This is a genomic window from Rhodococcus sp. WWJCD1 (genome assembly GCF_002258735.1).
GTDB lineage: Bacteria > Actinomycetota > Actinomycetes > Mycobacteriales > Mycobacteriaceae > Rhodococcoides.
The window spans coordinates 1-115,343 of the sequence record NZ_NOXY01000032.1; the positions used below are offsets into that span (position 1 = coordinate 1).

Sequence of the window (115,343 nt, forward strand, 5' to 3'; positions counted from 1 at the left end):
ATGACCGACCACGGCAACATGTACGGAGCCAGCGAGTTCTACAACGAGGCCAAGAAGGCCGGTATCAAACCGATCATCGGCATCGAGGCCTACATCGCCCCCGAGTCCCGGTTCAACAAGAAGCGCGTGCTGTGGGGCGATCGAAGCCAGAAGTCCGACGACGTCTCCGGTAGCGGTGCGTACACGCACATGACGATGGTGGCGGAGAACGCGACCGGCGTTCGCAATCTGTTCAAGCTGTCCTCGCTCGCGTCCATCGAGGGTCAGCTGGGCAAGTGGGCCCGCATGGACGAGGAGATCATCGCTCAGCACGCCGAGGGCATCATCGCCACCACCGGATGCCCGTCCGGTGAGGTTCAGACGCGCCTACGTCTCGGTCAGGACCGTGAAGCCCTCGAGGCCGCGGCCAAGTGGCAGGAGATCTGGGGACCGGACAACTTCTTCCTCGAACTGATGGACCACGGTCTGTCCATCGAGCGACGCGTCCGCGAGGGCCTGCTCGACATCGGCAAGAAGCTCTCCATCCCGCCGCTCGCTACCAACGACTGCCACTACGTCACCAAGGACGCTGCCGAGAACCACGAGGCGCTGCTGTGCATTCAGACCGGTAAGACGCTCAGCGATCCCACGCGCTTCAAGTTCGACGGGGACGGCTACTACCTCAAGTCCGCTGCCGAGATGCGCGAGCTTTGGGACGATCAGGTGCCCGGTGCCTGCGACAGCACGCTGCTCATCGCCGAGCGAGTGCAGCCGTACGACGAGGTGTGGGCACCCCGCGACCGGATGCCGATCTTCCCGGTTCCCGAGGGCGACACCCAAGGCAGCTGGCTGACGAAAGAGGTCGACAGAGGCCTCGAATGGCGTTTCCCCAGCGGTGTGCCGCAGGAGTACCGCGACCGCGCTAAGTACGAGATCAGCGTCATCCTCGAAATGGGGTTCCCGGCGTACTTCCTCGTCGTCGGCGACCTCATCAACTACGCCCGTTCCGTCGGTATCCGGGTCGGCCCGGGCCGAGGCTCCGCGGCCGGATCGTTGGTTGCCTACGCCATGGGCATCACGAACATCGACCCGCTGCCGCACGGACTGCTGTTCGAGCGATTCCTCAACCCCGAGCGCGTGTCGATGCCCGATATCGATATCGACTTCGACGATCGTCGCCGCGGTGAGATGGTGCGCTACGCCACCGAGAAGTGGGGCAGCGACCGCGTCGCCCAGGTGATCACGTTCGGCACCATCAAGACCAAGGCGGCCATCAAGGACTCCGCCCGTGTGCAGTTCGGCCAGCCCGGCTTCGGTATCGCCGATCAGATCACCAAGGCGCTGCCGCCCCCCATCATGGCCAAGGACATCTCGGTGGCAGGTATCACCGATCCGTCGCACGAGCGGTACAAGGAGGCCACCGAGGTTCGAGCGCTCATCGACTCCAACCCCGACGTGGCCACGATCTACAAGACGGCCAAGGGCCTCGAAGGCCTGATCCGTAACGCAGGCGTGCACGCCTGTGCGGTCATCATGTCCTCGGAGCCGCTCACCGACGCCATTCCGGTGTGGAAGCGCGCGCAGGACGGCGCGATCATCACCGGCTGGGATTACCCGTCGTGCGAGGCCATCGGTCTGCTCAAGATGGACTTCCTCGGTCTGCGAAACCTCACGGTCATCGGTGACGCCATCGACAACATCAAGGCCAACCGCGGAATCGACCTCGACCTCGACACCCTTGCACTGGACGACGCGGCTACCTACGAGATGCTCGCCAGAGGAGACAACCTCGGTGTCTTCCAGATGGATTCGGCTGGTATGCGAGAGCTTCTACTTCGCATGGCACCGACCGAGTTCAACGACCTCATTGCATCGAACGCACTGTATCGACCAGGTCCGATGGGGGTCGGAGCGCACTGGGCGTACGCGGACCGCAAGAACGGTCGCGAGGCAGTAACACCTATCCATCCGGAGCTCGAGGAACCACTCCGCAAAATATTGGGAGAAACATATGCCCTGATCGTCTATCAGGAGCAGATCATGCAGCTCGCGCAGAAGGTGGCCGGCTACACCCTCGGACAGGCCGACCTTCTCCGGCGAGCGATGGGTAAGAAAAAGCCCGAAGTGCTCGCCGCCGAGTTCGAGAACTTCCGAAACGGCATGCGCAGCAACAGATATAGCGACGATGCTGTCACCGCACTGTGGGAGGCCGTCCTGCCGTTCGCAGGCTACGCTTACAACAAATCACATGCCGCCGGATACAGCCTGGTCATGTACTGGACCGCCTACCTCAAAGCCAACTACCCGGCCGAGTACATGGCGGGCCTACTCACCTCGGTCGGCGATGACAAGGACAAAATCGCCGTCTACCTAGCGGACTGCCGCACCAGAGGCATCGTCGTGCTGCCTCCCGACGTCAACGCCTCTCGCGTCGACTTCGCCTCGGTGGGCAAAGACATCCGTTTCGGCCTCGGTGCGGTCCGCAACGTAGGAACCAACGTGGTGGCGTCGATCATCAGGGCACGCGAGCAGAAGAGCAAGTATGCCGACTTCTCGGACTACCTCGGCAAGATCGACGCCACTGCCTGCAGTAAGAAGGTCACCGAATCCCTCATCAAAGCCGGCGCGTTCGACTCACTCGACCATCCACGCAAGGGGCTGATGCTCATTCACGCCGACGCAATCGACGCGGTGATGGGCACCAAGAAGGCCGAGGCGATCGGTCAATTCGATCTGTTCGGCGGCGAGGACGCCGATGAGTCCATCTCCGCGGTGTTCAACGTGCGGGTGCCGGACGAGGAGTGGGACACCAAGCACAAGCTCGCACTCGAACGAGAGATGTTGGGACTCTACGTGTCCGGCCACCCGCTCGACGGCATCGCCACTTCGCTCAGATCGATGACGGACACCTCCATCGCGGCTGTGCATGCCGGAAAGGTTCGTCACGGCCAGAAGATCAAGATCGGTGGCATCATTGCCGCTGTCGACCGTCGCGTGAACAAGAAAGGTGAGTCGTGGGCCATCGTCGAGATCGCTGATCTCGACGCTGCCACCGAGATACTGGTGTTCTCGACGACCTACGCCGGCTTCCAGCATGCGCTCACCGAGGATTCCGTCTTACTTGTTACCGCAAACGTCAGTATTCGCGAAGGTAGAACGTCAGTCGTTGCAGTCGACATCTGCGTACCTGAGCTGGGGAATGCCGACCCATCACTCTCCCCGATGACCCTCACCCTCGCGGTGCACTCCTGTACACGACCGAACATCGAAGCCCTCCGTGAAACTCTGCAACGCCATCCCGGGAACACCGACGTCCACATCGCCCTGACCGGCACTACGACGACACGGTGGGCAACCGATCCGAAGTTTCGAGTACACAAGACACCAGCCCTATACGGCGATCTCAAAGCCCTGTTCGGAGCCAACTGTCTGACAACCTCCCCGGCCAGCGCAGCGAATGCGTAGATCCACGAGACGGCGATTTCATTCCTGAACGGACACGCTCCAGCAACAGTGACGGACAGGCGAGAGATCAGAGGGTCTCGCGATGGACACAAAGTCGCCCGGACTGCTCCATGCGTGGGCGAAAACTCGCGGACAGTGGATTTGCTGTCTGAGCTTCGACATACCGATCGGAAACGGCAAGGGTTTCCTTCGCCTCCATCAGCAGTGGTGCCCCGCCGAGGCCGCTACTCCCGTCGACTGAAACACGCTCAATCGTCAAGATGTGTTGACGAATAGAGAACGTCAAGATATGTTGACGATATGGAATCGGAGAACGTCTTCACCCCGACCGAGTTGACCGAACTATACGTCGAATACAAGGCGGCACTGCTCGATGTCGAACTCGCGGAGATGGTGCGCGAGCAGGGAAGTAAGGACGCTGCGACCTGGGAGGCGAACTCCGAGCGACGCATGGCCGGCGCGGTCTCCGACGTCGACGCGCTCGAGATCAACGCCTTCCTGGCCTCGACGATGATCGCCGACCGCTACGCCATCATCGGACGCCTCCGCAGTCAGGAGCGCCCTGTTCCGTGGTCGAAGATCGGCGAGATCCTCGGCATGAGCAAGCAAGCCGCCCAGCAGTGGTACGACACCTACAACCTCCGGCCCCCGGTGCAGAACCCCACCCGTCGCACCGATCCGGCGTGAGTCGCAGGCTCGATCATCCTGCGCTGTAGGTGATTCGAGTGAGCGGGGTGGTGCCGCCGTTCGATGCCCGCAACGTGGCGGCTCGGATTTGCATGGAACCGAAAACCGTTGCAGGACTTGACAATACAGCGTGACGCTGTAAGGTTAGGGGCATGGGAGAAGCAAAGCGGAACCTCACGGCAGTCACCTCCGAATACGGCGACGAACGCCCCGAACGCGGAGTGGGAGTGTCCATCCGACGGGGCGGCATCGAGGTCGAGTACCTGGACGCGACCGGCATCGAGGAGCACGCGCCGATGGACTGGACCCCGGACATGGCGGAGGTGCTGCTCGGCCGTAGCGGATACGCGGTCACCGGGCGCTGGGTCGACATCAGCGACCCCTGTGCAGAAGATCCGATCTGGGAACTACCCGTCGCGAAGACCGCCGACCGCTGACCCTCGCCTTACGCCCACCTGCGAACGGGCACCGGGCAGCTGGAATCTGCCCGGTGCCTCACCGCCGCACTCTAATCAGGGAGACCGCCATCATGACCACCACCATGTCTGCACAATCGGCACCGACCTCGACCGGCTACACCCTCGTCCACGTCGACCCCCACGAACTCGACATCACCGACAACGTCCGCGACGGAGTCGACATCACCGCCGACCCTGAGTTCGTCGCCTCCATCGCCGCCCACGGTGTCCTCCAGGCGGTCTCGGCGGTCCGCCGCGCCGACGGAACCCTGGTCGTCCACGACGGACAGCGCAGAACTCTCGGGGCCCGCGAAGCCGGTCTCACCTCGATCCCGGTACTGGTGCGTGAGCAGTCCGACGACGAGAAGGCCGCAGGCATCGAACGCATCACCGAGCAGGTCGTGTCCAACGATCAGCGCGAAGACCTCACCACCGGCCAACGCGCCGCCGCCGTCACGGGCCTGCTCGAGCTGGGCCTGAGCGTCCACAAGGTCAGCGCGCAACTGCACGTCCCGAAGGCGTACGTCGAAAAGGCCGGTCGCGCAGGACGATCCGAGCGCGCCCGCCAGCAGCTCGACGACCGCCAGCTCACCCTCGAAGGGGCTGCGTTGCTTGCTGATCTCGAAACCGCCGCCGAGACGGAGCCGTGGATCACCGAAGCGATCGAGCAGATCTTCGACAACAGATTCGGCTTCGAGTACCGCCTTGCCACCCTCGCGCGCCGCATCGACGAACGCGCCGAGACCACTGCCGCCGCAGCCGACTACATCGCACGCGGCTTCATCCTGCTCCACGACGAACCGTCCACCACCGACGGGCAGTGGTACTCCCTCGCGGACCTGCGCACTTCCGACGGCAGTGCAGTCCCGGCCGACGTCCCGGAGCAGGCGCCGCACCTGTGGCACGTCCACGTCCACGAGACCGGCACCGTCTGGGTCGACAAGACCACCCGTGAGGAGGTCGCCGAGGACGAAGTCGACTTCGACACCGAGGGCGACGACGAAGCCGAAGCGTACGAGCAGCTGCGGCACGCCAACACGGTCGAGAAAGTGACCGCCTGGGGGTACGAGTTCTTCCTGCGCCACGACAACCGGGCTGCGGCCGGCCTCGAACTCGCCCCCGAGAAGATCGCCGCCGCCGATGCAGAGGGCGGCGACACCGAGGACGGATTGACCCCGGCGCAGCGTAAAGCCGCGCGCGCCGAAGCCGAACGCATCGAGAAAGAACGCGCAGAGCGCCGAAAAGCGAAGGCCCTCAACCGTGCCGGAGCCACCGCCACCGAAGCCAGGCGCACGTTCCTTGCCGGTCTACTCGCGGGCAAGAGCGCCCCGAAGAACGCCACCAAGTGGATGGTGACCACCCTGGCGACCCATGGTGATGTGTTCACCGAATCCAAGTGCTCGGAGCGGTACGGCGAGATCATGGGCTCGCCGCTGCACGAGGTGGACCGTAAGGCCACCGCTGCCACGCCCGCTCGCGCCGAGGTGTTGCTGCTCGCCCGAGTGCTTACTGCGTTCGAGGCCCGCCTCACGGGGCCGCAGGATGCCAAGGATTACTGGCGGTTCTCCTCCAAGCACTACCGGGGCATGGTCGGCATCGACAGCTACCTGACCTTCCTCGCCGACAGCGGGCACACCCTGACCCCGGTGGAGCAGGCCGCGATCGGCAACATCACCGTCGACGCCGCGTACGCAGCCGTCGACGACGACGCCTGACAATCCGCTGGAGCATCGCAACCAGCACGACAACAAGGCCCCGACCATCACACCGATGGCCCGGGCCTTCCTGGTTCGTCAAGATATGTTGACGCTCAGTGGTGAACCGGGAACGCCGAACGGCGATCAGCGTGGGCGCAGGTCGGTTCGTGCACCACTGCCGGGTCGGCCTGCGAGCCACGCCTCGATGTCCTCCCGCGAATACAGCGGTGTGCGCGAGAGGTGGCGGGCAGGTTTCGGGGCCTGACCACGAGCGACGTACGACCGCCACGTCGAGGACGCGATCGCCTTCCCGGTCGAGGCCTCGATCAGTTCCAGAACCTCCGAGAGTGTCAATTCGGCATCGGCCACGGTTCCTCCGATCCCCGCACGAGCCTGATTGTCGACATACCCGCACCTTACAGCCCCACGCTGTAAATACTTCGCCGTACCCCTCGCAACCCTACAGCGTGACGCTGTAGGGTTGGGGTATGACCTCGACGCGCACCGAATCGACCCAATGTGACTGGCAGTCAACACTGTTCGATGACTGCGCGTTGCCCGGGTGCGCTCTCCCGGTCGCCGTACCGGGGGAGGTGTGCCAGTCCTGCCGCACCGCTTTCGGGGACATGCTCAACGTGCGCACCGATGGACCGGACCGCGAGCCCGGACAGGTCCGCGCCGACCTCGCCGCCCGCGACGCGAGCGCCCGCGAGCAGTACCGGGTGCAGGCCGCCACCGTGGCTGCGGTGCAGCAGGTTTCGCCCCGCAAGCGCAACCAGATCTGCTGGCTCTGCGAGGAGCGCCGGACCTGCACCTCGACCGGCGGGCGCTGGGAATGCGCCGACTGCCAGAACCTGCCGTCCTGAACACCCACGCACTTTTCCTCGTCGAGAACTCGGGAGTACCCATGACCGCCACCCTCGCGCCCGCTACGGCCGCGCCTCGCCGCCTCACAGGAGTTGGAATGAAACTGATTTCGCTCGACACCCAGTTCGACGGAACGGTCGTCGACATTCTCGGCTACCGCACCGCGCCCGCAGGCCGCGTCGAGGTCACCGCCCTCCTCGACGCACCCGGTGCCTGGTACAGCCGCACCCATCCGGTCGTTCTCGACGCCAGCGACGTCCGACTCTCGCTGGCCTTGCAGTCCCTCACCCGTCCCGAGCTGGGCGTGCGGTGATGGCCGAGACCGCAGGCCAGATCGACATCTTCGACGTGTTGGCCGACGTCGCAGCAGACGAGCAGAACCTGCACATCGACCGCCATGGCATCCCGACCTTGTTCGCCAGCCCCACCCGAGGGGTCGCAGCTCGCATCGCGGAGTTTCGAGACCTGGGCGACCACCTGGGGGCGGCACGGCTCGACCGCCGCCTCCCACGCGTTCCGGCCTGGAATCTGCGACCCCACCGCAGCCACCGACACCTGCCAACCCACCTGCGTTGCAGCGGACCTCGACTGCCAGTGCCCGGACACGAGCAGGGACGCTCCATGTGAGTGCGTCGGCGGCGACGTCTACCGCGGCGCGTGCACCGGCTGCCCGTGGGAAGGCGAGAACCGCGCCGACGAACACGAAGCAGTCAGCGACGCCCTCGATCACGCCCACCCCTGCTGGCTCGACGACCTCCCGATCGTGATCCCCGAACGCAGACCGTCGCAGAAGGACCAGGTGTGGGCAGCGAAGGTCATCGAGCTCATCGGGGAGCGACCCACCGGATGGCCCGTCATTACCCGACGCGGCGACACCATCGGCCTGCGCTCGGTCCCGAACCGCTCACCGTGGGGTGGCTACGACGTTGCCGCCGCCTCTGCCAACGCACACCTCGCCCGCCAACTCTGACCCTGCATTCTCCTGCCGATGCTGGAAAGGCCACTGTCGATGAACACCCCACTCGTACTCGCCCAAGCACTCACCTCACCCGATGCGCCCCCGATGGCATCCGGTGTACTGGAACTGATGTCCTACCTGATGTGGATGAGCACCGCGCTCGGTGTCCTTGCCATGATGGGCGGGGGAGCCAAGTTCTTCTGGTCTCGCATGTACGGTGCCGACGACAGGACCGCGCTACAGATGTGCGGGGGAGGGCTCGTCATCGCGGTCGCCGCCATGTTGATCGATACCGTGCTTCTCTCTCAGATCTCTTCAGAGGAGGCGTCTGACGTTCGCCTTTCCGATCCACCAGCGGTACCGGACGCACCGGTCTCAGATGCCCCGGCGCTACCAGCGTCCGACGTCGCACCTGAGGCCCCGATGGACTGGACTCCGCTGGTCTGGATGGTCGTGGTTGTGCTCGCCCTCGCATTGGCCGCGTACCTGATCGTTCGGACCCGCAGCCATGTCGTCGACCGCCGCAACGCCAAGAAGGCACTCGAAGCCGACTACGCCGCCGCCCACGCTGTCTACAGCGAGGTCGCGGACGCCTACGCCGCCTACCTGGCCGACCCGTACTCCATCTTCATCAGGCCCCTGCTCGACGACCTCACCGAGCCCCGCACCGCAGCCTTCATCGACGCCTTCGCCGCCATGAACGATTCTCGGCCCGAACAGTGCCCCGACACCGCAGAGCGCGTGCAGGCCTTCGCCGTCGTCGCGCAGAAAGCACGCACCGCCTGGCGCAGCGCCGACGGCTACGCCCGCACCATGGGCCTACGCGTGACCAGCGTCGAGGGCCAACGAACCGTTCGCCGGATCCGCAGCGCCCTCGGTATCGCCCTCGACGACTCGGCCACCGGGCAGGAACGCGAGACCGCGCTCCGCACCGTTCAGGAGCTCGCGGCCGGCATCGTCACCATCCCCGACCGCATCTACGACAGCGCCAAGATCGCCATAGAGACCACCACACGCAAACAGCTCACCAGCTGACCCCAACCCGGCCCCGGTGGTGTCGACACCCAGCAGTGTGTCGGCACCACCTGGCAACATGACCCACCAACGACACAACGACAGACACAGCTGTCGATCACGACTGGACACCACAGATCGGAACGAAAGAAGCCATGGATCTCGTCAACCGCACAGCACTGATCGTGTTCGTCGTCCTGGTCACCGGGGCCTACGCCGTCGGCACCGCCTACATACGCAAGCCGTCCCGAGTGACACTGCACAGCAACGCACTCGCCCTCATCGGTTTCGCCGTAGTCGCTGCCACTGTCTTCGCCGTCACCTACCCAGACCTCGCCTGGGGATGGAAAGCCGCCTTCATCGCAGGATCCATCCTGTTCGGCTACCTGATCGCACGGCAGTTCAACAGCACCCGTGACGAGTACGAGGCCGACCAGAAGCGCAGCTTCGTCCAAACCACCGCCGACGACGACAGGAACAACCGATGAACCCATTCACCACCTTCCGTGACCACGCCAAGATCCGCCACGAATTCCTGTTCGACGACAGCATAGAAAACGCCGAACGCTACTTCGAGTCAGCGGAGGCAGTGGACCGGCTTCGATACGGCCTCAACCGATTTGCCGCTGTCTTGGTAGGCATCCTCGGGGTGTCCGCAGCCGCATACAACGTCACGAGGGGATCCGCTGTCAGCATCATCGAACTCGCATTTCCCGCTCTTGCAGTGGCATTGGTGTTCGCTCTTGTCCGTCTCGGCAACGAGCTGGGCTCGAAAGGCACGAAAGAGATCGTCGCCACCGCGAACATGGCCAAGTCCATCGGCGACCAACGCCGCAACGACGCGTCCAACCACTGACCGCCCGACGACGACACGATGAATGGGGACACCATGGATATCGCCTCTGCCTTGGCCGATCACGACAAGGCTCTCGATCTCGTGACGTCCGAACCCACACTCGACCATCTCACGCGATACGAAGCCGCAGCGGACACCTACACGGGCTTTCTCAACCACCGGATCAGTCTCTATTTCCGGGTCTGCACCGCTGGGGCCGTGGTTCTCGTAGCGTTGTACTTCCTTCTCGACCTCCCGTCATTTCCGGGCATCTTCGTGATATGGGTGTGGGTGCTCGGGATCATGACGCCGACCGCCTGGAATATGCACCAGCTGCACATGGTCCGCAAGCTCGTCGTCTCGGCCCACGTCTTCGTGGACACATATGATTCTCTTCGAGCCGAAGACTGACCAGGCGGGAACATCATGATCCTGTACGCAGTGGGACTGATCGTCGTCCTAGTCGCCGCAATAGCGCTGTACGCCTTGCAGACCGAACATCGGACCCGACCGGCGCAGTGGTCCCTGCTGGTGCTGATCGCGGGAATCGTCATCACCACGATCGCGTTCTGGACCCAACACAGCGACCCAGGCAATACCTTGGTCATGACCTGGACTCTCCTGATCACCGCAGCCGTATTGGCACTCGCCGCGAGCGCTGCAGAAGTAGTCTCCCGCATCGTCAGGTGGGTCGAGGCCGAACCCCGAGATACAGACATCATCGACAACCCGGCCCATGCCCCGAGCGGTGATCGAGCATGAACCGCAAAGCTGCATCGACGGCGATCGACTGGTACCGACTGGACTGCCTCATCAGCGGAGACCTTCGCAAACTCGGAACCCACCTGGAGCGTGGTCTCGATAGCAGATTCCCCATCTCGCCCGATGCACAACACCGCGTAGTCGAAGGAAAAATACAAATCCAGAATTGGTTGGCCGCTCTACAACACCTCCGCAACGAAGCCGCACGAAACACCACACCCGAACTCGTACAAGAATGGATGCAGTTGCGGCGGCAGATGGTCTTGAAAGGCCCGTTCGGAATCCGCAGGTCTCTGGTCTCACACCGCACCCGACAGTACGAACTCGAATACTGATAGCCCCCGACTGACGCCGCCGTAGAGCAACAGCTCCGGCGGCGTTTTCGCATGTCTCGATCACGGCGTCGCAGCAGTAGTCGGGCGACGGCATCATGACCCGAATGTGGAATGAACTGTTCCCCGTCGCTTTTTCGTATTTCTCTCCGTGTGCTGCCACTATCAGGAACAACGCAACCGACGTAATTGCGAACTGCTAGGCAGTCCGGAATCTATTGCGCGCCAGTATATTCGAGTCAAATTGTCTAGCTTTATCTATGGCTTATAGGAACGATTTGGCGTAGAATTGAACCCACCGGAACGATTCCCTCGAGGAGTGAGCTATGTCGATCACCGTGTACACGAAACCCGAATGCAACAGCTGCGATCAAACGAAACGACGTCTGAACAAGCATGGGATCGAATACACGACCGTCGATGTCACCGAAGATGCAGCGGCGCGCGAGTTCGTCACCGACGGGCTCGGCTACCGGCAGATGCCCGTGGTGGTCGTCGACGAGAACACCCACTGGTCCGGCTTTCGGATCGACGCCCTCGACAAGCTCGCCGCCGCCTGACCGACCAACTCCGTTGACCCTTTTCGAGATTCACCTGCGAGAACGAGCCCGACGATGACGCCACTGAGTGCAGTCCCACCGCCCGATGAGCCCGAGCGTGTCGTTCGCAGCCTCGCCGCTGTTGACGACGACCACGGCGTCGACGACGAGACTGCTCACGAGCCGTCCACCGACCCCGAGGCGCTGCTGCTGTGCGCCCTGATGTGGAGTGCCCACACCGGGGGAGTGTCCGCCGAGGATCTGCGCATCACCGCGATCGTGACCGCCGAGGACTTCGACGACGTCGCGTACCGGCGAATGTTCGTCGTGATCGCAGGTCTCGTCGCGGCCGGCGAACCCTACGACCCGGCGAGCGTCACCGCAGCCTTCATGCGATCCGGATCCGGCGGAGCCAAGGACGCGCCCCTGCGTCGCCGCTTGAACGAAGTCATCACCGCCGGGGCAGACGGCTTCACCGCCGTCCACTACGCCGACATCGTGCTCTCCCAGTCCTACCGGCGCAGTTACCGGACCGTGGCAGCGGCCATCGTCCACGCCGCCGAGGAGTTGCCGGAGGAGTACCTGTTCGAACATCTCGTGGAGTACGGGCGCGCTCAGCGCGCACTGTGGCAGCGGCTCAACACGTTTCGGGGAGGGCAGTGACCCATGGTCGACACTCCCGCCGCGTCCACGACGCAGGAACACGCCCCCGCATCCGCGCAATCGTCAAGATGTGTTGACGAAGCCGTAGCGTCAACACATCTTGACGATACGGCGGTTCGTGCCCCACGAAGACGGATGCGCGTGAGCGATGCAGGCGGTGTCAGCGCCGAGGTGGAATCGCCGATCGGGGCGTACCTGTGGTGGTGCGGACACGTCGGAGCCGACGCACACGACCTCGACGCGCTGCAGGAGTGGGACTACCTCCACGCCGACGAGACGACCGACGCCGAACGCCGCACCCTGACCGCGTGGGCACTGGCGGCCGGCATCTTCGGCGCACCCGGCACCGCGCCGCACCCGCAGCACTGACCGCCCGTCCGAACCCTGCCCGAACGACAAAGGCACCCACACCGGCTGTGTGGGTGCCTTTCTCGCGTGTACGGACGAGCCGAGTCGGACGAGCGGTGTCAGTGGCGATCGACGATCCGGACCGCGTCGCCGAAGTCGATGTCGTAGTCGACCAGGTACGGCGCATCGGGGTCACCGCTGGATGTGTATCGCGGGTAGAGGCCCTTCTGCTGTTCGGTCTGAAGAACGACCACGCGTACGCGTCCGGGCGTGATGTGGATTTCGCGGAGGACTCCGGTCATCGGTTCGTTCCACAGCACCGCCTCGAACTCGAGGACCGCGCCGAGGTCGCCGCCGTCGAGCTGGAACGCAGGCTTGACGGCGCTGTCGCCCTCGGTGGCGGCGGATCGCTGCGGGGGCCGAGGTAGTCGGTGCCGCCCTTCCCGGGTCTGCGGTGGGAACTGGTGGTCGGTGGTCATCCGAGACCGTGGTCGGCTGACCGCGATGTCGCAGCTGTGTGTGTCGGGGCGGGGGAGGTGTGCAGCGTGGACGAGGTGGCCCGTGCAGCTCCGGAGGAGCGTCCGGTCGGGGGAGTGACCAACCCGCGCGGACGTGTCGAGGAGCGTTCGGCGTCCGCTGCGTGCGCCATCGGCGGCGTCGATACCGACGCGGACACAGCTGCGGTGTTGTCCGGGCGTGCGGCCGGCCTCGATCGAGCTCGCAGATCGTCGAGGTCGGCGGCGAGTGCGGTGATGTGTTCGGCGTCGGCGACCGGGTCTAGGACGGAGAGGTTCGCGCGCAGGTTCCGCACCTGCACGGACCGTTCTGCGGCGATGCGGTCGGTGTCGGAGACGTCCGCTGCGTGGGTCACGCGCAGCACGGTGTCGTTGCGCATCGGTTCGATGGTGCCGCCGAGGTCTGCCGCGAGCTGCTCGGCGATGCGGTGTGCGTCTTCGGGGGTGTACGCGCCGACGTCGGTGCGCGAGTTCGGGATCGGGCCCGGGCGGGTGGAGTACACCTCCACGTCGAGAACTGCGACGGCGTCGGGACCCTCGACCGCCGAGTCGGGTAACGGGGGTGACGTTTCGACGACAGCGGCCACGGCGGCGGTCACTGCGCGGGGTGCGGGGATGACGGTGCGCCGCGCGCCGGAGGCGTAGGCGGGGAGCGCGGTCAGTTCGGCGGCGAGTTCGCCGGGGGTGCCGATGAACTCGACATCACGGCGTGAGGTTCCCTCTCCGGCTGCGTCGATGACGACGGAGACGGTGTCGACTTCGCGGGTGTCCGACAGTGCTGCTGCTTGGGTGAGGGCGAACTGTCCGGCGGAGCGGGAGGTGTAGAACGCGCCGCGGTAGTGCACGAAACCGGGGTCGCCGTTGCGGTCGAGGGAGGCTACTTCGACGTTGAATTCGGGCTGGCTCATGGTCAATGATCCTTCGGGTGATGTGGGTGCGCCCGCACGAGGAGAAGATGCGTCGAGCGTGCGAAGGGCGCACGGGGGATCCGCGACCGGTGCCGGTGCGCGGGTGGTGCGAGGGCAGCAGTGTTCAGCGCGCGGACACAGTCGAGGACTGCGGTTCGGACGACACGGCGGGTGCAGGCGACGAGGCGTCGTCATCGCGTTGTCCGTCGGGGCCGGCGGTGTTCTCGGCACCGACTCGGCGGCGCGGCGTACCGCGACCGGTCGTGCGCTTGGAGGTCTTGGATGATTTCTTGCCCACCGGTGTCGGAGCGGTCAGACCACTCCCGGTCAGTTCGGCGACCGTCCATCCGGCGTCGATCGCTTCCTTGTACGCGGCGGCGTGTTCGGCGTTCGCGCGTTCGGCCGCGCGGGTCGCTTCGGCGACCTTCTCGCGCGCATCAGCGGAAGCCTGGGCGGCGTCGAAGAGGGACTCGATGTATTTGGTGCGGTTCTCGATCGCGGCGCGGGCGCGCGCCAGAGCGGTGTCTTTGTCGACAGCGGGAGAGACAGACATGGTGAGGGCCTTCCAGATTCGGTGCGCGGATATCCCCCACCGGACAGGCACCGATCGCTCACAGAGCAACACAACCCACAATGCGGTGAACGCAGTGCGGGGTGAATCGGTACGGGTGGGGCGCGCTCGAACGTGACCCTCATCGACGCTCGAACTTGCAGCCGAGTCTAGAGCATCACCGTAGGCAATGTCAGTCCTGCAGCAGGGCGCGACGATCCCGTCTGTAGCTCACGTATGTCGCCGCAACTATCGCCATCGCAGCAACCACCAGTCCAACGAAGACCCAGACATAGCTGCTGTCGTTCGCATCAGTCGTACCGCCGCCACCCATGGAACCGCCGAAGCGATTGAGTGCCACGACGAACAACGCGGAGTAGAGGACTAGGCCGCAGCCAACTATTACAGCTGCTGGGTTGTTGAGGAACCGAGCCCAGACAATCTGAGGCCACGTCGAGTCGAGAGACACCGTCGACCGTTCGAGCCGCTTCAGCTCGAGCTCGATCGACTTCTCTATGGTCCCGCTGGGGTCGGCGCTAGGGCCCAAGGCTGCTTGAATCTCGATCAAAGCCTTCAGCTTCTCGTGTGGTGTTTTGCGTGCGGCACGCGATGCAACCCAGCCGGAGAACAACCCGACGACCAACGGTATCGACGACTCGAAAATCTGCTCCCACCCCATGAAACAGATCCTGCCACAAACAGATGTCGGCCTCCGGATAGTTCGAACTACCAGACGAGATCCGCGCAGCGCATCTTGCAAATTCTTAGTTGGGTGAGCGGCGCAGCGGCGTCGACAACTCTGTACCGGTGTCGCGGTGCGGTCGTACAACCGCAGTCCGGCGCGGCGCACGCAATCTGTGCACGAGTGCTGTTGCAGGTGGTGCACAGTCGCCATTGCACCGACGTCACCTCGCGCGAGTGCGGTGTATGCAGAGTGCCGGTTGTAGGCGTGCCGGGCGGTCAGTAGTAGTCGTTGCCGTAGGGGTCGCGGTGGTACCCGCGTCGGGGTCTGCGGTCGGCGACTCCGCTGGCACCGCCGAGTGCGAACAGGGGAAGCATGAACAGCATCACGGCGATGAACGCGACGATCACTGCGATGAACGCGCCGAACACGACCGCGAGGACGACGAGGTACGCGCCGACGCCGATGACGGTGAGAATGTTCGCCACGAAACCCTTCCATCCGGGGTCGTTCTCGCCGAGGTACCGCACGTACCAGATCAGGAATCCGGCACCGGCGACCGCGAGCAAGGGCAGCGGTCCGACGTCGTCGGTAAAGAGCGAGGAGAGCGTCATGTCGTACGTCCTTTTCGTCGAGGACTGCTCTCACCGGTGCGGCGGTGCGGCCCAGGCCTGATGGATCTATCTCTACCGAACGCCACCGACATGTCTCGGTGGCGTTCGGTTCAGAACAAGGTCGGTGGTGCTTGTGCGTCGACGCTGTATCCGGCGAGGGCGGCGCGGAGTCGGTCGGCGTCGTAGCCGTCTTTGAGTGCATCGCGGATCGCCACGGCCCGCCCGTAGCGCCCGCGCGGATCGCCGCCTGCCGGGGTCGGTCCGATGTGGCGTCCGGTTGCAACAGCGTGTGCAAGGTTCGTCGATTGGGTGCCGCGCTTGAGGTGCCCGTCATCGACTCGCACACACAGGGTTTCGTCGCAGTCGTGCTCGCCGACGATCCCGTCACCGAGGTCGCCGTGCGCGAGCAACAGCGCGAACCGGTGCGCAGACAATGTTCGTGGTGTGTCGCCGTCGGTGAAGGTGAAGCGTCCGTACCCGTCTGGGAAACTGACGGCCGATCGCCACAGCCAGCACGTCGGCGTGATGACCACTTTCGTCCAGAACCGTGCCACGGTCTTGGCGGTCAACGGTCCCTGCAACGGACGCCACGATCGACGAACCGACATCTCCGGTTCGGCGACGGTGTCCCCGCCGAACAGTGCCAGTTGCATCGTCGCGGTCACGGTCAGCGTCCCGATAGGTGGTGACCATCGGCGACGTGTCGACGCCGCGCGTTCCGCAGCACAACGAACGCAACAGAGGACGCGTCGGCAAAGGTCGATGTCGTCTTCGATCCTCCGGCCGCGAGTTCGATGGTCGGGGCGTGGAAGTCACGAAAACGCGCGTCGGGAACGGACGGTTGCGCGGGTTTCTCGCGTCCACCGAATCGGATGTTAGCTCGCTCCATGAACCCTCGGGTGTCGCGGAAGGAGATCGCGGGCAGCCACATTCTGTACCCCTGGACCGCCGACGCGTAGGCGAGGTCGGCGTTGATCATCACCGTTCCCAGGAGTGCCGATTGCAGCAGAGACAGCACCGACGGTGTGACGCCGAGTTGGTGTCCGCGGGCGGTGCCGAACAAGTCGGTTGCGGTCTCGACGCCGATCTTGTCCGACACGCGGATGCGTGCGTTGTCGGTGTAGACCGCGTACGTCCCGTGACTGTCGAAATCAGGCTCGAGCCACACCAGCGCTGCGCGGCGCTGCACGACCGACACGGGTTCGGCGATCGCAATGCCGGTCGCGGCGGCGACACGTGATGCAAGGTGCGGGTGCAGCAGTGCGACCCAATCGGCGGCGGACTGACGCTGCGGGCCGAGGGTGAACTCCGCGTCGAGGCGTGCCGCGGTGTGCACGCGCACCCGGCCGGTGTCGTCGACATGGATGTGCGGAACGGTGCCGTCGCTGCTCCAGGCGAGCACGTTCGGATCCGTGTCCGGTGTGTGGGGAGCGGGGTAGCCCGCGTCGGTCAATGCCGCCACCAGTTCGCCGGTGTAGACGCTCATCTGTGTTCTCCGTTCGTGTCGTCGGCCGGTGCCGCGACGGTGTCCGGCGTCGAGCCGGTGCCGGTGTCGGCGGTGTCGGTGAGCAGTGCCAGAAGTTTGCGGGCTTCGCCGGTCGTGATCTGGGTGAGTGTCGCGGCGGCGGCGAGTGTTCCTTCGCGGGTGCGGATGTCGTCGAGCGCGCGAGCCATCGCGAGTTTCGCGGCGTCGATCTGCTCGGCGGCGGTGAAGAACGCCGTCAACGACGCCATGTTCGCCGCGTCCCGGCGCTGACGGTCCGCGAGCACTTTCTGCTGCGCCGCCCGCGCCCGAGCACGCGCAGTCATCCGAGCCTGTGTCGACGCCATGCCGCCAACCATAGCCCCAGACACCGTCAAACACACAGATCCTGACACAACCTCCCACCACATCACCGACCCACCACCACCAAACCTGCATTTCACCAACCCAATCCCACCTGTCACCATTTACCGATCCAAAGCCCAAACGAACCCACACACCTCATGCACTATGGAGCTGCGCGTGCTTTCGCTGGTACAGTCCGCGTTTGTGATGGGTCTGCACAAGCTGACCGCTGGGGATGGGTACGAGTACCTGACCCGGCAGGTTGCGGCTGCCGATTCCACCGAGCGCGGGGCTTCCTCGTTGGCCGATTACTACTCCGAAAAAGGGGAGTCACCGGGCCGTTGGGCCGGGGCGGGTCTCGCTGGTCTGGGATCGGTCGCGGCAGGCCAGCAGGTGTCCGAGGCGCAGATGAAGGCCCTGTTCGGTGAAGGTCTGCACCCGAACGCGGACCTGATGTTCGAGCTGGCGCTCGCGCAAGGTGCGTCTCAGGCCGACGCCGCCCGGTCGGCGAAATTGGGCCGGGCGTTCAAGATCGACTCCGGAGCGACCGCGTATCGGGTGGCGTGCGCGGAGGCGTTCGTGGCGCACAATCTCGCACGCGGGCAGAAGTGGAACGCCCCGATCGACGACGCCGACCGCGCGCGGATCCGCACCGATGTCGGATCGAGAATGTTCGCAAAGGAGTACGGACGCGCGCCGGCGAACGAGCGAGAACTGTCGGGCTGGGTGGCCAAGGTCGGTCGGCAAAAGACCACCGCTGTAGCTGGTTTCGACTTGACGTTCACACCGGTGAAATCGGTGTCGGCATTGTGGGCGGTCGCCCCGCGCGAGGTCTCGGAACAGATCGAAGCGGCGCACGAGTCCGCGATCGCCGCCGCGGTGACGTACCTCGAGAAGCACGCGTGCTTCACCCGCGTCGGTACCGGGGGAGTGGCGCAAGTCGACGGCAACGGTTTGATCGCCGCACAGTTCACCCACCGCGATTCACGCGCCGGGGATCCGAACCTGCACACCCACGTCGCGATCAGCAACAAGGTCGCCGCCACGATGCCCGACGGCACCATCAAGTGGCTCGCACTCGACGGGGCCGCGTTGTACCGCAACAACGTTCCCGCCTCCGAGGTCTACAACACCGTTCTCGAAGCGCAGTTGCGTGAACGCATCGGCGTCCGGTTCGCCGAGCGAGCGTCGACCGATAGAAGCAAACGTCCAGTCCGCGAGATCGACAGCATGGACGAACGTCTCGCCGAGCGGTGGTCCTCGCGCAGCGCCGCGATCAAACTCCGCACCGCCGAACTTGCGCGCACCTTCCAGGCCGATCACGGGCGCGAACCGACCGCCATCGAAGCGATCTCCCTCGCCCAGCAAGCGACGTTGGAAACCCGTGCCGCCAAGCACGAACCGGTCTCGCACGCCGACCAACGCAGCGGCTGGCGAGCAGAAGCGATCGAGATCCTCGGATCACAGAAGGCGTTGTCGGAACTGGTCTCCTCGATCACCGCGCACACCGCCGCCGAAGCGACGACGGACTTCGATCACGCATGGGTGCGTGAGACCGCGGAACGCTCACTCGACATCGTCTCGCGGAAACGATCACGGTTCCTGCGGCACAACATTCGCGCCGAAGTCGTGCGGCAAGTACGCACCTTCGACCCACCGGCCGAGCGCATCGACGCACTCGTCGAGAAGGTCACCGACCTCGCGTGCGGGGACGAGTTGTCGATCGACCTCTCCGGTGCCGCCGACACCGACCCCGCTGCCGATATCGCCCCGGATGTGATGCGCCGACGCGATGGTGCCGATGTACACACCCGTCACGAATCGCAGTTGCTCACCACCGCAGCAGTACTCGACGCCGAAGCGCGCATCGTCGCCCACGCCGCGCGCACCGACGGTATTGCGATCGACGACAAGCACGTCGAGATTGCGTTGCTCGAATCCGCAGCGAACGGTCTCGACCTCAACGCCGGCCAGCGGTCGCTGGTGCGCGCGATGGCGACCTCGGGAGCGAAAGTGCAGCTCGCACTCGCACCCGCAGGCACCGGCAAGACCGCGTCGATGAAAGCACTGACGACCGCGTGGCAGAACGCCGCCGGGCGGGTCGTCGGGTTCGCGCCGACCGCTGCCGCTGCCGCAGTTCTGCGTCAAGATATCTTGACGACTACCGATACGTTGGCGAAGTTCGTCGACATCACCCAACGCTTGCGCGAGGGCCGGTCGGTGAAAGTTCCGCAGTGGTACACCGACATCGGCGAGGACACACTCGTCATCGTCGACGAGGCGGGCATGACCGGCACCCTCGATCTCGACGAAGCAATCACTGCACTCGTCGAGCGCGGTGCAACGGTGCGGTTGATCGGTGACGATCAACAGCTCGCCTCCGTCGCCTCCGGTGGTGTGCTCCGCGATATTCACGACCGCATCGGCGCGTTGTCGCTCTCTCAGGTCGTCCGGTTCCGCGACCCTGCCGAAGGTGCCGCCTCGCTTGCGTTGCGCGATGGCGACGAGGCCGCGATCGGGTTCTACATCGACCACGGACGGGTCCATGTCGGGTCGATCGCGACGGTCACCGACGACGCCTACACCGCGTGGGCGGCCGATCATGCGGCCGGCAAGGACGCGCTCATGCTCGCCCCGACCCGCGAGCTCGTCGCCGAACTCAACACCCGCGCCCGCACCGACCGCCTCGCCGCCACCGGCAAGCGAGTCGGACGGGAAGCCGTCCTCGCCGACGGGCTCATGGCCAGCGCCGGGGACACCGTCCGCACCCGCTCGAACGACCGCCGCAACCCGCTCTCGCAGACCGACTGGGTCCGCAACGGTGACCGCTGGATCGTCGAGAAAGTCGGCCGGGACGGCTCGCTGCGGGTCCGGCATATCGAACTCGGGCGCACCGTCACCCTGTCACCCGACTACGTGCAGTCCGCCACCGAACTCGGCTACGCCGGAACCGTGCACTCCGCGCAGGGCTCGACCGCCGACACCTGCCACGTCGTGGCCACCGGCGACGAAACCCGCCAGCTCGCCTACGTCGGACTCACCCGCGGCAAGCAAGCCAACCACCTGTATCTGGCGACCGCGTCGGACGGCGACCTGCACACCGCGATGACCGAACGCGGAATGCTTCCCCCGACCGCGGTCGACGACCTCCGCGAGATTCTGCGGCGCGACGGCGCACAGGTCTCGGCGCACTCGACTCTCGCCGAAGCCGACGATCCGCACCTGAATCTCTCGCCGGCGGCGCGGGCCTATGACTACTCGGTGGCCACCGGCTCCGAAGTGCACCTCGGGCCGGAGGTGATGGCCGCGATCGACGTGGCCGCCGAAGAAGAGGCACCGGGTCTGACCGATGAGCCCGCGTGGCCGACCCTGCGCGGACATTTGGCGATCCTCGGTGCACACGGACGCGATCCCGTCGAGGCCCTGCGCAGTGCTGTCCGCTCGCGTGAACTCGATACCGCTCTCGACAGGGCCGCGGTGCTCGACTGGCGTCTGGACCCCAGCGGCAAGCATTCCTCCGCCACTGGGCCGCTGCCGTGGCTACCTGCCATCCCGACAGCGGTACACGATCTTCCCGAGTGGGGTGCCTACCTCGACGCCCGCGAGGAACTGGTGGTGGCGCACTGCGCACGCATCGCCGCCGACGTCGCCACGTGGACACCGACGACTGCACCGGTGTGGGCGCGGCCGCTGTTCACCGACGAACCCGACCTCGAACTGCTCACTGATCTCGCGGTGTTCCGCGCCGCACACGACGTCGACCCGGCCGATCGCCGTCCGACTGGACCCGAGCAGCTCGCCGCCGCTTCGGTGAAAGCGCAACGCAGCCTCGACCGCCGCGCCGCCGAGGTGATCGACACCGGAAACGATGCCGTCGCCCGGTGGCGTCCGTTCGTCGACGAACTCGACACCCACATCGCCCGCGACCCGTACTTCCCGATCCTCGCCGACCGACTCTCCGCCGCCGCACGCGCCGGAATCGAAGTCCACACCCTCGTCCGCGACTCCCTCGCCACGTCGCCGCTGCCCGACGAGCTGCCCGCTGCCGCACTGTGGTGGCGACTGTCCGGTGAACTCTCCGTCGCCGCGCTCGACGCCGACACCGACGGCGCGGTCCTCGAACCATCGTGGACGCCGGTACTGATCGAACTGCTCGGCTACACCGCCGCCGTCCGCGTCATGTCCGATGCGGCGTGGCCCTCGCTCGTGGCGACCGTCGACGCCGCCGACCCGACCCTGTGGACCCCGGGACAGTTGCTCGGCACCGCGTACGAGTTCCTGCACGGCGGCATCGACCCGGTCGATCACGGTGTCACCCTGCCCGCCCACGAACTCGCCACCGCGCTGACGTGGCGGGCCGAGATGCTGGTGCGCGAGAACCACCTCGCCCGCACCTACACCCCACCCACCGCCGAACCACTCTCGATCGAGGACGAAGAAGCCGTCCCCGTCGTCGACGAGGCGGTCTCCGACACCATCGGCGGTGAGCTGCCCGACGAGTTCGTCATCCCGGCAGCACTACCGACCCAGGCTGCTGCGACCGACACCGTCGTCGACGGCTCAACCGCATCGGTTCCGGTCGACGCCGATGCCGACTATCTCGCTTCCCTCGACGCGCTCGACGCCCCCGTCGAATACGACCAAGCGCCACCACCGGAGTACGACGGCGGCTACGACCAGGCACCACCGCCGGAGTACGACGGCGAGTACACCGGGGTCGACCACGAGGCCGGCGCACCGCCACTCGACATCGAGGCCGCTACGGTCGAGGCCGGCACCGACGACGTCGACGCCGGAGCCGATGTGTGGGATGCGTTGCGCTTGCAGATCGAGACGATCGAGCTGCCGTACCCGACGGTCACCACCGACGAACGAGTGCGCCTGCTCACCGCAGATCTCGACGACGCGAAAACCAGGTACCGGGAGCTGCGGAACCGGATTTCCGACGGCACCAGCCCCGCACAGTTCCATGCCCGCACGATGCTCGCCGAGCTGCAGGAGCGAGCCGACCGGCAACGCCCTGCCCGCATCGCGATGCTCGACACCCGCCAGGAGTGGACCGACCGCGAGTTCGAGGCCGAAGCACTCTGGCATCACATCGACACCGTCATCCGACCCGCTGTCGCCGCCGACGTCGCTGCCGCCGGGGACGACGATGCCCGCGCCCTCGCGCAGCGCGGTCTCGACTGGGAGATCTGGCGCGCCGGATTCGTCGACGACACTGCGACTGCTTCCCGCACCCGCGCACACGAGGCCGCGGCGGAGTACGAGCGCGTCACCGCCGCCGACGGGGGAGAAGTCACCGCCGTCGACGTCACCACCGCACGCCTGGCGGCCGAGAGCATCGACCTCGCCGCGCTTGCCGAGCTCAAGGCCGACGTCGACAGCACCGAAGCGATGCTGTGGCGGGCCGAACAGGCAGCCCTGCGTGCAGCGATGACCGACGCTCCAACCTTGACGCCGCACGTGCAGCCCTCCGTTGAGGCTGTCGACGCACCAGCAGCCGACGCAGTCGAGCAGCTCGAGCAGACGGCCCCGACCGAGCTGGCAGTAGAGGACGCCGCCGCGGCTGCACCCGAGCCGCAGCCTGTGCTCTCGCCGGCCGATGCCGCTCTGCTCGCGAAGATGGAACGAGACCCGATCCGGCTCGTCCCGGACGCCGAGCTGGCCGCGTTCGTCGACCGAGCCGGACGCGACCGCACCGAGCCGACTGTCGTTGCGGATACCGAGAAGCTGTACGCGCGCCTCGACGAGCAAGCCGCTGCGATCGCAGCAGCGCGCGAGATCGAGACCGAACTACGCCGCGTCACCGCACAGTACGAGGCCGCACGCACTGAACACGCGACGCTCTCCGAGCAGCTGTCGACTGCGAAGAGACGTGAGCGCAAGAGCATCGAACCGGCCGTCGACGACGCACGACTGCGGGAAGAACGCCTCGCCCGCCAGGTCCGCGACACCCAACGTGCCGCCCGCGACGCCGCCGGACGCGTTCAGGCCGAGACCAGCGAGTGGCCCGCGATCGTGCAACGAGCCGCCGAGCCCGAACGCCGCGCTGCAGACCTCGCCGCAGCCGCGGTGTTCGACACCGCCATCACCGAACAAGGCCGGCGTCTGCATTCGGTGACATTGGCTAGTAGACGGCACACAGCCGAACAACGTATCCGCGCTACTAACAAGTCACCGCACGCTGTCGTGGCATCCCCGATCGAAGGACTGACCGACACCAAGGTCCGCGCCACCAACGTGGATATCGACGATGCTGCTGCTCAGAAGCGCGTCGCGGGGATACTTGCAGACGCCCGCGGCTCCAGGAACGGTCAAGGTGGGACCGGACATGGGTTGCCGGTGGAGCGATACAGTGCGCCCGAGTCGGAGCGTCTGTATGACGATGAGCTCGGGCTGTAACGCCAAACTGCGTCGCTCGCATCGGATGAAGATGGATTCATTGTGAGAAGGTTGATGCGGAGTATCATCCGCGCATGCAGCCAGCAGTGATCGGCTCCCTCATATCAGGGTTCGTTGCGTTGTTGACGACGGCAGCGATAATTTACTCCAACTACATCATCAGTGTCCGAAATCGAGAGAACATCCGCGAGACGCTGTCGAAAGAAGTCACCGTATGGGAGAAACTTCCAGACGGAAAGGAGAAGGAAGATCTTCTAAAGGTAATAAACGAGCAGGCACGGAAACTGATTGATACCGACCGTAGTGAGCCGGCGAGTGTCGCGCAACGCGCGGCAGTTATTGGAATGGTGGTGGCTGTTTTGGCAGGGGCTATTGCCTACGGCGTACTTCGGGTCGCTGCTCCCCTTCAATCGAACTACACTATTCTAGGTTCGGTGCATCCAGACATGCCAACTACAAGTAAATTAAAGCAGTCTTTTGCCTTAGCCCTTGAGAATACATATCTCTCTCAGCGTGGGGCGATGACCTTTCCCAACTGCGGCGCAGCAGTCCATGTACTGGACGGAAGCGGTCTCCCGGCAGAGATGACTGTGTGCTTGCGTTACGCCGACGAGGCTTGCCAAAAAGAAAACGCAAACGAAGTAGGTTCGGATTCAAAAGTTGTTAATTTCGATATTGTGATAACGCCCTCGGCTGACAGGGTGGACTCGTCCCCTCTGGTGGCCAGTCGGGCAATAGAGGTCGATCAGTTCTACACAGCTGAACAATACACAGCGGTGCGCAACCCGTTGAGAGTAGTGATCCCATGCGATGAGCCTGAAGAGGATACGGATGTCCGAATAAATCGGACGTTCACCATAGCCGTTCTCAAATCTCAGGTGTATCTGGGAATGCAAGATCCGTGGTTTCCGATCGAATGGAAACTGCCCTACTGATCGTCCCTAATTTGGTGACGGCCGGACATCAGTCGCGAGAAGCGTCATTCAGGTGAATTAACTGGATGGGCTCGTCCGCCCTAGGTGAACCGGAGCTATTGGACCCACAATCAGGCTGGGCGTGCCGCCACATCGCGCGAGACACCGGCGCGACGGCGAAATCCGTCACTGCATCGCCTTACCTCGGGGCCTCTAAGGGCCGCCCGGTTTGAGCGGGGTGCCAAAGGTTCAGCGGAGCAATCATGTATCGAACCCAATACACGGGTAGTGTGAAGTTCTCATCTCCAAGGACGACTGTCACGGCGCTACGTCGGGCTCCGATCTGGAGAAACTCCTATCGAAGGAACGAACCATGGCCCTAGCGAAATTCGCGCCCCCCACACGTATGGACGAGCCCGTACCGGACATCCTCACGCGCGGTCAGACGTCATCTCGCCTCAACATTGCCATGGGGGCGGTAGACAAGCTTCTTGCCGCCCGCGTCCTGGAGAACCCCATTCGTTTGGAAGTGGTCGAGCGTCTCGAACGGCGTAGCTACCTTGTTGTCGAAGAGGGTGAGTTGACCGTCTTGCGAACGGATGCACGTAAGCGGGCGTACCCCGGCGAGGATCGCCCGTGGATTGGTTTCAGCACCGAACATTCCAATGAGGAGCTCGATGCCACCAGCCTTCGATGGTGGCGTTCGTACCCGAGAAGAGTGATCGATAACGAGCTGTTCGTCGTCACCGTCGCGACCGTCCCGGTTGCCGTGTACAAGATCGAAGACGTCGAAAGCGAACAAGTACGTTCCGGTGAAGACAAGCCTCGGTTTCACTACAGCGGCACCCTGTTGCACCGCGTCTACCCAGGCTTGGTGGACCGGGCGCTTAGTCCGGCAGTGCCCGTCCAGTACAAAGATCGGGTGCGGCAGATCATGAGCAGCAGAATCAAGGTCGTTAGCGGCGGACCCATCGGCTACTTGAATGCCGGATCATGACCAGCGGTACTCCGGGCTCGACCGGAGGCGTGGATCGGGACACCTCGGTTGACATCCTGGCGGACGATGCGGTCCGTCGTATGAGGGTGGGCGAGGCGATCGTCGTAGTGATCGGTCTTGTGCTGCTTGCGATTGCGTTCTGTTTGGGTCGCCTCTACGAGGTTCCTGGTCCATTGGAGTTCTGGAAAGTCACCGCGCAACCTTTGGGTGTTGTCACGGCGGGTCTTTTCGCGATCAGCGCAGCCGTGGTGACTTTCATTGCGTACCGCCGCACCAGCGAGTCTGCGGCCGAGTCCGCGAGGCTTCAACGTGAGAAGGAAGTCCGGGCAGAGGCGCTGGACAGATGTTGGGAGCGGTTCCGGTTCATTTTCGAGAATTCCGAGACCGATGGTGGCAACGATCCGAAGTTGCCCCCGGAGGTCATCTTCGAGGTGGTCGATTTGCTGGGGGATGAGGCTGAGAAGCTCAAGGATCAGGTGCTCGTTCAGTTCATTGCTCAATGGGGGGAGTACTACGCCGACGCCCACCTCCTCGCATCCACAGCTCCCGTAGAACCGAGCTGACGTGCATTTCTGGTGCACCAAGCGCACACTGAACTGTGTAACGCGGGAAACCGTAGGGAGCCGACGACGATGACGAACTTAGAACAGCGCATTCACGACCTGCCGCCTGACCGCTTCGCGCGCAGCGCACACGCCGCAGCGAAGCTGGCCGTACGGTCCGCGAAGCGTGCGGGCAAAGAACCCCCAGCAAGCGCACTCTGGCTCCTGAAACAGTCGCCTGAACAATTGCAAGCCCAGCAACAGAAGCGTTTACAGGAAGAGTCTGCTGCGCGTGAGCACACGGAACCGGTCGACGATGTCGCGGCATTCGTCGGCGCATTGACTCGGCGTTGCAGTGCTGTTGGTGAGCGCGAGGGTCTCCTTCCAGATGGTGAAACACTTCGCGCAGCCGAGAACCTGGTCGCAGCCCACACCGCATTGGCTCATCTAGGCGGTGACGCTCTGGTCTCCTACCCGGGTGGCAAGACAATTCTCATCAGCGCCGAAGACGGTGAGATGCGTCCAAACACAAAGAAGACTTGGAAGGTGTCCGGCTTCGCGGGCCTGGTCGGTGACGGAGATGCGCACAAGCCAGAAGGAACGTTGCAGAAAAGTCCTGGATCAGAGGGGCAGCGCCGGTAGCTGACCGAAAGCAGTAGGTACAGACGGTCCGTCAAGATATCTTGACGGACCGTCTGTTTATAGTTGCCCTGCTAGTCCCCGGCACCGTAGTCGTGGCCTCTTTCTGTCCCATGATCGGGCCCGGATTCAGGAGCTCGGTTGTCGGTACCGTTCCAGGGTTTGGTCGTTCCAGGGTTGTCGTCTACAGCGCGGAGGAAGTTTCCGGGGCGGGTCGAGGTATCGCCCGATCCCAGCTGTCCGTCCGCGACCGCACTCTGCGCAGCGGCAAGCTGAGCAGCAATAGCTTTGTCGTGCATCATCGCTCGTACAGCGTCGGCGCTGCCCATTCCGAGGTCTTCGACGAGGGCGGGGGTGGGGTTGAGCATGAGGGACCACTTCGGCTCGCGGCCTTTCGCTGCGGCGCGTTCGGCGCGTGCAGCATCTCGGGCGAGGGCTTCGGGGCTGGTTTCGGCTTCCTTGATCTCCCTGCGTAGTCGGGCGACTTCGTTCGAGAGGTCTTTGAGCTGCACTGCTTTCGGAAACTCCGAGAGCTCGATCAGGTCGAGGTCGTCGAGGCGTTGTTCGTCTCGATCAAGTGAGCGTTCGGCCTTGGCCAGGTCGGTGTCGACGGTGTACGCCATGTTCTCCACCCGCGTCAGCAGCCCGAAAGCGTGCTGGCTGCGGTCAGTGTCCCCGATCTTCGGGTGCAGGTCGCGGGCTTCGATCACTTTCGTCGACGACCCGAGTCCGGAGAACGACAGATACAGCGCACTGTCCTGGGCGGGACGGGACGCCTCGATCGGGAATCCGCTCATTTCCGCGATCACCACCGTCTTGGTCAATCCTTCGCCTTTGAGCGAGTGATATGTGCCCTGCAGTGCCGAGGCCATCGCATTCGCGGCGTCGCTGCGCTTGTCGTAGAACACCCCGCGAATGGTCATGCCGGGCCACTGCTCGACCTCGCGCCGGCCTTTGAGCACCGGTGCCGCCTCGGCCAATTGAGCAACCCGCTGACGCGCGCGGGGTACTTCGCGGCGCAACCGGTCGCGGTCACGCTCGATCGAACGTTGCTCGGCAAAATGCGAATCCGCCTCGGACTGGAGCTCCTGGAGCTGGGAGTCGAGCTCGATCTGCTGGATGTACCGATCGTCACCGGTGGCAAGGGCCTTGGTCATCGCCGAGTTCTCGGCAAGCGAATCGCTGTCGAGGTCCACCACCCGCCGCATCGAGCGGTCCGCTCTCTTGAGCTGCTCGATGAAATGCGCCTTGCGGTGCACGGTCTGCCACATCACGGTGTCGAAGGTCTTCTCGGCAACGTAGTTGAACACCTTCACATGCCCGTTCTGGTTGCCCTGCCTGATGATTCGGCCCTCACGCTGTTCGAGGTCGGCCGGTCGCCACGGCACGTCGACGTGGTGCAGCGCGATCGCGCGATCCTGAATGTTGGTGCCGGTGCCCATCTTCTCGGTGGACCCGAACACCACCGATACCCGTCCGGTGCGGCACATCTCGAACAGGCGGGCCTTCTCCGACGGCTTCGGGTAGTCGTGGACGTAGGCGATCTGCGCGGGCTCCATTCCGCCGGCGACCAACTCCTCGCGGATCCCGTCGTAGATCGACCACGACCCGTCGGCTTTCGGGGTGGAGCGGTCGCAGAAGACGATCTGCAACGCACCCGGCGTCGGGTGGGGTTCACCGGAGGCATCGAGGTAGGTGTTCTCGCTGGAGTCGTTGTGCACGTCCAGGATTCGCTCGGCGACGATGTGCGCACGGGAATGCTCCGGCGGTGCCGGATCGAGGTGCGCGACCCTGGGGTCGAGGGTGGCGTTGCGGCCGTCGTTGGCGACCTTGAGCGCATTGTCGATATCCGGGCGTTTGGCGTCGGCATGGTCGGCGCGATACCCGAGGTCGGCGATGAAGTCCTGCACTTCCAGCGCCGGGGTGAACGTGACGTCGGTGTTGCGGCCACCGTCCTTGACGGGCAGGTTCGCGGGCACCTGATCACGGGTGACCGCGTCGGTGTAGACGCTGGTCATCCCGATGAGATCACCGACGTTGGTGAATTCACCGACCCGGGTGATCGCCCGCAGTCTCGATCCGGACGAATTCAGCTCGACCCGTTCGACGGTGTCGGTGAACGTCGCTCCCCAGTCGTTGATCTGGGCGACCCCGGCGTCCTCGAGCAGATCCGGACGCAGGTAGTGCTGCATCACCCACAGCTCGGCGAGGGAGTTCGCGACCGGGGTTCCGGTGGCGAACGTGGCGACCCGTTCGACGTACTCCTCTGGCGGGATGCCTTTGGTAATCGCTTCCTCGCGGCGCATCGACCGCAGATAGTTCAGTTTCAGATCGAGATCGGTGGCCCGGTGCGAACCTTCGTTGGCGAGCTCGGTGACCCCGGACGCGCGAGCGAGGTTCTTGAACTCGTGGGCTTCGTCGACGAAGAGGTAGTCCGCCCCCGATGCCTCGAACGTGAGCCCCAGATCCTTCCCGGCCTGTTCGAGCGCGGTTTCGAGCTTCTCCTCGAGCTTGGCTTTCATCGCCTCGAGCCGTTTGCCGGTCTGGATGCTCTCGACGTTGTCGAGCTCGGCGGCGATGGCCTCGACCTGGGTACGGATGTATTCGGCTTTCGTGCCGGGATCGACCCCGATCGAGGAGAACGCCGACCGCGGCACGATCACCATGTCCCAGTCCTGCGAGGCGGACTGCGCGACCAGCAACCGGCGCCCCTCGGCGTCGGTGGCCGCCGATCCGGACAGAATCCGTGCGCCGGGATACCACTGACCCGCTTCGCGCACGACCTGGTCGATGATGTGGTTGGGCACCACCACCCACGGCTTGTTCGCCAATCCGAGGCGCTTGAGCTCCATCGCACCCATCAAGATGGTGCCGGTCTTGCCGGCCCCGACGACGTGATCGAGCAGCACCGTCGGCTCGGAGACGATCCGAGCGGCGGCGTCGCGTTGATACGGGTACGGCGAGTACTTCTCCCCGAGACCGGGAAAGGACATGTGAGCGCCCGAATGCACCGGCGCGACAAGCGAATTGAACTTGTCGTTGTAGATGTCCAGGAGCTGTTCGCGGCGCACTTCGTCGGCGTGCAACGCCCACTGCCCGAACTCTTGCGCCAGTCGTCGCGCCTTGGACTGAGCGGCGCGGGTCGCGGCATCGTGCACCGTCGGTGCGCCGGCACTCTCGCGGAACTCCTTGGAGCTGGTGATCTCGATCGGGTCGCTGTTGAGCAGGTCGGTGAGCATCGCGGGCCATTCGTAGTCCCCGGCGCGCATACCGGCGTTGCCGATACCGCGGTCTTCGGCGGGCCGGTGCTCGAAGTTGTACTTCGTCGACCACGCGCCCCGTTTGGGTACCAGACCCCATTTGAGATTCTGCGCTCCCGAGTCCGCGTAGTGCCCGACCGTGACCGACCATCGTCCCGATGCCCGCTCGATGGTCACCGGAACATCGGCGGGCACCTCGAAGGTCTCGCGGACGAACTGGGTGTAGGTCTCGATCGGCACCCACGGCGCACCGAGAGCGACATCGACATCGGTCTTGCGCGGAGGGATCACCGCAGTCAATGCATCGACGTTCGCCTGGTAGCGGGGATCGAGGGCGGCGATCTCTTCGGCGTCGGCGAGCTTGGTGCGGACATTGCCCGACAGGTACGTCGACGACGACACCCACCGAGTCGGATCGGTCAACGTACGGAAAGCGCGTCCCTCCATCTGCGTCTCGGCCTGCTCGGCGGTGGTTCCGAGCAGCTCGGCGATACGCCCGACGTCCAGACGCGCGTGCTCGTCGAGACTGATGGCCATCGCCTCGTCGACCGTCTCGGCGTAGCGGCGCAGCTCACGCGAGTGCAGGACGTCGGTGTGGAAGATCGCCGCCTTGCGGGCCGTCATGGTCTCCTCGTCGAAATGCTCGAGGGAGAGCACTGCGGCGAACGTCGGGTCGGTGCGGATAGCTCGGCCGAGGTGGCTCTGCAGCTTGGTGGGCTGGCGCGGGTTGATCCAGGCATCGTCGGACAGCCGGGCGTAGACGTCCTCGGGAACCTCTCCGGCGTAGGGGTCGCCGGCAACCCCTTCGTCCTTACGCCACGTCTCGATCAGCTTCGCCAGAGCGGCGTCGTGCTGCGATTCGGTGAGGTCCTTGGGTATCGACATCTTGAACCGGTTGATCGGGCCGTAGCGGGCAACGTAGGCGTCGTACTGCTCACCCAGGATCTCCCGCAGCGCTTGCCGTTGACTGGGGTCGGTGGGGCCGCGTTGCGCGTCGATCAGGGCGTGGGTGGTGTCGCGCAGCGCGAGCAGCTCGCCCCATTCGGCGACCTGCTTGGCTCCGCGAGTGTTCACCGGCTCCCAATCGCGGGAGTTCCAGCGTTCGATGGTCTCCATCTGCGCGTCGTGCCGCAGCGTTCCCACCGCGAGCTCGTCCTGGGCCGGGCCGTTCCCGATCGCGAGGAGCCCGCGCTCGAAGTCTTCCCGGGTCGGCCCGAGGGTGTCGCGCCACGATGCGGTGAGCCCGAGGCCGTCGGTCTTCGCGACATCGACGATCGCGGTGAGCCGATCCTCGACCAGGGAAGCGAGGTCGACGTCGCTGTCGGTCGCGTCGACGGACAGAGTCTCGTTGCCGTACATGCCGTGCCCGACCCGCAGCTCACCGAGCACCCACTCGGGGTGATCGGTGTAGACGGCGTTGATCGATACGCCCTTGTCCTCGCCGGCATCGTCGAGAGCAGTGGCGTTCTCGAGCTGCAGGAACCGCTCGGTCAACGGTGCGGGCTTCGCTCCGTCGGCGCGGCGACGCAACACGAGAATGTCGGTGACGACCTCTGTCCCGGCGACCCGCCGAAACGCGTTGGACGGCAACCTCACTGCGCCGACGAGGTCGCCGAGGGCGGCGATGTCGCGGCGGGCTCGCTGGTTCTGGGCGTCGAGGGTGTAGCGGGAGGTCAGGACGGTGACGTACCCGCCGGGTGCAGTCATCGCCAACGATTTGACGATGAAATGGTTGTGGATCGAGTGCTTGGCCTGGTTGTGAACCGGGTCGTAGAGCCGATAGTCCCCGAACGGGACGTTGCCGATCGCCGCGGTGAACGAGGACGCCGGCGCGGTGGTCTTCTCGAACCCTTCGCCGCGGATCTGCGCCAAGGGATTCAACGCCGCGGCGATCACGGCAGTGGTGGCGTCGAGCTCGACCCCGACCATCTGCGCCGACGCCGGGGCGTGGGCGATGAATGTTCCCGACCCGCAGCCCGGTTCGAGAACACGGCCGCCGGTGAACCCGGCCCGGATCGTCGCCTTCCACATCGCCGCCGCGATGGCCGGGTCGGTGTAGTGGGCGTTGAGGATGGTGCGCTGCGCCTGACCCCAGGCGGTGTCGTCGAGCAGCGTGCGTAGTTGCTCGCGTTCGGCGGTCCAATCGTCGCGTCGCGGGTCGAAGACCTGTGGAGTCGCGCCCCAACTCGACCAGCGAGCCAGGACTGCTTGCTCGTCGGCGGTGGCGTAGCGATCCTGCGCGGTGATGACGGCGAGGGTGCGCAGGGCGTCGATGTTCGCCGATACACGGGCTTTCGCTCCGGAGGGCACCAGAATCTCGGTGCCGGGCCGGAAGTCGACGGGCTCGACATTCCACAATCGCTCGGCGACCGTCTGAGTGTCGACCATCATCCCTTCGGTGGTGTCAGGGACTGCGGTAATCGCCGGGGGATCGGGTGTCGGTTCGACTGTGGGGGAGTCGGTCTCGACGCTGGGTGGGGGAGTGCTCTGCGCGGCGAGGAGTTGGTCGACGCGGCGGCCGTCGACGGCGATCAGGTGCCGACTCTGGTTGCCGTAGCTGATCGCGGCGGCGCGATCGTCGGGCCCGAGAGTCTTCTGGTTCTCCTCGGGAATCAACGACACATCGCCCGCACGCCGCAGCTCCATCAGAGCGTCTGTGACCTGCTCGGCGGTCAGTGTCCCGTCGAGGTCGGCGCGGATCCGCGCCAGCCGCACATAGGCTTCGTCCTCGCGCGCCAGCCGCCCGTACGCGTCGCGCACCAGCTCGACCGGGGACGGCGGTAGCACCGTGGCGTCGACGGCGTTGTCCGCGAAAACCTTTGGGGTGGGCTGCAACTTCGGCACCGGTTGGGAAGCGTCGGCCTCAGCGACCAGAACGTCGGGATCGACTGGTGTGGGCAGCGGTGTGCCGCCGACATCGACGGCAGTCGGGTCGATCGGCGCTGCACCGTCGGCGTCGAACGCGAACAGGTCCAGCTGGGCGTCGGATTCGCTGCGGCGGGTTACCTTCCGCTTGCCGCGTGCTCGGCCACCCGCTCGTCGAGCTGGCTCGTGAACGTGAGAAACAGCGGGTGCTCGGTCGACGTCGGGTAGGGCTCGTTGTCCTCGATCCGCGCCGCGATCAAATGCGCTGCGTAGTACCGGAACCTCATCGGTTGCTCCGCCCACAACAGGTCCGTCAGCTGGTTCGCTTCCTTGTCCGGGTCCGCGCAGTTCAGTGGGTTGCGCCACCGCTCCGGATCGCTCCGGTGCACCTGGATCCGTGCCCGATCCCGCTCGGCTTCGGCTTCCGGGCTCTCCTGATCCGGCGGGTAGGCCTCCATCTCCGGCGGGAGATGGCCGTAGATCTCCTCGTTGATCACGAAGTCCGTCGCCTGCGCCCACGCCTGATTGATCAACCCGACCTTCTCCATGTACGGGGGAGGCTGGCCGTTGTCGCGCATGTAGTTCCGCAGCACTTGCTGTTCCATATAGATCTTCATATTGTCGATCCGCTCCGCGATCCGCTCGCTCTCGCTCTCGAGGAACGCCTGCTGATCCTCCGGGCTCAACTCCGGCGGCAGCCCCTGGTGCTCCAGGTAGAGCTTCATTATCTCCTGCGTTATCGGGTCGATCATGGGTGTCACTGTCCTCTGTCTCGGCGAACAAATCGAGTTGGAAATCGTCGGAATCTTTGGCCACAGCGTGCGCTCCTGAAGTCGGGCGAGAGGTGTAAGCGACCCGCGCAACCCGAGGCCGGGTGGGGGTCGTTAACGTCGTCGTCGGCTGGAGGCGCAATCTCCGGCCACAAAGGGCCCTGGTGGGTCATGCAGGACCCACCAGGGCTTCTGGCTGTTTCGGGTCAGGGGTTGTGTCAGGTTTTTCAGCCGGTGAGCTCGTCGAACCAGCCGGCCGGAGCCTGCACCAAGTTCAGCCGAATCGGCGGCGTCTTCTGATGAGAGTCACGGCTGCACAGGTACATCGGGCCATGCTCGCCGTCGAGCATCGTGCGCAGTTGCGGGTCCGCGTGATGAACCCACCACCCCGACATCGCGGCCCCGTCCTCGGCCGCGGACGCTGCCTCCCACGCCGTCCACAGTGCGTGCAGACGCACCACGACCTCGGGATGCTCGAACCAGCGTGGACAGAACACCCGGTTCTTCCCGGCAGACGACGAGAGCCTGCGGGCCACGATCGCCGACAGCCACGTCTCGAACCAGACATCGAAGCCCGGAAACTTCGTCGACGCAGCCTTCTCGGAATCCGAATCCGAATCCGAATCGGAGTTGTCGGGCTGGTCGTCGGGGAAGTTTTCGTCGGGGAAGTCGTCGTCGGGGTGGAAGTCGTCGTCAGCAGTCACAGGAACGGCTCCTCGTCGACGTCGTCGATGGTGGCGGTGGCGTGTACTCGATCAGGGACGGAGATCTGCTCCTTGTCGGGGATGCCGTACATCGCGAACGAGGCATCGATCGCGTCGGCATTGGGGCCGTCGGACCAATACATCTTCTTCACCAACACCGGTCGATTGCCCGAGATCTGGACCAGTGCCCGGGTTTTCGGGATCGCGGCGAGATCATCGACGGTCAGGATCGCTTCCTTGGACCAGGACTGCGACTTCGACGACGACCCACTGTCGAACATTCCGCCACTACTCGATCGTGACCAGCGTTCGACGTCGTGATCACCGACGAGCGCCGACAGCTCGGAGAGAGTGTTCTTGTCCTTCACACCGCCGCCGTACCAGAGGAAGTTCGCGGCATCGAGGAGCTGCTTGACCCCGTCCTGGCCCCACACCTTCTGGGCCTGAGAGAGGTTCTGCACGATCGTCATCACACAGATCCCCTGCGATCCAAGGTGGGAGTACCAGGCGGGGAGCTCGGGGAGTCGGCAGACGTTCGCGGCTTCGTCGAGGACGCCGAGCATCGGCACCGGCAGTCGCCCGCGCGGGCTGCGGCGCGCGACGCGCTGAGCGGCGTCGATGATCGACCCGATCAACGCCGTGGTCAGCGCCGACGACGAGTCGGGGCCTTCCTTCGACAACGCGTAGAGCGTGTCGTTACTGGTGACGAAGTCCTCGACAACGAATTCGCGCATCGAGTGCGGGTACCGCACCGAACCGCCGATCTTGGTGTCCGGTGCGCCCTCGACGGAGATGTCGTGGCGATTCGGTGGAAGAACCGACATCGCGTAGGCCTGCTCCTCGAGCAGGCCGATGAACCGACGAGCCATGTCGTACAGGCCATCTCGCTGGCGCGGGTTGAGTTCGCTGGTCGACTTGAGCCGGTTGGCGATGATGTGGTGGCCGTGAACCTCGAGCAGCCGCTGGGGAAGTTCGTTCCCCTCGTCGGAGAGCCAGCCGTAGACGTGCAACAGATCCCCGTCCGCACACGCCGCCGCGAGCATCATCTGCGCCAACAACTCCTGAGCTCCGCCGTCGAAGTAGGCATCGACGCGGGCCGAATCGTCCTTCGATGCGGCAGCGAAGTATGAGGCCAGCTTGCGGGCGTCCATGATCGTCTCGATCACGCGCAGCGGGTTCCACCAGAACCCGTCATCGCCGGTGCGGGGGCCTTCGGCGATCCCCTGTAGGTCGTAGCGCCACACCGCGCCGAGCAACTCACGGACACCACGGGTGAAGTCATGACCGTCACGCTTGTTCGAGGTGAACAATGCCGCGCCCGGAGCGGTGCACAGGGCATCGATCGCCAGCGCCGCGGTCTTACCCATCCGAGGCCCGGCGAGAGCGAACAGCATGTCCTCCCACGACATGAACACCTTCTGATTGCCTTGGACGGTGCGGCCGACGATGACCCCGATGTCGGCATCGTCCAGCGCGTCCCGGTCGACGAGGTCTGGTCTCAGCTTCTTCGCCCGTTCGAGTGCCTGCTTGCCGGTTACCCCGCTGAGCTTCGACGAGGGCCCCATCAGTCGGGCCTTGGCGTCGACATCGTCTTTCTTGCCGCTTCCGGCCGCGTGTGCCGCTGCGGCGACCCCGGCGAGACCGGAGGCGATGATCACCGTGATCACGAAGATCCATGTCGAGACGGTCGGCCAGGTGAGCTGCCCGCCGGCCACGGAGAACAGGGCGACGAACGGATTGCCGGGGATCTGCTGGCCGGTGTCGGTGAACGCGTGCCCGAGCCACAGCGACCCGTATCCGAGGGCGATAGCCGCGATCGCGAGCATGACTGCGATGAGCGGCAGCATCGACGAGGACGCGCCGGCACCCTTCGAGGTCGCCTTCTTGGTCACCATGCGTCCACACCAGCCTCGACCGCTGTGTCGACGCCGCGGTCGAGCTCGATAACCTGCGCGACCCGGTCGGTGATGTCGACGACCGAACCCGAGGACTGTTCCTGGCGCGGTGTGTCGAGCATGAGATCGGCCAGACGGAGCGGTTCGACGTCGGCAGAGGTGGAGGACACGTCGAGGGTGTGCTCGGCGATGTCGTCGAAATCGAGGCCATCGAGCTCGGCAGGCAACTCCAGGACGTCCAGCGACAGACCCGGACGGAGCACCGCATCGTCGATACCGTTGTCGACCAACCGCTCCCGCCACGCATCCTCGTGCACAGCCGTCCGATTACCTGTGGCGTCCGCCCACTCCTGCTGGGTGGGATCGGTGAACGTCTGCGCGGTGATCAGCTCGTGCGCGACACCGGACGCGGCGAGATACGCCGCCGCCCGCACCAACGACACGTCGGAGTCGAGCAGCCCGAATGCGCGACTGTCACTACGCGGCTCGTACGAGTGGGAGCGAGTGCGGATCTCCTCGCGGCGCACGTTCGCCCGGTCGGGCAGGCTACGGCGGCGTGCGGCCGCCAGGGTGGCGCGGCGGCCGCGTTCGTAGGCGGCGGCAGCGATCTGTGAGCGGCGCTGCAGCTCGGCTGTCGAGACGGTGCGGGTGGTCATCGACGGTCACCACCGTCGACAAGGGACGGGACCGGAAAATGGCTCGGCGGGAGCGGGTGAGGAATCGACATGGAGGGCCTTCACTGGGAGCGTCGGCCAGCCCACAGCTCGAAGACACCGACACCCGAGAAATGGTGTGGTGCAGTGCTGTTGCTGGATGGACGCTCGACCGTGACCCTCATCGACGGTCGAACGTCATCAGACTAGCTCATAACCGCGGTCTCTCGCATCCTTCCGGGGAAGCGAGCCCGACGCTCGCAGGTGTCCCGAGCTGGCACGACCAGAGGGTAGTCCTCTGGCTCACACTTCCGCTCTAGCGGAAGTCAAGGACGAGGAGGCGTGCCAGTGACTGACCAGACCGGTGATGCAGATGATCCTCAAAATTGCGACGGATCCCGACCTTCAGCGCAGTTCGGCAGCACGGCCGAGCTCTCGTCGCAAGAACGGGACCAGGTTCGGATTCTGCTTGGGTTGGAGGCCTTACGAGCAACGCTGGAACGCGGGTACCTGGATCCCAACGATCGTCTCGAGCTCGAAATGACCGACATCGTTACTGCCGCGATCCTCCAGGGCCGCCGGGAGTTCGTGGACGAAACGAGCGAGATGACGCCGTATCCATCCACCGACTTCACAGTCGAGTTGATCGTCGACGATCTCGATACGGCTTCGGACCTCCCGCCGAGCAATCCGGACTAGCGCACGCTATCCACCCCCGAGATAGCGACTGGTAGGCCGTATCGGGTGTTCAATTGCGGCCGGCGTGTCGCTTGCGGCACTTCACTCTATGGTCGGCAATGCGTAGGTTGGGCGTGCGCGCGTTCAGAAGTGCTCCTAGTAGCGTTGCCCAGCATGGCGACTGCGGCAGGATCCACCCCCCGTGGTGCATTGATGGACCGGCTCGTGAACAAGGCGGAGTCCGTGCGCAGCGAAGCCACCATTCAATCCGACGTACGAATGTTGCTACTCGACGCGTCACTGGGCCTGGCCGAGCAGGACTTGGACGTAAACCTTGAGACGCCCGCGGGAAATGGTCGTCGCATCGACGTCGAAGTGGGTTGCACGGTCATCGAAGTCAAACGCTCACTCGCGACGCCGGGTGCGGTCGAGGCAGCTCGCACGCAGCTTGCGGGCTATGTGGCGACAAGGTCGTCTGAGATGGGCCAGCGGTACGTCGGCATCCTCACCGACGGTCGACAGTGGATCGCTTATCACGAGGTCGACGGGGGTCTTCGGGAAGCTACTCGTGTGACAAGTATGGGTGGATCGGCCGGTGCTGACGAGCTCTTGCGCTGGCTCGAAGGCGTACTTGCCACCCGGCGGGCCATCAAACCCACCCCCACGGAGATCGCCGAGCGACTAGGGGCTCAAAGCTCTTCGCACGCTCTCGACTTTTCCACGCTCTCAGCGATCTACGCCGCCGGTAAGGACACCCCTACAGTCCAGCTCAAGCGCGAGCTGTGGGTAAAGCTTCTCCGGGGTGCCCTCGGCACACAGTTCACGGACACCGACGAGCTGTTCCTCGAACACACATTGCTGGTCAACAGCGCTGAGATCATTGCCCATCTGGTTCTCGGCCTACAGGCCGAAGAGCTGGCACCGGCCACTCTGCTCTCCGGTGACCAGTTCGCGATCGCAGGTCTGCACGGAGTGGTCGACCGCGACTTCTTCGATTGGGTTCTCGAAGTTCCCGGCGGCGACGGTTACATCGCATCCCTGGCCCGCAGACTGTCTCGATTCGACTGGTCGGCAGTCGAACACGATGTTCTCAAAGTGCTTTACGAGTCCGTGATTTCGCCGCAAACCCGTAAGGCGTTGGGTGAGTACTACACCCCGGACTGGCTCGCCAGCAAAATCGTCTCGCAAGTGGTGAACGAGCCTCTGCACCAGCGCATTCTCGATCCGAGCTGCGGCTCGGGGACATTCCTTTTTTATGCTGTCAGGCGGTTCCTCGCAGCCGCCGACGCGGCAGGTATGTCCTTGGCGGATGCCATGTCGAAAGTGTCGTCGCAGGTGATGGGTATCGACCTACACCCAGTAGCGGTTGCGCTCGCGCGCGTGACGTACCTTCTCGCGCTGGGACGGGATCGACTCAATGCGGCCGACCGGGGCAGCTTGTCCGTACCTGTTTACCTGGGAGATTCTCTCGGCTGGGATCAACGCAATGACTTGCTGACTGTCGACTACCTGGTCATTCCTACCGACACCGGCGATCAACTCATCACTGGTGAGCTGCGTTTTGCGGACCATCTTTTGGCCGACAGTGCGAGCTTCGACGACCTGGTTCAGGCGCTGGTCGATGAGTCCGGCCGTGCAGCAGGGAAGAAGACCCAACGTTTGAGCGATGGCACCGTCCGTCGCCTCGCATTGGATTCCGCTGACTTGCCAGATCTCAACGCCAACTTCGTGCGATTGAAAGAATTGCACGAAGCCGGCCGGAACCACATCTGGAGCTATTACATCCGGAATGCGGCTCGTCCCGCCTGGTTGGGACGTGATGAGAACCGCGTCGACGTCCTGATCGGAAACCCGCCCTGGCTGTCCTACCGGTACATGACCGAACCCATGCAACGGCGGTTCAAATCGCTGGCCAGTGATCGAGGGTTCTGGCACAACGAAACAACAGCGACGCACCAAGACCTTGCGGGCCTGTTCATCGCGCGCGCGGCCGAACGTTACTTGAAGACCGGTGGCAGTCTTGCGTTCGTCGTACCGAACCCGGTTGTGGACCGTGAGTACTGGTCGGGGTTTCGGCGCGGCAAGTTCGACGGTGCGAACATATCGTTCACTCCCAGTTGGGACCTCAGGCGCATCCGACCCCACCTGTTCCCACGTAGCTCAGCCGTGGTTTTCGGGACCCGCACCGAAGAGGCCCGAACCATGCCGTCAACCGCGCTCATCTGGACCGGACGTGCGCCGCACCGCCATGCCAGCGTCGACACAGCCGTGCTTCTTCGCCAGCATCTCGGTGAGCTCAGTGTCGGCACCGAAGACGATGAACGGTCGCCTTACGCTTCACGTTTCGCGCAAGGAGCCAACCTGGTCCCACGATTGATGTTCCGCGTGGAAGATGCGCCAACGTCGAGTTTGGGCGTGCCCGGTGGACGACGGGCCGTGCAATCCAAGCGGTCGGCCAGCGAGAAGCTGCCGTGGAAAAATCTTCCTGCCCTTCACGGCACGGTGGAAACGGAGTTCTTGTACCCCACCATTCTCGGCGAACAAATCGTGCCGTTCCATCTGCGCGAACCCGAGAAATTCGTGGTTCCTCTCACGCGTGATGGAACGGTGATGGGTGGTGACCATTCCAAGATCGATGCCTACCCCGGACTCGCCGCATGGGTAAGAGCGGGAGAAGCGGTCTGGGACGAACATGGTCAATCGAAGATGACTCTCGCCGAACAGATCGACCACATGAAGAAGCTCACCCAGCAGGTGCCGCTGCCCGCCGTACGGGTGGCCTACGCCGCATCGGGAATGCATGTCTCGGCAGCACTGGTAACAGACACGTCTGCCGTGATCGAGCACGCGGTCTACTGGGCCGCTGTCGCGACCTTGAGCGAGGGCCATTATCTAGTCGGAATTCTGAACGCGCCCAGCTTGACCGAGCTGGTCCGGCCCCTCATGTCCTATGGGAAAGACGAACGGCACGTCGACAAAGCGGTATGGCGGCTGCCTATACCAACTTACGATCCTGACGATCCGCTGCACGCTGAGATCGCCCACTTGTCGAGAACTCTGTCGGCCGAGGTGGAGGAGATGACTTTCCGGTCGGCGAATTTCGTCACGATTCGAAAGGACCTGCGCAAGCACTTCGCGGCGAGCCCGACTGGGGAACGTCTGGACTACTTGGTCGCATCTTTGCTGGGAGTGGTCAACGATGATGTGCCGGAGGAGACTATCGACCTCGCGGCACCCACGAGCGTGCGTCTGATCCGAACCAGCACCACGGCGTCCCCGGTCCCGAGCAGTGACACCAGCATCGACGTCGATTGCGAGTTCGATAGGCAGGGCCGTGTCTATCTATGGGGTGCATTGGTGACCAGGCCCGATATCGGCTCTGTGTACTACTCCTTCGGGGCGTCCAATGACGAAGATGAAGAAGCTCTGACGAACAGGTTCGTCGACTGGCTCAGCGAACAACTCGTCGGTGGCGACAGCCACGGCACTCGCTGGTTTCACTACGGCAGAACCGAGCAGCAGCATCTTCGTCGTATCCTCGGCCCGACAGTGCACTCGCTCACCGAACGCGGTGTCGACGTGCTCACAGACCTTGTCAGACCAGACTTCTACGCACCCCACGGCTACGGTCTCAAAAAACTCGCGCCTGCTGCAGGTGCGCGATGGCGTACGTCCGGCGCTACCGGTGCCGACACCCTGGACTGGATCGAATCTGCTCGATCCGGAGACGCTGCTGCATGGGACAGGATCGTCACCTACAACGAGGATGATGTTCGCGCACTCCACGCTCTTCGATCAGCCATCGCGCAGCTGGAGGAAGCGGATATTTTGGAAACTACCGATACCGAAACTGCTGACGGTTGATTCAAATGCACTTCCAGACAGCGGGCATCAGATACAAAGCGACCCCTATGCCCCACATCTAGCGTTGGGACTGCTGGACGTCAGGGCCCGGAGCCTGGCGGCGAGCCCGTACTCGATGACGTTCGATACGCGTCGCCGCCGAAAAGTGTACGAACTCACGCCAGCAGCGCGTGTAGCTGGCAAAGACAAGGTCGCGGAGGCGTAGGTTGTGGCGACACCGGGCAAGCGACTGCGCCGCAAACCTTCGCCGTCTATGTCGACAGCCCAGCGGTAATCAACGTCGGTCGACTTGTAGTTCGGGGCCGTCGTTTGCCTGCGAGGTTTGTTGTTTGTTCAAGGATTTGAGTGTGAGCACGGCGGTGTCGTCGGCCAGGTATTGGAAGCTCTGTGGGGGGCGAGCGATGCCGAAACTCTCAAGCAGGTACATCGGCGTGTGTGCCCTCCAGGTGTCGCCCACCTCGATTCCTACTCCGGTCTCTCGGCCCGAAAAGTAGTTCGCGTAGTCCTTGATGCCAATGCCTGCGACTTCCTCGAAGCGTAGCCACAGTTTGTGCGGGCTCAGAGAGTGCTGGTCTCGTACCTCGAACGCTCCGACTACCGCACTGACCGGAGCAGTTGCGTACACAACGACGTGTGTGACGTCATCGGCGATGCGGCGTTTCCGAAACTCAACTCGTTTGGTGCCGTCCAAGATGCGCTGAGCGTATTCCGGATGGAAGGACATGAGAATCACGCGTCCAACTGGGTGCGAATCCACGCGACACCTCCCTTCGAAACCCTGGCAATGCTCTGGGGCGATGTCGACATGACACCGGCGGCACGCAATGTAGCGGCCGGCCAGGGGGGCGAAGTCCGGGTATCGAGTCGAAACAGGACTGCAAGGACGCTGCCCCTGGAACACATTCGCTCGATCTCCTGATAGTCGTAGACGGTTCGCCCCCGCACGAAGGCCGCAATCTGGCTCGGCCGGGCGCTCACCAAAGTTTGCTCTACGACACCGACAGCAGTTACCCGAGCTTCCTCGTCAGGCTTTGTTCGAAGAAAAGCCAGAAGATGGCCGGGCTCTAGCAACCTCGTGTTCGAGCGGCATAGGTATGCCTTCCGGATTGCGTTTCCGCACGGCTCATTCTCGAACAACGAACCCTGGTCGTCGCTGTCTGGTAGCAGTCGATCGTGGTAGTGGTGCCTGATCGGCACGACGTGCGCCTCTTCGATTCTTAAGGAACGAGGGCCGTACCGGATGGCGTGATCGAGCGGTGCCAGTGGTACCTGCCCCGGCGGTGGAACGCGGTGTTTGGCCATCACCAGTTCGCCGTCCGCGGTAACCGTGTGTTGGAAGAAGCCGAATTGCTTCAGCCAGCCAACCAGTTTCTCGTGTTTCGGCCAGGCCGTGAGATACATAGCGGGGTAATTGCGGGCCGCTGCGTAGTCGATGACGGCTCTCAGTAGGAGCTCGCCACGTCGCGCTTGACCTGACCCGCTGCCGTCCTGCACCTTGAAAGTGCAGATTTTCAAAAGGCGTTCGCCGAGCTCGAACGTACCGGTTTCTTCTTTGAGTACCGCCAAACCATCCGGGGCCAAGGGTGAGCCCAGGATGATGGCTGGCCGTTCCTGATGGACGACTTTGTCGGACCACCACCGGTCGAAAGGCTCGTAGTCGCTTCTGAGGCTGGCGAAGAGATCGGCGTTGCGGTTGATCTGATAGGCCGGCACGATCGCGGCTGATGCTGCGTTGTTCAGGGCCGGATCTTGGAGCTCTCGAAGCCAGTCGATTGCCGCGTCGATGTCGAACACATTGGTGAGTCCGGCTCGGGCGGCCCGTCCCCGCATGGCGTTGTCCTCGGTGACCAGAACAGTTGGGAATCCTGTTCCGTAGGTCGACAGTACTTCGAGGTCGGCCGCGTTGTTTGTCGAAAGATGACGGGGAAATTGCTGCCTGACGAGTGGGTTTTCTGGGACTCGGTCCAGCACCCGGTAATACTTTTGAAGGGTCCGTAGCCTCGCATGGCGTACTTGGTCGGGAGCGTTGACGAAGTCGCTGCGAGTGCCGCTGCTGAGAAGTAGCTCGAATCCAAGATGTCGTGCGAGCTGGACGAGGGTGTCCGCCGCGGCCGCGTTGAGGTGCGGCTCTGAGCCGTCGTTCTCATGGGCGATGACGACATTCGTATCTAGCAGCAGGCGGGGGGAGTCTGTAACGCTTCCGTCGTACACGACGAGATCTCCTATCCGTCCAACCTCGGGTCGCCATCCGGGTGTCGACGGTAGACACCAAAGATACGGGTTCAGTGATCCAGTATCTGCGCACAGCACGTCGTCGTGGGGATGAGGGTGTGAGTGTCGCCCTCCAGTTGCTTGTCGCCAACACCCCACTTGCGCTACCATCGTTGCAATCGTTCGGCCCGCCTCAGCTCAGCTGGGTGCGGGCCGGATTTCTATACTCTGGTGATGGCTGACCTCAAACCTTTCTTGACGATCGCCCAGCAGGTCGAGCGGTTAGAGTCGCGGGGGATGGCAATCCCGGACTCCAGCATTGCAGATCGCTGGTTGAGAGCGATCGGGTATTACCGGCTCAGCGGCTACTGGTACCCGTTCGTGGACCCAAATGTTGATTCGGGGTCGGGAAGCCAATTTGTGTCAGGTACGACATTCGACGAGATCGTCCGCATGTACGAATTCGACCGGCACTTAAAGACATACATGCTGAGCGCAATCGAACGCGTGGAAGTCGCCATCCGCAGCCAGGTAGGTCATACCCTCGGTTCCCGCGGACCTATGTCGCACCTCGACGGTGACAACTTCGACCCACTATTCGTTGGTAACGGTGACCATATGGATTGGCTCGCAACAGCGTTCGGTCGGGTGAAACGCCAAAGGAACAAGGATCAGTCGCTCAAACATCACTTCGACAACTACGCCGGACGGGTTCCGATTTGGGTCCTCACTGACGTGTTGGACTTCAGCGATCTATCAAAGCTCTTCGCCGGAATGCAGGAAGAAGACCGTGACGCGATTGCGTGTTGGTTCGGCATCCCGCCGACGCCAGCTCCGGAAACCACCGGCCCACGACGCGGACGTGGATCGTCAGCCGCCAGGCGCAACCGTCGACGCCGGGCCGCAGGTCCAGGCAGTACTCTGGCGAACCTTCTCGAGCAGCTCACAATCGTCCGAAATATCTCCGCTCATCATTCTCGGCTATGGAATCGGACGCTCGTTCCAATCGGAACAAGTTCGTTACGGTCGGTCCCACTGTTCGACGGACTTCCCGCTCAATCCGACAAAATTTACGGCACAATTTCCACGGCTGCGTTCCTGTTGCAGACGACATCGCCTGGTAGCACATGGATCAAGCAACTGGAGAGCCTGATCGACCGCTCCTTTCTGCCTTCCTCCATTCGCACTCCACTCGAGATGGGGTTCCCACCCGACTGGAAACAGTTACCCCTATGGCAACACGTTGCTTCGGGCGCAATTCCCGATAGCTTTCGTCACCCGTGATGAAAGCGGGTTTCATTGCCGATAACGGATCTTATGTCAGGTAAACCTCTGCATATACTGTGCCGCAGCGTCTTTCGCTTGCGCTCGCAGTTCAGCTGTCACCGCGCAACTACGCACCGGTTTATGCAGGTATTCGAAAGCCAAGCCGTGGAACGAATCAGGGCGCAGCGTTAGTTGGAGTCAAGGTTTGGGCTGGTTAGACGATCCCGGCGAGGTCTCCGATGCGCGTCGCGCGACCGTTCCTGTCCTTCCATATTGCGACACCGTCGACGAGTCGGGCGCTCATGAATCCACCGCCGTCACCCCACGGCCATGCGGTACCGAGGTCGGCCACAACGTCCTGGACCGAATCGGCCATCGCCCACAGCGCGAATTCTTCGTCCGAATCGACGCGGGTCCCGATCCAGCTACCACCGAACTCGCCCGGATCGACGCCGGCAACCGTCACCGCGCTCAGCAGGACCACACCGTCGATCTCCGGGTCGTAGTCGATCTCCCAATCGACGTGTTCGATATCGTTGCCGTACTGGCGCACACGCAGGTCGCGTCCCAATCGGGACAGAGCCGACGTCCACGGCTCCGGCAAGTCCGAGTGCACCACCCGAACCCCCAGCAAGGGAGACCACGTGGCACTCAACAATCGCTTCGACAAATCGTGGTGGCGCACCGAGTCAGTCTGTCAGCCCAGTGGTCGCGGGGCTTGTGGTCAGCGGGGCACCGCCGCTTGAGCGTGCTCTGTACTGGTGTGGGCGGGGTTAGTCTGAAAGCGTGAGTAGTTATCTAGCCGAGGCGGGTTTGAGTGAGTGCGCGGCCCAATCGGATCCGAGCTCGGACCCGTCTCAAAGTAAACCGAGGTCGGCCGCGAGCAATAACATTACTTATCTCCGCGCACGACCACTGATATGGCAGCAATAGCTAAAAACCAGTAAATTATCCAAAAGATCGCGGGAAGATCAAACAATAAAATGAGAGCGATATTGACGGCGAGCGCAATGGCGAACACAACGAGACCCTCGGTGTCTGGCGAGTTGTCCACCAAGGTCTTGCTCGTTGGTGCGGGAACCCGCTCGATCGAGGGCGGTGCTCCGGTCCGGAGTTCGAACGGACCGATCTGATCCTCGGCCGGCTCATCCCTGTTGGCTGTCTGCCTACGAAGTAGCTCGGTAGCGGCACGGTTGACAGGAGCGCACGTCCAGTCAACGTCATCAAAAGTGAACAGCGCCATCCCTACTTCATTTGCGTACTCAAGGGCGGTTCTCGCGTATCCCTCATACGAGAAGAAGATGAGCTGTTTCGAGTGGTCGACCCCACGTGCACCAACCAGGTTTTGTAGGGCAGGGCGACCTACGGCTTTGAAGTGCATCTTTACCTGCGCAATCGCGGACATCGACATGATGTCGATGCCGCTGTCGTGACGTCCCGACATCTCCCGTGCGTCATGAAATCCCATGTTCCTCATCACGCGGGCCATCTCACGCTCGGCACGCTGATGCCTGGGCTCCATCGATCCTCCGTCTGTCAGATCAGAGGATCATAAGCGGGAACACCGACAATCAGGGTCAGTCGATGGAAGCGACAACAACTGACCTGTCTGAGCCCGCCCTTAGGATGTCGTGATGCCTTCGCGCCGCCCCGATCCCACTGCACAGATCGTGTTCGACGCCTACAAACGCACCACTGGTCCCGTGGCCTTCCTGGATGAGTCGTATCAGGCCCCAGACGGTGTCGTTGCACACCGGGACACCTTTTATGTGTTCACCGCCGTCATCGTCGAACTTGACGCGATGGATGAGCTACGGGTGGGCATCGAGGACATCGCCGACGGAACCTACTGGCACACCACGAAAGCGTTGCAAACCTCATCTGGAATCGACCAGACCCGCGACATGCTCGACTTCCTCGCCGATGGGCACGAAGCATGTGTGATCGCGCACCAAATCCCTGTCGGTGCCGACGATACCGACGCTCAGACCGCGCGGACCGCCTGCTATCGCCAGCTCGCGATCCAGCTCGGAGCCGGCCGCGACGATGTGTGGCCAGCCATCGATCTGTTCGTGCTCGAGGAACGCAATCAGAGCAACTTCCGCAACAAAGACACGGCTGACCACAAAGCCTTGGTGTCCGAGAAACTGATCCCCCGCAACACCCGCCTCCTGTCGACGTCACCGCGCCACGAGCACCTGCTGTGGCTGCCTGACCTGGTCTCAATGGCCTATCGGCGGACCCTCACACACACCAACAGCACCAGCAAATTGTTCGACGTGATCGCCGACAATGTGCACTTCGTCAAGGTCAGCGAGCCGGAGAAGGCCCAGAAATGAAGCAACCCCTGGCTGCCGTAGCTACACCAGGGGCCAGACCGGCTGTCGAGGCTTGCGCCCGGAGGACCAGTTCCTTGCTACTCATACGATAACACCGCGCGCCCAGAATTCAATCCCGGCGCATTCCACACCCACCGTTCACCCGTCATCAGGATGACCCTCGCACTCCGGCGAGCTGTTCGACATCCGCGTCTATCGCTGCCCTGATCATGTTCGGCTCCATCGGCAGTAGAGCGTGCCGGTACATGTCCGACCTTGCGTGCGCCTGGGCGAAACATTGCACAATCTACCGAACCCGGCGTCACTGACGTCCCGGCTGCGATCAGGGCGAGAAAGCCATGAGGGCTGTTGTCGCCGGAGAGCGACTCTGGGTATCGGTCGGAGTCGGCGGCGAGGTCTTCATCCCGCCCCGGAGCAGAAGACGGCTGACGCTCGCCCCGGCGCGGCTCACGTACGGGTTCTCAACCGGTTTCCACGTGCCGATCGCGTTATGACCAGTAAATTCCGGGAAGTGCAGTACGTCAAACAAATTGACTCGCATTGAGGAAGGCACACGGCCGTCTAGAACGGCCGGAGTACCTGCGTCCTGGACGAGGATTGTCCAGATCGGGTATTCGGTTCGCCGTCGGTCAGACCTGAGCTTCGCCAACGTCAGGTTGTGGGGCTTGGTGCTTCGGGGCCGGGGCACCCGACTTGCCGGTACTCGTGAACAATGATCAGAAACCGAACTACTGGTTCTATTGTTCAGGCCCATTATCAACCAAGGACTCCGCATGCATCGCATCAAAAAGTTGTCTCTCACCTGCGCGACTGTCACTATCGTGGCCATCGCTCTCAGCGGATGCGGCGCGGAAGGACCAACTGCTGAACCGACGCCTGGCTCGACGGTCGCTGTCGACGCGCCGACTGCTGCACCCGCCCAGGCGTCGTTCGAAGACAACGTCCTCGTGACGGAGGACGTCACCATCACGATCACCGACGTGAAGACAATTCAGGTCGGTGAGGACGGAAATGAGTACGGCGACAAGCCGGTCATCGCATTCTGGTACGACACGACAAATGTTTCCGGCAAGCAGACTGATCCGGGGACGGCGTGGATATCCCGCTTCGAGGCGTACCAGGACAACGATCCCAACGCGGAAAACAAGCTTGCTGTTGGCTCACTGCCAGACGCTGCGTTCCTCGACTCCCAGATGAACAAGATCAAGGTGGGCGGCACTGTCCCCAACGCGATCGCGTACGAACTGTCCGACACGACAACTCCAGTGAAGCTTGTGGCCACCGCGAACCTTGGCCAGGACGAAATCGGTTCGATGACCTTCGAGCTGCAGAAAGTAGAGACCACAGCTGAGCCGGTTTTCGAGTCCGATCCTGTTGCGCAAAAGTTCACCACGGCGCTCGATAGTCTCGGCATCGAGTACACCCCTCCCGTGCGTGCAGAGGTTGGCCTGTCAGGTGCTCGGATGCGGTTCGACATGGCAGTCAACGGCTACGACGCCGGAATCAATGTCTTCGGGGACGGGGAGGCGCTCGCGGTATGGCAGGAAGCCAGCGATTCCTTCGGCGGGGTTCATGTTGCGTTGCCCGACGCGTATGCCGTGCTGACGTTGAACAGTTCCGAGGGCATCGCGGACTCGGCAAGGATTGCTCCGATGATCGCCGAAGCTGTCGGCGGCACCGCCCACGGCGCTTAGCTACATGACCGGTGACTCACCGACGCTATTCGGTGAGTCACCGATGCATAGCGGAATGATTGTTGCGTGGTGGTGTATTTTCGGCAGTCCACCTTTCACTGTCCGGGATTGGCCGAGAACGGATCGTATGTCAGGTGACGGCTTGAAAGCGCTGTCGGACAATGTATTTCAATACTACCCGCTTGGGCGAAATTTCTGGTGCGATGTGGTCCTGGCTCCCGACATGTAGCGGGTCTCGGACATGTTATGAATCGAGCGAGCTGTACATCACGCGAGAGGTCATGGTGTCGGCCGCGCCGCTGAACGCGCCGAAAGCCGACTGGAGCAGCTCGTAGGCAGGGGCCAACTGGGTCTGCTCGATCTTTGCTACCGATGAGACGGTCCATCCAATGATCCCGTCGTGTCCTGGAACCGGCTTTCCGAAAAGATCGACCAAGGCTTCGCGGCGGTATCCACTCTCCACCAGGTCGTCTTCGGTGTACCAGTCGTCTCTAGGGTTATGAACGTATTCGGCTTGGACCCTCTGTAGCTCCTTCATGAGCCAGTCGTTGTCGGCCGATGGAGTTGCAGGTTCGGACATTTCAGATCCCCTTCGGCGAGTCGCACATCATATGAGCTGCTTCGGACTGGGCGATTCTATCGCCGCTCATATCGACCGCTCAATGTGTGTTTCTGAAAAACGAACTGACGGTGCGGCGCGCCCCTCCGCCGGTGAAAGGGGGTTTGCAGCTCGGCAACTCGTTTGTTCGCTACGCTGGCGATCATCGAGTTCGTGACATGTGTGATCGAAAGGTTCTCCGGCTTTGGCTAAACGAGTGACAACCCAATTGGTGGACGATATCGACGGGTCCGTCATCGACGACGAATCCGGCGAGACGATCGAATTCGCAGTCAACGGTGTCGAATACGTGATCGATCTGAAAGCGAAGAACGCCAACGAGTTCCACAAGAAGATCCACTACTACATCGAGCACGCGGTACGGGTCGGTGGCCGTAAGCGTAAGCCCTCCCCCGCCGGTGCGACGACGCCCTCGAAGACCGGGACACCGGCCACGCGTGACCCGGCGCAGACACGCGCAATCCGGCAGTGGGCAGCCGACGAGGGGTACGAGATCAATGACCGCGGGCGCATCCCGGCCGCCATCGAAGAGGCGTACAACGCGGCTCACTGACCTGCATTCGACCGTCGTCGACGAGGAACTGCAGACGACGCGCCTCCGCGAAAACCCATGTGTGTTTTCGGGCGTTCGTCCAACCTGGTTCGTTGGACGTTATTCTGTCTTCTGGTGGCACAGCACCGGTTGTCTCGGCCCCTAGTGCGCTATCGGCGCTGGGGTCGTGCGCGGGTCAACTACGGTGATCGTCGTGACTTCGAGTGCGGTCACAGGTTGAGACTGAACAGGCCGTAGCCGACGACGGCCAGGAGTATGCAGGCCAAGTAGATATATCCGAGTGCTAGTCCTGCGATCGCCATGCCTCGACCGGCCTCTCCGGTACGACGAATTTGATTCAATGCGATGTGGCCGAAGACTATGCCCAGCAGGCCACCGATGATGCCGAAGACCAATGCCAGAACGGCGAAAACGTTGGTTTGTTGTGCCAAACCGGACGTATTGCTTACCGGTTGGCCGTAGACCGGCCGGCCATCTGCGGTGTGCCCGACGATCGGAGCTACCAGCCTCTCGACCGAAGGTCCCGCCGTTGGCTTGGCGGAAACCTGTATCACTGCGACGATTCCGCCGATGAGCAGCAAAGCCAATGAGGCGGCGTTGACTACACCGACCAGAATGGAGATCGGTTCGGTACGCGCTGCTCGATTGATGGAGTTCAGCAGAAAGCCAACGCCGAATGCTGCGCCGAGGATCTGCCACCACCGCACCGGTTCCGAGCGGCGGTAAGAAGCGGCAGCGACGCCAGCGAACGCCGTACCGATGATCAGCCCCGTCAAGCCGAATGCGTACCAACCGCCGGCGGATCTGATGCGAAGGCCCACGTACATCAGTGCCGCGACAAATATCGCAAGCACGATGCCCAGCCCCACCGCAACGCAGATCAACCCGAGCTTAGGTCCCCGGGAACGGTGAGCACTCGTGGACTCTTCTGGTTTCGAGGGGAGTTGACCAGGCGACGGATAGAAACTCTCGGACATTCCGGTGATTCTGCTACAGGCGGCACGCAACCCGTTCGGTCGCTCTCCCCGATGTCAGTTGTTTGAATGATCTCCCGAGCGCTGCATGGTTCCTGCTGTGTGGACACTCCCGGCCCGGGACTCCCGTTCCTGCGCGGCCTCGACGCGCGCCATGTTGTCCGCGCTCGCGGGTGGTGGGGAGGGACACCCCGGCAATCCCCATCGAGGATCTCGGCGCTGAGTTATCGAGTCGGTGCTCGGCCCGTCGACGTGGGCGTCGGGTGCGGGCTGTTCGTCGGTGCCCGCCTCTACAGTGGCGGGTGTGAGCGACAACCAGTCCGTGGTCACGGTGCCTGAGCGTGTGCTCGACGAGCTAGCGCAGGTGTTGATCGACAGAATCGATCAACTACTCGATCGAGTGACCGACCGGGCTGTGGGCGCGCCGCCTCCAGGATCGGCGGCGTGGGAGTTGGAGTGGAGTGCCCGAGACACTGCGGTCGGACGTGCGCGCGTGGCCGAACGATCGCGTGTACGAGAGGAATTGGCGTGCCGCGCGTGCGCCGGACTCGATTCGGCCGGGTTCACCGCATCGGCGGTGCCGGCCCGGCACGCTCCCCCGGTCCGACCCCGCCGGACGAAGCCCGGACGTGTCCGCGTCGACGAGGCACAGCTGACCTTCTTCTAAAGCCTGCCGCGCGGACTCGTTTCCCGATGGGTACAGGCGTACGACCCCGCCGCTGCCCTGCGGCACCCGTTTACCGACGCGCGGTGCGTTTCTTGGTGCCTGCGGTGGATTTGCGGTCCTCGAATTTCAGCTTGAATCCGAATGTCTTGCTGCCCTGGTAGGTACCAGCGGCCAGCGCGCCTTTGGCCCGGTACGTCTTACCTGTCTTGCTTGTGGCGTCGAATTCGATGGTCTCCCCGGCCAGCAGCGACGCGAGTTCCTGCTCGGTGAAGTCCTTACCCGGCCAGTGTTCGTTGGCACCCCATCCGCGGCCTTTGAACGTGACGGATTTGCCTTTCCACACTCCGCTGACCAGGTCGGTCCGAGGTGCACGCTCGGCGAACTGCGGGTTGAAGCTCACGTGTGGGTACTGCTTGCCGTCTTTCTCCCTCACTCCTGGTTCGAGTTTTCCCGTGCAGGTGAACGTCTTTCCCGACTTCGCGCTCGTCGCGACGATCTCGATGACCTGACCGGCGAGCAGTGCCGCTACTTCGGTGTCGGTGAATCGGTGGCCACCGAAGACCCGCTTCGCGCGGGTCACGACCGTGCCTGCGTGGGTGAAATGCAGCTCCGGTGGCAGCTCGATCATCTCCACCGCTTCCCGGGTCACCCCGGCCTTGCCCATCCGTGCGGTGAGCTCGCCGGACAACGCCTTTGCATTCGCGGTCATCGTCTCGAGGTCGCGGCGCACCAGGTCCGCCACGAGGGACAGATAGTCGGCTGCCTCGCCGGTTCCGGCCTCGATCTGCGCCATCTGCTCGAAGACCTGCTCGGTGATCGTCAGATCCCCGATGTGCGTGCCTGGCAGGATCCGATGGTTGAGTTCACCGATCGCGCTGAGGGTGATCTTGCCGCGCTGCTCGACCATCAAGGCCTTGCCGCCCGAGTTGTTCGTGACCTCGGCATAGGTGCTCGTCCGGGTCGCACCGGTACCCACGTTCCGCTTCTCGAGCTGTTTCATCAGCCAGCCCATTGTCGGGTGCGGGGGCCGGGCGGGGAAGCCTTCGTGGACGAATGGGTCGGCGACGGTACCGAGCGCGGTGACTCCTTCTGGCTGGTCGTCCGTCTGCTGGTCCTCCTCGTCGACGACGAACACACCTTTCCATCCGAGCACTGCGGGCACATTCAGCGAGCCGACGAAGCTCGGATACATCGCGACGTGCCCGCGATGCTGGTCGTACTCGTAATCGGGGGCGAGCATCGTCAGGTAGTTCTTCGCGAGAAGCTCGTAGATCTCCCGACCCAGCTCGCCGTAGGCCTTCTCCACTGCCGCGAGGCTCGGCGGCACGTTGGGCCCCGGACGGTTGGCACCGTGCGCGCCACCGGACTTGACGTGGCTCGTGCGCGGGCCGCGGTGGCTCAGCGCCGCCGGATCCACTCCGACGACGCCGGCGATCGCGTCGACCGAGGGAAGCAGCTCGTTGAACTGCTCGATCGAGATGAACTTGTCCTCGGTGCGCGGGTAGGACACCACCTGCGCCTCGTACATCTTCTGATAGGTGTCGAGAACGTTCTTCGCCCCGAAACCTTTCTTCGACAACAGAGACGACAGTGCGGCCAGGTCCATCAGTTTCGGCGGTCCCGTTTTCTTGCGCGTGGTCCCGTCGTGGACGACCGGTGACGACTGCAGGCCGCCGGGAACATCGCTCTCGTTCTCGAATCGATCGACCTCGGGGTCGGTGTATGTCACGCCGTTCTCGTCCCGAAACCGGTTCTCGTAGAACGCCTTCTTGACGTATCCGTGGTGCGCGTCGAGTCCGTTGCCGACGATGACGACCATCGCGGACTTGAGCCGCCCGTTGCGTAGCACGGTGGTTGCCCCGGTCGTCTTGGTCGCGAGTCTGGTGAACTGCATCGAGAGCATGTCCCACTTCGACCGGAAGTCGGCCTTGCGGTAGTCGCCCTCGGCGGCGATCGCGGTGACCGGGCGACGGGCTGTGAAGGCCTTACGCAGCGATGCTGGTGTTTCGTCGAGGAACTCCATGCGTTCGAGCTTCTTGTTCTCAAGGCCCAGGTACTCCACGATCTCCCAGCCCAGGAGTGAGCCTTCACCGGTCGGGTCGAGATCGGCTGCATTGCAGATGCTCTCGCAGCCCGAGAGGGTCGTCTTCAGTTCGTGGAGCAGGCTTTTCGCGTCCGGATCGGTGACCAGCTTGCCGCCGGACACCCGGCGCCGGATTTCTCGCTCCCAGCGGAAGTCGTCGGCGTTCCACGGGAGATGTTCGAGCTCCCAGCTCTTGTACTTGTCGGTGAGAGGCGCGGGCACCATCGCGGAAGGATCCTTCAACTCCAGCAGGTGGCCGCGAGCGTGGACGATGACGTACTCCGTGCCCCCGAACGTGCCACTCATACCGCCCAAAGCGGTCGCGAAGTTACGTGCTGCGGAGGGCTTTTCGGTGAGGATTCCGACTTTTCCCATGACAATGGATCCTTCTCTGCGGTGTGTGCGGCGTGTGGACAGCGAGGGTGTTGTCGGTGGCCAGTCGGCTAGAGGCCCGCGCTGACGAGGCGATAGTTCGCGACTTTCCAGCCGTCGTCGGTGCGTTCGAGGTCGACGGCTCCGGTGTAGCCGGTGAACGGGGTGATCTCACCGCTGCGGTGTTGGACGACGCGGTCGATGACGAGAGCCACGGTGGCCTGGGTGTCACCGTCCATCTCGGCGGCTGTGCCGTCGGTGTAGACGCTGGTGTCCGGTTGGGCGACGGCGGTGACGATGTCGCCGCTGCGTGCCCACGCCGACCATTCCGGGATCGGTTGCGGCGCTGGATCGGGTGGTGTGGCGGCGGCGGTGGCCATCGGGCCGGTGAGGTTGCCGCGCTGGGCGTGCAGGGCATCCCACGGTGAATCCTGCACTGCGGGTTGCCAGGTGTACACAGCGGACATCACCGACGTCGCGACGCCGACCGGGTCGGTGGCGGACGGGTCGATGGCGATTCCGGCGTCCGTGCCCGGTGGTGGCGGTGTGTCCGGGCCGCGGAACACGAACACGATCACAGCGGCAATGGCGATGACACCGACGATGCCGAGACACGCGAACACGATGCCTGCTCGTCGGCTCATCTCGCGCTCTCCTGCGAGTCGACTTCGGTCGCTGATTCAGCGTCAGTGTCGGAGATCTGGCCCAGTGCAGCGGCTTTGGCGATCACTTCGAGCCAGTCGACGATCGGTGCGTCCACCTGGCGGCTGTGGAGGATCTGTGTCATGTCTGTGCTCCTTGATCTGTGATGGTGTCAGTGTCCTGGTGGCCACCGACAACAATGTGCGAGTGGGTGCAGCATCAACCGACGGTGGGGACTCCTGCTGCGGCGACAACGCTGACCGTCCATATCGCCCACATGACGAGCGCGGTCGCCGCCAAGTGGATGGCTTTGCGGAGCGCCGTGACAGTCCAGTTCTGCGCTCGCGCAGAGGCGTCGGCGACAGCGACGACGCTGCCTATGGTCATCGCCGCGGTGACGACGATGACGGCCCACCAACCATGCGCGAGAACGTCGCGGGTCGCCGCGGCCCGGCCGGTGTCCTCGATCGTGGTGATCATCGATTCCAGGATCAATCGGGCGACGGGAACAGCCCACACCGTCCATACGATGACCGAGGTCAGAGCAAGGGCTGTCAGTGCTCGATGCCGGTCGTGGGACGTCAGGTGGTAGCCGGTGCGTGTCGGTGTGGTGCTCATGAGCGGGCCTTTCCGTCGAGCATTGGTCGGTGGTGGCTATCGGGCCAGGTCGTAGTCGGATGCGGTGGCGGTGATCGTGGTGACGTAGTTCTGGGTCTCCGAGTACGGCGGGACGCCGCCGAACTGCTGTACCGCTCCGGGGCCGGCGTTGTATCCGGCGAGCATCAGCTCCACGGGATCGCCGGTGATGGCACCGGATTCGATCCCCGGCCGCAAGGTGTCTGCGACCGAGCAGTTGTAGCGGCCCTGCGCCATGACAGCGTCACCGATGTCGTTGGGGTCGCCCTCCCCTGCTGCCCCGGTGACCACTCCCTGGTCGTCGACGGGGAAACCGAACGACGCCCACGTTCCGGGGAGGAACTGTGCATACCCCTCGGCACCGGCGGGGCTGGTCAGGCCGGGTGTGAAGCCGGATTCCTGTTCGAGCTGAGCGGCGAGGACCGTGGGTGAGAGTTCGCGGCATTGCTCGGCCGAGAGGGTGAGCCACGGCTCGAACTCGGGCGGTATCTGGCCGGCGGCGAGTTGTCCGTGATCGCCGAGTCCGGCACCGGGTGCGGTGGTGCAGGTGCCGGTTGCTTTCGGTGCGGATCCACTGCCGCCGGGGACGGGCCCGTAGGTCTGACCGGGTGCGGGCGGTCCGTGGCCGACGGTGGTGACGTGGACGTGGTCGAAGTGGTTCTGGGTCGGAGATCCCCTGTCCTCCATGGTGTTCGGTTCACCGTGAGAGGGGATGTATTCCTGTCGCCAGATCATGTACTCGATCTGGAAGTAGTCGCGGTTGCTCCACAGGTAGTCCTTGACCTGGTCACCGAGCGCTTTGCCTTCCTCGGAGGACCAATTGTCGATCATGATGTCCGCGGCGCGGCCGGAGGGGTGATCGTCGAACCCCCCACCGTCTGCGCGCCACCCGCCGATCGTGGTGATCTGCGGGAACTTCGCGTGCACGGCGCGGGCGACGCGGACGGTGTCGACCTGGAAATGCTCCTCGGATCCGACGGTGGCGGGCAGCGCCGCCATCTCCGCGGTACCGCCTCCTGTCGAGGGCGCGGGTGCGGTCGTCGATGGAGATTGTGGAGTCTGGCCTGTCTGTCCGGTGCCGGGGTCGGCGGCGGCGTCGTAGAAGGGTTGCGGGTCGATCGCGTTGCCCGGTGCCCAGCCGCCGGGGTGGTACTCGAAGTGCAGGTGCGCACCGGTCGACTGTCCATTGTTGCCGATGTCGGCGATGTGCTGACCCGCGGTGACGCGGTCCCCGACCTTCACCAGCACACCGTCGGGGAACATGTGGCCGTACACCGTGGAGACGACCGCGCCGTCGATGTTGTGATCGAGGACGATCCACATCCCGAACCCGTCGGCGGGTCCGGCTTTCGAGACGACGCCGTCGGCGTAAGCATAGATCGGTGTCCCGACCGGACCTGCGAGGTCGATGCCGTTATGGTTGGTGCCCCACCGCGTCCCGAACGGGCTCGACACTGTCGATTCGGTGGTCTTGACCGGCTTGGCGAACGACCCCGCCGGAACCCCACCCGCAGCAGAGGAAATGCCCTTCCCGGGAAGACAATCGGTCGGCACTTCCTCGCGCACACCGGTGGTGACGAACAGGACCACGAACAGTGACAGTGCGAGCACCACAGCGAGGGCGATCGCGCCGCCCTTCTTCACAACGCGGCCGCCGAAATCGACTCCGCACCGATCGATCGCGGGGCGTGGGCGGCCAAACGCTCGGTGAGGGAACGGTTCTCCGACCGCAGTCGGGTGATCTCCTCCTCGGCGGCCCGCAGTCGTGCGGTCACCTCGTCCGCTGCGGGGCGACGCGGCGAGCCGTACTTGTCTTTGATCCACCGGGCCACGGTGTTCTCGTGTGCCCCGATCGAGACAGCCAAGGCGGCAACGCATTCGGCTCGGGAGGCGTAGTTGTGGCGAGACTTCTCGTATTGATCAAGCGCCCACGAGCGGGTCTGCGCCGAGTATTCGGCGCGGGGGTACTCGGCGGTCATCACTGCGCTCCGACCAGTACAGAGTCCTGGGCGTAGTGGGCGTCACCGGAATCGGCGGCGTGGTGCTGGCCGCCGGCGAAGTACTCAGCGAAGCGGGCGTTGGTGTCGTGGACTCCGGTGTCGTATTCGACGTCGGTGAGCACCGTCTGGATGGGAATGCCGGGGGTGTTGTCCTTGGCGACTTTGATCAGGAACTTCCCGCGCCCGATCGGGTTACGGACGGTGCGGCGTTCGGATCCGCGCAGCGCCGCGCCGCGCGACCAGGACGTGACCATGCCAGCTTCGGCGGCGGTGAACTTCAGCTCCCCGGAGAGGCGTTCGACCTCACCGATCGGCAGGCCACCGCACACGACCATGCCGGCGCGGTCGATGAACCCCTTCGCGGTCTTGATATCGGCTTCGGTGGGCAGGGTTTCGAGGTCGCGGCCGGTGTGGGTGATCATCAGCAAACCGGTTGCGTCGGTGCGGTTGAGGCGGGTGATCTCGTTGACGCGGGCGACCATGCCCGGTCCTGCGCCGATGACCTGCCACAGCTCGTCGAGCGCCATCAGGAACAGGCGTTGGCGGTCCAGTCCTGCGTCGGCGAGCAGGTGCGCAGCTTCCACGGTGCCGTACGCGTCGGCCCAGCAGGAGAGCATCACGGCGGCTTTGAGGGTGGTGTCGCCGCGGTCGAGGGAAGAGACGTCGATGCAGATCATCGGTGCATCGAGGTCGATCGGTTCGGTGGTGTGGTCGGCGAAGATGTCCCCGAGTGGGCCGGAGGTCAGTGCGCCGAGGGCCTGCATCAGTTCGGTGATGGCCTCGCGGTAGCCCTCGCGGTCGGTCTTGTAGGCCGCTTGGAGCATGTCCGCCGATCCGGCGTCGATGCGGGCGTAGAGGTCTTTGAGCAGCGGCGGGCGGGTGTAGGAGAATCCGTCGTCGGCGTACAGCTCACGCAGGGCGATACCGATCAGGGAGTTCTCGAAGGCCTTCACCGAGTGGGTGTCGTAGCGAATCAGCTCGACCAAGGCACAGACGGCATTGATCTGGCGGGTGGAGATGGTGATGGTCGCGACGTCGATCAGCTCGTCGAGCTCGGCGATACGTTCGGGGTCGGTGGCGGCATCGCGGGCGGCGATCGCGCGGACCACGGCTTGCCCGAGGGCACCGGCGGCGAGGGGGTTGAGATGTCCCCCGCCGTGCCCGAGGGTGATCACCTGCCCGCCGACCAAGTGGGTGAGCTTGACGTATTCACCCTTGATATCCCCGGCGACGATCGGGGTCTGTCCCCAGCCGCACGCCCCGAGGAGAATCTTGCGGATCAGCGTCGACTTCCCCAGGCCGGGCAGGGACAGGACGAACATCGAGGGGTTGCCGATGAGCTTGTCGCGGAAGTACGCGAACGGATCGCACGAGACGGCGTTGCCGGTGATGGCGTGCTGGCCGACGATGGTGCCGGCCGAGGGTGCGGCCGCGCCGATCGCCCACGGGTTGAGCCCGCACATCTGCACCGAGGTTGCTTCGTACTCGATCGGGGCCGGGACGGTCGACATCCGCCCACCACCGGGCCCTTTGAGGCCGCGTGTGCTCGACGACAGCGCTGCCCGCCACCACGGGTCCCCAGCGGCGTCGTGGACGGCCCGCTCGACGTGAGGGTGGTCGTTGCGCCACCGTGCGAGGCCTATGCCGCGTCGGGAGTACGGGTTGGGCTCTTCGGCGTCGCCGGTGGCGACGGCTGCGGCGATTTCGGCGTAGTCGGTGTCGCCGATGATCCACCGAACGAACGCCGACGGCTGCGGCGCTGACGTCTCGTACAGGCCATGCTCGTCTGACCTCGTCTCGTCGTATCGCGGGTCGTAGTTCCTGCGCGGGCGGTGGTCGGTCGTCGTCATCGTGGGTGTCTCTTTTCTCGGGCAGGGTGGGCCGGATGCGGTCGGCGGCGCTCTAGCTGCGACGCACGAGGATCGAAGTGGAGATTTGATCGGGCAGCAGCACACCGACACCGAGACCGGCGGCGAACGCGGCGTCCTGGAACGCGAACGCGCGGCGCAACCGCAGCCGGGAGCGGGCGGCGAGCGACTCGGTGACCGCCGCCGCATTCGCGATCTCCTCGACCGATCCGACGGTGATCGTCAGCAGTGCGGAATAGCGTTCGTATCCGGCTCCGGAGACCATCTCGTGGCGGGCCTGCTCGGCGATCTCGTGGCGCTTCTCCGACCCAGCGGAGGTGATCTTGTTGCCGCGAGAGTTGATCGCGTGCAGAGCGTCTCGGTGTTGCTTGTCGACCTTCTTGGCGGCGTCCCCGGCGGTGTAGGGGCGGTAGACGAGAGTGAGGCGTTTGCGCGGGAGGTCGTCGTGCGGCTGCAGGAGCGGTTTGAGGACGGTGTCGGTGAACACCGACTCGGGCGGTGCGGCCATCTCCCAGACGACCGAGACGCCGCCGTCGTGGCGGTAGTGACCCCATTCGGTTTTCGCTCGTCCCGGTCCGGCGTCGTCCCAGTCGACTCCGTGCTCTTCGCCGGAGATCTCCATTTCCTCGAAGTCGTTTTCGGTCGAGGGGTTGTAGGAGCGGTGCACGGCCGCGGTGATCTCGGCGGCGGTCATCGGCTGCGCGTCGATCCCGGCACCGGCCAGCGACTCGTACAGATCCGGCAGGCGGCGGGCCAGTTCGGTGGCCATCTCCTCCGGATCCTTCTGCCGCTCGCGGGTGGTGGCGCGGAAGGTGATCGACAGCCGTGCCAGGGTGCGGTGGCGACCCGAGGGCATCCGGACGGCGGACTGCTCGACGAACGCTTTCGCCAACGGCGGCGGGTTCTCCACGAGTTCGTGTTCCGCTCGCCGCGCCAATCGCAGCCCGGTAGCCGGGATGTTTTCCACCACCACCACGGCACCGACGATGTCGCCGGGCAGGCCGAGGTCGGCGAGGTAGACACCCCAATCGGCGGTGTAGAGGTCCTTGTCGCGCTGGACGATCGCTTCGTCGCCGCCGGGCAGGGCATCGAAGACGACGGTGTAGCGGTGATCGTCGGGGTTGTGGATCATCCCGAATTCGTTGCCGTGTCGGTCGATTCCCATGTAGACCTTGGTGCGGGCGAGCAGTCCGGGGAGTTTGTAGCGGCCACCGGGGATCCTCGAGTGTGGTCCGGCGTGGTACTCGGTGGACTTGTCGATGTGCTTGCGCCGCAGCCATTGCATTCTCAGTTGTCCTGTCTCGTAGAGGGTTCGGCCGTTCGGGGCGATGACCAGAGGGGCTAGGATGAGCGCGCCGATGCCCATCAACGCGAGTCCGGCCACGACGTTGCCGAAGATCAGCACCGCGAACGAGACCGCGAAAAACCCTGCACCGTAGGCGATGACCTTCGTCGGGAGGCCGAACGCGAACGTGCTCTGCGGCCGGTTGCCTGCCGAGTAGATCGGCGGCTCGTACGGGGCTTCGAGCTGGGCGCTCATCGTTGAATCCGTCCGTGGTAGTTGCCGACTGCGCCTTCTGCGGCCGAGCCGAGGGTGGTCGAGACCGATCCGGCGGTGCGTCCGGCGTTTCCGGCGGCTTTGAGTGCCCCTGCCGCTCCGCGCAGAGCTGCCGAGGTTCCGGCGCTCCCGACCGATGCAGCGGCCGTTCCGGCTCTGCGGGCGGCGCCCAACGGCCCGGACGATGCACCCGCGTGCGAGGGGCTCGATCCACCGTTGTAGCGGCCCTGAAATCCGGGGGTGGAACGTGCGCCGGTGCCGTTCCCGCCCGAGGAGCCGCCTTTGCCGCCGCCGCCCGAGGATCCGCCGACGGAGTTTGCGACCGAGCCGAGGGCACGCGACGCGGCCATACCGCCGGCCCCCATCACCGCCCCGCCTGCTGCACCGAGCATTCCCACTTCCCGGCCGCCGGCGGAGATGGTGTCTGCGGCGGGAGCGACGATCTTGATCAGGGTGGGCAGGGCGAACCCGATGATGGCCAGGAGGACGGAGCCGATGATGACTGTTGCGATCTGGTCCGAGCTCGACGCCGAGGACGCCCAGAACGCGAACAGGTACAGCAGCGTCGCGACCGGCTTGAACAGGAGAGCGCCGAGAGTGAAGGCGATCATCGACTTGTAGGAGCTGCGACCGGTGCCGGTGGCCGAGGATGCGGCGGCGATAGGAATGACAGCGACGACGACGCACAGCACTGCCTCACGGATGAGCAGGGCGATGAGCTGGGCGACGGAGCCGAGGAAGGCGAATCCAGCGCAGGCGAGCGCGAGGATCGGGCCGAGACCGGTCTTGTCATCGAACGCGGTGATGGCGGTGATCTTCTCGTCGAGGTTGCCGCCGACGAACTTCTCCAGCGCATACGACGAGGCGATGTCGCCGCCTTGGTGGAACATCAACACCAGGATCGGAAGGAGCGAGACGGTGACGACTGTGCGCACCAGCATGGTCGCGGTCTCGGTGGCCCCTTCCATCACCGCTTGTTTTCGGGCGATCGCAAGTTTGGTCATCGCAATCACGATCGAGGCGAACAAGGCGACCACGGTGAATCCGGAGATGATGTTGCGCAGGCCCGACATGGCGTTCTCGGCGGCGAGGCCCGGGATGCCCGAGGACATCCAGAACGTCATCACCGACCGGAATGCTTGGGTGTTGCCTTCCATCACTGATTTGGCGAAGTCTCCGACCGGGTCACCCCAGAATGTCGAGAGTGTGGAGTCGACGGCGGTGGAGAACGCGTCGCCGGGGTGATCGGTGAACGCGTTGTCCAGGCACAGTGCCTCGTCCATGAAGCCGCCCACGGCGGTTCCCTCGAGTGCGTCGTTGAGCCAACCGTCACCGAGGACCGGCGAGCCTTCGGCAACGCACTCGCGGCGTTGTTGCTGGAAGTCGTTGCCGTCGGCGTCGGGGTTGATCTGCTCGGTCAGATTCGGTGTGGGTGCCGGTGTCGGATCTTGGGCGTGGGCGAGTCCGCTGGCCCCGACTACCGCGATCAGTGAGAGCAGTGCGATGACGACAGCGCGGGCGGCGAAGGCCGCTGTGCGGGTCACAGTGCCCACCGGGTGAAACCATCGAGCGAGCTGTACGGGCCGCCAGTAGTGGCACCGTCGAGTTTGCTGACCTTCCAGGTGCCACCATCCCACGCCATATTCAGGCGCAGTCCTGTGTAGGTCGGGTTCTGCATCCGTCTACCGGCGTCATCGACATCGCGGATCTGAGCGAGCTCGACGACGGCGAAACTGTCCGTGCAGGAGAGGATCTTGAACGCCATGGGTGCCCGCAATGCCACAGTCTCGGTGTTGACCGGTTTCGCGAGTTCTGCTTCTTTCTTCTCCTGGGTACCGATCTTCTCGTCGGGTATCAGGGTGAGCTTCTCCGTGGATTCGACAGCCACGGGTCCGCCCGCGAGGCCGCGGGGTAGGAAGTTCGCGGCGGCCAGTGCCGCGCCTTGCGGGGTGCGGGTGTAGCCGGCGAGGACCAGGCCGTCGATATACGAGGGGCCGTCCGTCTCGGAGTACAGGGTCGAGACACCGAAGTTGCGTTGGATCATCATCGACTCCGGGGAGGTGACCGGTCGGCCGTCGTTGGTGCATTCGACTCGCGGCCCGGTCGGTTCTCGCTGCGGCAGGGGTTGGCCGGCAGGGTTGTTCGGGACCATCACCGTGCGACCGGACAGGTCCGCGTCGGGAACACCGAAGCCCTCAGCACCGGTGTCGAGCTCGGAGTCACCAGGTGCAGGTGCCGCTGTCGTCGGCGACGGAGCAGCGGTGCTCGGCGGGGTGGCGTCGTCGTTCATGTTCGGGATGACGAACACGATCGCGCCGATGACCGCGACGACGACGAACACAGCGAGGCCGATAAGGAGTTTGCGTGTCAAGGCGCTCATGAGTTCTGCTCCAACGTGGTGTAGCCGTCGAGGGAGTCCAGCTCGACCGCGTCGATGTTCTCCTCCGCGGTCGGAAGAACGATGCGCCAGTCGTCCGCGATCCATTGCAGGGCAACGGGGTAGGCGTAGAGCTGGTCGTCACCGCCGATGGTTTGAGCCACCGACACCGCCGCCGAGAGCGGGTCGTTGCTGTAGTCGGTCACCTCGAACCCGACGAACCTCGGTGCGGAATCGGCCGGAACGGATCCGGAGACGGTGACGGCGGCACGTGCGGCCGCGAACTCGTCACGTCCGGGTCCGGGTGCGGTGACGGTGTTGACGACCTCCGGCCATGCGCGATCGTCGGCGACGGCGAGTGCGGTCTGGCCGACGATGGCGGCCAGGACCGCGCCCTGCGGGGTCTGGGAGTACCCGCTGCGGTTCACCGACGTTCCGGTGGCGGGCCCGTCGACCCGTGAGGTCGGCACCGATACCCCTGCGATCTCGCGCCAGGTCAGCTCGGCCGGGGCAGAGCGGAGGTCCGGTGCCGGATTGCCTTCCCCGGTGGCCGGGTCGCCGTCGTTGTCGGATCCGCACGCAGCGAGAACAAGGACGGTCGCCGCGGCTGCGGCGATCCGGAGTGTGCGCGAGACGGTCATCAGGAGATGCCTTTCGGTTGAATGCAGTTCGGGTGCAGCGGGATTGAACTCAGGCGAGGACGGCTTGGGTAATGCCGGATGCGGAGCCGATGATGGCCGCGCAGATCAGGATCCGGGTCAGGGTGGCGTCCTCTACGATCTGTGTTCCGGTGGATTTGCGTTGGTTGACGAATACCGCCCCGCACACGAACAGCGCTGCGATGCAGGTGATGATCGCGAACCAGAGCAGCCAGGACAGGCCGGTCATGATCGGTTGCCAGACTTCGTCCGGCCACTCGACGGGGGTGGTCGGTGGTTGCGCGATGACGACGGCAGTGTCGATGCCGGCGGCGAGGATGCTCACGTCAGCGTCTCCTGTAGCGGCGGTATGACTGTCGTCGCGGCGATCGCGGCGACGATTGTTCCAACGACCCCGCCGACGATGACCCCGGGTGCCCGTCTGCTCCCGAACGCGAGCATCACGAGCCCGTAGAGCGCCCCGAGCACCGACATCGACGCTGATACCCACGCGGCCATGGTCAGCCAGTGAAGGAGTTGCTCGAGGTTCACCGAGGCGTCTGTCAGCGAGCCCATGTCGAGTCCGGGGCCGCCGATCGGTGTCAGCTCGACCGGTTGGAGCCTGACGCCGGTCATAGGACGAGCATGTTGACCAGGCCGGCGGCTCCACCGATGACGATGGACCCGAACAGGCCGCCGACGAGTTTTCCGGTGGCGTTGCCCTGCCCGCCGGTGATCTTCTCGAAGGCGAGCATCGCTCCGCAGAGCATGATCCCGGCGACGGCGGCGATGATGCAGCCCCACATCAGCCAGGACAGCAGCATGTTGATCTTGTCGCCTGTTTCACCGTCGGGTGCGGTGGGGCTGACGTCGCCGATGTTCTGCGCAAGGAATGTGGTCGTCGATGCGGTGAGTGTGGTGATCATCGTTGTTCTCTTTCTGTTCCGGTGAAAGGTGTTGTGGTTCAGTGGCCTGCGGCGATGCGGGCGGCGGCGAAGATCTCCCGCCCGATCACGGCGAGCTGGTGGTGCGGGGTGGTGGTCGAGGGGTCTGGTGCCCGCATCCGTCCCGGTGGGGGTGGGTCGGGTTCGGTGGGTGTCCAGATCGCGAGCTCGCTCTGGCTGTGGGTACGCAGATCCTCGACGTACGGAATCCGCCAGACCGCCGGAGCTGCTGAGGCGACGACGTCGGCGCGCCTGCGCAGAGTCTTCGGGAGCGGGCCGGGTGCATCGGGAACCAGCGCCAATCCGAGGAGGGTGCAGCCGCCGGTCAGACCTGCGGCCGCTTGCAAGAGCAGATCGTGGGCGGCGTCGAGGCCGTCCCGGTCGGTGCGGCACACGACCACGACGTGCGGGTGGCGGTCGCGGGCGGGCCAGCCCCGGCGGGCATCGCCCGCCGGGGCCCAGATCTGGGCAAGTGTGCCTGCGCCGGAGCGTCCGTGAGCGGCGAGGAGCCACATCGCGGGCAGGCGACCGTGGACCGCGACCGGCTTTTCGTGAATCGGTGCCTGCCGGGATTGCGGTGGTATCCGCAGTCCGGCCGGGGTGACCGACGGTTCGTCGTCTCGGTAGTAGTCACGGTGCTCTGCTGGTTGTGCGGCCATGTCGGGGGCACCTCCTTCTCCGGCGTTCTCGGTCACCGAGTGGTGGTCGGCGAGACGGTCGTGGGTGCTGCGGCGGGAACGTCCGAGGTGGTGGTGCCCGCTGAGGTCGTCGTGGCGGTCCCGCTGGCCCCGACGGTGGCGTGGGCGGCGAGGATGCTTCCGGCGCTACGGACGGTGTCGGTGGTGGCGAACAGCGACGCACCCTGCTTGATCACTGCCCCGACCTTGTCGGCGAGAGACTGATCGCCGGTCAGGTCAGCGGCGAGTGCGACGATCCACCGCACGGTCAGCTCGACCGGGGTCTCACCTTTGGATCCGACCGGAACACTGTCGTAGGAGCCATGTTTGGTCGCGGTGTTCCAGTACGAGGTGTCGGTGACGAGCTGAGCGAGACCGGCGTTCTCGTCGATGGTGTTCGACACTTCCTTGAACGCGACGTCGACGGCCGAGTCGATCGTCGCCGGGGGCACGAGCTTGACCGCGGACGAGAGGACCTTGGTCGCGAGAATGCCGAGGGCTGCGGGTGGGTTGGTCAGGCCGACGGTGGCGAGCTGGCCGATCGTCTCGGGGGTGATGACGTCCTTGGCGACGGTGATCGCCGCCCCGATAGCCATGCCCGCGATCTTGGTGACCGCACCGACGGCCTCGTCGATCATCTCGTCGGTCGAGGTGGCGGAGGGGTCGGAGTACTTCGCCATCTTCGACAGCACGGTCTCCGACGACGAGTTGACCTCGAATCGTCCTGCCTTGGAGTCGAAGTCGATGTTGTCGTTGATCACCGACGCACCGGTCATCAGGGCGGTCCGTCCGACGGCGGTGGAGACGTCGGTGAGGATCTTCACGGGGTCGCGGGTGTCCATCGAGGACTGCCCGGCGATGGAGGCCACGAGTTTCGCGGCGGGGGCGTCGATGGGTGTGTCGCACGCGAGATCGCCTGCGGTGCAGTAGGAAGCGACGCGGTCCGAGACTGCTCCGAATCCGGCGATCTTCGGTGTCGGTGCGATACCGCCACCTGCTGGTGCCGCTGCGGCGACGGCCGGGGCGAGTTGGACGGTGTCCACTGCTGCGCCGCTGGTGCCCGGTGCCGGGGCGGGGACCGATCCCCCGCTGGCGATGACGTCTTCGCCTTCAGCTCGGGTGGGGTCGGAGAACAGTGCTGCGCCGGCGAAGTGGTCGGCGTCGACGGGGCCGGTTCCTGCTCCGATTTCGCGGGTGACCTGGGAGGCGACCTCGCCGCCCTGGGAGTAGCCGGAGAGGAAGACCTTGGTGCCGGGGCAGCGTGCGGCGATGTCGGAAATCATCCTGGTGGTGTTCTCGACGCCGATGTCGACGGACTGGGCGTAGGGAACGGCGGAGCGATCGCCGGGCTTGCCACCGAAACTCGCCGGGTAGGGGACGTAGCTGCGTTCGAGCGCTGGGCCGTCGCCGGAGTTCGCATCGCGCATCGCAGGGACGGTCAGCCGGGAGAAGAATCCGGAATCGGCGTCGGGTGAGGAGTTCTCGTCGATCTCGGTGGTACCGGGGACGACGACGAGATGCAGCACCGGGCAGTCGCCGTCGGTGCTGGATTGGCTGGTGGTCGCCGATCCGGACGGGGTGGGTGCGGCGGAGGGCTGCGCGGCCGCGACGCCGCTGGCGGAGACCGCGACCGTCATCGCGGCGGTGGCGGCGAGCAGGCGCGGAGTGAGGCGACGAACCTGGTCGATGGTTGTGTGCACGGCTTCTCTCTTCTTCGGTGGGGTCCAGCGGATGTGCCTGGTCATAGGGGTCAGCGCGGGACGATGGCGGAGATGAGCGTCGTGCCGTCCTGCGTCTTGGTGGTGGTGATCCGTTGGCGGCTCATCCGGCCGTCGATGCCAGGGCCGCGTTCGACGACGGTGACGTCGTAGATCCCGGCGTCGACCGGATCAGCGAGCACGCAGAACTCGATGTCGGGTTCGAGCTGGTCGATGCCCGTCTGGAGCCGCTGTGCGGACGCCATCACCGCATCCGGTGCCCCTGCGGCGCGGGCAGCGGCACCGTCGCGGTCGAAGTAGAAGGCCTTCTCGAACCGCCAGATCGCCACCGCGCCGGGATCGTCGCTGTCTTCGGTGACCGGGTCACCGTCGGCTTGCCTTCGGCACCAGGTGACATCTGCTGCGGCGGCACCGGCTGCGGCGGGAGCAGTCGAGGTCGGAGCCGTTGTGGTGGTGAAAATCTCGTCGGGCAGCAGTACAGGCGGTGGTTGCGGTTCGTCATCGACGCCGGTGAGGACCAGAGCTGCTCCCAACCCTCCCCCGACCAGGACCGTGACGGCAGTCGTCACGGCGACAGTGGAGCGGTGGCGACGCCACCAGGACTGCGGAGGCGTGGGCGCGGTGTAGGGGCCTCCAGTGCGAAGTAGAGAGGTCCGTTCGTCGAAGGAGCTGTATCCGTCCGTTGGCCGGGCGGGGTCCATGTCGTTCGCAGAGTCGCTTGCGAACCAGTCGTCGTCGGGATCGGCGTCGGTTTGGTGCTGGTCGGTCAGGACGGTCAGTCTGCGCTCGGACGCTGCAGCGGCAGTCTCTGTGTCGGCGACGATAGGGTCGGCGAACCAATCATCGGAGCTGTCGTCGGGGGTCTCTCGAGGTGCCACAACAGGGCCTTTCCGAGTGTCGAAGTGCAGGAACGGGATCGAACCTTCGGATACAGCCCGCCCACCGGTACGGTCGGGCTGCACCCGGAGATCAGATCGCGGAGTTCAGGCCTGCCAGGGCAGCGTTCGCCTGGTCGAGAACCGGTGCGACGGCGGTGTTCACCGCAGCGACGGTGTCAGCCACAGCGGGCTGCTCGAGCACTGTCGAGGTGAACTGCGCGGCCTGCTCGAAGGCCGGTTCGGTCCACACCGGGGCGTCGATGGCGCTCTGAACGCTGGGGGCATCCAGTGCCAGCGGAGCGGCGGTGACCGGCGGGGCCGGGGGTGCCGGGGGTGCCGGGACGGCCTCGGGTGCCGGGAGTGGCGCGGGCTCTTCGATGATCTGCTGCTCACCGCCGAGGACGGTGGCACCGAGAACGCCGCCGATCGCAGCGCCTGCACCGGTCAGACCGAGAACGATCGGTGCCGACAAGGCGGCACCCACGCCTGCCCCGGCCAGTGCGGCTGCACCGGGGATGAAGACCCAGCCGACCGGTCCGCCCCAGACGATGGCTCCGGTGCCTGTGGTGGCGGCGACGCCGAGTCCGCCGCCGATGGCGGCTGCGGTACCGGTGATGACTGCGGCCGGGACGGCGGATGCGGCGAGGCCGGCCGCGCCGCCTGCGACGACGCCGGTGATGGTGCCTGCGGCGATGCGGTCCGCGCGGGAGGCGTCGGCGAATCCGTTGTCCACGAGCCAGTTTCCGCCGTCGGCCTGGATTGCGGCTCCGGTGTTGTTGAACTGCTCGACCAGGTTCGGGTCGAGCAGGTTCGGGTCGTATGGGACGAGTTCGCCGCCGACGAGGACATAGCCTTCGGGCGCGTCGATCGGGGCGATGACCTTGCGCTGCACCGTCGGAACCGGCGGCGGGGGCGGCGGGGCCGCTTGCAGGGCAGGCGGTGCATCGGTCGGAGCGGCCTGCGGCGCGGGAGCGGGCTCGTAGTAGGTGGTCTGGTACGAGGACTGCTGGTTGCCGGACCTGTAGTCGTTGTAGCTACGCCACTGGGACTGCTGCACCTGGGGTGAGGCCTGGTAGCCGGGCAGGAACTGGCGTTCCTGGGTCGGGGCGGGCGGCGGTGCGACGGGGGTGGTGTCGGTGGTTACGGACTGTGCGGTGTCGGGTGCGGTCACGAAGTCCTGCGGTGCCGCGTGTGCGGTCGCGGTGCCCCACGCGAGGGCGACGGCCACAGGAACGGCAGTCAGAACGAGAGCCCGGTCCCTGCGGCGGCGGTGACGCCCACCGATTCCTTGCTGAGGAGACATTGTGCGGATGTGCCTTTCGTAAGCCGCTGCGATGCAGCGGTATTGGGTGGTGTGACAGGAGTGGTTGATGGTGGAACCACCACCGTCCGCGCTGAGAAAGCGACCGAAAACGAGGGTCAGCCTTCGGGTGATCCCTCAGCGCAGACGACGGGTGATGCCTTGGGAGTGGATGCCAGCGCGCGTCCGTTGCACGCTGGCATCCACGAGAGCTCAGCCCAGCAGGCCGAGCCAGAACCAAAGCTGCGAGAAGATCCAAGGCATCGGTCGTGTTCCTTTCTGTAAGTGGAGGGGTGGGAGTGTGTTCGACGTCCCGGCGGGGTCGCGCAGTTCGGCACACGATGAGGTCGAAGCGTCACCGTGCGACCCTCGCGCCGGTCCACCAACTGAGGGGTTACACGGGAGCCTCAGTGCAGTGAGTTCGCCGCGTAGACCCTCGCGACTGATCGCCTCTTCAGGCATCAGTCGAGATTGGGGGGTACTAGGCCACGTGGCTGAAGAGCGGAGACCGTGGAAGTGGTTCCAGGAACGTCGCATTGGCGTCAGTCCATTCACCAATCACCGCGCCCGTCTCTTCGCAGATCAGCCTGTGGTGGCTGTGGTGGGGCACGGCTGGGAGCGAACACACGGCCAGGCCCGCAACACGGTCGTTGACCGAGGGGCAGAGGGCGGTGCCGGGATTGCAGGTGGAGCCCGGATGTAACGTTCGCGGTTGCGCGACAGATGTCATAGGTGTCTCCGATCCGATTGCGGTTCTGCTAGATCCGCATAGGCTGGGAGAGCCCCTGCGGATACAAGTTGGGCCCGATATCGGGCTTTGTTCTGTAGGTGGAGGGGACTCCGGATGCGTTTCGGGACGACCAATCACGGCGCATCTGGAGTCTGCTAATTCGAGTTACTCTGTGCCAGTTGGCTTCTCACTTTCTGTGGAGTATCAGTGATGCGTAGACGCTGCGGTTGATGCGGTGTGCGCCCGTAAGCCGAATCTTGCTCTGTCGACGCCCAGGGGCGAACTTCGATTGCATCGTCTAAACAACTGTCTCTATACAATAGCATCGAAACATGCTTTATGTGCTACCGAATTGGGACAAGTGGCATCGTGTCCTCTCGTGAGGTTCCATCGGTGAGGCGTCGGTTGCGTGGTTTCGCACCTGACAAGCTGCGGGCACGACGAATTGAACTCAAGCTGAGTGGTGCCGAGGTTGCGCGCGTTCTCGGAGTGGCCTTGACGACGTACTCACAGTGGGAGCGAGGCCAGTCCCATCCCCGTATTGACACTCTTGCTCGATGCGCTAAGGAATTTGGGAGTGAGATCAGCGATTTCGTCTCAGTGCCGGAGGACGAGGAGTACCTCGGTGATCTGCGAATATCCAGGGGGCTGACCCAGGGGATGCTCGCGAGCGAAATCGGCGTTAGTAGCCAGTACATCGGGGCGCTCGAGCGCGGGCAGAGCAAGCTGAGCGCGCCGGTCGCCCGCCAGATAGCGGAAGCGTTGGGGTACCCGGCGCAACGGGTCAGTGAGGCATACGAGCGTGTGCGGAAGCGGCCACGGGGCGAACCGGCCTGACTGCTAATTTGACTCTGGGTTGACATTCTGGCTCCAAGACGCGTGCTTGTTAGCCACGTGAAATGTGTTCCACGTGGTGCTCAAAGGCTGCGTCTGAGGGCCATGCGGCCGACAGGAAGTCTTCAACTCTTGGGGAGAGTGGAAGGTGCCGGGGGCGAAGCTATCACGATCTGTCAGGGAGTGGGAACCTCGAGCGGCTGCTCGGAAGGTTGTAGCGCGGGGAGCACCGCAAGGACCAGCCGGTCACCAAGTTGTCCGGGGTAGGGCCGTAGCTCGAGTCGGGTTTGCTGCCACTTCCAGCCGGTCACCTCGTCGCCGTCGATTGCACGGATGCGTACATCAGCTGACACGGGAGACGTATCGTGTGTCCACTTTTCTAGAGCATCTGACAGTGTCGCCCGGTCGTCGTCGTGCAACACGCCGCAGCCGCTTGTGAGATCGCGCCATTTCACCCAGGTTGGAGCTTCCGGTAGCCACATCGTCAAAATCCCGGTTCGGCCGTCGAATACAGCGATGCGTGTTCCACCGCTCTCGAGGCCGCTCGGCATTCCCAGCTCAGCCAATGTCGGTTTGTCGGGTTCCGTTGTGTCTGTCACGTCGTGCCACAGCAGCCTGAGGCCGACGTTGGGAGGGTCAGTTCTCCCCCTGCCCCAGCAATGCCAACGCATGATTCGGCCATCTGCGTGGAGAACGGACATTGGGCCGTCCCACTTTTGACCGTGTGTAGGGACCAGCGCCTGGGCGAATAATTCCTCGGACCCATCGAATTTGACGGCCTTGGCGTTGTACTCAGCCGGGGTTCGTTCCGGTACGTGATCAGCAGCAGAGACGCCGGACATTGCGGAAGCCTCGACTGTCTGCTCGATGACGGTGCGTTCGAGTAGCCAGGCTATTCCGGAAACGGTGCGCACGGGGTCGGGTTCGACCTCCGGGTCCCCCACCCAGACCTGTATGCCGTGGGTTTCCCCTGACGGCCCTAGAACTGGTACTGCGCGAATGCGAGCTTCACGCCGACGGCCTTTGAAGAGCACATCTTGCTCGGCGCAAGAACTGCGTGTGAGTTCCAGAAAACCATGCAGATCGAACTCAGGCCCAGGTGACAAGCGATCGATTTTGGTCCAATCTCGGACCTTCCCCCCAGTACTGATGACTGTCATCTGTCCTGGAACCAGGGTTTCCACCAGGTGCCAGCTGTTCACGATGTCCACAGGTTCCCCTTCCTGATCGACCTAGACAGACGACGGTACAGTCACGATCGCCGCGAAACAGAAAGTCTGACGCCATGTGGCCTCATTGTCACTGCTTCGCGTACGTCGAGCTGGTAATCGGGGTCTGCCCGAATCTCGTACCGACGAGCTATGGACGCCAACGCAAGCACCGCCTCGTGTAGGGCGAATTGGCGGCCGATACACGCTCGCAGACCAGTACCCCAAGGCTTGTAGATGCGGCGGTTGGTGTCGCTTGCCTGGCTTGTGGCGAACCTGTCGGGGTCGAAGTTGTGTGCCTCTGGCCCCCACTCCGGTGAGCGGTGCAGCTGTGGAAGGAGAACAAAGACCCATCCCTCGGGCACCTCGTATCCGCCCAGTGAGGTTGCGCCGCGCTCACGTGCCTTGCGGAAGTAGCCGGGTGCAGCGGGCCACAGGCGGAGAGTTTCGTCGACGACGTGTCGTGTCCGTCGCAGCTTGGGCACGTTCTCGAACTCGATGTCGGTGCCATCCGGAGTGACGGCGTCGACTTCGGCGCGTATCCGCTGCATCTCATCCGGTCGGGTGCTCAGGAAATGCAACGCAAAGGCGATGGTTGATGCTGTTGTCTCGTTTCCCGCGATCAAGAAAGTAATGATCTGATTGCGGATGTTCTCCAGTGTCAGTCTGTCGCCCGTATGGGGGTCTGGCGTGTTGAGCATGTGTGCGAGCAGATCCGGAGTCGTTTTGTTGGAGTTGGGCTGGGCCATTCGCTGTTCGATCAGGGTGTCGACGGTGTGGCGTATGAACCGGAGGTCCTCATCGTGCTGCCTCGTCGCTCGTCGACCTAGGACAGAGCGGATGATCGGCACATCGTTCGATGACTTGTTGACATATTGAAGGACGCGGGCGATGGCGTCCGCAAAGGGTACGGGCTGGCGAAATGAGCCGAAATCATGCGACAGGGCGCAACGCCCGATGACGTCGAAGGTCAGTTTCGAGCACTCGTCGTAGGCGTCTACCGGACCCGATCTGCCGTCCCACGAGGTCCGAAGTTCGTTGACTGATTGCTGCATGGCTTCGTGGTAACCGCGCATGGCCGCTTTGCTGAACGCCGGCCCGAGCACGACATGCGCGCGATGCCAGTTCGGCTCTGAGTTGAACGCGGTGAACAGACCGTCTTCGCCGATGGCACGTAGCTTCCGATGTGGCAGGGCAAGAAATTTGGCCCAGTACTTCTCGTCGTTTACTTCCGCAACAAGCTCGGGTTCCGAGACCACCACGAGTCGGTGGCCAAAAATCTTGCGTTCGTAGATCCCCCCGAGTTCGGTGGCCATTGCCATCTCTTTTTGAACAGGCTTGGCGGTATCGAGACCAATGACGTCTCCGGCAAACGGCAGCCGGTAGCGCGGGTGAGGCAGAGTTTTCGAGATGGTTTGGGCAATCTCCATGCCAGACAGTGTCCCCCACGTTTACGGACACTGGTCGCCGACCATGTCTGACGCATCAGTTGAGTGCGGTCCGGGTAACGCATGGAGACCGTCTGAATGACAGGGGTGTAATTCTCGGTGTCTTCCTCGGCGTGTCACAGCGCTTCGAAAATGATTCTGGTTCAGGATGGACTCCGGTTGGGACCGAAGACGAAGGAGGCCGTGCCATGCCGATGCCCAGTAAGGGTGACCGGACGTCGCTGACTGTCCGACTGCCGTCAGAGCTGATTGACACGCTCAAGGCACAGCGGAGCTCGGCTGGCGCTACGTCTCTGAGTCAGTACGTTGCCGATCTTATTGCGATTGCTAGTGACCGGGAAGATCTTGCGCGCGAGCTGAATCGCGCGCAAGAGCAGGGGGTGCTGCCGTTGACTGCGTAGCTGTCTTGACCCCAAACCGACGTTTGGGTCATACGACCAACTAAATCTGCGCAGCACCTTGAGATGACAAAAACCCCCGGCGTGCGGGCCGAGGGTTTCTGAAGTCAGAGAGGCGAGTGACTAGCTCGCAACTCGTTCTGTGTTGCTTTTCCCCGAAGGGACTGTCTTGGCGGACATGTCTCAGGGTACATCGTGCCCTGAAGTAGGTACAAGATTGAATGCTCGTGTCGTCCATCCGGATGCGACTGCGGACCGGCTGTGGCATCGATTCGCACCGGCCATTGCTGCGCGCCGGTCGATGAGGCTGTACGACCCGACGACGCGTAAATACGTGTCGGCGGGTCCGTTGACGGTCAAAAGGCCGGCATTGCCATCGGCTGTGCCGTTGTTCTCACGCGGTCGCGCCGGCGTCGTTGCCTTAGACTTCGACACCAAACACCACGGCCACGCCGCCGTTGTCGCCGACGTGACGCGTCTGCTGGCTTGGTTGACCGAATGCGGCGGCCGCGCAGTAGTCGACGAATCGACCAGCGGCGGCCGACACGTGCTGATACCGCTGGCACCGGGAAGAACAGTCACTGCTGACGAGGTACGGCCGTTGTTGCGCCTTCTCTCAGCGCGACTTCCCACGTTGGACATCACACCGATGACAAACGACGCCACCGGCTGCATCACCGTGCCGGGCTCGCAGTGCAAAGAAGGTGGCTACAGAACCCTCGTCGATCTTGACCCGGCGGCAGCGTCCGACATCCTGATAGTCGGGTCCGATGCCGGCACACTTCAGCGGCTCGAAGCTCTGCTCGGAGGAACGGGCGGAGCGGCTACAAGCCCGATCGTCGCCCACATCCGCGCCGAGACGTCCGCCGAACGGGTCCTCGGCAGCAGCGATGACGCCCGGTTACATCCGCGTTTCTGCCGCTCCACCCCGCCGCCGCGCTGCGTCCTCGACTTCGCCAGCACCGGCCGCATCGACACCCGCCGCTGGCTCTCCCGCTCGGAAGCACGCCAGTCCGTCATCACCCACGCCGTCCTCGCCGGCGCCAGCACCGCCGACATCCTCACCCGTGTCACCGAACCCGCGTGGGTGGGTGTGCGTGCCGCGTACGCCCGCTACGCCCAACCCGAACGCGCCATCCGCCGCGACGCTGCCCGCGCCCTCGACTGGGCCACATCAACACTCCCAGAACCAGTCCGGGATACCGGGCACAAGCAAAAGCACACAGGGGGTACCTACGATCCAGTACTTTGCTCATGGCTTACCCACGCTCAAACCTGGGTTGCTAAGGAGTTTCTTCACCGACGAGACCGATGGACTACCCATGCCGTCGTTCAAGCATTGGCGTGGGCTGCTGCAGTGTCAGGCCAGATAGTGGAAGGCGTTCCCACCGTCGGTGTAGGCGGGCGATCACTGTCCATCGCCGCCGGCATGCTTCCCGAATCGACGGTGTGGTCAGTTCTGGAGCGGCTGCGCGACATGGAAGGCTCACCGCTGTTGCTGATCGAGCGCGGAGTGGGTCAGAACCCCGACCGGTACGCGCTGGTGCCCACACACGCGGGACGAGCGACAGGCATCGACACTTCGACAGGGTTAGCAGAGGTCGAATCGGTACACCCGGCATGGAGTGTCATTGGATGGCGTCACCGCGTCCTTTACGACGCAGTGGCCAGCTCAGCAGAACCTCTGACCCCGGACGAGTTGTTCACAGCCGTCGGGGTCGGACGTACCAGCGGGTACGAGGCCTTGCTCGATCTGCGCGTTGCCGGTCTGCTCACGGTCGAGAACGCCCACGTCGGTGTGGGGCCGGTCGAACTCGACGATATCGGCCATCGTCACGGCCTCACGTCGGCCATCCGCGCCCGCATCGTGCGCCACCGCGCCGAACGCATCGTCTGGCGAGAATGGCTCGCAGCCCGAGACGAGGCACGCACCCCGCCCGAACCTGACCGGTCGTTGTTCGCGATCGCCGACAAACACCCTGCCGATCCACCCGACCGCGACTACATCATGGCGGTGATGAACACCGGTCCACCTGACCCGTTCTAAGACACCGTGCCGGTCACGTACCTCGGCCAGACGTGAATATCGTCTTCGTCGTTTGTCGGGATCAGGTGGTCGTCAACTTTTCTTGACGATAGGTAGTGTTGTTGCTCGCCTTCATCCCTACGCGGACATCCAGGGTTTTCAGAGTGTTTCGTTACCGAGTAGGTCGAGTGTGCGCTGTAGGAGCATTTCGATACGGTCTTCGACGTCGTCGACCATGTCGGGAACGCCGGCCAAAGCGGTATGTGCGCGGCGTCGTGCATCGACGCCTGAGCGGTAGTACCCGGGATCGAGTTCCACTGAGCGCTCCAACTCGACTGAGCGCTCCAACTCGGTAGGGTCGACGACCTGGGGTTGTTCGGTGTCCCAGCGATTCTGCGAGGTGACGACGCGATGGAGGCGCGAGTTGTGTAGCGGTGCGTTCCCGGCGCGGTGCATGGCAAGTACCGATCCGATTTCGGCGGCAGTCATCGCGGCGACGGGTAGGGGCATGTGCCCCCATCGATCGATCGGGACCGCGATCGGGCCCGATCGGATCGGCCACGCAGACATTTCGGGAAACCTGTTGTCCTGCAAATGCTCTGCGAGCAGAGTTGTCGAGGGGTATCGGTCGGAAAACTGCAAGACCGTGCGCCACCGCTCCCACACTTCGACCGGCTTGAAGTCGGTGACGCCGTGGGCGTTGATACGAATGCGGTGGTGGCCGCTGATCCAGACACTCTCCCCGTCGATGGTGATCTCGCCGCGGTCTAGAGATGCAATCGCCCTGTGCGACAGACCAGCTCCGGCCAAGAGAAGTAGTACGGCGTCACGGCGTCCGAACAATGCCGCCGTCGATCCATCGGTCGGTAGTCCGGCCGCGATCACCTGATACTGCACGGCGCATCTGGTGGTTCTTGCGCTGCGGGCAGAATCCAATGCCAACCGGAGCGAAGTCGCGCGACCCGGCGCGGGGTGGCCGGCATCGAGGTGGACGTGGTTGATGGCGGAGACCCGTCGCAACTGCACCGTCTCGCCAGCAGGGTTCCCGTCGAGAAACTCCGCCAATGTGGTTGGCGTCGCGGGTAGGGGCTCGACGTCGGCGGCAGCGCACCAGTCGGCGAACAGCGCCCACTGGTAGCGGTACCCGCTCACGCGGTGCTCTGGCTCGGTGCCACCTGCGCGACGGTACCGGCCTGGGCCGACACAGGCGGATCGGGACACCCGGAGCGGACGACTACAACGATCCTGACCAGAACCCATCGGGATGCGAAGTCTGCCAATCGCCTCGGCAGCAGTTACCGCACCGTCAGTAGAAATTGACGGTGCGGCGGGGGACGCCTTACGCCGGGATGTGGTAGGCCGCCGAGTGCAGTTATCGCACCGTCAAGAAGGGTTGACGCCCAGCATTTCAGCCGTGGATGCATGCCGACCGCGACGTTGAGATCTTCAGTAAACCCCCAGGCTCGCAGAGGATACGTGGCGCGCGCCGTCCGTTGGCGCGCGGACCAGTAGCGCGTTCCCCTGCCCCCCGCCGCCGCACAAGGCGGCAGCGCCGGTGCCTCCACCGCGACGATTCAGTGAGTGGGCCAGCGACAAAGCGAGTCGTGCACCGGACATCCCGACAGGGTGTCCGAGTGCGATCGCCCCGCCATTGATGTTTACTCGATTCATGTCGAGTCCTAGCTGTCGCACCGAAGCGAGGACGACGCCTGCGAACGCTTCATTGATTTCCACCTGATCCAAGTCACCGATCTTCAGGCCGTCTTTTTGGAGGGCCTTGGTGATCGCCTGTGCGGGCTGATAAAGCAGCGAGGTGTCGGGGCCTGCGACGAATGCAGACGCACCGAGCTCAGCGAGCGAATCGATCCCGAGCTTCTGAGCCTTGGTTTTGCTCATCAACACGACCGCGGCCGCGCCGTCGGACAGCTGCGACGAAGAACCAGCGGTGATGACTCCGTCCTTCAGGAATGCGGGTCGAAGCGTGCTCAGCGCTTCAACTGTGGTTCCGCCGCGGATGCCCTCGTCGTCAGTGACGGTTGTCGGACCGCGTCGGGACTTGATCTCGACTGGCACGATCTCGTCGCCGAAAGATCCGTTCTTCGTGGCTGTGGCAGCGAGCGTGTGTGACCGAACGGCGAAGGAGTCCTGATTCGCACGATCGAGATCGGTGCCTTGCATGTAGCGGTCGGTAGCTTCACCCATGGAGACCTCGTCGAACCCGCAGGTAAGGGCGTCGCGATCGAGCGCGTCATCGAGACATGCACTACCGTAACGGAATCCGGTGCGTGCACCGCGCGCGAGATACGGTGCATTGGTCATGGACTCCATGCCGCCCGCGACGACGATGTCTGCATCGCCCGACTCGATGAGTCGGTTCGCGTCGATGATCGCCTGCAGCCCGGACAAGCACAGGTTGTTGATCGTGACGGCCGGACTGGACAACGGGATACCCGCAACAGCTGCGGCCAGTCGGGCGGGATTCGGACCGACGCCCGCCTGCACGACGTTGCCCATGATGACTGCATCGACCATGGACGCATCGATTTTGGCTTTACCCAGGGCGCTTCGGATTGCGTGCGCACCGAGGTCGACGGCGCTCAGCGAAGACAACGCACCCGCGAGCTTGCCTATCGGAGTACGAGCCCCGGCCACCAGGACGGTGTTGGTCATAGTTCGGTTCCTTCGTAGGTGGACTGCTGTTGCGTGTGGGTGGGTCAGTGGCTGATCTGGTCGGGGAGCGTCTGGACGATGATGTTGTGCGCCTCATCGAGAATTGTTTGCACTACCTCTGCGCAGCTTGCGACCTCACGAATCAATCCTTGAGCTTGGCTGGCCCACCACAGCCCGTCGTCGATGTTCCCGTTGCCATATACCTGTTCGCGGCCGCGTGCACCGCTAGCCAGAGCTGCGACGTCCGCGAAAGTTGCTCCGGTACGTTTGGATATATCGGCAATTTTTTCGGACACAGCGTTTCGTGCCACGCGTGCTGTGTTGTCGAATTCGCGAAACACGAGCACCGTGTCACGTTCGGTGTTTCGAACGATCTGGTTTTTCACGTTGTCGTGGATCGGGGCTTCGGTGGTGGCCATGAACCGCGTTCCCATATTGACTGCCGAAGCGCCCAGAGCGAGCGCGGCCACGAGGCCCGAGCCGGTCGCGATTCCGCCGCTTGCGATGATGGGAATTGTCAAGGCATGGGCGGCAGCTGGGATGAGGACGAGGCCGGGTATGTCGTCTGCGCCTGGATGGCCAGCGCATTCGAAGCCGTCGATGCTGACGGCGTCGACGCCGACTTGTTCGGCTTTGATTGCGTGTCGAACCGAGACTGCTTTGTGGATGACCTTTATGCCGGCTGCTCTGAATGCTGGTAGGTGAGGTTGCGGGTTTCCGCCCGCGGTTTCGACGATGGTGATCCCGGCGGCGATGATGGCGTCCCGGTACTCGTCGTACGGAACGGGGGTGATGGTGGGCAAAATCGTCAGGTTGACGCCGAAGGGCCGGTCGGTCATGTCCCGGCACCGCATAATTTCCTTGACCAAGGCCTCCGGCGAAGGCTGAGTCAGGGCGGTGATGAATCCAAGGGCACCGGTATTTGCCACAGCGCCGATCAGATCGGCGTTGCCGACTGCCGTCATACCACCGCAGACAATGGGGTGCTCGATGCCGAAGGTTCGGGTGAATGCGTTGTCGAACAAGTACTTTCCTTTGGCTCGTCACAGGCCTCTGTGCAGTAAGGGTGTGGTCTAAACCTGTGCAGATCGTGAAGGCGCTGCTTCGTTTCCGCTCTGTTCCATTGGGCGGTGGCGTGTTTCGGGGAGAAACGACGCGCAGATCAGGCTCAAGACGCCGAAGCCGGTCAGCATCCATCCCACAGCGTGACTGCCGTATCGACTGGCCAGCTCTGCAGCAAGTGTCGGGGCGGTTCCGCCGCCGACGACGCCAGCGATGGCGTACGCCATGCCCGCACCCGTGTAGCGATACTCGGTCTTGAACATCTCCGGCAGCAGAGCACCGGCGGGGCCGTAGGAGATTCCCATGATGATCAAGGCCAGAGTGAGACCGGCGAAGAACGCCAAGGGTGAGCCGATGTCGATGAGCGGGAACAACAACAGGCCCCCAGGGATCGACAGCAGGCACGATCCCAACACCATCCTGCGACGCCCGACCCGATCCGAGTACGTGGCCGCAAGCGCTGTGGCAGCTGCGAATACGAGAGCGGCGAGCAGCCCCAGAGACAGGACGGCGGTGCGGCTCAGGCCAAGGGTGGCGGTGCCGTATGACGTGAGGTAGGCGGTACCGATGTAGAAGAAGGCAAACATCATCGACAGCGCACCCGCGGCGAGCAACAGTTCGCGCGGTTGATTCTTGAACACCCCGATCAGTGGCCCGGTCGCCGATCCCTGGCGCGGAGCCTGGCGAGCAAACATGGGGGTTTCTTCGACCTTCAAGCGGACGTAGAGCCCGATGAGGACGAGAAGTGCGCTGGCCAGGAAGGGGATTCGCCAGCCGTAATCGAGGAAAGCACTCGAGGTCTCTCCGACGAACAGGTTCACGATCAGAAAGGTTCCGCTGGAGAGGACGAAAGCAAGCGATGGACCGAGTTGCGGGAACAACGCGTAGAGCCCCCGTTTCCCTTTCGGGGCGTACTCGGTGGCCAACAGGGTTGCGCCGGCCCACTCACCACCGACCGCAAGACCTTGCGCGACGCGGAGTACAACCAGAATGATCGGTGCTGCGATCCCGATCGAGGACGCGCTGGGGATACAACCGATGAGAACGGTGGCGATACCCATCAGCAACAGGGTGCTGATCAGAGTCTTCTTTCGGCCGATTCGGTCACCGAAATGTCCGAATATAGCCGCGCCGAGTGGGCGTGCAATGAACGCGACCGCGAAGGTCGCAAAAGAGGCGACCGTGCCGGCCGCAGTGCCGAGTGCAGGAAAGAAGACTTTCGGGAACACCAGGGCCGCGGCCGTGCCGTAGATGAAGAAGTCGTAGAACTCGATCGTGGTTCCGGTGCAGCTCGCTATCGCGACGCGGCGCATGGGGGTGGCAGGGGGCACGCCTACCGGGTCGATCATTCTGGACATGAAAATCTCCTGCTCGACGGGCCCTGGCAGTCCGATGACCGGCGGGCTGTGTACGAGGAGAAGTGTGAGCGTCATTACATCCGTCGAGAACCCCCCAAAGTGGGTCGCGCTCTCTCGTAACCCCTTTCGGGGGTAGTTTGTGTCAGCGGATGAGACCACGCTCGCGGGCTATCAGCACGGCCTGCATGCGGTTGCCGGCGTGAAGCTTGCGCATCGCACTCTTGAGGTAGGACTTGACGGTGTTGGGAAGCAGACCCAGAGTCTCCCCGACGTCCTTGTTGCTGGAGCCGCGGGCGATCTCGGTGAGGACGTCGACTTCGCGAGGCCGCAACGACACCGCGGGCGTCGAGGACGGGGCGGGTACCAAGATCGGTGCGAAGCGGCTACCGATGGCCTCTAATCGCATACGCAAGGTGGCGTCATCGACGGCGACCGCAAGATTGGTGAGCTCTTGCGCTATGTCGAACATATCGGCGCGACTGAGGGTCGCCTGGTCCGGCTGAGCACGGGTCCTGAGAAGAGCCATCCGGCGATTGACTTCGTCTTCGACGGCGATGTCGCGCTCGATGCGTCTGATCAACGGTGTGAAGCTGTCGAACCATCGATCCCCCAGCGGCACGTGAGTACGAGCGGCGAGGTATACCAGGATGCGCGGAGTGCGATCGACGACGATCGGTAGCGCAGCGAGAGTTTCGATTGCCTCCGGCCGCACCGCGTGGTCGTAGACGTGGGTGATTCCCTGCGCGGAGAAGTAGTTTGCGACCGAGACCGGACGCGCAAGCCGTAGCGCTTTGCCGCCGAGACCCTCGCCGTTTCGCACAACGAGATTGACGGCAGACCGGGTACGCACTCCGGCAAGATCGGTGATCTCCATCGCCGTTGCACCCCGGTGCACCGGACCCCCGAAGACCATATCCATTCCTGCCTGACGGCGGAGTTGTTCGAGCGACCGGGCAAGAATCCGCCGCTCGATCGGCAGTGCAGGCTCGAACGGGCTGTCCATTCGTTCACCTCCTCGGGGGTTCTGTTTCCGACAGTAGTGAGTACGGTCACAGTGGGGCAATCCTGTACCTCCGAAAGGGGGTGCGGGCGGCAGACCTCCCTTCGGGGGTGCCGCATGGCAGTTCTCTGGGTCACATTTGATCGTGTGAACGGAGGAGCACACATGACCACGCAACCGAGCTATGCCGCTGGACCGACCGACACGCCCCTGCTCGACGACACCATCGGAGACGCGTTCGACCGCACCGTGACGTCCTTCCCTGATCGAGAAGCTGTGGTGGATGTGCAGTCCGGTCGCCGCTGGACGTACGCAACATTGGGTTCCGATGTCGATGCACTGGCGTCGGCGATGATCGATCTCGGTGTTCAGGCAGGCGATCGGGTCGGCATCTGGGCACCGAACTGCCCTGAATGGACGATCGTGCAGATTGCCGCAGCCAAAGCGGGTGCGATATTGGTGGCGATCAACCCCGCCTACCGGACCCATGAACTCGAATACGTACTGTCCCAATCCGGCATCAGCACGATGTTCGCGTTGCCGTCGTTCAAGTCGTCCGACTACGCCGCGATGCTCGCCTCGGCCGCACCGAAGTCCCCGGCCCTCGAACAGGTGGTGTACTTCGGAACGGATCAGTGGGCGGACCTCCTGACACACGGAAGCCACCTCCCGGCGCAGCTGTTGGCGATCAGACAAGGCGCTCTCGACGCGAGCGACCCCATCAACATTCAATACACTTCGGGGACAACCGGATTCCCGAAAGGCGTCACGCTCTCTCACCGCAATATCCTCAACAACGGATACTTCGTCGGCAACATGGTCGGCTATACCGAGCAGGACCGGATCTGCGTGCCGGTGCCCTTCTACCATTGCTTCGGAATGGTGATGGGCAATCTCGGCGCGATAGCGCACGGTGCGTGCGTCGTCATCCCCGCTCCCGCGTTCGATCCGACCGCAACCTTGAAGGCATGTCAGCAGGAGCGGTGCACCTCCCTGTACGGCGTGCCGACCATGTTCATAGCCCTGCTGGAGGTACCCGGGTTCGATACCTTCGATCTCTCTGCGATCCGAACCGGCATCATGGCCGGCTCACCGTGCCCGGTCGAGGTCATGAAGCAGATCTGCCGATGGATGCCCGAAGTCGCGATCGCCTACGGCATGACCGAAACCTCACCCGCGTCGACACAGACGGCGGCCGACGATCCCCTCGAGCGCAGGGTGTCCACGGTCGGACGCGCGCACCCTCACGTGAAGCTTAGGATCATCGATCCGGTCAGCGGCGACACGGTGCCGTGCGGCGAGCCCGGCGAGCTCTGTGTACGGGGCTACTCCGTGATGCTGGGCTATTGGAACCAACCCGACAAGACAGCCGAAACCATCGACGCCGACGGGTGGATTCATACCGGGGACCTTGCTGTGATGGACGACGACCACTTCGTCTCTATCACGGGGCGTATCAAGGACTTGGTCATTCGCGGCGGGGAGAACGTCTATCCCCGAGAGATCGAGGAGTTTCTCTACACCCACCCCGACATTCTCGACGCCCAGGTCATCGGAGTTCCGGACGACAAGTTTGGCGAGGAACTGATGGTGTGGCTTCGTCTGAGGGCCGGTGCGGCACCGATCGATGCCGAGGACCTGCGCGCGTTCTGCACGGGCAAACTCGCAAGGTACAAGATCCCTCGGTTCGTGCACTGCGTCGAGGAATTCCCCATGACCGTCAGCGGCAAAGTTCGCAAGGCCGAGATGCGCGAGCGTGCTCGCGACATTCTCGGCATCGCCACCACTACCGATCCCCACACTGCAGCAATCGGATAGGAAACGACATGAGCTGGACCATCGAACGACGTGGACGCGTTGCCGTAGTCACCATGAACACCAACCCCGTCAACGCACAGAACAGAGCATTCTTCGCCGACCTGCACGACGCGTTCGACGAGCTCGAACGCGAGCACACCGACTCTCCCGTCGTATTGACCGGCACCGGCACCCGGTTCTCGGCAGGACTCGACCTCGGTGAGCACTTCCCTCTGTTCGCGGGCGACACCGACACCGTCGCCTCTTGGTTCCAGGACTACCGCGCCACGAACATGCGGCTCTTCACCTATCCGCGCCCCACCGTGGCAGCGGTCAACGGCCATGCGTTCGCAGGCGGTTTGATCACCGCTGCTGTGTGTGACCGGCGAGTGGCAGTCAACGAGGGTGCCAAATTCGGAATCAACGAGGTCCCAATCGGAATCCCGATGCCCGCGGTGTACCTCCGAATGCTCGCCTACGCGTGGGGTGAGCCCGTCGCGTCACGGGCGTGTCTGCAGGGAGAGATATACGGAACCGACGACGCGCTTCGTTTGGGTTTCGTCCACGAACTGGCCGCGGCAGACGAGCTTGTCGACCGGGCGGTGACCATTGCCGAATCGACTCCCGAGGACTGCATCGGCAACTACGCGTACACCAAGCGCGCCCTGCAAGCACCCGCTCTGCGCGATATCGCCGCACTGTCGGATCCACTCGACGTAGCCGAACTTGCGGCCGGCATGACCAGCGAGGGGTCCCGCCGCGCGCATCGTCGCTACTGGGAACAGCTCAAGGGCAGGCCCGCCGAGTGGTGAGTCGTGGCGAATGATCAAGGCCTGCTGCCGGACTGGCTGATCTGGCACCAGCGTCCGTTCCCCGACTCGAACCTACTGCTGATCGACGGGGCGACGCCCGCACTCGTCGACAGTGGGTTCGTCGCGCATGCAGAAGACACCGCCGCATTGGTACAGGAGCACACCCGGCACCTGCACCGCGTGGTGAACACACATTGGCATTCCGACCATGTGGGGGCCAACGGGCTCTTGCAGGCGAGGGGCGCAGGTATTGCGGCCAGCGTCCCGGATGCCGACGCGCTCGCGCGCAGGGACCCGGGATGCTGCTCCGCCGAATACCTCGATCAGCCCGTTGCGCCGTACACCGTGGACGAGCCGCTGACGGGCGAGACCGTCCTACGCCTCGGCGATACCGATTGGCAGGTGGTGCTCACCCCCGGTCACACCGCCGGACATATCGCCCTGTGGCAACCGGACGAGCGAGTGCTGATCGTGGGAGATGCACTGTCGGACTACGACGTCGGATGGGTCGATCGGGCCCAGGACGGACCGGACGTCGCTGCAGTGGCAGCATCCTCGCTCCGGAGACTCGCGCAGCTGATGCCGCGGACCGTGATTCCTGCGCACGGCTGCATTCCGGTTGATCCCGTCGCCGCGTTCGACAACGCACTACGCCGGGCCGATCGCCTCGTCGACGATCCGGACGGTGCGGTCTGGTACGGAATACGCCGAATATTCGCTTTTGCGTTGATGATTCGCGGCGGGATCACCGTCGCCGACGTCGACGAGTACCTGAATCGACGGATGTGGTTGACAGACGCTGCGCGCCTGCTGCGTACCTCCCCTGAATCGCTGTCAAGCGAGTTGGTCGAATCTATGGTTCGAAGCAAAGCCGTCGTCGTACGGTCCGGGATCCTGCACGCGGCAGCAGCGCACACAGCGGTGTCGCAACGAGCACTCGACGTGGTGCCATTTCCGCGTGAGTGGCCAGCGGTCGCCGCGCGGGCATGAACCCGTCCTGGACCTCACGGCGAGGGCACGTCTGCGAGCGCGACGATTGCTCGCCTACCGAGGCTGCGACGGATGTGCTCGGTCATCGATTTCGCTGCAACATCAGCATTTCCGGCGGCGACGGCTTCGTAGATCGCACGGTGCTCGGCTTCGACCCGTGCGCGATCACGGGTGGAATCTCCGCCGTGCCGAAGGCCGACGAGCCGGTAGCGGTCGGCCTTGTCCCACAGCCGCTCGAGAATGTCGATCAGAACCGGGTTTGCGGACGCTCGGTAGACGGCGCGATGGAACTCACGGTGACGCAGGAGTGCGTCGAGATCCCCCGCATCGGTAATGGGCTCGAGCCTGCCGAGCGCGAGCTCGATGTTCGAGATGTCGGAGTTCGTTCGATTTTGCGCCGCCAACGATGTCGCGAGCGGGTCGAGGCTCTCGCGGACCTGGTAGAGATGGCGAGCCTCCTCGGCGGAGACCGGGGTTACCCGCGCGTCGCGGTGCGCTTCGAGTGAAATCATTCCCTCCGCTGCGAGCCGTCGGATCGCTTCTCGCAGCGGTGTCGTGCTCACCCCCAGTTCTGCGGCCAATTTCGCCTGGCCGATGACCGATCCCGCCTCGAGATCTCCGGTGAGGATTTGAGTCCGCAGCTGCGCGTACGCGTAATCGGTCTTGGTGAACGCGGTATCGGGATAAACCATTCTGCGGGCCTTCCCTCGGCACAGGTGAACAACCGTCGACTCGGACTCTAACACTGAGGCTATAGGTTATAACCTATAGTGAGATGATGACCTCTTATTCGACGGCGACGATCACCGATGACGACGGCCGAGTTTTGACCATCGTCGACGTCGAAGCCACGGTCGGGACGGAGGTCTACCGCAGGTGGCCGGTAGTTCTACGCCTGCTCGCCGAAAACGTCCTTCGGACCGGATCACCCGAGGTCGGCGCACGTGCGCTTCGCGACCTACAGTCCTGGCTCGAAAACCGCTCCAGCACCGCCGAAATCCCGTTCCTGCCGGGCCGTCTGATGATGCACGACACCACGAGCACGCCGGCGCTGGTGGACATCGCCGCGATGCGTGACGTCGTGGCCGCCCGCGGCGGTGACCCGACGTCGCTGACTCCGGTCCTCCCCGTCGAGGTGTCGGTCGATCATTCCCTCGCCGTGGAAGCCTTCGCGCAGGGCGACGCCGCCGGCATCAATCTCGCCCACGACATGCGTCGCAACGGCGAGCGCTATCGCTTTCTCGCCTGGGCATCGAAGGCAATGAAGACGGTGCACATCAGCCGGCCAGGCACCGGCATCATGCACACGATCAATCTCGAACAACTCGCCACAGTGGTCACCGTCGAACATCGACACGGTGTCGACTGGGCAGTGCCGGACATGATGCTCGGAACCGACTCTCACACCCCGATGATCAACGGACTCGGCGTCTTGGCCTGGGGAATCGGAGGGCTCGAAGCCCAATCTGTCATGTTCGGCATGCCCACCACGCTGCAGATTCCCGACGTCGTCGGCGTCCGGTTGACCGGCACCATGCCGCCCGGGGTCATGGCGACCGACCTCGCCCTGACGGTGACCCACCGACTGCGCGAGATCGGAGTCACGGGTGAATTCGTCGAGTTCTACGGGCCCGGGGTGTCGTCGTTGACCGTCGGAGACCGCTCGGTCGTTGCGAACATGGCACCCGAGTACGGTGCCACCACCGGCTACTTCCCGGTGGACGAGCATGCTCTCGAATACCTGTCCGACACAGGACGAACCGAGCGTCATTGCCTTCTTGTCGATACCGTCGTCCGGCGGTCCGGGCTGTGGTTCGACCCCGATGCAATTCCGGACTACACCCGATCCATCACCATCGATCTCTCGCTCATCGAGACCTCCGTCGCCGGACCGCGCCGCCCACAAGACCTGATGCCGCTTTCGGCCGCACGAGATGCCATAACGCGGGATGGAGCGCCCCCGACGAACGACGGCGGCCCTCTGCCGGACTTCCCGGTCGCCATTGCATCGATCACCAGCTGCACCAACACCTCCGATCCGCGACTTCTGATAGCCGCCGGCCTGTTGGCCAGAAGAGCACGCCAGCGCGGACTCACCACACCGTCGTGGGTCAAGACCTCCCTGGCACCCGGATCACCCTCCGCCGCAAGCATTCTCGACCGCGCAGAGCTGATCGACGATCTCGCCGCAGTCGGTTTCGACATCGTCGGCTACGGCTGCGCAACGTGTATCGGTAATTCCGGCGGCCTGCTAGACGCCGTTGCTCGCGCCGTGGACACCGGCGTCCGTACCCCGGTCGCTGTGCTCTCGGGCAACCGCAACTTCCCCGGTCGGGTGCACCCCGATCTCGAGTTGGGGTTGCTGATGTCGCCGCCACTGGTGATCGCCTACGCCTTGGCCGGCGACGCCTCGATCGATCTGACCACCGAGCCTCTGGGCGTCGACACCGAGGGCAATCCGGTTCACCTGTCGGATATCTGGCCTGACGCCACCGAGATCGACCGCATCCTCGCTGCGGCACGACGACCCCAGGACGTCCTCGACGATTTCGCGTCGGCGTCGGCGAACACTGCCTGGGACGCAATCGAGGCTCCGACCGGTCCAATGTTTCCTTGGGATCCCGACTCGACGGCCCTGCGTCCATCGCCCTTCGCCGACCGGGAGTTCGCGGACAATGTTCTGGGGGACTTCACCGCTTATCCGTTGCTGGTGCTCGGCGACGACATCACCACCGACCACATCTCCCCTGCCAGCGCCATACCCAAACACAGTTCCGCCGCGGATTACCTGGTCGAGCGGGGAGTCTCCCGCGATGACCTCAACGTCTTCGCATCGCGTCGCGGAAATTGGGAGCTCATGGTACGCGGCGCATTTCACAACCGCAGCGTCCGCAACGCACTGGCCCCCGACGCGCCGATCGCGCACACCGTGCACAGCCCCAGTGGCGACGTCATGCCGCTGCTGACCGCAGCCCGACGATACAGCGCTGACGGGAACTCCCTGGTCATCGTCGCCGGCGAGCGTTACGGGATGGGTTCCTCACGCGACTGGGCCGCGAAGGCCGTCCGGTTGCTCGGGGTGCGCGCCGTCCTCGCGCGCAGTTTCGAGCGCATCCATCGCTCCAACCTCATCGGAGTCGGTGTCCTGCCACTCATCGTTCCATCCGACGCCGCCGATGCGCTCGCACTGTGCGTTCCCGGGGACCGTATTAGGGTCGCCGCGCTACCGCACGACCTCCATACCCGTGAGGTGACGGTGACTCTGTTACGCAGAGACGGCACCGAACTGGTGTTCATCACGGTCGTTGCGGCCGAGACCGAACAGGACGAGCAACTCCTGCGGCGCGGGGGCGTCATTCCCGCGATTCTGGACCGTACTGCTGCTGGTTAGTCGCGAACTCCGCGCTATTCTTCGACTGCCGCGCCGATGGAGCGGAGGTGGGTCCTGAACGTGACGCGGGGGTCGGCCTGCCTCGCGGCGCGGTAGGCCTCGAACTGTGACTGTTCGCGAAAGGTCGATCCAGCCGTCATCCTCGCGGCCTGAGTGCGTTCGGTATCGCGGATCGATGCCGCCTGTACTGCTACTTCGGCGGCTCGGTCGATCGGTACGAACAAGACCCCGTCGTCATCGGCCAGGACGAAATCTGCAGCAGTCACGACGTGAGAGCCACACGACGCTTCCGATACCGCCATATCCGGACCGCCTTCGTCGGCGCGATCCGGTCCGACCGCAAGCGCACCGGCACTGAAAATCGGCATACGAATTGTTGTGAGCTGCCGGGTATCTCGATGCAATCCCCAGACAACGATGCCCGACAACCCTGCCTGTGCCGTCTCGAGCGCGACAAGGTCACCGATACAGGCTTCGTCGTCGCGGCCGCCGTTGTCGACGACGAGTACCTCACCTCGCTCCGAACGATCGAGCGCGTCCAAGAACACATCGACGCTACCGCGGTGAATCACGGGGTGAACGCGACCGACGAGATGGATGCCGTCCCACAGTGGCCTCAAGTGCTTCGGTGCACATCGAACCGGAACGCCCAGGCGCATACATGCGTCCGCGACGTGAGCGGTGGCGAGGTCGAGGTACCCCCACTGCAGTGCACTGTTGTTCACGTTAAATCTCTTTCTGCTCGAACCGATTTGGGTAGTCAACGAATTTGCTCGATGAGCAGGACTGCTCCGATGCCGATCATCGCGATGCCGGATAGTCGGGTCACGACACGAGCCGCTTGCGGCCGTGCACTGAGCACCCGTCGCGCTCCGAGTGCGACACCTACATAGACAACGGCGCAACTGGCAATGTGGACCAGCCCGAGAACGACGATCTGAGCCGAAACAGGAAGTCCTGCAGCGCGGGAGGTGAACTGCGGTAACAGAGCCAAGAACAGGAGGAAGACTTTCGGATTGAGAACACTGACGCCCACTCCCGTGAACGCCTGTCGCACCCCGGATGTCGATGCCGCATCCATATCCGCCCGTGGGGCAGGGGGATTGCGCACTGCACCGATGCCGAGCCACGCCAGATAGAGCGCACCGACGACCGTCAGCCCGGTCATGACGTTCGGTGATTCGGCGACCAGAGCCGCCACGCCCGCTGCGACAACCAGGGTCGCGATGAGATGCCCCGTCAGCATTCCACCGACGGCAGGTAGGACCGACCGCTGGCGCAGGCCCGCAGAGATCGCGTAGGCCCAGTCCGCGCCCGGTGTCAGGACGAACAACGCGGACACCGCCCAGAAGGCGGCGATACTTCCCAGTGTCATCTACTCGAACTCCGATCCTCGCGGCATTGACTCCCCTCGGGCAATGATAGATAGGATCAGCAGGTATTTTTACCTATAGATTGCTGCTTTCAGTCTCGCGGTTGGTAGATTCGACCCTGTGGATCGAATCGATAAGAAGATTCTTGCGGAGCTGCAGCAGGATGGCCGCCTGTCGGTGACCGAACTCGCCGAGCGAGTGAGCCTGAGCGTCTCACCGTGCCATCGCCGAGTGAAGGCATTGGAGGCTTCCGGGGCCATCAGTAGCTATCGAGCGTTGCTCGATGCCGAGGTGCTGGGCCTGACGTTCGAGGCCCTCATTTTCGTCAGCATGCACACCGCCGACCGATCGACCATCGCAGCATTCGAAGACGCCGTGGCAAAGGTCCCGAACATTCTTCAAGTGCAGCGATTGTTCGGCGACCCCGACTACCTGATGCGAGTCATCGCCCGCGACAGGTCCGCATTCCAGCAACTCTACGATCACAGTCTCGCGACACTGCCTGGCGTTCAACGACTTGTGTCGACCCTGGTCATGAAGAACGTCGTACTCGACCGCTCCCTGCCGTTGTGAACCGATCGCGGCCTGTTACTGCTGCGCGACAACCACAATGCCGTCCACGTCGGAATACAGGTAGTCCCCCGGCTCGAAGTCGACCCGACCGAAAGAGACGGTGACTGCGACTTCACCGACGCCGGTCTTGGAACTCTTTCTCGGGTTCGTTCCCAACGCTTTGATCCCGATCGGTAGGCGGTCGAGCTCTGCGGAGTCACGCACTGCGGCGTTGACGACGAGTCCAGCCCATCCGTTCTCGACGGCCAGCTCGGCCATGTGGTCGCCCATCAGTGCAACGTGCACCGAACCCCCACCGTCGACGACGAGGACGTCTCCGTTGCCCGGCGATTCCAGCAAGCCCCTCATCAGGAAGTTGTCCTCAAGGCAGCGGACCGTGCGGATCTTTCCGCTGAACCGGTCCACGGACCCGAAAGATCGGAACTGGGTGTCGCACGAACGGACAGTCGGGCCGATGTCGTCGGCCAAGTCGTTCGTCGATACCTCACCGGCGCTGAACTGCTCGGCTACGGACATGCGTGTACTCCATTTCGGTCGATGTTCGGTGGGCCAGCGATGGAGGACTACGCCGGCTCTGCCTTTTGTTCGATTCGACTCTCGGCGAGCGCCTCGTTGAGGCGCTTGGTTGCTCGTTCCATATGCACCGTCATGGCCGCAGACGAGGCGTCGCCGTTCTGCGCGGCGATGCCCTCGAAAACGGGAACGTGCTCGAGGTACGACGGCTCGTGGGAGTCCGCGGCGTCCATGACGCGTCGGATCCACACGTCGAGAAGTGTGCCGATACTGCCGAGCATGCTCGACAGCACTGTGTTTCCGGTCGATCTGGCGATACTCAGATGGAAAGCGACGTCCGCGTCGACGAATTCTGCGGTGGTCTTGGCACGGCGCATGTCCTCGAGGTGGCCTTTGATCTCGGCCAGATCCTCTTCGGACCTGCGCTCGGCGGCCAGTCGCGAGGTGAGGATCTCGAGGTGTTGCCGCGTTTCCACGAGATCGGACGTTCTCTGCTCTCCGACCAGTAAGCCCCACTCCACCACGCGCGGAAGAAGGCTCGAGTCCGGTGATCGCACGTAGGTGCCGTCACCTTGCCTGACCTCGAGGAGCCCGAGCAGGCCCAGTGACTTCAACGCCTCACGGACGACGAACCGTCCGACTCCGAACGATTCTGCCAACTGACGCTCGGACGGCATCCTCGAACCGGGTGTCATCTGGCCGGAGAACACCGCTTCCAGCAACGCTTTGGCGACCTCTGCAGACAGAGGTTCGCGCGGAGTCTGCGTGATACGTGCAAATTGGTCGCCCACTCAACCACTGTAGCGTATGTCATCATCGCTACGCTGGCTCGACGCACGGTGGGTCAGTCGGGCACGTTCGGTTGCGGTCAATCCACCCCACACTCCATAGGGCTCGCCGGCTTGCAATGCGTACTCGCGACATCGGCTCACGACCGGGCACTGCGCACAGATCTCTTTCGCTTCCTGCTCCCGTTCGGTTCTACTGCGACCACGCAGGCCGTTCGGTGCAAAGAACGTCGCCGACGAGGTTCCTCGGCAGCGTCCGAGCAGTTGCCACTCCCATTCCTCTGTCCGGGCCGGGGGTAGTACGGGCGGCGTAGCTGCGTATTTCGCGATGCGGGCACGATCGGTCATCTGTGCCATAGGGGCTCTCCTTTCAGTGCGTCTCGATGGTGCCGAGCAACATCGGAACCGCGAATGTATTTCGATGTCCGCCGGCCACAACGTATTTCGCCGCTGCTTCTTGCCATCGCGCGTAGTGCGGTGCGCTGCGATGCGTGACTCGGAATGCGTGTTCGTCGGCATATATTTCGTAGAGGTGGAATCTGGTGTCGATCGCTGCGTCGCGGTGGACGTCGAAAGTGAGACAACCAGACTCGTCCTGCAACGATGCTCGGGCGTTGACCGTGACTGCCTCCACGAACTTCTCGAGGTGTTCGGGTCGGACGTCGAGGGTGACGAACACTGTGAACGGCATCTGGTCCCCTACTTCAATCCGTCGACGCCGAGCGAGGCCGCGAGCGTCGCCAATTCCGCGACAGTCTGCGCAGGTAGTGTGATCGATCCGCCGGATTTCTCGACAGCCTCGTTCTCGATTTCTCCCGGCACGAAGATGCGGCCACCCGGTATCGGGTTCGATCTGTGCACCGCCTCGATGAGGTCGTCCATCCTGGCGTCGAATTCTTCCCGAGGAGCGATTGCTTCTATGTCGATCGCGAGAACAAGATGACCGCAGCCACTGCGTCTGTCGGGTACGAACGGCCCGACGATCCCGGTTGCGTAGCTACTGCCGGTCAGCACCCCCGACAGGACGTCCATCATGAACGAGATTGCGTAGCCCTTGTGGCCGGCCATCGGCAAGATGATTCCATCGATGGCAGCCTGTGGATCGTTGGTGGGCAAGCCGTCCGCGTCGATGGCCCAGCCGTCGGGAAGCCTCTGGCCTCGTTCGCGCGCAGCATAAACCTTGCCACGTGCGACCCCGGTATTTGCGATGTCGAGCACCACAGAGCCATAGGAACCGCTCGGAACAGCGATCGACCATGGATTGGCGCCGATCATCTTGTCCTTGCTTCCCCACGGTGCCATCGCGGGGCTCCCGTTCGTGGTGAGGATTCCGACGCATCCGCGCTCGGCCAGCCGCCTGGTCCAGTACGCCGCGGTACCGAAATGGTTGCTGTTGCGCACCGCGACGACACCGACGCCATGAATTTTGGCGGCATCGCCTGCCAACTGGATCGCTGTGTCCGTCACTACTTGGCCGATACCTTCTCGGCCGTCGAGCACTGTGACCGCACCGAAGGTACTGACGATCTCGGTGTCGGTCACCGGCTCCATCACACCACTCTGCAGCCGGGCGGTGTACCACGGCAAGCGCAGCATGCCGTGGGACGGATGTCCCCACATATCCGATGTGACAAGTGATTCCGCTACCAACGATGCATGCGCGGTGGGAACCCCGAGTGCTTCGAGGATCCGAGCTCCGTGATCGGCTACCTCCGCTGCGTCGAACGTATGCACTTCGCCTGTGGATACCTCGGTTCTGGCCTCGGACATCACGCGTAGATTCCGCGTAGTCGCGCTACTTCGTCCTGCGTCACCGGCGAGGTTTCTCGTCCGTGGAGAAGCAGATGCAATTTCGCCGTCTCTTCGAGTTCCTCGAGTGCGTCCGCGGCGGAAGCCAGGTCGGAACCGGCGACGACGGGTCCGTGGTTCGCCAGCAGCAATGCGTGATGATCCACAGCTGCCTTCTCCGCGAGTGGCCCGAGGGCCGCATCGCCCGGCGCGTGGTATGGCAGCAGTGGCAATTCCCCTACGCGCATTGCGTAGTAGGCAGTCAGTGGTGCAATTGCGTTGTGCGGGCTGGTATCTGCGAGACACGACACCGCCACGGAATACGTACTGTGGGTGTGGACGACGGCGCGCGCCGCTGGCCGTGCGCGGTACATCACCAGATGAAGGAACGCTTCCTTCGTCGGTTTACCACCCGCCAGGTGGTTGCCCTCCATGTCGACTCGCGCGAGGCCCTCCACCGTGAGCTCACCGAGCGAGACGCCTGTCGGTGTCATCAAGATGGTGCCGTCGTCATCGATGGCACTGAGGTTTCCGGTCCTGCCGAAGGTCAGGCTTCTGGTGAAGAACGACGCTCCCAGTGCAACCATCTGGCCACTAACGCTCATCCGAGTACTCCTATGGTTGCTGCACGGACCAACAGGTCCGGCTGTCCGAAATTGCCCGACTTCAACAGAAGCGTCACGTGTTCGGAGTTGTCATCGGTTGTGCTGCACCAGGGAACGCCCCGATCCATTTCTGCATCGACCACGACTGCCTTGACGCCCAGGGCGTCGACGACTGCACCCGAGGTCTCACCGCCGGCAACCACGATCCGCTCGGCCCCAGAGTCGACAGCCGCCTTGGCCAGTGCGCCGATCATGCGTTCCAACTCGTTCGCCACGGCCGGATCGAACGGCCCCCGATCGTCCGCCGAGGCCGACGAATACATCAGAATCGGGTCGCCACCGATGTGCGACTGCATCCATTCCAATGCATCGGGTAACAGTTCTTCCGGTGACGCCACCGTGCGCGGGTCCAGACGATAGTGCGCGAACGACGACTTCGCCTGTGCCACTTGACCGAGCGTCGCCTGCGAGCAACTCCCCGCGAAGATCACGGTGGGCCCGGTCGGTGCGGATCGAGGTGCCGGTTCGACCGAGGCGGTGTCCCGGTCGTGCAGGACCTTACCCAAGGCCCCTGCCAGTCCCGCGGATCCCGCAACGAGCGCGAACTCACCCACAGCTTCGGCTACGGACATCAGATCCGCATCCTCGACCGCGTCGATCACGACATGTCTGACACCGCTGTTCCCCGCTGACGCCAGCGCCTGGCCGATCGAGTCCGGACCGCGGTGAACAGCGGCCAAGTCCACCAGTGATACCGGGTAGGTGGTCTGTCGGCCGAGGACGGCGACGATGTCCGAGTCGGTCATCGGTGTCAGCGGGTGGTACCGCATCGAGGATTCCGACAGCAGACGATCGCCCACGAACAGGTGCCCCTGATAGACCGTGCGTCCGTGCTCGGGTGCGGCAGGACAACTGACCGTGAGTGAATCGCCGGTCGCCTCCAGCAGTGCGTCGGCCACCGGTCCGATGTTGCCGTCGTCGGTCGAGTCGAAGGTCGAGCAGTACTTGAAGTACGTGCGCGGTATTCCGACCTCGCCGGCCAACCAATGATGCGCTGCCAGAGACATTTTCACTGCCGCCTCGGCATCGAGCGACCGCGTCTTGAGCGCCACGACCACGGCATCACACGACCCGACATCGACGGATTCCTCGGGGAGACCGAACAGCAATACCGTTCGTAACCCGTGGCGACGCAGTGCCGCTGCGACATCGGTGCCGCCGGTGTAGTCGTCGGCTATGCACCCGATCTTCGGGGTACTCATCTTCGGCCTTCGTTCGATGCTGCGATCTTCGACGCAACCGAACGCGCCGCGAACCGCGGCGGGCTGACGACGGCGACACCGGTCGCCGCCGCCAACTCGTCGTGCACCGGGCTGAGCGAGTACTGCGCGATGCAGAGCAGATCGAACTCCCCGCCTGCGCCTGCGACGCCCGCCGCCAATGCAGCGACCAGACCCGGGCGGTCCTGTGCCGCCGCGGCAGCCGCCGCGCCATCACAGAAGACCGGAACCACCTCGATCCCAGCACCGTTGGCGGCCAGGTGCTCGTGCAATCTGTTCGTCGAATCTGCCGCCGAAGCGTGCAACGAAGCCAGCACTGCAACACGTCGCGGAGCCAGGCGGACGATTTCGTCCATCATGTCGGCGTCCGAACTCGTCACCGGCGCGAGAAACAGCTTGTCCGCCACCTCGACCGTATCTCCGTACATCGAGCACACCATCAGCACCGCGTCCGCTCCCCCGTCGATCCCGTGGCGGACGAGGCCGAGCATCCGATCACGCAGCGGTGGTGTCACACCGCCTAGTGTTTCGGCGTCGGACCCGAGTCGGTCGTCGAGCAGGTTCCACAACCGGGCACCCGGGAATTCTGCGGCGAACGCTGCCGCAGTGGGTGAAATGGATGCTGTCGTCGAATGCACGACAGCGATCAGGGGTTCATCGCTCACGTCTGATGTCCTCGAATAGTGGGAGAAGGTCGCCGGGCTCAGCCCTGTTCGATGGCGTCCGCGACTGCTACACCGAACTCGCTCGTACCGGTCGTGCCGCCCATGTCGGGCGTGACGGTGCCCGCCTTGACGGTGGCGTCCACACCCTGGCCGATGAGTTCGGCGGCCTTGACGAGCGACGCGTCGTTGTTGCGGGCCCCGAGCCAGTGCAGCAGCATCGCCGAGGAGTTGATCATCGCGATCGGGTTGGCGATGTTGCGTCCGGCGATGTCGGGGGCAGAACCGTGCGAGGCCTGCGCCATCGCGCGATCGAGTGAAGCGTTGATCGACGGGGCAATGCCGAGCGACCCGGCGATCTCGCCGGCGAGGTCGGACAGGATGTCGCCGAACATGTTCTCGGTGACGATGACGTCGAACAGGTTGGCGCGGCGCACCAGGTGCACTGTCATGGCGTCGATGTGGAAGTCGTTGATCTCCACATCGGGGTAGTCCTTGCCGATCTCGAGGCAGACGTCCTTGAACAGGCCGGTCGTAAGGCGAAGGACGTTCGCCTTGTGCACGATGGTGAGTTTACGAGAGCGGGTCTGGGCGAGCTCGAAGGCGACCTTGGCGATCTTCTCCACGGCCGAGCGGGTGATGATGCCCATGGCGATCGCAGTGTTCTCGTCGGGCATGAATTCGCCGGTACCTGCGTAGGTGTTGCGGTCGGCGTAGAAGCCCTGGGTGTTCTCTCGCACGATCACCAGGTCGGTTCCCGGCACGATCGCGTTGGCTCCGTCGAATGCCTTGGCGGGACGGATGTTTGCGAAGAGACCGAAGTGCTTACGGATCGTGCCGCTCGGGTTGAGCTGAGACTTGAACGGTTCGGGGTAGGCCGCACTGTCGTGGGGTCCGAGCAGCCATGCGTCGGTTCCTGCGAGACCGTCGAGGGTTTCCTGCGGGATGGGGCTTCCGTGAGTGTCGATTGCCTTACGACCGAGGGGGAAGGTGACCCACTCTGCGGCGGGAGCGCCGGCAGCGCGAAGGGCGGCGTCGACGGCGGACACCGAAGCGGGGACGATCTCCGGCCCGATTCCGTCTCCTTCGAGAAGACCGAGACGCAAGGAGTTGGTAGCCATGATGTTCACACTTTCTGTATTCGGGGATTGTGAAGTGAAATATGCTCCGGCACTGCAGATCAGCGCGCGTAGAGCTAGGCGGACACGGCCTGCTTCTGGGGGTACAGGAACATGTTCTCCGGGTTGATCACGAGGTCGACCTCACCGGTGTGGTTCGGCTTCAGGCAGTCGGCACTGATCTCCGACGTGCCCACCGACAGCAGGTACTCGTAGCGTGACCCGACGTAGGACACGCTGTCGACGTGCGCCCGAACGACATTGAGACCGGATTCGACAGTGTTGCCCGCGTCGGCGATCGTGACGCGTTCGGGACGAACGGCGACGGACACCAGATCGCCCGACTGGACGTTCATTCGTCCCGTTGCGTGCACGACCTGCCCGGTGGAATCGAGCTGCACATGAGCATCGTTGGCCGACGCCTCGACAACCTTGCCGTCGAGGAAGTTGCAACTTCCGACGAACGCCGCAACCTCACGGGCCGCAGGCTGCTCGTAGATCTCGGTAGGTGAAGCGATCTGCACCATACGACCTTTCGACATCACCGCGATTCGGTCGCTCATGGCCAGAGCTTCTTCTTGATCGTGCGTGACGTAGATGGTGGTGATGCCGACGCTGGCCTGCAGCGCCTTGAGCCATGCACGTGCCTGCTCGCGCAGTTTCGCGTCGAGATTCGACAGCGGCTCGTCGAGGAGCAGAACACGTGGGGAGTACACCAGTGCTCGCGCCAATGCCACACGCTGCTGCTGTCCACCGGACATTTCGTGCGGGTAGCGACTGCGCAGATGGAGCAGGTCGACCTTCTCCAGTGCGTCGTCGATCAACTCGTTTCGGCGAGCCTTGGGAACCTTGCGCAGAGACAACGGCAGAGCGAGGTTGTCGGCGATGGTCATGTGAGGCCACAACGCGTACGACTGGAACACCATGCCGAGGTTTCGTCCCTCGGGCGGCACGAACAGGTTGTTCTTACCGCTGAAGAAGACCACGTCGTCGAGCTCGATGGTGCCGTCGTCGGGCTTGTCCAGTCCGGCGATGCACGACAGGGTCGTCGACTTTCCACAACCACTGGGACCCAGGAGTGTGAAGAACTCACCGTCGTGGACCTCGAAGTTGATGTCGTGCAGTACTTTGTTTCCGTTGAACGTCTTGTTGACGTTGCTGACGCGTAATTCAGGCATCGGTCTTCGGGCCTCTCAACAGTCGGGTGGCGATGGTTACGAATACAACGGTGATGATGATCTGGATGGTCGCCAACGCGGCAACCGATCCGGCGTTCCCTTCGGCCCAGAGTTGAAGTGCGGTGGTACCGATGACGTTCGTCTGCGAGTTGGCCAGGAACACAGCCGGTGAGTACTCCTTGATCATCGTGACGAATACGAGGATCAGTGCTCCGGCGAAGGCCGGCAGTACGAGCTTTCCGAGCACCCGAGTGAACGTTTTGAACCAGTCGGCACCACTGACGCGGGCCGCGTTGTCGAGCTCTTCACCGATCTGCATCAGCAGGGGCGAGATGTTGCCGTATGCAGTGGGAAGTGCGCGCATTCCGAAGGCAATCACCAGAATCCAGATGGTGCCGCTCAGGAGTCCCGAGATCCACCCGGGAGCAAAGGCGAGCGCCCAGAAGAATCCGATACCGACGATCAGACCGGGCATGGCCTGCGGTGCGAGGGCGAAGTACTCGACCAGCCGGTTGGCCTTCATATTCGATCGGCGAGAGACGAGCACAGCCATCGTTCCGAGCACGCTGACCACGATCGCGCCGACGACCGCGATGACAATGCTGTTGACAATCGACATGTAGTACGACTCGTAGCTGAAGATCGGGACGTAGTTCTCGAACGTCAGAGTCGAGAACGGGGACTTCAGCGGTGTCAGTACAAGGGTGAACGATCGGAAGATCAGCGCACCGATGGGTAGGAGGGCACCGAAGATGAGGTAGATGGCGATGAACGCGGCCGAGACCCACTTGATCCAACCGAGATCGAATGTGCGGGGGCGAGTCGCCTTGCCACGAACCGAGACGAATCGCTGCGAATTCTTGAGCAGCTTCGCTTGAACTCCGACCAGTCCGATGGTCACGACGAGGATCAGCACCGACGCAGCGCCGAGAACACCGTAGTCGGGATCGATGGCCTGAAGTCCGTTGGTGTAGAGGAATGTCGAGAACACCGTGATGTCGACGGGCTGTCCGTACAGCAGTGGGACCGAGAGGGTTTCGAGCGACATGCTCACGATCAACACGGAGCTGTAGACGATCGGCGGTCGGAGCATCGGGATGACGACGGAGCGCAGGATTCGCAGTGGCCCGGCGCCGCAGACCTGGGCCGCCGATTCGAGCGAGGCATCCGCCTGGCGCAGTGCGCCGACACAGAACGTGAACGCGATCGGTGCAAGCGCGACCGCCTCGGTCAGCGCCATCCCGGGAATGGAGTAGAGGTTCCACGGAACGAAGCCGAGTGCTTCACGCATTTGCACGCTGGCGAATCCGGCCGGTCCGTAGAGGATGATCCAGCCGAAGCCGAGCAGCAGCGAGGAGATGTAGAACGGCCAGCGCATCGATCCGGCGATGAATTTTCCGAACGGCAGCTTGGTGCGGGTTACCACCACGGCCATCGGGACCGCAAAGACCTGGGCGAGGATCGTGGTCAGTCCGGCGAACAGAACGGTGTCGAGGATGACCTGGCCGAAGCCTGCATCGGTGAACAACTTCAGGTAGTTCTCGAATCCGAGGATTCCGCCGGCCTCGTAGAGAGGCCTGTCGACGAACGACTGATAGAGAGTCGGAATGACCGGTGCGAGAACGAGAGCCGCGAGAAACAGCAGCACTGCGTATTGAATGACCTGGTCGCGTCCGATGCCCCTGAACTTGCGGTACTTCGGGCTTCCCAGCTCACCTGGCTTGAGGGGCACGAACTCGGTGCCCTGCGCTTCGGGGGGTGTAGTCAGTGTCATGGCGTATCGCTTCTTTCGGCTCAGCCGGTCTGCAACGAGGTCCAGCGGTCCGAAAACTGCTCGATCTCCTCGTCGGTAGCTTTGATGTAAGGAACAAGGACTGTGTTTTCTTCGCCCACGGAATCCACCACGTCGGAATAGGTCGCCACACCGTCTTCTGGCTTCTCGACGCCGTCGCGGTAGGCGGTAAGGCCTCCTTCGGCCACAGCCGTCTGTCCGTCCTCGGACATCACGAAGTCGGTGAACAGCTTGGCGGTTGCTTCGTGCGGCGCACCGTCGGCGATCGAGATGCCGCGTCGCAGAAGTGGGGTGCCGTCAGAGGGGAACACGGCCTTGATGAGACCGCCCGTGCGCTGTTCGGCGGTCAGGGCCGGAGCACCCATGAAGAATCCGACGGAATACTCGCCGGCAGTGACCTTCTCGACCATCGATCCCGTCGACGTCTCGTTCTTGGAATACGGGAGGATGTCCGCGAGCTCGTCCCACGCCGCGTCGTCGTTCTCGACGAAAGCCCGCGTCACGGTGAACCCGAACGCGCCCTTGGGATTACGTACGGCAATCATGCCGTCGAACGAATCCGGGTCGGCCTGCACTTTGGTCGCCAGATCCTCGATGCTCGTCGGGAACTGACTCTCATCGAGCAACTCGGTGTTGTAGATCAACGAGATCGGGTCGACCGACATCGAGTACACCGACGGTAGCGCTTCGGCGAACTCCGGCAGCTGGGACAGTTCGGGTGAGGTGTACTGCGCCACGGTGCCCTCGCGTTCGGCGAAATCCGCCCATGCGTCTGCCGCGTTGCTGACCACGACATCGGCCGAGGCTTGGCCGGTGGCCTGCTCGCTGAGTACCCGCTGGAAGACCTCGTCGCTGTCGAGGTTGGTCGCGTTGATACTGCCCACCCACGGGAACTTCGCTTGGAACGCTTTGAAGATCGGTGCCCAGCTCTGTTGGTCGGTGTTCGAGTAGATCGTCAACGACCCGCCCTCGGCCTTGGAGGCGGTCACGATGTCCGAGTAGTCGGCCGGGTAGTAATCGGGGAGCTCGACCGCGTAATCGGTGTAGTCCTCACTGGCTCCGCAACCGCTCGCAAGCCCGACCGCTAGCGCGGTCGCCCCCACTGCGCCCACGAACCGTAGGCCTCGACGGCGCACAGGGGCCGTGGCGTTGCGGGACGTCCCGCCTGATTGGTTCGACACGATTGAAAAATCGCCTCCTCGGTAAGTTTGCCGGCCCGTGTGAAGTAGCTCACGTATGACCTGGGAAGTGAAGCTAGTTGAAAATTGGTCGCCCTGTCAACCTGTCTCCCAAATGGGCGGCCATCTTGGAGGTGGGCCCGGTGACAGCTGCTAGATCTGTCCGTGGGCACGATCGCTACGAGGCGCTTGAAGGTCGCGGTGGACTATGCCGCGGGGCTGAGGGGAATCCTTAACACCGGGACACATTTTTATGCGCCATTTTCGGTTGCTACGAGCTGCTCTTGAGTCCAGCGCCACCGCCAGTGTGGCTGTAGAAGCCGACGACCCAAATATGCGCTTGCATTGTCTTATCGGCGTTCATATCGATGACACAAACAAAAAGGCCGTCCAGTTCATGCTGTCTGAGGAGTGTCGACATGCTTTCGATCACGAGCCAGGAATCAAGAAAATAATCGCCGATTCAGGCTCGTCGCGAGGTAGATGCAAGTTCCCTGACTACACACCGATACTCAGAAGCATCGACGATCTTTCTGACGACGGTGGATCGATGCTGCTCGCCTAACCCGTGTGTTCTGGCTTCTCACACGGGCTCAGCTGGGCTACTGCTGGATTGATGCCCCAGTCGAACAAAGTGCAAATTGGCCCGTCACTGCACCGTTTTGAATCATCGCCAAACTATCAATCGGTTTCGAGCTTTACGGCGACGATAGCTCGAACTATCGAGCGTGCCGATTGCCTCTTTTGAGGTCCGTCGCACAAGGAGGCCGCACAATTCAAGGTCCAGCTGACCAGGAATTAAACCACAGTCGCACAGAACAATCGGCAAAGTTTAAGAACATCTCGACTTTATCGTACTCGTGGCGGCACCGGGTACCCGGTGATTTTGAAAGCGCGCAAATATGCGTGACGTGAATGACTTCGGGAAGCGTCCGCACCTCGCGAACGGATACGGTCGCGGCAGGGCCCGCCGCGACCGAGTGCATGATCCAGGGCGCATCCCGGGGGTCGATCGGAGTTCCATGTCTGGTGAATGTTGTACACCAGTGTAGAGAAGGCGATTCGGGGGTCCAGCCGACTGCGGCAGCGCAGAGCGACAACCGCAGCAAGGACAGTTGAGAATCTCCGCTCGGCCCACCGACAGCACACTTCGCGAAAGCTCAAACAAGAGGTCCAACTGACGCTGCGAAGTTCACTACGGTCCCGAGCGTCAGCAGAACGACACCTGTCCAGCCAGCGCGAAAACCGGCTGTGCGTTGGAGTTGAAAGTCTGGGTCATAGACAGGAGCCCACGCCTCTATGGCTGCGCCCAGAAGTTTCATGTCTTCGTCAAATGGCAGGTCTGGGCTCGAACGCTGCAGCTCCGTTCCTTGTTCGGCTTCGTGTGCTAATTGAATCCTACGTTCAAAGTCTCTACTGAGGCGACGGTCGCGACGTATATCGGCGACAACGAGAGCGATGCCCAGCAGCTGGGTCACGAGCCCCGTACAGAGGAGGGCGACAGTAACCAGAACGGGCATGCATCATTATTTACGGACAGGGAACCGCAGGGACGCCCGACCCCTGCTGAGACGTGCGAGCGGCTACCCTGACGATCGCAGATACGTTCGACGAAGGAAGGGGTGATGTCGATGGCCACGAACAGTGCAATCGAATGGACCGAGGTCACCTGGAACCCCGTGACCGGGTGCGATCGTGTTGCCGCAGGCTGTGACAACTGCTACGCGCTGGCCCTGGCCAAGCGGCTAAAGGCCATGGGCGCTGAGAAGTACCAGAAGGACGGCGATCCCCGTACATCCGGACCAGGCTTCGGCGTGACGCTCCATCCAGGGTCCTTGGCGCAGCCGTACCGCTGGCGTGCTCCCAAGGTGGTCTTCGTGAACTCGATGAGCGACCTCTTTCACGCAAAGGTCCCGATTGACTTCATCCGTGACGTCTTCGACGTGATTCGCGAGACGCCGCAGCACACCTATCAGGTGCTCACGAAGCGGGCCCATCGGACAGCGAGGATTGCCGACAAACTCGACTGGCCCGACAACCTATGGATGGGTGTCTCGGTCGAATCGGACGACGTAGTCGACCGGATCGACTATCTACGCGCTGTCCCAGCCGAGACACGATTCCTATCATGCGAACCGCTCCTCACGGCTCTGCCTCACTTGGAGCTCGACGGAATCGACTGGGTCATCGCCGGCGGCGAATCAGGTCCACGAGCACGACCGATGGACCCGGCGTGGGTCGAAGACATCCGCGACCAGTGCGTCCAGGCTGACGTAGCGTTCTTCTTCAAACAGTGGGGCGGGCGGACGCCGAAAGCGAACGGCCGGGAACTCGATGGTCGCACCTGGGACGACATGCCGGAGCTGGCAGCAGCTTCGGCTTAGCAAGCCCGGCGGAAGACGAAATCACGCGGCTTTTTGCCCTTCGCCACATATTCGAGTTCGCCCGACTTCACGAGCGTTCGCAGCGCCGCGGTGAACGCAGTCTCCTTCGCTTCGCCATAGAGATCACCGAAGATGGGCCTGACGTGGTCCACCGCCTTCTTGGGCTGGCCGTCAGCGGTCAGCGCGCGCAAATTCCCGGTGATGTGGTCAATAGCTTTGGCGTGCTCACGCGCGAGTTGGTCGGCGACGGTGTCCCACAGCATGTTCTCGCGTTCGTCGGGGTCAGGACCTAGGAAGTCGATCCATTTTTCGCGCGCCTTGGCAGCGGAGACACCGAACACCCAGATTCCATGAGGCTGGGAGGTGAGGAAGATCAGGTAGTAGACGGGTTGGTGATGGACTTGTCGTCGTACTGGCGCGACGACGGATCCGTAGGGCGTGCCGTCCGTGAGGCGCTTGGCATACTCGATAGATACCGCGTCGGCGGCCGCCTCCCAGGTCTGTCCACCGGACGCGTAGTGCGCCTGCAGGGCCACGTCCCGCCACCAAACGCCGCCGCACACCTCATCCGCCTGTGCGACGCCGCCTAGTTCGAGCTGGCCCTTTTTCAGCTGCCCACCAGCGCGGCGAATCAGATCGGCGTTGAAGTTGAGCAGCACCTCGGTACGAGGCCACGTCCCCCTCTGCTGGAGGATCTTCCTGATGGAGGCCATTGGGAGCACCGCTCCGCACGGATCAAGAAAGACGAATAGGCTAGCCCCGGCGGCCAGCGTGAGCGCCTCCCCGAAGTATGTCTCGCACTCCCCGTGGTAACTGTCAATGCGGATGCCGCGGTTGCGGTACTCGTCGGCGACCGCGTCGAGCGAGGCGTAGTCGGCGGGGGCCTTCTCCACCAGGAAAAGGTCGATCGTGGTTGTTGCCTTGGCCTTCTGTGCAGCGAGCATCATGTACTCGGCGGACCCTGGTTGCTTCGTGTCGAAGCGGCCTCGCCCCGCGAAACCATCGACGAGTAAGCAGCGCTTCGGAGACAGCGGACTGGCAGTCATCGTCGCGAATTGGATGACGTATTGGTCGAGAATTCCGTGTTTGTACACGGACTGTGGCTTCGGGTTGTCCAATAACCCACCGTCGGTCCCAGTCGCCATCACTACTCCGTTAGTCGCGTTTGCCGCCGGGCCAACTGTTGCCGTTGCGCGGTCGTGTCTGCTACCCGATCGCACCGCTGGAAAGGCGTGCATCCTCCGCTGGAATCTTATCGGCGGGGGCGGCAGAGTCTGGGATCTGAGGCCGATCGAGCCAATGCCCTGGGTTGCTGACTGTGCTTTCTGGAATCGAGTGCCGTCGGTGCTCCTGCCAAAGAAAGTAAAGAAGATGCGGGCGTCAGCCACCAGTGCTACATGAACTTTCCGAAGCCACAGCGGATCCGCACACGTCTGCTTCACCAGAGGGCGTCAACACAAACGGCTGCGGCATTCTGAAACTTGAGTGACTTAGAGCCCGATGTCAGCCACTGCGTTTCCGGCCAGGGGGGCATGTTCGCGACGGTAGACCTCGACGGAGTCCAAGCTGGCGTGTCCGGTCTGGCGGGCGATGGCGGAGCCGTCGGCTCCGTTCCGTGTGCCTTGGGTGACGAAGCCGGCGCGGAGCGAGTGCCCACCGAGCTTGGCAACCACGGTGGGGTCGTAGCCGGCATGCTGCGCGCGGCGACGGACGGTCTGATGGATCGCAGCACCGGACAACGCTGCGGTGCCAAGGTTGCCGTTCTTGGCAACGGCTCGGAGCAGCGGTGAGCGGGACGAGGTGCGGGGTACTCCCCCACGGCACACATGCTCGATGAACGGTTCTCGCTTGCGGAGTAGGCGGATCACGGACGGACGTCCGCCGATGTCGAATGCGGCGACCACCTGCACCCAGCGCACATAGGCGCAGGGTGGGCAGGTCTCGGGAGAGTCGGTGTACGGCAGGGCTTTCACCGCTCCCCTGCCCTCTTGGTCGGTCTTCGATCTACGTAGACGTACGTGGAGGCCGTCATTCCGGTGCACGGTGACATCACCGCACAATAGCTCCGACAATTCGCTACGTCGGTAGGCACCGGCGAACCCGAGGAGCAGTATCGCCGAGTCGCGGCGCTCCAAGACCTCGTCGGCCCATCCTTGGCACCGTTCCCGTGCAGTCTGTACGAGGAGTTTGATGTCGTCGACCAACAATGGGTCTCGCGGGGTGCGGGGTCGGTCCCCCGCTGCGGCGTACTCGCGCCGGATTCCCGACAAGGTCGCGGTGACGAGTTCGTGCGCTGACGGGGAAAGATGTCCTGTGGTGCGGTGTTGGTGGTTGATCGCCGCGATCCAGGTGCCGAAGGTGGCAACAGCGTAGGCCCGCTCTCCTGTTTCGGTGCGGGTGTCGGCGGCGTCGACTAGGTAGGCGGCGACGGTGATCGGGTGCGCCGGAAGCGTCACGTGATCATTCGACTCGCACCACTGGGTGAACCGTCTCCATGCGGCCGCGTAGGTCTTGCGGGTTCCCTCGGAGCGTGAGGACTGCACGGCGGCCGCGATTCGTTTCGCGACGGCTGGCGGAATCTCAGGCTCAACAGCCACTGCCCCGACGTTTACAAGAGTGCCCTCCGCAGGTGTTCGGGCAGGCCAGAGGTCCATACGTGCAGCCTAGCGCAGGTCACCGAGACGTCTGCAGAGCAAAACTGTGCTGAACTGGCGTTTTGGCAGTGACGATGCGGAAAATGCAATTTACGTTGGTCTAATCTGAATAAGTAAGGGTGAGTAGGAAGCTCTATCTGCAAGAGTGCCATTGGCGACCGATCAGAGCTGGCGAAGTGGTGGGTCGCGCTTCTGACACAGACCGGCTACCTGGGCTTAAGCCTCCGCTCCACTTCCCCACTGGTCCGAATCGGAGGCTCAGCAGCAAGGCCTCGGCGGATGTGCTTTCCGCCGAGGCCTTCTTGGTTGGATGAGCTGTGTCAGATGCCTCGAAGCGTCTTCACCAGCTCACGTATGTCCTCCTCGTTGAGCGCTTCCCTGATCGCGACTGCCACAGAGTGGGGATCGCTTTTCAGCTTCATCAGCGCCCGGATTGCGGCGCTGCGTGATGCGATCTGCTTGTCAGCATCGGAGGGTCGGCGTGGTTTCTTCTCGTTTGCTTTCGGCGATGGTGGGTTCTGCTGGCGTGAAGACCACTCAGCGACCTGCTCCGCAGACGGAATCTGCGCCAGCGCCCGAGCGTCTCGGATCGCGAGATCGCCTGAACGTAGTTTCTCCCGCAACTCAGGCTCTAGCTTGAGCAATGCGCGCCGCTGCGAGATCCAGCCTTCTGATCGCCCCAATTTTTGAGCGGCCTTGGTGGCGCTTCCGAGTTCAGTAACAAGAAGGTTGACAGCTTCTGCCTCTTCGACAACGTCGAAGTCTTGCCGGTCCAGGTTTTCGACTATTGATGCCCACAGGATGGCCTCTTTGGATGTTGCAAGGCTGTCCTGAACGACCACATCCATTCCCTTGCGGCCATACTTCTCGCTCGCAGCAAGCCTTCGGCAGCCGTTGACCACAACCCAACGTGCGGAACCGATTCTGGCGACGTCCTCTGGCCAAAGTTCGAGCCACCGTGCGCTCGTAACCACTGTCCCAGGTTGAAGCTGCCGCTCCGCGATTGTAGCCAGATCGGCGAGATCCCCGACCGCTGAGCGCGGATTCCGAGGGTTGGCCACTAGTTCGGACAGAGGCACATCTGGTCTAAATTGGCCATCCACAGGGATGGATGCATCCACGGGCGACTTGTCCCCCACTGAACCAACCAGACTAGAAAAATCGACCCGACCGCCCCGGGACTTCTGTGATGTTGCCATTTACTTACCTACTTCCAGCTCAAGGCACAAGCGTTGGAAGTCCTCACGTGCCTGCAGCGATGCCCGATTTGGCGGGTACTCGGTAACCACTTGCCCCTGAGCTGCGGCTCGACTGTGCACCTTGTAGTGCCGAACAACGGTGTTGGCGAGTGGCCAACCTTGCGCTTGGACGAATGCTTCGGTCTGTTCCAGGTCGACTCGGCCGTCTCTTGGATCCCAGTTGTTGATGACGACAATGAATGGGATTCCCTTCGGCTCAAGCACTTTGGAGATTGTGCGGGCCGTCGGGTCGAAGCTGAGTGGCTCCGGGACGATCGGGACGATCGCGAGATCGGTCACCGAAAGTACAGTGTCGAGCGCTTGTCCTGAAGTGCCGTTATCTACAGCCCCAGGACGATCGCCGATCCAGCCCGGCGTATCGACGTAAACGTGTTTGATTCCATCCAGGTTTGGCAGATGGCGGAGCATTTCCGGGTCGTCGATCTGAGTGACCCGGAAGGGAAGGTCCTGCACTCTTTCGGCCCACCACACTGCCGAGCCCTGAGGGTCGATCGAAGCTGCCAGTACTGGCGATTCGCTCTGCTTGGCTCCGGAGCGAGTCAAGACGTCATTCTTGACTGCCGCCAGGTTCATCGTGAGGGTACTCTTCCCCACTCCGCCCTTTTGGCTGATTATTACGTGTACGGGCATTGAGCCCACCTTCCGTTTGCTTCACCGCGGTGCGGCTACTTCGGTGTGGTGTTCTGGCGATGATCTTTACCGCGGTAAAGATCCGCGAGAACGCGCAGCGCTGGAGTTGCTTGCGCCCTCGAAATGTACATCACTATGCCTCCAGAGTGTTCGGTTGTAGCTTCGACTCGCCGGGTCATGTCTGTGATCCGATGGCAGACTCCCCCGCTGGACCTCGGCGCTCACTGGCTCGTCCACGCGCTGTGGTACTTACCGGCTAAATCTTTACCGCGGTAAACGTCAAATCAGTGAAGGTGGGCAGTGCTTAAGTCCGCCTGTCGCACCATCAACTACTGGTATTCAGACTTCTGACCCGAGGGTGTGGGAGCTACACCGTTGCAGATTCGTGCGAGGACTGTGTCATTGAAGCAGCGAGCAGGGCTGCGGACGGCAGCCGTCCCCAACGTTGGCTGGTTCGCTGGTCGACAGCAGTTAGTCGGGAGGCTTGCTAGGTATGGTGATACACGAAGTGCCGGCACCACGCCCGTCGGATGTCTTTAAGGCCCGCTGAGGCGCGTCGTACTAAGATTTCTGGGCGCGACCTGGCGTTGGTTCTGCAACAGTCGTTGCACTTCGAAGTACGCGCTAGTTGCTTGCTGTTGCAGTGCACTGCAATCATGCGCGACCAGGCTCTTCTGATGCAATCGGCCGGCCGATATCGTAGTGAGGGTGCAACAGTTTTCGTTAGGGTTTTCGGGCAGGCCCCAGTTTGGTCGTTTCGCCCAATTCCGGCGGACTGTCAAGGCGCTAGGTCCTGAGCCTTGGCGTTGTCGCGTCTTTACCGCGGTAAAGGCTGATCTCTCACCGCAAGGTGATGATTCAGTAAATGCGAGTGGGTGGTGGGGTGATGTGGGCTCCAGTGAGGCCTTGAGTTTCATTTCTTGTCGGCAGTTAGTTTCAGCCATCTCGTAGGACCTTGGTTTGGCCGGCAACGCCTTGCGGCGGATTTACGTAGGGTGAATCGCGATAGTTCGCGCCGAAGTAAGACCGGGGGGCAGGATGTCGCGACCCCACCCAATTTCGTCACTGTGACGAAAAGCGTCGCACCCACAAGCGTCGGGATCTGCCCGATTTGCAGTCGAAGTTCCGGGTTTTTTGGCGGTGCGCATTCGAAGGCCGGCCGAAGGTGGCGGCGGGCCTTTGATAGACAATATTCAATCGAATCCGCTTTAACGAGGCTGGCGTGTGCTGGGGAACTTCCTGTTGAGTGCATTTGCTTGAGTTAAATCGTGGATGCGCTTGATGCGCTGGGGGACCGGGGCCTGCAGAGCCTGGAGTCCGGGTGACCCGTTCCATATCTTGGCGACCTTTACCGCGGTAAAGATTGAATTTGACCTTGGAGTGGTACAGAGCTGCACCCTTGCGTCGAGCTCTCTTCGTGTTGCCGTTCGAGCGCGCCCTTCGAGGCAGGCTTCAGTGCTATGCCTCGCTCAGGCCGAGTGCGACGCTGGCAAGGCTGCATCCTGACATCGATGGAGCGAACATAATCGCGCTCCTATGGGATTGGGGCAACAGGTGAGTCGAATCGTGGGCTGGCACCAATGGTCCAGGCTCTGTGTCCTCTAAGGAGAAGCGCTTCGTAGGAGGGAACGGATGAAGGTGTGTCAGGGTCTGGACGAACGAACATCTTCACGCCGGTGGCGCGGAGCAGCATCAATGCTTGCTGTTCGAGTTCGTGGACCCGATTGCGGGGCCTGGTCGGTGTTCCCAACGCTGTGAGCAGTGCGAGGTAGAACCGGCCGGGTGACGGGTCCGGGGGCATCTGCATGCACAACACCGGTATCTGCTCGCGGTCGGACAAGCTGATCGGCGGATGAGTGCGCCGGAACTTTTCGATGATCATCGACTTGCCGTTGTTCGTCGGACCGAGCAACAGTAGGTTCGGCATACGCTGTCGGTCCGGCCACGACAGCAACGTCTCCAGATGGTCGATGACCGTGGCGATCACCTCATCGGTGCTCACGCGCACTCTGTACCTCGGTCCCACCGAGCGGCGCCGCCAGTTCGAGCGCCACCTCGCGTGAACGCGCGGCTCGCGGCGATGCCCGATGATGCGTACGTTCGCCCGTGGCCGCTGCATCCGCAGCCACTGCCAGGTGAGGCCCTCTCGTCCCACCGCGGGCTCGGCCACGACACCCCGTGTGGCCACGAGATGGTGCGCGCCACCCTCGCCGGTATCCAGGTATCGGTCGCGTAATAGTCAGTGAGATAACCGATTTCGGGTGTACTGTAATGCGCTTCATGCCGTACTGTTGGGGGCAGCGGGAAGGCCAGGTTCTTCTCAGAGCACTTGCAGGCGAACGCTTTTCCCGACATGACCAGATGGTCGGTGCACCCAGGTCCCGTCGCCGTGCCGATCGACCGGTGGGGCCACATGCCGTTCCCCGCACAGTCGATGTCCCCGGCAGGGGTCGGATGGATCGTCGATGCCCATCGCACTGGGCAGCCGCCTCGACACGACCCACGACCGCCTCGGTCGCTGCTCCTCGGTGATCGCGCGCTGGAAGCGGACATGACCGGCTCGCCGCCGCAACCCGTTGCAGCTGCACTGGACTCGGACTACTACCGAATCGGTATCGATGCCCGCCGCCGTGCCCACACCGATCTGGCCGATGTGTCCGACATAACCGATGATCTCGAGCATCGGATCGAGAATCTGTTGCAACGCACCCTCGAACTGCTCGATGGCGCGCCGAAACCAGAAGCGCAACCACACATCGAGTGGGTCGGGTGAACAGTGATCGACAAGAACGATACGGCCATGCCGTGAATGCGTACGCCGGCGTCAGAGAGTTCTGCTACGGGGTCATCCCGCCGCGGGACCTCGCTTCTTGATCGAGCGCGCGCGATCGACAGCTTCGATGTCCGCGTTGATGGTTCGGCGACGTTTCCTCAGAGTCAGTGCCGACAGCGGCAGGCTTGCGGCAAGTGCGGCGAGTAGTACCAATACGAAGGGAATGTCGAGGGTCGTCAGCGCGTCGACGGCCAAGATCACGCCTGCAGCGACGCACACGAGTATCAGCCGTACGCCGTTGTAGGCCAGCACATGAAAGACGAGCTGCCCCTGGGGGGTTGCGGGTGTGCGGATCAGTGGCATCGGCCGTCCTGTCGTGCGTAGTTGTGCGGGCGTCACCGTAGGGTGCGGGGCCGGGTTTCGGTGCCGATCTGCTTGAGGAAATCGTTGTAGGCGTTCAGTTCGCTGTATCCGTCTTCTTCGGCGTGGCGATCCGCGACGGCCGATTCCTCTTTTTCGTCTCGGTTCCATCGAATGCAGAAGATGAGCACCACCAGCAGGGCCACCGGCTCACCGTAGGACCATGCCAGCGCCCCGGCGAGTTTCTGATCAGCTATCGGATCGACACCCCACTGCGGGGGAGGGGAGGCGAACGTGGCGAGCATGGGGGTGCTCGACATCATCAGGATGACACCGAAGAACACATGCAGCGGCATCTCGACGAACAGGTCGAACATACGGCCCAGATTGCTCTGCCGAACAGGGAGGGGGCCGACGGCGAGCACAGGGATGATGAACAGCAGCCCGCTGGCGAAGAAGAAGATCTCCATCGATACGTGCCCGATCTCGCTGACGGCGAGAACATCGAAGATCGACGACAGATACAGACCGTAATAGCTGAAGAGGAACAACGGAATCGTCAGCCCGGGGTGAAGCGCGATGCGCCCGGCGCGGCTACGCAACCCCGTCAGCGCCGCGATCAGTACCCACCGCCCGGTTCCGTGATGAGCGGTGGCACGCAACAAAAGTCGTCCGGGCGAACCCACCACCAACAACGGTGGGATGGTCATCGACAACGTCAGATGCTGGAACATGAAGACGCTGAACAGGCTGTAACCGTAGCGTTCGACCTGCAGTCCGGTCACCAGGACCAGCGCCGCGCAGCCGAGCAGAAAACTCGCACTCCGCCACCGTGACCACGCGATACCTCGACCGCGGACCCGGTAGAGCCCCCAGCAGTACAGCCCGGCCATGACGATGCCGGCGATCGGCAGGATCGGGAGCGGCGGTACATCGAAGCTCAGCAACGCTGCCAGCGTCGGCGGGCCTTCCGGGGGAGTTACTGCGGCGATGTTCATCGGGACCCTGTCATTGCTTGTCCTTGCCTCGGATCACCAACGTCAGGGCGATGGCAGCGAGACCGAGGACAGTCAGGCCCACGATGGAGAGCAGCATCATGGTGTTCTGTTTCGGTGGCCGGTCTTCGCTGGCGGACGGGTTGTTCGGATCGTAGGCCTGCGTCGGCGTGGTCGAGGGAGCCGGCGAGGTCGAACGTGCAGCGCTCTGCGATTGCTGTGCAGCAGCGTCCGGGCGGGTGGCGGTCTCTGCGACGTCGACCGAAAAGCCGTACGACCCGGTGATCGGGTGCCCGTCCGCGGAGGTGACGCGGTAGCCGACGGTGTACTGCCCGTTGGGTAGGCCGTCCTCGAGCAGGACCGATACGTCGGGGCCCTCGACCGTGGCCGTACCCTGCGTCCACTGAGTATCGCCAGGACCTACCACGCTGATGGTCGCGAACGATTCGTTGATGTCCTGGTTGAACACCAGACCCACACCGATAGGCGCGAAGTCGAGGGTGGCATCGGCGGGCGGGTCGGAGCTGACCAGTTCACTGTGCGCCGACGCCGGGGCCGCCCCGAACAGTGCTGTGCCGCACATGAGCACGGCGATCAGCATCCATCGTTTCACGTTCGGTTCTCCTCTGGTCGTACTGATTCTCTTTACTACTATGCGCAATAGTAGTAAGGGGGTGTGAGCCTACGGGGATCGGTCGACCGTGTTACTTGTCGACGTCCGGCCGTTTCGATATATCCGGCCCGGCGATGGCTTCGGTGATCACTTCCGAAGGCGCGATCGAATCGGCGTGCGGGCCACCGACGTGCTGCTCGGCGCGGATGCGTTCGACCATGTGCGGATAGTGCAGCTCGAATGCCGGCCGCTCGGAGCGGATCCGGGGCATCTCGGTGAAGTTGTGCCGCGGTGGTGGGCAACTGGTCGCCCACTCGAGGGAGTTACCGAATCCCCAGGGGTCGTCGACGGTGACCACTTCGCCGTAGCGGTAGCTCTTGAAGACGTTCCAGATGAACGGAAGTGTCGAGGCCCCGAGGACGAACGATCCCACGGTCGAGATCTGGTTGAGGGTGGTGAATCCGTCGGAGGGGAGGTAGTCGGCGTAGCGGCGCGGCATTCCTTGCGCTCCGAGCCAGTGCTGGACGAGGAAGGTGGCGTGGAATCCGAGGAACGTCATCCAGAAGTGCCACTTGCCCAGTCGTTCGTCGAGCATGCGGCCGGTCATCTTGGGGAACCAGAAGTAGATGCCGGCGTAGGTCGCGAACACGACCGTTCCGAACACAACGTAGTGGAAGTGCGCGACGACGAAGTAGGTGTCGGTGACGTTGAAGTCGATGGGCGGGCTCGCCAGCAGCACCCCGGACAGTCCACCGAAGACGAACGTGATCAGGAATCCGATAGAGAAGAGCATGGGGGATTCGAGGGTGACCTGGCCGCGCCACATGGTGCCGATCCAGTTGAAGATCTTCACGCCGGTCGGCACGGCGATGAGGAAGGTCATGAACGAGAAGAACGGCAGCAGCACGGCACCGGTGGCGTACATGTGGTGCGCCCACACCGCGATGGACAAGGCGGCGATGCCGACGGTGGCGTAGATCAGGCCCTTGTACCCGAAGATGGGTTTGCGGGAGAAGACCGGGAAGATCTCCGAGACGATTCCGAAGAACGGTAGCGCGATGATGTAGACCTCGGGGTGTCCGAAGAACCAGAACAGGTGCTGCCAGAGCAACGCTCCGCCGTTGGCGGGATCGAAGATGTGGGTGCCGAGTTTGCGGTCGGCGAGCAGGCCCATCAGTGCTGCGGTCAGCAGTGGGAACGCC

The 115,343-nt window shown here is 63.5% G+C and carries 107 protein-coding genes (1 of these 107 running past the window's edge); 38 read left to right on the forward strand and 69 right to left on the reverse strand.

All coding sequences use genetic code 11. The features are described 5' to 3' along the window. The 4 genes from dnaE to CH286_RS25155 all read left to right on the forward strand — a co-directional run. Nucleotides 1-3,444, forward strand: a 3,444-nt coding sequence (dnaE, locus tag CH286_RS25140; RefSeq protein WP_094610675.1) for a DNA polymerase III subunit alpha, incomplete at its 5' end; no start/stop codon positions are given. A gap of 300 nt (nucleotides 3,445-3,744) precedes the next feature. Then, the gene (locus CH286_RS25145; RefSeq protein WP_094610676.1) at nucleotides 3,745-4,131 is read left to right on the forward strand and encodes a hypothetical protein; all 387 of its coding nucleotides are present in this window, start codon (nucleotides 3,745-3,747) and stop codon (nucleotides 4,129-4,131) included. A gap of 152 nt (nucleotides 4,132-4,283) precedes the next feature. Continuing rightward, nucleotides 4,284-4,568, forward strand: coding sequence for a hypothetical protein (locus CH286_RS25150; protein ID WP_094610677.1), 285 nt, complete (start codon nucleotides 4,284-4,286; stop codon nucleotides 4,566-4,568). Nucleotides 4,569-4,660: 92 nt separating this feature from the next. After that, nucleotides 4,661-6,304: a ParB/RepB/Spo0J family partition protein gene (locus CH286_RS25155; protein ID WP_094610678.1), complete on the forward strand. Its 1,644-nt coding sequence runs from the start codon at nucleotides 4,661-4,663 to the stop codon at nucleotides 6,302-6,304. 126 nt (nucleotides 6,305-6,430) lie between these two features. Here CH286_RS25155 and CH286_RS25160 read toward each other — a convergent pair whose 3' ends face one another. Further along, nucleotides 6,431-6,655 carry a helix-turn-helix transcriptional regulator gene (locus tag CH286_RS25160; protein WP_094610679.1) on the reverse strand — a complete coding sequence of 75 codons (225 nt, stop codon included), beginning with the start codon at nucleotides 6,653-6,655 and terminating at the stop codon, nucleotides 6,431-6,433. A 119-nt stretch (nucleotides 6,656-6,774) separates the two neighbouring features. Between CH286_RS25160 and CH286_RS25165 the strand changes: the two genes are divergently transcribed. The 12 genes from CH286_RS25165 to CH286_RS25225 all read left to right on the forward strand — a co-directional run bounded on the left by CH286_RS25165 (nucleotide 6,775) and on the right by CH286_RS25225 (nucleotide 12,625). After that, a complete protein-coding gene (locus tag CH286_RS25165) occupies nucleotides 6,775-7,152 on the forward strand; it encodes a hypothetical protein (RefSeq protein ID WP_094610680.1) in 378 nt (125 codons plus the stop codon). Nucleotides 7,153-7,250: 98 nt separating this feature from the next. Next, nucleotides 7,251-7,466, forward strand: coding sequence for a hypothetical protein (locus CH286_RS27675; protein ID WP_141215888.1), 216 nt, complete (start codon nucleotides 7,251-7,253; stop codon nucleotides 7,464-7,466). An 84-nt stretch (nucleotides 7,467-7,550) separates the two neighbouring features. Beyond that, nucleotides 7,551-8,123, forward strand: coding sequence for a DUF6349 family protein (locus CH286_RS28295; RefSeq protein ID WP_255139189.1), 573 nt, complete (start codon nucleotides 7,551-7,553; stop codon nucleotides 8,121-8,123). 39 nt (nucleotides 8,124-8,162) lie between these two features. Then, entirely contained in the window at nucleotides 8,163-9,146 is a 984-nt protein-coding gene (locus tag CH286_RS25185; protein ID WP_094610684.1) for a hypothetical protein, read from the forward strand. Between the two features lie 134 nt (nucleotides 9,147-9,280). Next, the gene (locus CH286_RS25190; RefSeq protein ID WP_094610685.1) at nucleotides 9,281-9,613 is read left to right on the forward strand and encodes a hypothetical protein; all 333 of its coding nucleotides are present in this window, start codon (nucleotides 9,281-9,283) and stop codon (nucleotides 9,611-9,613) included. Continuing rightward, nucleotides 9,610-9,981 carry a hypothetical protein gene (locus CH286_RS25195; RefSeq protein WP_094610686.1) on the forward strand — a complete coding sequence of 124 codons (372 nt, stop codon included), beginning with the start codon at nucleotides 9,610-9,612 and terminating at the stop codon, nucleotides 9,979-9,981. Before CH286_RS25190 ends, CH286_RS25195 begins: the two co-directional genes overlap by 4 nt. 33 nt (nucleotides 9,982-10,014) lie before the next feature. Beyond that, nucleotides 10,015-10,371, forward strand: a complete 357-nt coding sequence (locus CH286_RS25200) for a hypothetical protein (protein ID WP_094610687.1) — start codon at nucleotides 10,015-10,017, stop codon at nucleotides 10,369-10,371. A gap of 15 nt (nucleotides 10,372-10,386) precedes the next feature. Continuing rightward, nucleotides 10,387-10,722: a hypothetical protein gene (locus CH286_RS25205; protein WP_094610688.1), complete on the forward strand. Its 336-nt coding sequence runs from the start codon at nucleotides 10,387-10,389 to the stop codon at nucleotides 10,720-10,722. Then, complete coding sequence (locus tag CH286_RS25210) at nucleotides 10,719-11,057, forward strand: hypothetical protein (protein WP_094610689.1); 339 nt, start codon at nucleotides 10,719-10,721, stop codon at nucleotides 11,055-11,057. Before CH286_RS25205 ends, CH286_RS25210 begins: the two co-directional genes overlap by 4 nt. Nucleotides 11,058-11,380: 323 nt before the next feature. Then, nucleotides 11,381-11,614 carry a glutaredoxin family protein gene (locus tag CH286_RS25215; protein ID WP_094610690.1) on the forward strand — a complete coding sequence of 78 codons (234 nt, stop codon included), beginning with the start codon at nucleotides 11,381-11,383 and terminating at the stop codon, nucleotides 11,612-11,614. Between the two features lie 54 nt (nucleotides 11,615-11,668). Further along, nucleotides 11,669-12,256, forward strand: a complete 588-nt coding sequence (locus CH286_RS25220) for a DnaB-like helicase N-terminal domain-containing protein (RefSeq protein ID WP_094610691.1) — start codon at nucleotides 11,669-11,671, stop codon at nucleotides 12,254-12,256. Between the two features lie 141 nt (nucleotides 12,257-12,397). Next, the gene (locus CH286_RS25225; protein WP_141215889.1) at nucleotides 12,398-12,625 is read left to right on the forward strand and encodes a hypothetical protein; all 228 of its coding nucleotides are present in this window, start codon (nucleotides 12,398-12,400) and stop codon (nucleotides 12,623-12,625) included. A gap of 98 nt (nucleotides 12,626-12,723) precedes the next feature. Here CH286_RS25225 and CH286_RS25230 read toward each other — a convergent pair whose 3' ends face one another. From CH286_RS25230 to CH286_RS25265, 8 genes are all read right to left on the reverse strand, one after another. Beyond that, nucleotides 12,724-13,083 (reverse strand): hypothetical protein, encoded by a 360-nt coding sequence (locus tag CH286_RS25230; protein ID WP_094610693.1) that lies wholly within the window; start codon nucleotides 13,081-13,083, stop codon nucleotides 12,724-12,726. Next, a complete protein-coding gene (locus CH286_RS25235; RefSeq protein ID WP_094610694.1) occupies nucleotides 13,080-14,027 on the reverse strand; it encodes a hypothetical protein in 948 nt (315 codons plus the stop codon). The genes CH286_RS25230 and CH286_RS25235 overlap by 4 nt, the downstream gene beginning before the upstream one ends. Before the next feature lie 124 nt (nucleotides 14,028-14,151). After that, nucleotides 14,152-14,580: a hypothetical protein gene (locus CH286_RS25240; RefSeq protein WP_094610695.1), complete on the reverse strand. Its 429-nt coding sequence runs from the start codon at nucleotides 14,578-14,580 to the stop codon at nucleotides 14,152-14,154. A gap of 190 nt (nucleotides 14,581-14,770) precedes the next feature. Continuing rightward, complete coding sequence (locus CH286_RS25245) at nucleotides 14,771-15,256, reverse strand: hypothetical protein (protein WP_094610696.1); 486 nt, start codon at nucleotides 15,254-15,256, stop codon at nucleotides 14,771-14,773. A 281-nt stretch (nucleotides 15,257-15,537) separates the two neighbouring features. Next, complete coding sequence (locus CH286_RS25250; protein WP_094610697.1) at nucleotides 15,538-15,873, reverse strand: hypothetical protein; 336 nt, start codon at nucleotides 15,871-15,873, stop codon at nucleotides 15,538-15,540. 110 nt (nucleotides 15,874-15,983) lie between these two features. After that, nucleotides 15,984-16,538, reverse strand: coding sequence for a hypothetical protein (locus tag CH286_RS27945; protein WP_176458342.1), 555 nt, complete (start codon nucleotides 16,536-16,538; stop codon nucleotides 15,984-15,986). A 2-nt stretch (nucleotides 16,539-16,540) separates the two neighbouring features. Beyond that, nucleotides 16,541-17,359, reverse strand: a complete 819-nt coding sequence (locus CH286_RS25260) for a hypothetical protein (protein ID WP_094610698.1) — start codon at nucleotides 17,357-17,359, stop codon at nucleotides 16,541-16,543. Then, on the reverse strand, nucleotides 17,356-17,703 hold the full coding sequence (locus CH286_RS25265) for a hypothetical protein (protein WP_141215890.1): 348 nt from the start codon (nucleotides 17,701-17,703) through the stop codon (nucleotides 17,356-17,358). The genes CH286_RS25260 and CH286_RS25265 overlap by 4 nt, the downstream gene beginning before the upstream one ends. A 175-nt stretch (nucleotides 17,704-17,878) precedes the next feature. On the opposite strand from CH286_RS25265, the gene mobF reads away from it, so the two are divergent. From mobF to CH286_RS27680, 5 genes are all read left to right on the forward strand, one after another. Next, nucleotides 17,879-24,106, forward strand: a complete 6,228-nt coding sequence (gene mobF / locus CH286_RS25270) for a MobF family relaxase (RefSeq protein WP_176458343.1) — start codon at nucleotides 17,879-17,881, stop codon at nucleotides 24,104-24,106. 74 nt (nucleotides 24,107-24,180) lie between these two features. After that, a complete protein-coding gene (locus CH286_RS25275) occupies nucleotides 24,181-25,041 on the forward strand; it encodes a hypothetical protein (RefSeq protein ID WP_094610701.1) in 861 nt (286 codons plus the stop codon). 385 nt (nucleotides 25,042-25,426) lie between these two features. Further along, nucleotides 25,427-26,017, forward strand: a complete 591-nt coding sequence (locus tag CH286_RS25280) for a hypothetical protein (protein ID WP_094610702.1) — start codon at nucleotides 25,427-25,429, stop codon at nucleotides 26,015-26,017. Continuing rightward, on the forward strand, nucleotides 26,014-26,580 hold the full coding sequence (locus CH286_RS25285; RefSeq protein WP_094610703.1) for a hypothetical protein: 567 nt from the start codon (nucleotides 26,014-26,016) through the stop codon (nucleotides 26,578-26,580). Before CH286_RS25280 ends, CH286_RS25285 begins: the two co-directional genes overlap by 4 nt. Before the next feature lie 69 nt (nucleotides 26,581-26,649). Next, entirely contained in the window at nucleotides 26,650-27,201 is a 552-nt protein-coding gene (locus tag CH286_RS27680) for a hypothetical protein (RefSeq protein ID WP_094650295.1), read from the forward strand. A gap of 71 nt (nucleotides 27,202-27,272) precedes the next feature. On the opposite strand, the gene CH286_RS25290 is transcribed toward CH286_RS27680, so the two are convergent. The 5 genes from CH286_RS25290 to CH286_RS25310 form a co-directional block, all read right to left on the reverse strand. Continuing rightward, nucleotides 27,273-33,302 (reverse strand): helicase-related protein, encoded by a 6,030-nt coding sequence (locus CH286_RS25290; protein ID WP_255182765.1) that lies wholly within the window; start codon nucleotides 33,300-33,302, stop codon nucleotides 27,273-27,275. A gap of 158 nt (nucleotides 33,303-33,460) precedes the next feature. Then, nucleotides 33,461-34,075 (reverse strand): hypothetical protein, encoded by a 615-nt coding sequence (locus CH286_RS25295; RefSeq protein ID WP_094610704.1) that lies wholly within the window; start codon nucleotides 34,073-34,075, stop codon nucleotides 33,461-33,463. Between the two features lie 245 nt (nucleotides 34,076-34,320). Next, complete coding sequence (locus CH286_RS25300; RefSeq protein ID WP_094610705.1) at nucleotides 34,321-34,797, reverse strand: DUF4913 domain-containing protein; 477 nt, start codon at nucleotides 34,795-34,797, stop codon at nucleotides 34,321-34,323. Continuing rightward, complete coding sequence (locus CH286_RS25305; RefSeq protein ID WP_094610706.1) at nucleotides 34,794-36,692, reverse strand: type IV secretory system conjugative DNA transfer family protein; 1,899 nt, start codon at nucleotides 36,690-36,692, stop codon at nucleotides 34,794-34,796. Before CH286_RS25305 ends, CH286_RS25300 begins: the two co-directional genes overlap by 4 nt. Next, complete coding sequence (locus CH286_RS25310; RefSeq protein ID WP_094610707.1) at nucleotides 36,686-37,348, reverse strand: TraI DNA relaxase; 663 nt, start codon at nucleotides 37,346-37,348, stop codon at nucleotides 36,686-36,688. Before CH286_RS25310 ends, CH286_RS25305 begins: the two co-directional genes overlap by 7 nt. 537 nt (nucleotides 37,349-37,885) lie before the next feature. Here CH286_RS25310 and CH286_RS27950 point away from each other — a divergent pair. Both CH286_RS27950 and CH286_RS25320 read left to right on the forward strand, forming a co-directional pair. Beyond that, a complete protein-coding gene (locus tag CH286_RS27950; RefSeq protein WP_176458344.1) occupies nucleotides 37,886-38,044 on the forward strand; it encodes a hypothetical protein in 159 nt (52 codons plus the stop codon). Nucleotides 38,045-38,995: 951 nt separating this feature from the next. Beyond that, a complete protein-coding gene (locus CH286_RS25320) occupies nucleotides 38,996-41,887 on the forward strand; it encodes a ribonuclease H-like domain-containing protein (RefSeq protein WP_217902952.1) in 2,892 nt (963 codons plus the stop codon). 274 nt (nucleotides 41,888-42,161) lie between these two features. Here CH286_RS25320 and CH286_RS25325 read toward each other — a convergent pair whose 3' ends face one another. Then, nucleotides 42,162-42,611: an ASCH domain-containing protein gene (locus CH286_RS25325; protein ID WP_141215898.1), complete on the reverse strand. Its 450-nt coding sequence runs from the start codon at nucleotides 42,609-42,611 to the stop codon at nucleotides 42,162-42,164. A gap of 5 nt (nucleotides 42,612-42,616) precedes the next feature. Beyond that, on the reverse strand, nucleotides 42,617-44,098 hold the full coding sequence (locus tag CH286_RS25330; protein WP_094610709.1) for a hypothetical protein: 1,482 nt from the start codon (nucleotides 44,096-44,098) through the stop codon (nucleotides 42,617-42,619). 234 nt (nucleotides 44,099-44,332) lie between these two features. Between CH286_RS25330 and CH286_RS25335 the strand changes: the two genes are divergently transcribed. After that, nucleotides 44,333-45,382 (forward strand): Abi family protein, encoded by a 1,050-nt coding sequence (locus CH286_RS25335; RefSeq protein WP_094610710.1) that lies wholly within the window; start codon nucleotides 44,333-44,335, stop codon nucleotides 45,380-45,382. Nucleotides 45,383-45,578: 196 nt separating this feature from the next. On the opposite strand, the gene CH286_RS25340 is transcribed toward CH286_RS25335, so the two are convergent. Both CH286_RS25340 and CH286_RS25345 read right to left on the reverse strand, forming a co-directional pair. After that, on the reverse strand, nucleotides 45,579-46,049 hold the full coding sequence (locus CH286_RS25340; RefSeq protein WP_094610711.1) for a hypothetical protein: 471 nt from the start codon (nucleotides 46,047-46,049) through the stop codon (nucleotides 45,579-45,581). Nucleotides 46,050-46,256: 207 nt separating this feature from the next. Continuing rightward, entirely contained in the window at nucleotides 46,257-46,886 is a 630-nt protein-coding gene (locus tag CH286_RS25345; RefSeq protein WP_094610712.1) for a restriction endonuclease, read from the reverse strand. Nucleotides 46,887-46,998: 112 nt separating this feature from the next. Here CH286_RS25345 and CH286_RS25350 point away from each other — a divergent pair, with 112 nt between their 5' ends. Both CH286_RS25350 and CH286_RS25355 read left to right on the forward strand, forming a co-directional pair. After that, nucleotides 46,999-47,703: a hypothetical protein gene (locus tag CH286_RS25350; RefSeq protein ID WP_094610713.1), complete on the forward strand. Its 705-nt coding sequence runs from the start codon at nucleotides 46,999-47,001 to the stop codon at nucleotides 47,701-47,703. Nucleotides 47,704-48,476: 773 nt separating this feature from the next. Continuing rightward, nucleotides 48,477-49,397 carry a DUF5067 domain-containing protein gene (locus tag CH286_RS25355; protein WP_094610714.1) on the forward strand — a complete coding sequence of 307 codons (921 nt, stop codon included), beginning with the start codon at nucleotides 48,477-48,479 and terminating at the stop codon, nucleotides 49,395-49,397. Between the two features lie 244 nt (nucleotides 49,398-49,641). Here the strand turns inward: CH286_RS25355 and CH286_RS25360 are convergent, their stop codons facing one another. Then, on the reverse strand, nucleotides 49,642-49,977 hold the full coding sequence (locus CH286_RS25360) for a hypothetical protein (protein WP_094610715.1): 336 nt from the start codon (nucleotides 49,975-49,977) through the stop codon (nucleotides 49,642-49,644). 223 nt (nucleotides 49,978-50,200) lie between these two features. Between CH286_RS25360 and CH286_RS25365 the strand changes: the two genes are divergently transcribed. After that, entirely contained in the window at nucleotides 50,201-50,569 is a 369-nt protein-coding gene (locus CH286_RS25365) for a histone-like nucleoid-structuring protein Lsr2 (protein ID WP_094610716.1), read from the forward strand. Nucleotides 50,570-50,778: 209 nt separating this feature from the next. Here the strand turns inward: CH286_RS25365 and CH286_RS28480 are convergent, their stop codons facing one another. Beyond that, nucleotides 50,779-51,345: a DUF4190 domain-containing protein gene (locus tag CH286_RS28480; protein WP_255182764.1), complete on the reverse strand. Its 567-nt coding sequence runs from the start codon at nucleotides 51,343-51,345 to the stop codon at nucleotides 50,779-50,781. Nucleotides 51,346-51,847: 502 nt separating this feature from the next. Between CH286_RS28480 and CH286_RS25375 the strand changes: the two genes are divergently transcribed. Further along, on the forward strand, nucleotides 51,848-52,210 hold the full coding sequence (locus tag CH286_RS25375; RefSeq protein ID WP_141215891.1) for a hypothetical protein: 363 nt from the start codon (nucleotides 51,848-51,850) through the stop codon (nucleotides 52,208-52,210). Nucleotides 52,211-52,280: 70 nt separating this feature from the next. Here CH286_RS25375 and CH286_RS25380 read toward each other — a convergent pair whose 3' ends face one another. From CH286_RS25380 to CH286_RS25460, 18 genes are all read right to left on the reverse strand, one after another. After that, a complete protein-coding gene (locus CH286_RS25380) occupies nucleotides 52,281-54,668 on the reverse strand; it encodes a DNA topoisomerase III (RefSeq protein WP_094610718.1) in 2,388 nt (795 codons plus the stop codon). A 68-nt stretch (nucleotides 54,669-54,736) separates the two neighbouring features. Next, complete coding sequence (locus tag CH286_RS25385; RefSeq protein ID WP_255139178.1) at nucleotides 54,737-55,309, reverse strand: hypothetical protein; 573 nt, start codon at nucleotides 55,307-55,309, stop codon at nucleotides 54,737-54,739. Continuing rightward, complete coding sequence (locus CH286_RS27955) at nucleotides 55,306-55,452, reverse strand: hypothetical protein (RefSeq protein WP_176458345.1); 147 nt, start codon at nucleotides 55,450-55,452, stop codon at nucleotides 55,306-55,308. Before CH286_RS27955 ends, CH286_RS25385 begins: the two co-directional genes overlap by 4 nt. A 74-nt stretch (nucleotides 55,453-55,526) precedes the next feature. After that, the gene (locus CH286_RS25390) at nucleotides 55,527-55,925 is read right to left on the reverse strand and encodes a hypothetical protein (protein ID WP_094610719.1); all 399 of its coding nucleotides are present in this window, start codon (nucleotides 55,923-55,925) and stop codon (nucleotides 55,527-55,529) included. Nucleotides 55,926-55,961: 36 nt separating this feature from the next. Then, nucleotides 55,962-57,587, reverse strand: a complete 1,626-nt coding sequence (locus CH286_RS25395; RefSeq protein WP_094610720.1) for a peptidoglycan DD-metalloendopeptidase family protein — start codon at nucleotides 57,585-57,587, stop codon at nucleotides 55,962-55,964. Continuing rightward, nucleotides 57,584-57,922 carry a transposase gene (locus tag CH286_RS25400; RefSeq protein WP_094610721.1) on the reverse strand — a complete coding sequence of 113 codons (339 nt, stop codon included), beginning with the start codon at nucleotides 57,920-57,922 and terminating at the stop codon, nucleotides 57,584-57,586. Before CH286_RS25400 ends, CH286_RS25395 begins: the two co-directional genes overlap by 4 nt. Further along, nucleotides 57,922-59,793: an ATP/GTP-binding protein gene (locus CH286_RS25405; protein WP_094610722.1), complete on the reverse strand. Its 1,872-nt coding sequence runs from the start codon at nucleotides 59,791-59,793 to the stop codon at nucleotides 57,922-57,924. Before CH286_RS25405 ends, CH286_RS25400 begins: the two co-directional genes overlap by 1 nt. A 52-nt stretch (nucleotides 59,794-59,845) precedes the next feature. Then, nucleotides 59,846-61,351 (reverse strand): SCO6880 family protein, encoded by a 1,506-nt coding sequence (locus tag CH286_RS25410; protein ID WP_094610723.1) that lies wholly within the window; start codon nucleotides 61,349-61,351, stop codon nucleotides 59,846-59,848. Then, nucleotides 61,348-62,913, reverse strand: coding sequence for a hypothetical protein (locus tag CH286_RS25415; protein ID WP_141215892.1), 1,566 nt, complete (start codon nucleotides 62,911-62,913; stop codon nucleotides 61,348-61,350). Before CH286_RS25415 ends, CH286_RS25410 begins: the two co-directional genes overlap by 4 nt. After that, nucleotides 62,910-63,749, reverse strand: coding sequence for a hypothetical protein (locus CH286_RS25420; RefSeq protein WP_094610725.1), 840 nt, complete (start codon nucleotides 63,747-63,749; stop codon nucleotides 62,910-62,912). Before CH286_RS25420 ends, CH286_RS25415 begins: the two co-directional genes overlap by 4 nt. Further along, a complete protein-coding gene (locus tag CH286_RS25425) occupies nucleotides 63,746-64,387 on the reverse strand; it encodes a hypothetical protein (RefSeq protein ID WP_094610726.1) in 642 nt (213 codons plus the stop codon). Before CH286_RS25425 ends, CH286_RS25420 begins: the two co-directional genes overlap by 4 nt. Nucleotides 64,388-64,436: 49 nt before the next feature. Then, nucleotides 64,437-64,730, reverse strand: a complete 294-nt coding sequence (locus CH286_RS25430) for a hypothetical protein (RefSeq protein ID WP_094610727.1) — start codon at nucleotides 64,728-64,730, stop codon at nucleotides 64,437-64,439. After that, entirely contained in the window at nucleotides 64,727-65,020 is a 294-nt protein-coding gene (locus CH286_RS25435) for a hypothetical protein (protein WP_094610728.1), read from the reverse strand. Before CH286_RS25435 ends, CH286_RS25430 begins: the two co-directional genes overlap by 4 nt. Continuing rightward, a complete protein-coding gene (locus CH286_RS25440; RefSeq protein WP_094610729.1) occupies nucleotides 65,017-65,310 on the reverse strand; it encodes a hypothetical protein in 294 nt (97 codons plus the stop codon). The genes CH286_RS25435 and CH286_RS25440 overlap by 4 nt, the downstream gene beginning before the upstream one ends. Nucleotides 65,311-65,348: 38 nt before the next feature. Next, the gene (locus CH286_RS25445; RefSeq protein WP_094610802.1) at nucleotides 65,349-65,987 is read right to left on the reverse strand and encodes a DUF6668 family protein; all 639 of its coding nucleotides are present in this window, start codon (nucleotides 65,985-65,987) and stop codon (nucleotides 65,349-65,351) included. 32 nt (nucleotides 65,988-66,019) lie between these two features. Beyond that, entirely contained in the window at nucleotides 66,020-67,750 is a 1,731-nt protein-coding gene (locus CH286_RS25450; RefSeq protein ID WP_094610730.1) for a cutinase family protein, read from the reverse strand. A gap of 5 nt (nucleotides 67,751-67,755) precedes the next feature. Next, a complete protein-coding gene (locus CH286_RS25455; protein WP_094610731.1) occupies nucleotides 67,756-68,601 on the reverse strand; it encodes a hypothetical protein in 846 nt (281 codons plus the stop codon). 91 nt (nucleotides 68,602-68,692) lie between these two features. Next, entirely contained in the window at nucleotides 68,693-69,904 is a 1,212-nt protein-coding gene (locus CH286_RS25460; protein ID WP_255139173.1) for a hypothetical protein, read from the reverse strand. Between the two features lie 1,066 nt (nucleotides 69,905-70,970). On the opposite strand from CH286_RS25460, the gene CH286_RS28455 reads away from it, so the two are divergent. After that, on the forward strand, nucleotides 70,971-71,468 hold the full coding sequence (locus tag CH286_RS28455; protein WP_094610732.1) for a helix-turn-helix transcriptional regulator: 498 nt from the start codon (nucleotides 70,971-70,973) through the stop codon (nucleotides 71,466-71,468). Between the two features lie 173 nt (nucleotides 71,469-71,641). On the opposite strand, the gene CH286_RS25470 is transcribed toward CH286_RS28455, so the two are convergent. Both CH286_RS25470 and CH286_RS25475 read right to left on the reverse strand, forming a co-directional pair. Continuing rightward, complete coding sequence (locus CH286_RS25470; protein ID WP_255139170.1) at nucleotides 71,642-72,676, reverse strand: GAF domain-containing protein; 1,035 nt, start codon at nucleotides 72,674-72,676, stop codon at nucleotides 71,642-71,644. A gap of 41 nt (nucleotides 72,677-72,717) precedes the next feature. Next, nucleotides 72,718-74,103 carry a cytochrome P450 gene (locus CH286_RS25475; RefSeq protein ID WP_176458347.1) on the reverse strand — a complete coding sequence of 462 codons (1,386 nt, stop codon included), beginning with the start codon at nucleotides 74,101-74,103 and terminating at the stop codon, nucleotides 72,718-72,720. A gap of 633 nt (nucleotides 74,104-74,736) precedes the next feature. Here CH286_RS25475 and CH286_RS25485 point away from each other — a divergent pair. Further along, entirely contained in the window at nucleotides 74,737-76,566 is a 1,830-nt protein-coding gene (locus CH286_RS25485) for a hypothetical protein (RefSeq protein WP_094610733.1), read from the forward strand. A gap of 138 nt (nucleotides 76,567-76,704) precedes the next feature. On the opposite strand, the gene CH286_RS25490 is transcribed toward CH286_RS25485, so the two are convergent. The 5 genes from CH286_RS25490 to CH286_RS25510 all read right to left on the reverse strand — a co-directional run bounded on the left by CH286_RS25490 (nucleotide 76,705) and on the right by CH286_RS25510 (nucleotide 82,638). Beyond that, nucleotides 76,705-77,697, reverse strand: coding sequence for a hypothetical protein (locus tag CH286_RS25490; RefSeq protein WP_094610734.1), 993 nt, complete (start codon nucleotides 77,695-77,697; stop codon nucleotides 76,705-76,707). A 294-nt stretch (nucleotides 77,698-77,991) separates the two neighbouring features. Next, nucleotides 77,992-79,215: an acetyl-CoA C-acyltransferase gene (locus tag CH286_RS25495; RefSeq protein WP_094610735.1), complete on the reverse strand. Its 1,224-nt coding sequence runs from the start codon at nucleotides 79,213-79,215 to the stop codon at nucleotides 77,992-77,994. A gap of 44 nt (nucleotides 79,216-79,259) precedes the next feature. After that, on the reverse strand, nucleotides 79,260-80,240 hold the full coding sequence (locus CH286_RS25500) for an NAD(P)H-dependent flavin oxidoreductase (protein WP_094610736.1): 981 nt from the start codon (nucleotides 80,238-80,240) through the stop codon (nucleotides 79,260-79,262). A 48-nt stretch (nucleotides 80,241-80,288) separates the two neighbouring features. Beyond that, nucleotides 80,289-81,635 carry an MFS transporter gene (locus tag CH286_RS25505; protein WP_176458348.1) on the reverse strand — a complete coding sequence of 449 codons (1,347 nt, stop codon included), beginning with the start codon at nucleotides 81,633-81,635 and terminating at the stop codon, nucleotides 80,289-80,291. 142 nt (nucleotides 81,636-81,777) lie between these two features. Beyond that, nucleotides 81,778-82,638, reverse strand: coding sequence for a helix-turn-helix transcriptional regulator (locus CH286_RS25510; protein WP_094610737.1), 861 nt, complete (start codon nucleotides 82,636-82,638; stop codon nucleotides 81,778-81,780). 162 nt (nucleotides 82,639-82,800) lie between these two features. Between CH286_RS25510 and CH286_RS25515 the strand changes: the two genes are divergently transcribed. The 3 genes from CH286_RS25515 to CH286_RS25525 are packed head-to-tail and all read left to right on the forward strand — an operon-like array spanning nucleotide 82,801 to nucleotide 86,234. Next, a complete protein-coding gene (locus CH286_RS25515; protein ID WP_094610807.1) occupies nucleotides 82,801-84,453 on the forward strand; it encodes an AMP-binding protein in 1,653 nt (550 codons plus the stop codon). 8 nt (nucleotides 84,454-84,461) lie between these two features. Next, complete coding sequence (locus CH286_RS25520; RefSeq protein ID WP_094610738.1) at nucleotides 84,462-85,244, forward strand: enoyl-CoA hydratase/isomerase family protein; 783 nt, start codon at nucleotides 84,462-84,464, stop codon at nucleotides 85,242-85,244. 3 nt (nucleotides 85,245-85,247) lie between these two features. Next, the gene (locus CH286_RS25525; protein WP_217902953.1) at nucleotides 85,248-86,234 is read left to right on the forward strand and encodes an MBL fold metallo-hydrolase; all 987 of its coding nucleotides are present in this window, start codon (nucleotides 85,248-85,250) and stop codon (nucleotides 86,232-86,234) included. 14 nt (nucleotides 86,235-86,248) lie between these two features. On the opposite strand, the gene CH286_RS25530 is transcribed toward CH286_RS25525, so the two are convergent. Further along, nucleotides 86,249-86,926, reverse strand: a complete 678-nt coding sequence (locus CH286_RS25530) for a GntR family transcriptional regulator (protein WP_094610739.1) — start codon at nucleotides 86,924-86,926, stop codon at nucleotides 86,249-86,251. A gap of 86 nt (nucleotides 86,927-87,012) precedes the next feature. Between CH286_RS25530 and acnA the strand changes: the two genes are divergently transcribed. Then, entirely contained in the window at nucleotides 87,013-89,625 is a 2,613-nt protein-coding gene (gene acnA / locus CH286_RS25535; protein WP_217902954.1) for an aconitate hydratase AcnA, read from the forward strand. A 14-nt stretch (nucleotides 89,626-89,639) separates the two neighbouring features. Here acnA and CH286_RS25540 read toward each other — a convergent pair whose 3' ends face one another. Continuing rightward, nucleotides 89,640-90,350, reverse strand: coding sequence for an RraA family protein (locus tag CH286_RS25540; RefSeq protein ID WP_094610741.1), 711 nt, complete (start codon nucleotides 90,348-90,350; stop codon nucleotides 89,640-89,642). Between the two features lie 35 nt (nucleotides 90,351-90,385). Beyond that, nucleotides 90,386-91,000 (reverse strand): LysE family translocator, encoded by a 615-nt coding sequence (locus CH286_RS25545; RefSeq protein ID WP_094610742.1) that lies wholly within the window; start codon nucleotides 90,998-91,000, stop codon nucleotides 90,386-90,388. Nucleotides 91,001-91,118: 118 nt separating this feature from the next. Between CH286_RS25545 and CH286_RS25550 the strand changes: the two genes are divergently transcribed. Next, nucleotides 91,119-91,571 carry an Lrp/AsnC family transcriptional regulator gene (locus CH286_RS25550; protein WP_094610743.1) on the forward strand — a complete coding sequence of 151 codons (453 nt, stop codon included), beginning with the start codon at nucleotides 91,119-91,121 and terminating at the stop codon, nucleotides 91,569-91,571. A 15-nt stretch (nucleotides 91,572-91,586) separates the two neighbouring features. Here the strand turns inward: CH286_RS25550 and rraA are convergent, their stop codons facing one another. From rraA to CH286_RS25610, 12 genes are all read right to left on the reverse strand, one after another. Beyond that, the gene (rraA, locus tag CH286_RS25555; RefSeq protein WP_094610744.1) at nucleotides 91,587-92,087 is read right to left on the reverse strand and encodes a ribonuclease E activity regulator RraA; all 501 of its coding nucleotides are present in this window, start codon (nucleotides 92,085-92,087) and stop codon (nucleotides 91,587-91,589) included. 47 nt (nucleotides 92,088-92,134) lie between these two features. Further along, complete coding sequence (locus CH286_RS25560; protein WP_094610745.1) at nucleotides 92,135-92,875, reverse strand: FadR/GntR family transcriptional regulator; 741 nt, start codon at nucleotides 92,873-92,875, stop codon at nucleotides 92,135-92,137. Next, nucleotides 92,876-93,220 (reverse strand): WhiB family transcriptional regulator, encoded by a 345-nt coding sequence (locus CH286_RS25565; RefSeq protein ID WP_094610809.1) that lies wholly within the window; start codon nucleotides 93,218-93,220, stop codon nucleotides 92,876-92,878. 22 nt (nucleotides 93,221-93,242) lie between these two features. Next, nucleotides 93,243-93,563, reverse strand: a complete 321-nt coding sequence (locus CH286_RS25570; RefSeq protein ID WP_094610746.1) for a putative quinol monooxygenase — start codon at nucleotides 93,561-93,563, stop codon at nucleotides 93,243-93,245. A gap of 8 nt (nucleotides 93,564-93,571) precedes the next feature. Then, the gene (locus tag CH286_RS25575) at nucleotides 93,572-94,642 is read right to left on the reverse strand and encodes an Ldh family oxidoreductase (protein ID WP_094610747.1); all 1,071 of its coding nucleotides are present in this window, start codon (nucleotides 94,640-94,642) and stop codon (nucleotides 93,572-93,574) included. Continuing rightward, complete coding sequence (gene otnC, locus CH286_RS25580; protein ID WP_094610748.1) at nucleotides 94,642-95,265, reverse strand: 3-oxo-tetronate 4-phosphate decarboxylase; 624 nt, start codon at nucleotides 95,263-95,265, stop codon at nucleotides 94,642-94,644. Before otnC ends, CH286_RS25575 begins: the two co-directional genes overlap by 1 nt. Continuing rightward, complete coding sequence (otnK, locus tag CH286_RS25585) at nucleotides 95,262-96,527, reverse strand: 3-oxo-tetronate kinase (protein ID WP_094610749.1); 1,266 nt, start codon at nucleotides 96,525-96,527, stop codon at nucleotides 95,262-95,264. The genes otnC and otnK overlap by 4 nt, the downstream gene beginning before the upstream one ends. Continuing rightward, a complete protein-coding gene (locus CH286_RS25590) occupies nucleotides 96,524-97,210 on the reverse strand; it encodes a hypothetical protein (RefSeq protein WP_094610750.1) in 687 nt (228 codons plus the stop codon). The genes otnK and CH286_RS25590 overlap by 4 nt, the downstream gene beginning before the upstream one ends. A gap of 38 nt (nucleotides 97,211-97,248) precedes the next feature. Further along, nucleotides 97,249-98,328: an isocitrate/isopropylmalate dehydrogenase family protein gene (locus CH286_RS25595; protein WP_094610810.1), complete on the reverse strand. Its 1,080-nt coding sequence runs from the start codon at nucleotides 98,326-98,328 to the stop codon at nucleotides 97,249-97,251. A gap of 74 nt (nucleotides 98,329-98,402) precedes the next feature. Next, entirely contained in the window at nucleotides 98,403-99,503 is a 1,101-nt protein-coding gene (locus CH286_RS25600) for an ABC transporter ATP-binding protein (RefSeq protein WP_094610751.1), read from the reverse strand. Then, nucleotides 99,496-101,277 carry an ABC transporter permease gene (locus CH286_RS25605; protein WP_094610752.1) on the reverse strand — a complete coding sequence of 594 codons (1,782 nt, stop codon included), beginning with the start codon at nucleotides 101,275-101,277 and terminating at the stop codon, nucleotides 99,496-99,498. Before CH286_RS25605 ends, CH286_RS25600 begins: the two co-directional genes overlap by 8 nt. Nucleotides 101,278-101,297: 20 nt before the next feature. Next, nucleotides 101,298-102,476, reverse strand: a complete 1,179-nt coding sequence (locus CH286_RS25610; RefSeq protein WP_176458349.1) for an ABC transporter substrate-binding protein — start codon at nucleotides 102,474-102,476, stop codon at nucleotides 101,298-101,300. A gap of 1,628 nt (nucleotides 102,477-104,104) precedes the next feature. Between CH286_RS25610 and CH286_RS25620 the strand changes: the two genes are divergently transcribed. Then, nucleotides 104,105-104,857, forward strand: coding sequence for a DUF5131 family protein (locus CH286_RS25620; RefSeq protein ID WP_094610811.1), 753 nt, complete (start codon nucleotides 104,105-104,107; stop codon nucleotides 104,855-104,857). Here the strand turns inward: CH286_RS25620 and tcmP are convergent. The 5 genes from tcmP to CH286_RS25645 form a co-directional block, all read right to left on the reverse strand. Beyond that, entirely contained in the window at nucleotides 104,854-106,002 is a 1,149-nt protein-coding gene (tcmP, locus tag CH286_RS25625) for a three-Cys-motif partner protein TcmP (protein ID WP_176458350.1), read from the reverse strand. The genes CH286_RS25620 and tcmP overlap by 4 nt on opposite strands. Nucleotides 106,003-106,347: 345 nt before the next feature. Continuing rightward, nucleotides 106,348-107,511 (reverse strand): site-specific integrase, encoded by a 1,164-nt coding sequence (locus CH286_RS25630; RefSeq protein ID WP_094610756.1) that lies wholly within the window; start codon nucleotides 107,509-107,511, stop codon nucleotides 106,348-106,350. A 320-nt stretch (nucleotides 107,512-107,831) separates the two neighbouring features. Next, entirely contained in the window at nucleotides 107,832-108,485 is a 654-nt protein-coding gene (locus CH286_RS25635; protein ID WP_329946442.1) for a ParB/RepB/Spo0J family partition protein, read from the reverse strand. Between the two features lie 225 nt (nucleotides 108,486-108,710). Continuing rightward, the gene (locus CH286_RS25640; protein WP_032370995.1) at nucleotides 108,711-109,400 is read right to left on the reverse strand and encodes a ParA family protein; all 690 of its coding nucleotides are present in this window, start codon (nucleotides 109,398-109,400) and stop codon (nucleotides 108,711-108,713) included. A gap of 1,534 nt (nucleotides 109,401-110,934) precedes the next feature. Next, nucleotides 110,935-111,402: a TniB family NTP-binding protein gene (locus CH286_RS25645; protein ID WP_230598328.1), complete on the reverse strand. Its 468-nt coding sequence runs from the start codon at nucleotides 111,400-111,402 to the stop codon at nucleotides 110,935-110,937. Between the two features lie 57 nt (nucleotides 111,403-111,459). Here CH286_RS25645 and CH286_RS27960 point away from each other — a divergent pair, with 57 nt between their 5' ends. Then, a complete protein-coding gene (locus tag CH286_RS27960; protein WP_155288467.1) occupies nucleotides 111,460-111,636 on the forward strand; it encodes a hypothetical protein in 177 nt (58 codons plus the stop codon). Between the two features lie 117 nt (nucleotides 111,637-111,753). Next, nucleotides 111,754-112,173, forward strand: a complete 420-nt coding sequence (locus CH286_RS25650; protein WP_094650287.1) for a hypothetical protein — start codon at nucleotides 111,754-111,756, stop codon at nucleotides 112,171-112,173. Between the two features lie 72 nt (nucleotides 112,174-112,245). Here CH286_RS25650 and CH286_RS25655 read toward each other — a convergent pair whose 3' ends face one another. The 4 genes from CH286_RS25655 to ctaD form a co-directional block, all read right to left on the reverse strand. Continuing rightward, nucleotides 112,246-112,536, reverse strand: a complete 291-nt coding sequence (locus CH286_RS25655) for a DUF4229 domain-containing protein (protein ID WP_052053811.1) — start codon at nucleotides 112,534-112,536, stop codon at nucleotides 112,246-112,248. Nucleotides 112,537-112,568: 32 nt separating this feature from the next. Next, entirely contained in the window at nucleotides 112,569-113,531 is a 963-nt protein-coding gene (locus tag CH286_RS25660; RefSeq protein ID WP_032370888.1) for a cytochrome c oxidase assembly protein, read from the reverse strand. A 10-nt stretch (nucleotides 113,532-113,541) separates the two neighbouring features. Continuing rightward, nucleotides 113,542-114,141, reverse strand: coding sequence for a copper resistance CopC family protein (locus CH286_RS25665; RefSeq protein ID WP_141215893.1), 600 nt, complete (start codon nucleotides 114,139-114,141; stop codon nucleotides 113,542-113,544). Between the two features lie 91 nt (nucleotides 114,142-114,232). After that, nucleotides 114,233-115,343, reverse strand: the 3' portion of a protein-coding gene (gene ctaD, locus CH286_RS25670; protein ID WP_094610758.1) for an aa3-type cytochrome oxidase subunit I. 662 nt of this gene lie beyond the right edge of the window; the window shows 1,111 of its 1,773 coding nt (coding positions 663-1,773); its start codon lies beyond the right edge, outside the window — the gene reads right to left on this strand; its stop codon occupies nucleotides 114,233-114,235.

Bases quoted from the DNA above. Each gene is read 5' to 3' on its own strand.
- CH286_RS25145 (WP_094610676.1), top strand. From the start codon at position 3,745: ATGGAATCGGAGAACGTCTTCACCCCGACCGAGTTGACCGAACTATAC.
- CH286_RS25150 (WP_094610677.1), top strand. From the start codon at position 4,284: ATGGGAGAAGCAAAGCGGAACCTCACGGCAGTCACCTCCGAATACGGC.
- CH286_RS25155 (WP_094610678.1), top strand. From the start codon at position 4,661: ATGACCACCACCATGTCTGCACAATCGGCACCGACCTCGACCGGCTAC.
- CH286_RS25165 (WP_094610680.1), top strand. From the start codon at position 6,775: ATGACCTCGACGCGCACCGAATCGACCCAATGTGACTGGCAGTCAACA.
- CH286_RS27675 (WP_141215888.1), top strand. From the start codon at position 7,251: ATGAAACTGATTTCGCTCGACACCCAGTTCGACGGAACGGTCGTCGAC.
- CH286_RS28295 (WP_255139189.1), top strand. From the start codon at position 7,551: ATGGCATCCCGACCTTGTTCGCCAGCCCCACCCGAGGGGTCGCAGCTC.
- CH286_RS25185 (WP_094610684.1), top strand. From the start codon at position 8,163: ATGAACACCCCACTCGTACTCGCCCAAGCACTCACCTCACCCGATGCG.
- CH286_RS25190 (WP_094610685.1), top strand. From the start codon at position 9,281: ATGGATCTCGTCAACCGCACAGCACTGATCGTGTTCGTCGTCCTGGTC.
- CH286_RS25195 (WP_094610686.1), top strand. From the start codon at position 9,610: ATGAACCCATTCACCACCTTCCGTGACCACGCCAAGATCCGCCACGAA.
- CH286_RS25200 (WP_094610687.1), top strand. From the start codon at position 10,015: ATGGATATCGCCTCTGCCTTGGCCGATCACGACAAGGCTCTCGATCTC.
- CH286_RS25205 (WP_094610688.1), top strand. From the start codon at position 10,387: ATGATCCTGTACGCAGTGGGACTGATCGTCGTCCTAGTCGCCGCAATA.
- CH286_RS25210 (WP_094610689.1), top strand. From the start codon at position 10,719: ATGAACCGCAAAGCTGCATCGACGGCGATCGACTGGTACCGACTGGAC.
- CH286_RS25215 (WP_094610690.1), top strand. From the start codon at position 11,381: ATGTCGATCACCGTGTACACGAAACCCGAATGCAACAGCTGCGATCAA.
- CH286_RS25220 (WP_094610691.1), top strand. From the start codon at position 11,669: ATGACGCCACTGAGTGCAGTCCCACCGCCCGATGAGCCCGAGCGTGTC.
- CH286_RS25230 (WP_094610693.1), bottom strand. From the start codon at position 13,083: ATGACCACCGACCACCAGTTCCCACCGCAGACCCGGGAAGGGCGGCAC.
- CH286_RS25235 (WP_094610694.1), bottom strand. From the start codon at position 14,027: ATGAGCCAGCCCGAATTCAACGTCGAAGTAGCCTCCCTCGACCGCAAC.
- CH286_RS25240 (WP_094610695.1), bottom strand. From the start codon at position 14,580: ATGTCTGTCTCTCCCGCTGTCGACAAAGACACCGCTCTGGCGCGCGCC.
- CH286_RS25245 (WP_094610696.1), bottom strand. From the start codon at position 15,256: ATGGGGTGGGAGCAGATTTTCGAGTCGTCGATACCGTTGGTCGTCGGG.
- CH286_RS25250 (WP_094610697.1), bottom strand. From the start codon at position 15,873: ATGACGCTCTCCTCGCTCTTTACCGACGACGTCGGACCGCTGCCCTTG.
- CH286_RS25260 (WP_094610698.1), bottom strand. From the start codon at position 17,359: ATGAGCGTCTACACCGGCGAACTGGTGGCGGCATTGACCGACGCGGGC.
- CH286_RS25265 (WP_141215890.1), bottom strand. From the start codon at position 17,703: ATGGCGTCGACACAGGCTCGGATGACTGCGCGTGCTCGGGCGCGGGCG.
- CH286_RS25275 (WP_094610701.1), top strand. From the start codon at position 24,181: ATGCAGCCAGCAGTGATCGGCTCCCTCATATCAGGGTTCGTTGCGTTG.
- CH286_RS25280 (WP_094610702.1), top strand. From the start codon at position 25,427: ATGGACGAGCCCGTACCGGACATCCTCACGCGCGGTCAGACGTCATCT.
- CH286_RS25285 (WP_094610703.1), top strand. From the start codon at position 26,014: ATGACCAGCGGTACTCCGGGCTCGACCGGAGGCGTGGATCGGGACACC.
- CH286_RS27680 (WP_094650295.1), top strand. From the start codon at position 26,650: ATGACGAACTTAGAACAGCGCATTCACGACCTGCCGCCTGACCGCTTC.
- CH286_RS25295 (WP_094610704.1), bottom strand. From the start codon at position 34,075: ATGATCGACCCGATAACGCAGGAGATAATGAAGCTCTACCTGGAGCAC.
- CH286_RS25305 (WP_094610706.1), bottom strand. From the start codon at position 36,692: ATGGTGACCAAGAAGGCGACCTCGAAGGGTGCCGGCGCGTCCTCGTCG.
- CH286_RS25310 (WP_094610707.1), bottom strand. From the start codon at position 37,348: ATGACCACCCGCACCGTCTCGACAGCCGAGCTGCAGCGCCGCTCACAG.
- CH286_RS27950 (WP_176458344.1), top strand. From the start codon at position 37,886: ATGACCGACATCGTTACTGCCGCGATCCTCCAGGGCCGCCGGGAGTTC.
- CH286_RS25325 (WP_141215898.1), bottom strand. From the start codon at position 42,611: ATGTCCTTCCATCCGGAATACGCTCAGCGCATCTTGGACGGCACCAAA.
- CH286_RS25335 (WP_094610710.1), top strand. From the start codon at position 44,333: ATGGCTGACCTCAAACCTTTCTTGACGATCGCCCAGCAGGTCGAGCGG.
- CH286_RS25345 (WP_094610712.1), bottom strand. From the start codon at position 46,886: ATGGAGCCCAGGCATCAGCGTGCCGAGCGTGAGATGGCCCGCGTGATG.
- CH286_RS25350 (WP_094610713.1), top strand. From the start codon at position 46,999: ATGCCTTCGCGCCGCCCCGATCCCACTGCACAGATCGTGTTCGACGCC.
- CH286_RS25355 (WP_094610714.1), top strand. From the start codon at position 48,477: ATGCATCGCATCAAAAAGTTGTCTCTCACCTGCGCGACTGTCACTATC.
- CH286_RS25360 (WP_094610715.1), bottom strand. From the start codon at position 49,977: ATGTCCGAACCTGCAACTCCATCGGCCGACAACGACTGGCTCATGAAG.
- CH286_RS25380 (WP_094610718.1), bottom strand. From the start codon at position 54,668: ATGGGAAAAGTCGGAATCCTCACCGAAAAGCCCTCCGCAGCACGTAAC.
- CH286_RS25385 (WP_255139178.1), bottom strand. From the start codon at position 55,309: ATGAGCCGACGAGCAGGCATCGTGTTCGCGTGTCTCGGCATCGTCGGT.
- CH286_RS27955 (WP_176458345.1), bottom strand. From the start codon at position 55,452: ATGACACAGATCCTCCACAGCCGCCAGGTGGACGCACCGATCGTCGAC.
- CH286_RS25390 (WP_094610719.1), bottom strand. From the start codon at position 55,925: ATGAGCACCACACCGACACGCACCGGCTACCACCTGACGTCCCACGAC.
- CH286_RS25400 (WP_094610721.1), bottom strand. From the start codon at position 57,922: ATGACCGCCGAGTACCCCCGCGCCGAATACTCGGCGCAGACCCGCTCG.
- CH286_RS25405 (WP_094610722.1), bottom strand. From the start codon at position 59,793: ATGACGACGACCGACCACCGCCCGCGCAGGAACTACGACCCGCGATAC.
- CH286_RS25410 (WP_094610723.1), bottom strand. From the start codon at position 61,351: ATGAGCGCCCAGCTCGAAGCCCCGTACGAGCCGCCGATCTACTCGGCA.
- CH286_RS25420 (WP_094610725.1), bottom strand. From the start codon at position 63,749: ATGAGCGCCTTGACACGCAAACTCCTTATCGGCCTCGCTGTGTTCGTC.
- CH286_RS25425 (WP_094610726.1), bottom strand. From the start codon at position 64,387: ATGACCGTCTCGCGCACACTCCGGATCGCCGCAGCCGCGGCGACCGTC.
- CH286_RS25435 (WP_094610728.1), bottom strand. From the start codon at position 65,020: ATGACCGGCGTCAGGCTCCAACCGGTCGAGCTGACACCGATCGGCGGC.
- CH286_RS25440 (WP_094610729.1), bottom strand. From the start codon at position 65,310: ATGATCACCACACTCACCGCATCGACGACCACATTCCTTGCGCAGAAC.
- CH286_RS25445 (WP_094610802.1), bottom strand. From the start codon at position 65,987: ATGGCCGCACAACCAGCAGAGCACCGTGACTACTACCGAGACGACGAA.
- CH286_RS25450 (WP_094610730.1), bottom strand. From the start codon at position 67,750: ATGACCAGGCACATCCGCTGGACCCCACCGAAGAAGAGAGAAGCCGTG.
- CH286_RS25460 (WP_255139173.1), bottom strand. From the start codon at position 69,904: ATGTCTCCTCAGCAAGGAATCGGTGGGCGTCACCGCCGCCGCAGGGAC.
- CH286_RS28455 (WP_094610732.1), top strand. From the start codon at position 70,971: ATGTGCTACCGAATTGGGACAAGTGGCATCGTGTCCTCTCGTGAGGTT.
- CH286_RS25475 (WP_176458347.1), bottom strand. From the start codon at position 74,103: ATGGAGATTGCCCAAACCATCTCGAAAACTCTGCCTCACCCGCGCTAC.
- CH286_RS25495 (WP_094610735.1), bottom strand. From the start codon at position 79,215: ATGACCAACACCGTCCTGGTGGCCGGGGCTCGTACTCCGATAGGCAAG.
- CH286_RS25505 (WP_176458348.1), bottom strand. From the start codon at position 81,635: ATGTCCAGAATGATCGACCCGGTAGGCGTGCCCCCTGCCACCCCCATG.
- CH286_RS25510 (WP_094610737.1), bottom strand. From the start codon at position 82,638: ATGGACAGCCCGTTCGAGCCTGCACTGCCGATCGAGCGGCGGATTCTT.
- CH286_RS25515 (WP_094610807.1), top strand. From the start codon at position 82,801: ATGACCACGCAACCGAGCTATGCCGCTGGACCGACCGACACGCCCCTG.
- CH286_RS25520 (WP_094610738.1), top strand. From the start codon at position 84,462: ATGAGCTGGACCATCGAACGACGTGGACGCGTTGCCGTAGTCACCATG.
- CH286_RS25530 (WP_094610739.1), bottom strand. From the start codon at position 86,926: ATGGTTTATCCCGATACCGCGTTCACCAAGACCGATTACGCGTACGCG.
- acnA (WP_217902954.1), top strand. From the start codon at position 87,013: ATGACCTCTTATTCGACGGCGACGATCACCGATGACGACGGCCGAGTT.
- CH286_RS25545 (WP_094610742.1), bottom strand. From the start codon at position 91,000: ATGACACTGGGAAGTATCGCCGCCTTCTGGGCGGTGTCCGCGTTGTTC.
- rraA (WP_094610744.1), bottom strand. From the start codon at position 92,087: ATGTCCGTAGCCGAGCAGTTCAGCGCCGGTGAGGTATCGACGAACGAC.
- CH286_RS25565 (WP_094610809.1), bottom strand. From the start codon at position 93,220: ATGACCGATCGTGCCCGCATCGCGAAATACGCAGCTACGCCGCCCGTA.
- CH286_RS25570 (WP_094610746.1), bottom strand. From the start codon at position 93,563: ATGCCGTTCACAGTGTTCGTCACCCTCGACGTCCGACCCGAACACCTC.
- CH286_RS25575 (WP_094610747.1), bottom strand. From the start codon at position 94,642: ATGTCCGAGGCCAGAACCGAGGTATCCACAGGCGAAGTGCATACGTTC.
- otnC (WP_094610748.1), bottom strand. From the start codon at position 95,265: ATGAGCGTTAGTGGCCAGATGGTTGCACTGGGAGCGTCGTTCTTCACC.
- otnK (WP_094610749.1), bottom strand. From the start codon at position 96,527: ATGAGTACCCCGAAGATCGGGTGCATAGCCGACGACTACACCGGCGGC.
- CH286_RS25595 (WP_094610810.1), bottom strand. From the start codon at position 98,328: ATGGCTACCAACTCCTTGCGTCTCGGTCTTCTCGAAGGAGACGGAATC.
- CH286_RS25600 (WP_094610751.1), bottom strand. From the start codon at position 99,503: ATGCCTGAATTACGCGTCAGCAACGTCAACAAGACGTTCAACGGAAAC.
- CH286_RS25605 (WP_094610752.1), bottom strand. From the start codon at position 101,277: ATGACACTGACTACACCCCCCGAAGCGCAGGGCACCGAGTTCGTGCCC.
- CH286_RS25620 (WP_094610811.1), top strand. From the start codon at position 104,105: ATGGCCACGAACAGTGCAATCGAATGGACCGAGGTCACCTGGAACCCC.
- tcmP (WP_176458350.1), bottom strand. From the start codon at position 106,002: ATGGCGACTGGGACCGACGGTGGGTTATTGGACAACCCGAAGCCACAG.
- CH286_RS25630 (WP_094610756.1), bottom strand. From the start codon at position 107,511: ATGGACCTCTGGCCTGCCCGAACACCTGCGGAGGGCACTCTTGTAAAC.
- CH286_RS25640 (WP_032370995.1), bottom strand. From the start codon at position 109,400: ATGCCCGTACACGTAATAATCAGCCAAAAGGGCGGAGTGGGGAAGAGT.
- CH286_RS25650 (WP_094650287.1), top strand. From the start codon at position 111,754: ATGACCAGATGGTCGGTGCACCCAGGTCCCGTCGCCGTGCCGATCGAC.
- CH286_RS25655 (WP_052053811.1), bottom strand. From the start codon at position 112,536: ATGCCACTGATCCGCACACCCGCAACCCCCCAGGGGCAGCTCGTCTTT.
- CH286_RS25660 (WP_032370888.1), bottom strand. From the start codon at position 113,531: ATGAACATCGCCGCAGTAACTCCCCCGGAAGGCCCGCCGACGCTGGCA.